The sequence below is a fragment of the Bradyrhizobium sp. BR14999 genome (genome assembly GCF_056106085.1).
Window position 1 is genome coordinate 3,884,316 of the sequence record NZ_CM148536.1, and the last position, 115,343, is coordinate 3,999,658.

Sequence of the window (115,343 nt, forward strand, 5' to 3'; positions counted from 1 at the left end):
GTCTTCAGCCCGGTGACGCGATAGCCGGGCCGGTAACGGAACAGCGAGCGGTCGTCCATCCTGGGCGCATCGACGATCTTGCCGGGATTGAGAACGCCGTCGGGATCGAAGCGCTGCTTCACTTGCTTGAAGTCGGCGACGAGGCGTTCACCGAACATGGTTTCGTGGAATTCGGAGCGCACCAGGCCATCGCCATGCTCGCCGGAATGCGAGCCCTTGTACTCGCGCACCAGCGCAAACGCCTCTTCGGCGATGGCGCGCATCGCCTTCACGTCCTTCTCCAGCTTGAGGTTCAGCACGGGCCGCACGTGCAGGCAGCCTTCGGATGCATGCGCATACATGGTGCCGCTGGTGCCGTGCTTGGCAAACACCTCGTTGAGCCGCGCGGTGTAGTCGGCGAGGTGCGGCAGCGGCACGGCGCAGTCCTCGACGAAGGAGACAGGCTTGCCCTCCTGTTTCATCGACATCATGACGTTGAGGCCGGCGGCGCGGAAATCGGCGATGCCGCTCTGAAGCGCCGGCTCAGTGATCTCGACCACGCCGCCCCATTTGCGCTTGTCGTTGTTCCAGCCGAAGCCGAGATCGCCCATCAGCTGGCCGAGCTGCTTGAGCCGCGCCAGATTGTCGGCCTGGTCTTCCTCGGCGAACTCGACCACCAGCACGGCGTCTGGATCGCCCTTGATCGAGGTCGAGATGATCGGGCGAAACATCGCGATATCGCGGCCGAGCGCGATCATGGTGCGGTCGACCAGCTCGACGGCAATCGGCTTGAGCTTGACCAGATGCTGGGCCGCGTCCATCGCCTCATAGAAGCTGCCGAAATGGCAGACGCCGAGCGCCTTGTTGCGGATCACTGGCCACAGCTTCAGCTCGACCTTGGTGGTGAAGGCGAGCGTGCCTTCCGAGCCGACCAGGAGATACGCCATGTTGTTCGGCGCATTGCGCGGCACCAGCGCATCGAGATTGTAGCCGCCGACGCGGCGCTGCACTTTTGGAAAGCGCGCGGCGATCTCGTCGGCCTCGCGCGTGCCGAGATCGAGCATGTCGCGGAAGAGGGCGCGGGTGCTGTCGCCGGCCTCAACATCGGAGAGATCGCAGGAGACCTCGCCGAAGCGGCTCAGCGTGCCGTCGGCGAGCGATGCCTCCATCGACAGCGTGTTGTCCCGCATGGTGCCGTAGCGCAAGCTACGGCCGCCGCAGGAATTGTTGCCGGCCATGCCGCCGATGGTGGCGCGCGAGGCCGTGGAGACGTCGACCGGAAACCACAGGCCGTGCTTCCTGAGCTGGCGGTTGAGGTCGTCCAGCACGATGCCGGGCTCGACCACGCACGTCCGGCCCTCGACGTCGAGCGACAGGATCCGGTTCAGGTGTTTTGAGAGATCGACCACGAGCCCGTCATTGACGGTCTGGCCGCATTGCGAGGTGCCGCCGCCGCGCGGGGTGACCTTCAGCCCCTCGTCGCGGGCGATGGCGAGCGACAGCAAGGCCTCGTTCATGCTCTTGGGCACGACCACGCCGGCCGGCACGATCTGATAGAACGAGGCGTCGGTGGCGTAGCGACCGCGGCTAAAACCGTCGAACAGGACGTCGCCGGTTATTTCCGCGCGCAACCGCCGTTCGAGCGAAGAGGCGTTTGTCATCCCTGATCCCGGACCGATCCAGCGAGGTGGTCCAGCCTTGCTGAGTTATTCACTATGTTTCGCGTTCGATTATATTATGAATTCAAAATGAGCAAGCCGGCCGCCCTCAGGACGAGGCTGCTGCGTCCTCTTGGGGCTCGCTGAGGTGCTCGATCGCGGCCGTCCGCTTGTTGCGCAGGTGCTGGAACAGGATGTCGCTGAGCTCGCTTGCGGCGCGGCGGCGCAGCGCATCGAGGATGGCCTCGTGCTCGCGCATCGCCTCCGCCCAGCGCTGCCGCTTGCGGGCGAAATTGGCGGAGTAGCGGACGCGGCGGATCCGGCCGGCGAAGTTGGCGTAAGCCGTCTTCAGCGTCTCGTTGCGCGCGGCCGCGACGATGCTTTCATGGATGCGCTGGTTGGCCTGGAAATAGCCGTGCATGTCGCGATGCAGGTAGCGACCGTACATCTCGTAATGCAACTGCTCGATCGCGGTGATTTCCGCGTCGGTAATGGCCTCGCAGGCGAGGCGCCCGGCGAGGCTCTCCAGTCCCGCCATCACGTCGAACAGCTCCTCGAGGTCGCGCTGGCTGAGCTGGCGCACCCGCGCGCCGCGGTTCGGTAGAAGTTCGATCAATCCCTCGGCAGCGAGCACCTTCAAAGCTTCGCGCAGGGGCGTTCGCGAGATTCCGAGCATCGCGCAGAGCTGCCGCTCGGGAACGCGTCCGCCTTCCGGAATGTTGCCCTCGACCACGTAGTCGCGCAGCCGCAGCAGGATCTCGCCATGAAGCGAGGCCTCCTGGCGGTCGCCGCCATTTGCGGCGGGCGGGGCAATCGGAACCCCGGTGTCGGGAATCGTGGATTTCATTTGCAGCACAGTAATTTGCTCATTCGGTCGCGTCGACGGCCACAATCGAATACCAAATTTCGATTGAAAGGACAAAAAATGAATGCAAAATAGCGACAAGGCCGGCCAGAATCCCACCGAGAGGGAGGTTTTCATGCATCAGGGACGCCATTTCCTCCAGATTCCGGGCCCGAGCCCGGTCCCCGAGCGTATCCTGCGCGCCATGGACATGCCGGTTATCGACCACCGCAGTCCGGAATTCGCCGAGCTCGGCCGAACCGTGCTGGAAGGCAGCCAGAAGATTTTCCAGACCAAAGCTCCCGTCGTGATCTTCCCCTCGTCGGGGACCGGCGCCTGGGAGGCCGCGATCGTCAACACGCTGTCGCCGGGCGACAAGGTGCTGATGGTCGAGACCGGCCATTTCGCCACGCTGTGGCGGCAGATGGCCGGGCGCTTCGGCATCGAGGTCGATTTCGTTCCGGGCGACTGGCGCCGCGGCGCCGATCCCGCCGTGATCGAGCCCAGGCTCACCGATGACACCGCGCGCGCGATCAAGGCTGTCATGGTCGTGCACAACGAGACCTCGACCGGTGCGACCAGCCGCATCGCCGACATCCGCGCCGCGATCGATCGTGCCTCGCATCCGGCCCTCTTGATGGTCGACACCATCTCCTCGCTCGGCTCGGTCGATTACCGCCACGACGAATGGAAGGTCGACGTCAGCGTCAGCTGCTCGCAGAAGGGGTTCATGCTGCCGCCCGGACTCGGCTTCAACGCAATCTCGGACAAGGCCCGCGCCGCATCGAAGACCAACAGGATGCCGCGGTCCTATTTCGACTGGGAGGAGATGCTCAAGCCCAACGCAAAAGGCTTCTTCCCCTACACGCCCGCGACCAATCTGCTCTACGGCCTGCGCGAGGCGATCGCGATGCTGCTGGAAGAGGGCCTCGACAACGTCTTTGCCAGGCACCAACGGCTCGCGGCCGCGACGCGTGCTGCCGTCAACCATTGGGGCCTCGAGGTCCTCTGCCAGGAGCCGGCCGAGTTCTCGCCGGTGCTCACAGCGGTGCTGATGCCGCCGGGGTATGACGCCGACGAGTTCCGGAAAGTGGTGCTCGACAATTACAACATGTCGCTCGGCTCGGGCCTGTCGAAGGTCGCCGGAAGGGTCTTCCGCATCGGCCATCTCGGCGAATGCAACGCGCTGACGCTGCTCGGCGCGCTGACCGGCGTCGAGATGGGCCTGTCGGTCGCCGGCGTGCCGCATCGCGCCGGCGGCGTCGATGTCGCGATGAAGCTGTTGGAGCAGCGTCTGCCGGGCAATGCATCGCCGCATCTGAAGGTCGTCGGCACGTAAGGGTGGGCGCGATGGAGGGGGACGGCAGCCGAGGGCAGGCCGGCCGGTTATGCACGGACGGGCCCTCTTGGAGGAGGGGACAAGCCGGTCAAATGGTGCTATTCGGCGCCCACCAAACCAAGGCTAGACCGGGAAGGACGCCGATGACCGTGCATACTGGAAGGCATTTCTTACAGATTCCAGGACCGACCAATGTGCCCGACCGGGTGCTGCGGGCGATGGACATGCCGGCGCTGGACCATCGCGGTCCGGAGTTCGCCGAGCTCGGTTTTGCCGTCCTCGCCTCGATGCAGCGGATGTTCCGCACCAAGCAGCCCGTGATCATCTTCCCCTCGTCCGGCACCGGCGCCTGGGAAGCGGCGATGGTCAACGTGTTCGCACCCGGCGACAAGGTTTTGATGTGCGAGACCGGCCAGTTCGCCGTGCTCTGGCGCGGCATCGCCGACAAGTTCAAGCTCGACGTCGACTTCATCCCGAGCGACTGGCGCCATGGCGCCGACCTCGCCGAGATCGAGAAGCGCCTTGCCGCCGACGAGCAGCACGCGATCAAGGCGGTCTGCGTCGTCCACAACGAGACCTCGACCGGCTGCGTGACGCCGCCGCTGGAGGTGCGCAAGATCCTCGACCGCACAAAACATCCGGCGCTGCTGATGGTCGACACCATCTCCGGCCTCGGCTCGATGGAATACGAGCACGATGCCTGGGGCATCGACGTCTCGGTCGCAGGCTCCCAGAAGGGCCTGATGCTGCCGCCGGGGCTCGGCTTCAACGCCGTCTCGGAGAAGGCGCTCGCGGTGGCGAAGGCCAACCCCGGCATGCGCTCCTACTGGGACTGGCAGGAGGTCATCAGCTTCAACAAGCTCGGCACCTTCCCTTATACGCCGGCGACCAACCTGCTCTACGGCCTGCGCGAAGCGGTCAAGATGCTGGAAGAGGAGGGGCTGGAGAACGTCTGGTCCCGCCACAAGCGCCACAGCGCGGCGACACGTGCCGCGGTCAAGGTCTGGGGCCTAGAGACGCAGTGCGCCGACCCGGCCGCGCATTCGCCGGCGCTGACCGGCGTGCGCGTGCCTGATGGTCACGACGCCGACTCCTTCCGCAAGGTGGTGCTGGAAAGCTTCGACATGTCGCTCGGCACCGGCCTGAACAAGGTCAAGGGCAAGGTGTTCCGCATCGGTCATATCGGCCATTTCAACGATCTGATGCTGATGGGCACGCTCGCCGGCGTCGAGATGGGCCTCGATCTTGCAAAGATCCCGCACCGGAGCGGCGGCGTGTTGGCGGCCATGGACGTCCTGAAGGGGCGCGAAATGATGCCGATGGCGAAGGCCCAGGTGGCTTGAACTAACTCCAAGAAGAAGTGAGCGCGCGATGAACGCACCGACTGCCAACGAAGACCTGCTCTACTCCGTCCAGGACGGCATCGCGCGGATCACCTTCAACCGCCCGCAGGCGCGCAACGCAATGACCTTCGCCATGTATGACCGCATGGCGGAGATCTGCCAGGAGATCAACGCCGATCGCTCGATCAAGGCGCTGATCCTGACCGGCGCCGGCGACAAGGCATTCGCCTCCGGCACCGACATCTCGCAGTTCCGCGCCTTCAAGTCCGCGCAGGACGCGCTCGATTACGAGGCCCGCATCGACCGCGTGCTCGGCACGCTCGAGCAGTGCCGCGTGCCCGTGATCGCGGCCATCGCCGGCGCCTGCACCGGCGGCGGCGCCGGCATCGCGGCCTGCTGCGACCTCCGCATCGGCACCGAGACGACGCGGATGGGCTTTCCGATCGCGCGCACACTCGGCAACTGCCTGTCGATGTCGAACATCAGCCGCGTCGTCGCGCTGGTGGGTCCCGCCCGCACCAAGGATTTGATCTTCAGGGCGCGCCTGGTCGAGGCGCCGGAAGCCCTCGCGCTCGGCCTGCTCAACGAGGTCGTGCCCGACGTCGAGACGTTGCAGCGCCGTGCCGACGAGACCGCAAAGCTCGTCGCCAGCCACGCGCCGCTGACGCTGGAAGCGACCAAGGAAGCGGTGCGCCGTATCCGCCGCACGCTGTCGCGCGAAGAGGGCGAGGACCTGATCCTGAAGGCCTATATGAGCGAGGATTTCCGCGAGGGCATGGACGCCTTCCTCAACAAGCGCACGCCGAACTGGAAGGGCAGGTAAAGTCTCATGAGCTTTCGGCTTCGTCAGTCGAAAGTCATATGCGCCGAATTGCCCGTCTGCTTGAACTCGTCAGTATTAGTCCGCACAATGCAGGGATAGAATTTTCCGCACTACAACTCAAAAAAACATCAGGGGATGAAACTCGTGCGAATTCCAGTAAAAGCCGTCGGCGCTGCGACGGCGCTGTTGTTGAGCACGCCGGCCTTCGCCGGCTGGGAACCGGCAAAGCCCGTCGAGATCGTGGTGGCGGCGGGCGCGGGTGGCGCCTCCGACCAGATGGCGCGGATGATGCAGGCCGCGATCCAGAAGAACAATCTGATGAAGCAGCCGATGGTCGTCTCGCTCAAGGGCGGCGCTTCGGGCGCGGAAGCGCTGATGTACATGAAATCCAGCGAGGGCGATCCGAACAAGGTGCTGATCGCCTATTCGCTGATCTACATGCTGCCGCTGTCGGCGAAGATCCCGTTCAACTGGCGCGAGCTGACCCCGGTCTCGGTGATCGCACTCGACCAGTTCGTGCTGTGGGACAACAGCGCAGGTCCCAAGACAGTGAAGGAGTTCGTCGCGGCCGCGAAGGCGGCGAGCTCGCCCTTCAAGATGGGTGGCACCGGCTCCAAACGAGAGGATCACGTGCTGACCGTTTTCCTGGAGCAGAAGACCGGCGCGAAATTCTCCTATCTGCCGTACAAGTCCGGCGGCGAGGCCGCGACCCAGCTGGTCGGCAACCACACTGAAGCCAACGTCAACAACCCATCCGAAAATCTCGAAGTCTGGCGCGCGGGCCAGGTCCGTCCGCTCTGCGTGTTCGACAAGGAGCGCATCGCCTACACCAGCAAGGTGACGGAGACGCAGTCCTGGGCCGACATCCCGACCTGCAAGGAGGAGGGCGTCGACGTCCAGTACCTGATGCTCCGCGCGATGTTCCTGCCCGGCAAGGTCACGCCGGAGCAGCAGGCGTTCTATGTCGATCTCTTCCACAAGGTGACGCAGACCGCCGAGTACAAGGACTACATGGAGAAGCAGGCATTGAAGCCGATCTTCCTCACCGGCAAGGACATGGTGCAGTTCCTCGAGGAGGACGACGCCATCAACAAGTCGCTGATGACGGAAGCCGGATTCGTCGCGAAGTAGCTGCTCGTCACCTCGCCCCGCTTGCGGGGAGAGGTCGGATTACATCGAAGATGCGATCCGGGTGAGGGGGACTCTCCGCGAGTCCAACTCTCACCGGCCTCGCGGAGACTCCCCTTACCCCGACCCTCTCCCCGCAAGCGGGGAGAGGGGGAATTGAACGCACTCCGTCCCTGACAACTAATGTCCCAAACCGATCTTGAAATCGTCGTCGACGATCCGACCGCGCCCGAGGAGGACTCTCCCTCCGTCGTGTCCTCCGGCACGATCGAGATCGTCGTCTGCCTCCTGCTGCTGGCCCTTGCCGTCACGCTCGGCTACGACAATTGGCGCACCGGTGCGTCCTGGGATGCGACGGGGCCAGAGCCCGGCTATTTCCCGTTCTACCTCTGCGTCATTCTCGGCGGCGGCAGCCTCTACGGCCTGATCGTGGCGCTCCTCGCGCACCGCGCGGCGCGCGAGACCTTCGTGACACGGGCGCAAGCGCGCCGCGTGATGGCGGTGTTCGTGCCGACGCTGTTGTTCTGCCTGGTGACCCAGTTCCTCGGCCTCTATGTCGCGAGTTTCCTCCTGATCTCTGGTTTCATGCGCCTCGTCGGCAGGATCGCGCTGTGGAAGTCGCTGCTCACCGCTTTCGTGTTCACAGCGATCATGTTCGTCACCTTCGATATCGCCTTCGACGTCATCATGCCGAAAGGGCCGCTCGAAGCGGCCCTCGGGCGCTAGGACGGATCGCGATGGAAGCGTTTGGTCTCCTGATTCACGGCTTCGCGGTCCTGCTGACGTGGAAGACGCTCGTGCTGATGATGGTCGGGCTGGTGCTCGGCATCTTCGTCGGCGTGCTGCCGGGGCTCGGCGGCCCCAACGGCGTTGCGATCCTGTTGCCGCTCACCTTCACGATGGATCCGACCTCGGCGATCGTGATGCTGTCCTGCATCTATTGGGGCGCGCTGTTCGGCGGCGCAATCACCTCGATCCTGTTCAACATTCCCGGCGAAGCCTGGTCGGTCGCGACCACGTTCGACGGTTATCCGATGGCGCAGCAAGGCAGGGCGGCGGAGGCGCTGACGGCGGCGTTCACCTCCTCCTTCATCGGCTCGCTGGTCGCGGTGATGCTGATCACCTTCCTTGCGCCGATGATCTCGTCCTTTGCCCTGAAGTTCGGCCCGCCCGAGTTCTTCGCGGTGTATCTATTGACCTTCTGCTCCTTCGTCGGCCTCGGCCGCGAGGCCAAGCACAAGACCGTCATCTCGATGTCGCTGGGTCTCCTGCTCGCCGGCGTCGGCATGGACACGGTGTCAGGCCAGTTGCGCATGACCTTCGGCTCGGCCGAGCTTTTGCGCGGCATCAACTTCCTGGTCGCGGTGATCGGCCTGTTCGGCATCAGCGAGATCCTGCTGACGATGGAGGAGCGACTTGCGCTGCGCGGACATGCGGCGAGCATCTCGCTGCGCGTCGTGCTCAGCGTCTGGAAGGACCTGCCGAAATATTGGGTGACGCTGCTGCGCTCGTCCTTCATCGGTTGCTGGCTCGGCATCACCCCGGGCGGCGCGATCGCGGCGTCCTTCATGGGCTACAATCTGGCCAAGCGCTTCGCCAAGGAGCCCGAGAGCTTCGGCAAGGGCCGCATCGAGGGCGTGTTCGCACCCGAGACGGCAGCGCATGCCTCCGGCACCTCGGCGCTGTTGCCGATGCTGGCGCTCGGCATTCCCGGCTCGGGCACCGCGGCGATCCTGCTGGGCGGCCTGATGGTATGGGGGCTCAATCCGGGGCCGCTGCTGTTCGTCGAGCACAAGGATTTCGTCTGGGGCCTGATTGCCTCGATGTATCTCGGCAACGTCGTCGGTCTCGCGCTGGTGCTGACGACGGTGCCGATCTTCGCCTCGATCCTGCGCGTGCCGTTTGCGGCAGTGGCGCCGATGATCGTGGTGTCCTGCGCGATCGGTGCCTATGCGATCCAGAACGCGATGTTCGACATCTGGCTGATGCTCGGCTTCGGAATCGTCGGCTACGTCTTCAAGAAGATCGGCATTCCCCTGGCGCCGTTCACGCTCGCGCTCGTGCTCGGCAACCGCGCCGAGGATGCCTTCCGCCTGTCCATGATCGGCTCCGGCGGGACCCTGAAGGTGTTCTGGTCGAACGGGCTGGTCGGCTCGATCACGACACTGGCGATCGTGCTGCTGTTTTGGCCCTTGATCGATGGTTTGCTCGGCCGTGTCGGTTGGAGGCAGCGGGCAAAACCGCGCGATGAAAAAGTTAACTAGATCAGTATCTTAATTTTATTGTGTCGCCATAGTCCTATCCGGGAGCCTATTCATTGATTCCAAATGTTGCCGTTGCGCGACAGCCCCGGCCGGGCCTTGGCGCGTATGTTCCTCGTGGAACTTTTTATTTTTCACGAGGGAATTGCAATGAAGCGGGTTGTGATGGGAATTGTGGCAGCGTCGCTGGTCGCGAGCAACGCACTGGCCGCTGATCTGGCGTCCAAGCCCTACGTGAAGGCGCCGGTCGTCGTCGATCCGGCCTGGAGTTGGACAGGCTTTTATGCCGGATTGAACGCTGGGTACAGCTGGGGACGGGCGAACACCACCGTGGCGCCGATCGCGCTGCCATTCCCGGCCATACAATTCGGTTCGTTTGGTCAAAATGTCGATGGTTGGCTGGCCGGCGGTCAGCTGGGCTACAACTGGCAGGTCGATCCCAAATGGGTCGTTGGCCTGGAGGGCGACATTCAGGCGACCGGCGAGCGGTCGTCGCGGACGGTGACCACGACGAGCGCGCGTTACGGTTCGAATCTCATCGGTCTCCCTATCGGCACCGACTTCAACTCCATTGCGACGCTTACCGCAAATCTGTCCTACGACCTGCAGTGGTTCGCGACATTCCGCGGACGCGTCGGCGTCCTGTCGGATCCGCAGACTCTCTGGTATGCGACCGGTGGTCTCGCTGTTGGCGAGTTCAAGTATTCGTCAGCGACCACCCTTGGAATCCAGGTCTTCGGGCCGGGTCTCGGCGGCACGACTCCACTCGGCGCGTTCAGCTTTCCGATCGGTGCGGGGGTGAGCAGCACAGATACCCGAGTCGGCTGGACGGTGGGCGCCGGCGTCGAACGCAAGTTCACCCGGAATTGGTCGGCGAAGCTCGAATACCTTTACATGGATTTCGGAAGTAAGACTTACTTTGTCGGAACCGCTAATCGGGCGGACGTCAGCTTCCACGATCATATTCTGCGTGCCGGCTTCAACTATGCGTTCACGCCAACGCCGGTCGTTGCAAAATACTGAGCTGCGCAGCGCGAACTCGCTTCGATGCCCGGCAATCTTGCCGGGCATCGTCGTTTCTGACCTGGCTCACACCACCTTGGCGTCCCTGAGCTTGGCAATCTCTTCGGCGCCGAAGCCGAACTCCTTCAGCACCTCGTCGGTCTGCTCGCCGAATTCCGGCGGCCGCGCCACCATCTTGCTCGGCGTGCGCGACAGCGTCACGGGCTGGCCGACCAGGCGGATGTGGCGGTCCTCGTCGTTCGGCACGTCCTGCGCGATGCCGAGATGCTTGACCTGCGCGTCTTCGAACATCTGGTCGATGGCATAGATTGGCCCGCAGGGCACGCCGGCCTCGTTGAGCTCACGGACCCAGGTCTCGGTCGACTTAGTCACGGTGCGCTTCTCGATCGCGGCGTTGAGCGCGTCGCGGTTCTTGGAGCGGGCAGGGGCCGTCGCGTAATCGGGATGGCCAAGGAGCTCGGGCGCGCCGATCGCCTGGGCGCAGCGCTCCCAGATCCGCCCGCCCGTGGTGGCGATGTTGATGTAGCCGTCCGAGGTCCTGAACACGCCGGTCGGGATGCTGGTCGGGTGGTTGTTGCCGGCCTGCTTGGCCACCTCCTTCTCCATCAGCCAGCGTGCGGCCTGGAAGTCGAGCATGAAGATCTGGGCCTGGAGCAGCGAGGTCTGCACCCATTGGCCCTTGCCGGAGACCTCGCGCTCGAGCAGCGCGGTGAGAATGCCCATGGCGCAGAACAGGCCCGCCGTGAGGTCGGCGACGGGAATGCCGACCCGCATCGGTCCTCCGCCCGGCGCGCCGGTGATCGACATCAGCCCGCCCATGCCCTGCGCGATCTGATCGAAGCCCGGGCGCTTGTGATAGGGGCCGTCCTGGCCGAAGCCGGAGATGCTGCCATAGACGATGCGCGGGTTGATCGCGGCGAGGCTCTCATAGTCGATGCCGAGCTTTTTCTTCACGTCGGGGCGGAAATTCTCGACCACGACGTCGGCCCTGGCGGCAAGGCGCTTGAACACGGCGAGCCCGCGCTCATCTTTCAGGTTGAGCGTCATGGCCCGCTTGTTGCGGTGCAAATTCTGGAAGTCGGAACCCCGCCTGGGTCCGCCCGGCTGCTCGCCCCCGGCGTCCTCGGTCAGTGCATCGATCTTGATGACATTGGCGCCCCAATCCGCGAGCTGCCGCACGCAGGTTGGCCCGGAGCGGACCCGGGTCAGATCGAGCACGGTGAAGCGCGACAGGGCTTCCGAGGCATGCGGAAAGGGCATCGTGAATGGCTCCGGGAAAGATTGCCGGCCCACCATAGTGCCGAAAGGCCCTGCCACAAGTCTGGGCCGGCGCGGATGCCGCCTGCCGAAATGCAATGGCTGGCGCGGTTTGCCGCGCGGCGTGAAGGAATCAGCGCGAGAGGCGCTTCAGTTCCGCGCGCGCCTTCTCGGCCAACGGGTCATCGCCGTGCCGCGCAATGAAGAGCTCAAACGCCTCCCGCGTTCCTTTCCGGCGGGCGGCTTCGTATTCCTCGGCCACCGCAACGGCAGGATCGCGGGCCATCGGCATGGTGGGCGAGCGTCCCGCCTTGCCGTTGTCATCCGCGTTGGCCTTCTCCACCATGACGGGCAGTCCTCCGAAGGGCGTATGATCGACTCCGGCGAGCGCCGCAAGAGCGCCAAACAGGCCGGCCGAGAGTGCACGTTGTTTCATGGAACCCCTGCAAATTACGGGTGCCGCTGGAACCGAAGCTGTTGCTCGTGCCTAGTATGACTACGGTATTTGATGGCTAACACCGCATTATGGCAGAGGTCCGGGCGGTCTCGCCCCATTTAAACCAAACGTTTAACTCTCTAGCTAGAATCATCTGTTAACGCCTCGTTTGGACGGGGCTTGCTGCTTCGGAGTTTCGCCTTTGGCTACCGCTGTCACGGTCACCAAGACCAACAATGCCGACGTCGACGGCCTGCTGTCGGGCTACAAGTGGTCGGGCGCGATCACCTACAGTTTCCCGGATTCATCTAGCGACTACGCCAATCCGTACACCGGCGGCAGCAGCGAGCCGACCACGTCGGGCTTCGCCTCGGCGCCAACTCAGATGCAGGCGGCGATCAACTACGCGATCGGATTGATCAACGGCTACACCAACGCAAATATCCAATACGCGGGCACGAACGGCGCCGATATCATGATTGCGCAGTCGCCCTCCGCCAATCCGACCTCCTACGCCTACTACCCCGGCAATTATGCGTCCGGCGGCGACATCTGGTTCGGGACTCAATACAACTACTCGCTCGCCAAGCTCGGCAATTATTATTTCACGACCGCGCTCCACGAGCTTGGCCATGGCATTGGCCTCAAGCACAGCCAGGAGACCGGTGGTCCGGCCAACGTCGCAGTGCCGACCGCGCACGACGACAGCGAATATACCGTCATGAGCTATCGCAGCTATGTCGGCGCTTCGACCACGAGCGGATACACCAATGAGGCCTACGGATATCCGCAGACCTACATGGCCAACGACATCCTCGCACTGCAGACGATGTACGGCGCGAACTTCACGACCCAGAGCAGCAACACGGTCTACACCTGGAATCCGAGCACGGGACAGGAGTTCATCAATGGCATCGGGCAGCTCGCGCCGGGCGGCGGCGTCGGCGGCTCGGCCAACCGAATCTACGAGACGATCTGGGACGGCGGCGGCGTCGATACTTACGACCTGTCGAACTACACGACGAACCTGAGCATCAATCTCAATCCCGGCGCGTCGTCGGTGCTCTCCTCCGTTCAACTGGCCTATCTCGGCGACGGCCATTACGCATCGGGCAACGTCTACAACGCCTACCTCTACAACAACGACGCGCGCTCCTATATCGACAACGCGAACGGTGGTTCCGGCAACGATATGATCATCGGCAACGCCATCGCGAATGTCCTGAACGGAGGCGGCGGCAACGACACGATCACTGGCGGCGGTGGCAACGACACCATCAATGGAAGTTTCAGCACCGATACGGCGGTGTATTCCGGCAATGAAGCCAATTATGCGATCTCGTACAATTCGAATACTCAGACCTTCACAATCGCCGATCAGCGCGCCGGCTCACCCGACGGCGCAGACACAGTGACGGGGGTCGAGTATTTCCAGTTCGCCGACGGCACGGTCACGAGTGCCACGCTCATTGCTCTGATCACGCCAACCACAATCGAGGCGTTCGGCTCAACGACTCTGCTGCGGTCAGGTGGCAACTACTACCTCAATCCGACTGCCGGCGGCAATGGCCCAGCGCTGAAGTATGGTGGGTCAGCAGTCGTATCTGGGCAGTTTAATCCGTGGACCCCGATTGCAGCGGAGCAGACCGCAACGGGGTATGAGATTGCCTGGCAGCAACCCGGGACCAACTATTTTCTGATCTGGAACACGGATAGTTCCGGCAACTATTTAAGCACTCCGACCGGCCTGGTGCTCGGAAGCAGCACTGCCCTCGAATCCACGGAGACGAGCTTCCATCAGGACCTGAACGGAGATGGAGTCTTCGGAATACCTGCAACAGTCATTGAATCGTTGGGTTCGACCAGCTTGGTACAAGAGAACAACAATTACGTTCTCAATCCGACTATCGGCGGCGCTGGCCCGACGCTGAATTATGGTGGGTCAGCGGTTGTATCTGGGCAGTTTAATCCGTGGATCCCGATTGCGGCGGAGCAGACCGCAACGGGGTATGAGATTGCCTGGCAGCAACCCGGGACCAACTATTTTCTGATCTGGAACACGGATAGTTCCGGCAATTATTTAAACACTCCGACCGGCCTGGTGCTGGGAAGCAGCACCGCCCTCGAATCCACGGAGACGAGCTTCCATCAGGACCTGAACGGAGATGGAGTGATCGGAATTCCTTCCGGCGCAGTCACGGTCATTGAAGCGCTGGGCTCGACCACCTTTGTACAAGAGAACAACAATTACGTCCTCAATCCAACAGTCGGCGGCAGCACTGGCCCAGCGCTGAAATACGGTGGGTCAGCAGTTGTATCTGGGCAGTTTAATCCGTGGACCCCGATTGCAGCGGAGCAGACCGCAACGGGGTATGAGATTGCCTGGCAGCAACCCGGGACCAACTATTTTCTGATCTGGAACACGGATAGTTCCGGCAACTATTTAAACACTCCGACCGGCTTGGTGTTGGGAAGCAGCGCCGCTCTCGAATCCATGGAGACGAGCTTCCATCAGGACCTGAACACAGATGGAGTGATCGGAGTACCTGCAGCTGCTGCGGGAACAGTCATTGAATCGCTGGGTTCGACCAGCTTTGTACAAAACAACAACTGTTACTCCCTCGATCCTGTTGGCGGTGGCACCGGTCCGATCCTGAAATATAGTGGGTCAGCAGTTGTCTCGGGGCAGTTTAGTCCGTGGACCCCGATTGCGGTGGAGCAGACCGCAACGGGGTACGAGATTGCCTGGCAGCAGCCCGGCACGGGCAATTTCACAGTCTGGAACACTGATGCCGCTGGCAATTATCTGAATAATCCAACCGGCATTGTGCTCGGGACCAGTACGGCGCTCAGGAATCTTGAGCCGAGTTTTCAGCAAGATCTGAACGGAGATGGTGTCATCGGGGGAGTCGCGGCTTTAGAGAGCGCAAGCTCCAACTATGATAACTTCGCTTTCGCTCCTGATAAGCTAGTGAGTACCGCGCGAGTGCTAGTTGAGGATGCGGCGATGCCAAGACCGGATCCGAACACGACTCCAGCAGTTTGGACCGATGGTCTGCTGCATGATCAGCTCCGGATTTCGAGCGACACGCTCTCATTGCTCAATGCGCAACGCGACCTCTGGAGCCACGCTGTTGGCGATCTGCCCAAGATCCATTTCGCGGATGATTTACATCTCGGTGATTTCATCATTCGATGATCTCTCCCGCTTCAAAGGGCTTTGCGACGTCAGCAGGCACATGAGATGGGTTTCTTCCTAATCTCGGACGCTTCCTTCCTCAATTCCGATGCATCTTCGCCATCGGTCGCCGTGCCGTGACGACACCTGTTGAAGAGGCGATCGCGCCGCCTCCGAACCCATCCAGGCAGTTCTGCCACCAGTGCTAAATCGATGCGGTGGTGAGTGAGGGCGACACCATTGTTGATTATGCTGGCCGGAACGATCAGAAAGTTATTCTCAAGAGCCGGTCATTCAGTATGCGTGCTGTCGGCGGGATCAGTGGCATCCTACAGCGAGTGATTTGAACGGGATGCGGAATTTGAGTTGCCGCGCTTGTACTCCGCTAGGAGCGGGAACAATTGCTCGGCAAGCCCATCCCGTCGGCCACCGTACGACCGGTGATTAAGCTGGCCAGAGCAATCCGCTTACCCGCGGCCAGGGTCAGGTTGAAGCGTCTACATCGACCACACCCTGGATTCCTTCAGCAACGTCATGAAGGACGAGCGGCAGGAAGCAAGGCCGAGAGCTCAGCCAGATCCAACTCCATGCTTACCACACTTCACGACAACGAACCCGAACTGCCGCGATCGCTTCATCGCTACAATAGGAGAGCAGTGTGTCGGCTAAAAGGCGTCACTATCGTGTTTATTCGAACCGAAAATCGCTTCTGAAGCTGCACGGCGCGAGTTCATCATGACATCGTCATAGAGTTGAACAATAGCGTTCCCGATAATGGTCGACGAAAATCTCTCCTCGACCAATTCTCGCGCGGCTTCACCATATTGAGTACGCAAATGCGGAGCCTTACCTAGTCGCAAAATGGCCTGCGCGAGCGCTTGTGGGTCTTCAAGTGGGACCAGCAAACCCGTCTTGTCGTTCAGCACAATTTCCCGACAACCCGGGACATCGGTTGCTACGAGCGGGCGTCCACAGGCTGCCGCCTCCAGCAGACTCATTGGCAGCCCCTCTCGATGCGAGGGAAGTACCGCGACATGGCAGCGACGCCAAAGCATGGTGATGTCGTCGATTTGACCGAGCAACGTAATCCTTGGTTTCCGGATCCATTGCGCTACCTCGTCCGCCGAGATGGAGGCAGGATTGGCAGGATCGGGATCGCCGGCAATGACCAAATTGAAGTCATGCCCCTCCTGCTGCAGCAGATCATGGGCGGCAACGAGTGCTCGGATGCCTTTGTCAATGAGGAGTCGTCCGGCAAAGCCGATTGTGAGGGGGGCGTTCGGTTCGGGCAGCGGCTGAAACCGATTTGTGTCGACGCCTGATCCCGGGATTAGCGTGACCTTTTCCTGCCTTATGCCAAGGGCGAGCAAGGCAGCTCGATCGTCTGGGTTCTGAACGAGCACGCGGCTTGATTGCATATTCATGAGCCAGGGAAGGAGTCGCATCATGCCCTGTTTCAGCAAGCGTGAGCGCCATGTGTCCGATGTGAAGATGTAGCCGAGGCCCGTCATAGCATTAATCACCGGCGTGTCGGTGCCGATTGCAGCTAGGGAGCCCAGTACGCTAGATTGGAGGCCGGAGTGGTGCACGATATCAGGTTTAATGGTGGTTTTGAGTGCGCGGATCGCCTGCACCACGCGCAGTGCGACCGATGGTGACAGTTCGCCCCGCCGGAATGGGATCGGATGCAGGATGAAACCTTCGGCTGCAATGGCCTCGGCGCCCTTGTTCACATTCGTTGCGACATGAACCTCAAATCCAGCCCGGCGCGAAGCGCGGGCCATCGGCAGGCGATGCATCAAGAAAGCGTAATCCTCGTTCGCGACGTAGAGTAGACGGCGCGGCGGGAAGGGCGGTTGGGCGGCAGGCATTGGGTTCACGATCGGAAGAGGCAGACGAGCCGTATAGAATAAATCGGTGCTTTCGGGGAGATTTTATCCACGAAACTGGGTCGATCGGTCACACTAGGGTCTCTCCTGGGTATCGTAGCTCGCTCTTTGAAGCCTTAAGAGGTGCAATTGGCTAAAATGATCGAGCCTCTCTCTGGTCGCAAGTGCTGAGGTCTGATTGCATGGGTAACCCACCGCGTTGCCGTTGTGCCAGTTATGGATCGCCGCAGCAGTCGCCTCTTAGCTTCCAAGGGATATTGCTGAATGCGAACCTGTCCATTGTGAGAACGAAGCTAGGATACTCACTTGCCCGAAACTCGGCTCAGGCGCGAAGGGATCCGAGCGGAGCGGCCCGATTGAAAATAGGCCTCACATGGGTGGTCGTAGAAATTCCGGTCGTATTCTGCAGTTGAGATCCTGGTGGAAGCTCGTTCCCAACGATTCAGTAACGCCCATCGCGGCTGACGCTGCTGTCGACTTCCAAGTCGTTTGGAGATCGGTGTCCGCGATCAGCCGCTGCGCCGCGATCGGGATTCAGAACGGGACTGGCGCTAAATTGAGCTGTGTTTCGATGGCCCGTCGTCGCATGGATTCAGAAGATGAGGTTGAGCCCAAGTGCATCAGGCTGGTCGAGCCTAGCGCTTCGAGCGTCACGGGTATAACCGAGGTCAAGTGTAATCGGGCGCGTGCAACTGCTCCAAATTGGTCGCAGCAAGCATTCCGGTTGGGTGATAGCCAAAGAGTTAACGACCGGTCTTGCCGTGGTCAAACGGGAGTAAGGCACCTCCTGGAGATCTATAGCCGGCCTCGGCAAGCAGCTCCGGAAACCGCTCCAAAAAGGAAGGGACCGGTAGCGCAGCTCCGAAATTGTACGGATTGTCTGCCAACGCCGTCCGATAGGCATCAAGCAAGGCACCTCCGGCCCGGAGGTGGCGGGTCTTTCCCTCAAGGGAGTCGAGCTTGTAGCACACCCCCGCGACAATGTCCTCAGGTTGATTGGCATGGATCTCAAGACCGTGCCGTGCGAGCACTCCGGCATCAATTAATAATGCTTGCAGCGGCTGGCGATAAGTTTCCCGCAGCGAGAGATAGCGACGCTCCCGACGATCATAAACCAGCCGTAGCATGAAATCGGTCTTTTCATGCCAGAACTGGCAATCGTTGGAAATGCAGTTGACGAGCAGCATCGGGGTGCCGAGTGCCTGTACTGCGGTCGTGAGGCCCGATGTGGTTCCGACAAAAAGGCGTGCCTCCGCGCAGAGAAAAAGATCCATCTCTGGCGATTTGATGTCGCTATGGGCGTAGTCGAATACGCCGGGCATGTCGCGCAGAGGCGTCATGCTGCGGTCGCCGAGCCGTACCACCGCGCCGCCTCGCGAGGTGACATGAGCGATGGCTTTGAGATAGTCGCTCACATTGGCCGAGCGATGTTGCCGTGTCGTGCCCGGCCCATCGCCGTGATATCCGCCCTCGCGAATATGGATCGCGACGAACCAGTCGGCGCTGACACCCGCACTGCGCAACCTGGCGCGACCTTGCTCGCGCAACTGCGTTGGGATTGCCACGATCGGGCCGCGGCTCTGGTCGGCCCAAGCGACTTGCGCCCGTGCGGCCGCATGAGCCCAGGGTTCGGCCAAAGGTCCGTCGCCGCGCACCGCAATAAACTGATCGCCGACCAGACGCTGGTATGGGAGTAGGTCATCGACTAGCCTCGGATCTTCGAGGATCGTCGCATGTGGTGCGAGCAGTTTCAGAAAAGCTTGGTTGACGACCTTAGTGCGGGGCGCGAGCACCACATAATTAGCGCGTGGCAACAGGCCAAGTTCCGCCATACGGAGGTGGCAATCGATAAAGCCGATATGGCCGATCAGGGTCACCCACTCATAGCCGAGCAGCCGCACCGGAAGCTCCGCTTTGAAGTTGCTGTTGGCGGCAGCGATGCGCTGCATGAGCGCAGCGGGGACCGACCATTTTCGCGATAGCGCATCTTGGTGATTGAGCGCAGCTTGATAGCAACGGAAGGTGTCGTCGTAGCGACCCTGGTGATAGAAGTTCTCGCCAAGCTGGATCAGATTGTCATAGATCAGAAGCTCGCCGGCGTGTTCGAGCTCCCAGGCACTCGGCTTGTACGCCAACGGATCGTAGCCTCCCGCATAGTTCTGGTGCGCCATCACCGAGCGCGGGTCGAACTTCACCGAGGCCTGGAAGCATTCCGCGGCCTGCGCATAATCATTCATCAAGGCGTAAACGGAGCCGAGCTTGCGCAGTGCGTTGCTGTCTCCTGAAGCCGCTGCCGCTCTGAGGAAGTGCAGTGCGACAGAATAGTTGCCGCCATACGTATGGGCGATGCCCACGGCGAAATTAATCGCGAAGCTGTCGACTTGCTCAGGCTCTGACACTTCGCGGACGATCCGGTCGTAGGTGCTGGAGAGCGCCAGGGTAGTGAAGTAGGCCGATGCGCCCGCGCCGCGACGTGCGCGCACCTGGGCGCGAAAGATCAGGTTCAAGAGCCGCACTGCGCGCAGCGCGCTCGGCTTGCGGCTGGCAGCGAGATGAACCTGGGCGGCGGCTGCGAGTGTGATGACGATCAAGCGGGCGGCGATCGTGCCGACCGACGCCCGACGCGCCAGCTGTCGATCAGCAATGCGCAGCAGTGCTGCACCAGCAGGTGCATCGATCAGCCTGCGGTCGACGAAGCCGGCCGCGCGCGTCGTTAACGGCAGTAGCTGCCGGCGGTGAGCGCTGAGGAAGCTGTAGAGGCGGAAGGCGAGGCCGGTCAGCCAGGCGTTGGCCAATCGGGGACTCTCACTGGGTGAAGAGACCGCGCGAGGCGCGGGCACGACGAGGGAGTTCGCCCAGAGCTTGTTCAGGCGATGCCGCAGGGCGGCGATGGGTGCGCGCGTAGTCATGGTGCACGATACGCAGGCGTTGCCGCAATGATTGCCCGTCGCGCGCCACTTTGTGCGAGTAGGCGTGTCAACGACATTGGCCGCATGCGCAGCGTTGTCCAGGCGAGCGCGGCAAGGCGGCCGATTGATCCTAATCTCAGCAGGAGCTGTAGCAGGCATGCGTCGAACGCAGCGCCGCCGAGAAGGGCGGCCGCGCGTGCGGCCTTGGACGATGCCGGTCCGTTTGCTCCGAGCACCATCCGCACTGCGCCAAAGCGGTTGCGCCGAGCAAACAGAGCATCATAGCCAGTTGGAAACAGATCGCTGTCGGCGATCAATGTCCTGATCTCCGCGAGCCTGGCATCGAGCGCATGGGGGTCAGTCGCCGTGGTGGTTGAGTAGTTCTGGCCGTGAATGCGCCAGTAGCCCAGGATCTCTGCAAGGAAATAGAAGCCGTGGGTGAGCGCGAGACGGCGCGCGAGGAAAGCGTCGGAGAACGAGCCAAGCTTGACGTCGAAACCGCCGAGGGCCTGCAGAGCGCTGCGACGGTAGAGCGAAACGGTTCCTGAGAAGTAGTTGTCGCCGGCCCGCAGGATGCGGCGGACACCATCCGGTCGCATCATCGTCGAAGCCGATGCAGGTAGCATCATCGGCCGTAACATACGTCCTTTGGACGGTCCTGTCGGGCCAATAATCTCACAGCAGGCGCAGATGAGTCCGGCATCGGGAAAGCGCGTCGCTTGCGCCAGTGCCTTTTCCAGATAGATCGGATGCAGTGCGTCGTCGGCGCCTAGAAAGCCGATCCAATCGGTGTCGGCGATCGCGAGCGCTTCGTTCTGACCGCGGACCACGCCAACATTCGTCTTGTGACGAACGAGCTGCCAGTTGGGATGAGAGGCCACGAAACGCGATATCACCGTGATGCTATCGTCCGTGGAGGCATCGTCGATGATGAGGACCCGGTCCGGCTTCCGCGTCTGGGCCGCGATGCTACCGAGCGATTCTGGGAGATAGTGCGCGTGATTATAGTTCGGGACGACCAGCGTGACGTTCGGCCGAGATGACGATGAAGGCTGGGTGCTCATCGGGTCAGACAACATCCTGGCGCGTGTCCTCTCTTGTTGCGGACCGCTCAGGCGGTCGGCAGCTCCTTCAGGACGTCATCTAGCGGGCCGAATGCGCGGACCCGTCCGCCATCGAGGTAAAGGCCCAGATTGCATGTGTCGCGCAACAGGCCGGGATCGTGCGAGGCAAGCACGACGATGCCGGAGCTCATGGTGATGTCCTGCAGGCGATCGTGGGTTTTCTTGCGGAAGTGTGCGTCGCCGACCGCGATCCACTCGTCCATCAGAATGATTTCGCCGTGGATAGAAGCGGCGATCGAGAATACCAGGCGAAGCAGCATGCCGGACGAATAGGTCCGGATCGGTAGCTCTAGGTAGTCGCCGAGCTCCGCGAACTCCGCAATCTCCGTCACCCGTTCCTCGATCTCCTCGGGCGTCAGGCCGAGAATGAGGCCGCGGATCCTGATGTTCTCGTAACCGGAGGCCTCTTCGTCCATACCGAGCCCGATGTCGAACATTGGCACATTGCGTCCCACCGTGCGCAGTGATCCGCGGGTTGGTTCGTAGATGCCGGCAAGAACGCGGATCAGCGTGGTCTTGCCGGCACCGTTATGCCCGACGAGGCCAAGCCGATCGCCACGGCGCAAGGTGAAGCTTACGTCATCAAGAGCCTGGACGAACCGGAACGAACCTTCGTTCTTTAGAACCTTGCCGCCGACACGCGAGGCCGTGCGCAGAGCCAGATGCCGGAACGACCGCGCGTTCGGCGGCGCGACCGGGAATTCGATGCCGATATTGCGGGCTTCAATCAGAGCCATGATGCGTCCATGGTGACAGGCTAACTACCATCAGGCCCAGTAGACCACCCGCGAGCGATAGCGCGTATAGACGTAGATCATTGCCGCCGTCAAAAGCGAAACCGCGCCCAGCGCGCCCATCCAGTTCGTCAGACCGGTCGGATTTCCCATGACAGGATCGCGCGTAATCGACAGCAGGTAGGCAATCGGATTCAGCTGAACAATGATCTCACCTCCGCGGATATGCGATGGCAGCCAGATGATCGGTGAGATAAAAAACAACAGCTGAAGTAGCGCGGCGACGACCGGCGAAACGTCGCGATAGCGTACGCAGATCATCGAGATGATGACCGACGCGCTGACCACAAAGACATAGACGATCACAAGGCCGGGCAGGCAGAGCAGGGTCTGCAAACCGATGTGCCAAGGAAAGATCAGCCAAATGATCGGGACGATTGCCATGTTATGTAGCAATATGATCAGGTTGCGCTGAACCATCCGCATCACATGAATCAGGATCGGCATGTCGACCGCCTTGATCATCCCGCCAGCGTTGATCATCGTGTGGCAGGACTCGCCGAGTGAGGAGGCGATGAAATTCCAGATGGTAATGCTCACCATAAAGTTCGGCAGATAGGTCGCAGTATCGGCGCCAAGAAACCGGCCGGCGACCAGGCCCATGATCACGGCGGTCAGGCCGTTGGTCGCCGTGATCCACCAGGGGCCGAGAAAGGTGCGACGGTATTTCGATCGAATGTCGCCTGCGGCAAGCGCTCGCCAGGTCACATGGCGCGTCACGAAAGGAGCGATGTCGGCGCGGCAGCGAGCCCAGGTAAAGGGCCGCCCGTCCGCAACTATGAAATGCTCTTCTTGCTCAGGGGCCAGGGACGTCATGCGCGCAGTCTCGTGAAGGCTTATAATCCGGCATTGGATACCGAAAAAGGCTCCAAACGGCATTCCATGCCGCTCTTCGGTGCCTGCTGGACCACTTTAGCGGGCCCCTGTCAACCAGTTCGGAGCTACACATCGGGCGGCCCCGAAAAGACCCAAAACCGTTGCTTTTTGCATAGGCGGCGGAGGGGCACCAGACCCGCCCCACGGGCGGTTCGCCTAGAGGGGCGTCGAGCCGGTTGCGTCCACGATCCGCGGCTCCGGCAGCGGCACTAGCAATTTGCCGCCAGCCCGGATGTAAGCCTCGTTCCTCGTCAGGATTGTCTCGGCATAGATCCAGGCCAAGATAACGACAATGTCGGGCCTCTTGGTTGCAAGTGCCGCAGACGGCAGCACCGGGATATGGGCGCCTGGGCTAAAAGTACCCTGCTTGAGCGGATTGTCGTCGACGATGAATTTGACCCGGTCTTCCAGTTCGAAATGATAGAGCAGGGTCGTGGTGGTGGTCGACGCGCCATACGCGGCAATGAACTTGCCGTCTGCGCGTGCCTTGTCAAGATAGGCGAGGACGGCACGCTTGCGAGTCTCGATCGCGTCGAACCAGTCGCGATAGATCTTCGGCTTGGTGATGCCGCGGCGTTCCTCCTCGGCCACAAGCTTGAGATACTCCTCCGAACGCGGCCGCTTGCCAGTGGATTTGGGTTGGGCGAAGGCTCGGATCGAGCCGCCCTTGGTCAAGGTTCGCTCGACATGGAACAGGCTCATGTCGTGCTTGTTCAGGAAGGTCTCGAGCGGAATCAGCGCATGATGGGAGACGTGCTCGTGATAGATGGTGTCAAACACCATGTTGTCGATCATGTCGACGATATAAGAGACCTCGAACACGAACGCGCCGTCGTCCGCGAGTAACAGTCGAATTCCCTTTACGACATCGGCCATGTTGTCGATATGGGCGAATACGTTGTTGGCGCAGAACAGAGCCGCGCTGCCCTGGTCGGCCCGGATCTTCTCGGCCAGCTTGCTGGTGAAGAAGTCCGGGATGGTGGGCACGCCGTCTTCGGTCGCTGCGGCTGCGATGTTGCGTGCTGGATCGATACCTTGCACCCGCATGCCCTCGTTCTTGAAGGCCTTCAAAAGTGAGCCGTCATTGCTGCCCATCTCGGCAACGAGGCTACCCTTGGGAATCTGCAGGCCTTTGACCACCGAATGGGCGTAACGCTTGAAGTGCTCGACCAAGCCGAGAGAGACCGAGGTCCGATATGTATAGTCGCGGAACAGCACGTTGGGATCGACGACGTCGAGGTTCTGCAGATGGCCGCAATCAAGGCACAGATAGCAGTCAAGCGGATAAAGATCCTGCGGCTCGTGCTTGCGCTCGGCCGTGACGAAGGCATCGCCGATCGCCGATGGTTTGATCGGCAGGACATGCTCGAGCGACGAAGATCCGCACAGGCGGCAATCGGTCTTGTGCTTCACGTGCTTCTGCATGTTCAATGATCCTAGCGGCCCTCTGGCGATTGAATGGCTCTATTAGGCAATTGCCGGGCAGATTCATAGCCCGGAAAAGTTCTTGGCAACCTCTTCCTGCCAGACCACGGAGACGCCGCCGTCCAGGAACAGGGATTGGCCGTTGATAAACGAGGCGCGCTCGCTGCACAGAAAATCGATTGCATTGGCCGACTCCTCGGCTGTGCCGAGGCGGCCGAGCGGTACCAGGCGCTTGTAGATATCCATCAGTTTTTCATTGCTCTCGTAGAAGGCGCGCGATTCCGGCTTCAGGTAGGTCAACGGCATGATGGCGTTGACACGGATTCCCTTGCGCCCGAGCGTAGCTGCGTAGTGCCGGACCATGGCGTTGAGGCCGCCTTTGACGACGTGATAGCCGACCGGCTGGGAGCTGCCGACGAACTCGGCATAGACTGAGCTGATCACGCCGATGGCGCGGTCGCCGTGGTCGGCGAAATGCGCCGTAAACCCCTCGACCAAGTCGCGTGAGGCAGTCAAGCCGACCTGGATCTCGCCGACCCAGGGATCACCTTGCCCACGGAAGCGCTGGCTCAGCACGAGATAATTGACAGATCCGAGCGCCTCTCGGATTTGCGCCGGTAGGCTAGCGAGGCTCTCCGCTTTTTCAAGATCGGCCGTGAAGTGCCGCAACCGCGGACCTTCTGCAAACTCGGCGATCTTGGTCCGCGACACGACGCTGACCGCGCATCCGCGCGCACGAAAGTTCTCGACGATGATCCGCCCAAGGCCCTTGGTGCCGCCGATGACGACAGCGTGCTGGTCGCTCATACGGCTGTTCCCTGCAGCGCGGCCACCCGCCGGACGAGGTCGGCCTGGTAGGCTTCAGCCTTCTCTGTGTCGGAATCCTCGGGCGCAAAATCGGCGAAGATGGTCCCCTGCGGCCGGAACGGGCCGTTAGTGATTTCGTGGACGATCAGGACGTCGCTGCGGATAATCAGGGTATGAAAGAATGGCCTCGACATCCGGTAGTAGAACGATCGTCCGCTACCGGCTGCTCCGAGTGGAACGATCTGATCGATCTCGCCATCATCCTTGAAGACGACGATATCGACTTCGCCCTCGACGATATGAAAGGCCTCGCTCTTGCCGGGATGTTTGTGGGGACGGATATACGAGCTGGGATCGATTGCGATAATCATCTCATGCAGCGCGTCGTCGCCGTTGGGATGGGTGTTGATGCGGGCGCGCCGCTTGGCGCTCGCCTTCACCGCGGCCTTCAGTGTGTCGAGCTCGCTACTGCCGACCGCCGAGATCGGGCCCTCGGCCAGGAACACTTCCGGAGATTTCTGAACCAGAGCCATCACGCAAGATCCTTCATGATCGAATCCTCGAGCGCCGCATAAACCGACTTGAATTCCACCCCGCCTGCTGCGCGTGGCGCAAGCTTGGCCTGCACCTTCGCCTGGATATGAGGCGCTACGGCGAACAGGCAGGTCGTTATCCGCTCGTCCTCCAGCAGCGCCTGCGAGCTTACCACGGGGACCTTGAAACCTGGGGGAAAAAAGCCGGCCTTGTCGGGATCGTCGTCGACCGCAAGCGCGATGTCGTCGCTGAGGCCGAACGCATTGACGAACATGATCGCATGGTGACCGATCCCGAACAGGGCGACCCGATCCTTGGCGGGGCCGGCGGCGCGGGCGAGTCTTTTGTGCAGACGCTCCCGCGTTGCCGCAAATTGTTCGCGATAAGCTGTAAAGAGCAGCGAGGGGCCTTGGGGGGAAAGCTGCGGTGGAGGGGCTTTTGCGACCTCTAAGACGGCAATCAGCGCATCCTCCAGGGCCCCCGGATAGCGCAGCACCGACAGCACATGAAAGCCGGCGGCTTTCGCAAGCCGCGCGAGCGTGTCTTCGACGAAGTAGCAGCTGTGCTCTTCCCACAGGAAGCAATAATCGCGCGCGGCGAGAAATTTGCTGCTGTCGGGAACCTCGACCAGCAGCAATCCACCAGGGTTGAGCAGGCATTTTAGCGCATGGAGCGCATCGATTGGCGCTGACGAATGCTCGATGATGTAGCGGGAGGAAACAATGTCGAAGGTTCCGCGCCGCGCGGCAATGTCTGCAAGCCTCGGCTGATTGAGACTGGCCTGCCAGCTTTCAAGATAGGGGTAGTTATTGCCGGTAGGAACCGTGCCAAGCTCCAGCTCCGTAGTCAAAAGACCGCGCGCTCCAAGGCGCGACAAGAGCGGCTGCTCAAACGGCCCGGTGCCGAGCGTGGAGCGTGCTTGGGGACGAAAAGCGAGTACGGCCTCAACCAGCGCATCGAGATGGCCCTCTGGCTCGCGATAGCGGATCCAGGGCAACTGTGGTGTGAGGGCGTCGACGGGGGGGGCGTCGCGCAACTGTATCAGCTGGCAGGTCTCGCATTCCACGACGTCGAGATTTAGCAAAGTGTCGACTTGCGCTGCTCTGGCAAACCTGTTGCAAACGGGAAGCTGCCCAAGCGGCAACGCGGGCGTACCGATGGTTTGCCGGCAAAGGCCGCATTGAAATAATAATGAGCCTGGGCGCATGACTTGGATGGGCGAACTCGTTCAGTTTGATGAAGGACGGAGCATAATCGAAAATAAGCCGGTCGAAGCACTTGGCATTAAGGCATTTTTGCCACGTGTTCCAGCCCGGCAAATTGGTTTGACGTCCTCTATTATTCGGTGCCATAAGCGGTTGTCCACAACCTATAACTTTTGTTACGGCTTTTGAGGATAATCATGCGGCATAAGGTCGTGGCCGGCCCAGAGATCGTGCTCGGTCAAGTCGGATCGGCGAGCCGCGATCTATCTCACTCAACCTGACGGTTTCTGCAGCCGGTCTGATAATCGCCACGTTGGCTTTGATACTTCAGATTTCGTGGTTATGAGGTGGGTCGAACTTCAGGCGCGGCGAAGGGCGGCGCATGACTTCATCTAAATCATCTATCGACTGTTCGACGACGGGGATAACAAGGGGCGCTGATGTTGGACTCACCCACTTCCGTGGCTAGTATAGTCGACCGCGCGCTTGCTCTCCCCAACTCCCGGAAAAGTCGTGTGCTTGCAAGAATTGCAAGCCCTGTGTTCCGCATCCTCAGGCGAAGCCAGCTCAAGCATTTTGTGCGAGACCTCGTTTTTGTCCTTCTCTCCTTCAAAATGCGCTTCCGCCTCACCATGTGGTTCCGGCACAATTTCCAGCACGGAGGGCTGGACCGCCACTTCGTTTTTTTTTGCGGTCCGTTTCTAGGGAAGCATCTCAAGTGGATTTTAGATAGCTCGTTTTCGGCGCAATACCCAAACGAGATTGCCTTCTATTTGCTCAAGAGCGGCTATCGGAGGGAAGCTCTCACACTCTTCCGCAGACTCGATTGGACGGTCGACAATCCCCTGTTCAACATGGCGCTACAGGAAGCGGGCGCCGTTGGGGACGGATATTCGATGGATCTGCTGACTCAGATTCACGGATTGGACTGGACCAACATCGTCGCAAAGTCGTGGGAGCTCCGCGTTCTCTTGCGGATGATGCTCGAACACAGGAACTTCCAGTACGAAGAACGGGCTTTTCGCGGGCACATCAATTTGGATGGTGTACCGCACGATGTTCCAGCTGAGCAATACATCCCGTATTTCTTCAGGGACAGGGAGGTCGTCGAACGCTTGTTGCGCGAGCTCGACCTCTCGGATTTGACTGGTGTTATACCAGCTCTGGACACTGCCGGTCGTTACTGGGAGCACTTCCCTACTTACCAGCCCGAGCGGTCGCTCTCTCTGGATATCTATGTCTGGTACGCTTACCGGGATCTGTTGCTTAGAACCTATCATAACGGCGAGGGCAATCTCGTTCCGCCGGTCTATCACCGTTACATGGAGACGCAGCGGCGACTACGTCGATCATTGCCCAAACCTTCGCGCGCATTGAAGCGAGTGCTGGACGGCATCGGGGTGGAACTCTCCGATGTGAGGCTGCTCTCGCCGGACTGGAGTGCCTTGATCGGACATAACGGCCATCTCAATGTGCATCTGTTAATGCGAAAGATGGGATGGTGGAAGGGCTCGCCTGTTCTATTGGGGTATAAGGAGAGAATCGCAAACAGGACCTTCTTGTCCCTGTTCGAGGAGCTGTGTCCAACTCTGATCCTTGGCGAGGACGTGCCTGAGGGAGCCTGGTTCGAATTGGCCAGTCTCACGCCATTCATCGGCGATTCCCACCAGGCTTTTGAATTCCAGGATGGTCGGACCATGTACTGGAATGACGCCGGCGCCATGGCCTTGCAGCAATGGGAGCGTGAGGGCGGGGGGTTCCCCCTGCGCGACGTATATGACGAGAAGATGCGGTCGGACGATCGGACCGAGACGCTCTACCAGTCGCTGCGGCGGAAATGGGGAATGGGCCCCGGCGATTGGCACGTCTGCTTGCATATGCGGGATGCCGAGGCGCGCGGCGAGACGCTTGGCTTCGGCGAGTCTATCCGCAGCGCTGCGATAGGCAATTATCTAGAGACTGTCCGCCATATCACTGCGATGGGCGGATGGGTTGTCCGAATGGGCGGGCGCAAGGCGCCGCCGATGCCCGAAATGCCGCGGGTCATAGACTATGCGCGCAGTCCCGATCAGGTGCCGGAGATGGATATCCATTTGGTGCGCCGCGCGCGGGCCTTCATCGGCACGACGTCAGGGTTCGCCTATGTCGCCTCGAGCTTCGGCATCCCGACCTCTATGGTAAACGCACTCAGCTCCGTCGGGCTGTTGTGGTCTAAGGATACCCGCTTCACGCTAAAACCGGTCCACACAACGGACGGGCGAATGCTGTCGCTGAGCGATGTGACATCGGAGCAATGGCGTTGGGCATTCCCGACCTATGAGACTGTGAAGAGCGCCGGCCTTGTAGTGGGCGAAAGCAGCGCCGATGAAATTCTCGAGACCACCAAGGAGGTCCTGGATCTGTCCAGCTGCAGCAAGCCGACGATCCCGCCGGTCGATGATAGTTGGGAGAGATGCGTGAAAACTCCCGGCTTCTTCGGCAACTCGAGACCCAGCCGCTATTTCCTGGAGAAATATTCCACCTCCCTTTTGGCTGATACGCAAAGCTGAAGCCGGCACCGATGAACATCGCGCAGTCCAATCTCACCTTCGAACCGGTCCACGCAACGTCGCTGCGCTATCGTGAGGATATCGACGGTCTTCGCGCGGTGGCCGTCCTGTCGGTGCTGCTCTATCACGCTTTTCCTACGCGTGTTTCGGGTGGGTTCATCGGCGTCGATATTTTCTTCGTTATCTCCGGCTTTTTGATCACAGGCATCATCCACCAGCAGATGATGCGCGGAAGGTTTAGCATCACGGACTTCTACGCCCGACGTATCAGGCGCATTTTTCCGGCCCTGATTGCCGTCGTCCTCGCCACATTCCTGATCGCGTGGTTTGCACTGCCGCCGCGGGACCTGAAATCGCTGGGCACGAATATCGCCGGTGGCGCCATCTTCGCGCAAAATTTCGTTCTGCTTGGCCAAGTCAGCTATTTCGATCTCGCGGCCGACAAGAAGCCGCTTTTGCATCTATGGTCGCTCGGTATCGAGGAACAGTATTATATCGTCTGGCCGCTGCTGCTCTTGCTGATCAGCCGGTGGCGCCTACGAACCCTCGCCATGACCGCGGCATTGGCTCTGGCCTCGCTTGTGGCCTGCGTCATCGTTCAGGCTCGCGCGCCTGAACATGCGTTCTATCTTCCGCTGACACGGGCATGGGAATTGCTGGTCGGATCGGGTCTGGCGTTGTCGCTCAATAGCAGCCGTGCACCGGTGGTGGCCGCTGGGACGACGTTTCGAGCCTTCCGCGAGATCGTCGCTCTCTGTGCTTTGCTGGCGATTGCGGTGGCGCTCTGGCGCTTCAACCCCAAGACGCCTTTTCCCAGCTACGCCACGCTGGTGCCTGTGTTCGCCGCTGCCGCGCTCATTGGGACAAGCAACACGCTCGTTCACCGCTACGTGCTGGCGAGCCGGCCCGCCGTGTTCGTGGGGCTGATCAGCTATCCGCTCTATCTGTGGCACTATCCGCTGATGGCATATGCGCGCATCCATTTTGCGGATGCGGTGCCGGTGTCATGGATGCTCTGCGTTCTGGTCGCCAGTTTCCTTCTGTCCTGGCTGACCTACCAGTTTATCGAGCGTCCGATCCGTTTCGGGAAACAGCATGTGGGCTACAAGATCGGGGCATTGGTTGGTGGAATGGTTGCGCTGGGCGCGGTCGGGCTTGTCGCTGACCAGACTAATGGATTGCCGATGCGCATTCCCGAGAGCCTGCGGGGCTTCATGCTCGATGGTAGCGAGACGGCGCGGTACTGGCGCGCCGACAAGTGCCTGCTGAGGCCGGATCAGAGCGCATCGCATTTCTCGCCGGAATGCGCCGGCAGCGGCCGCCATCCGCTCGTTGTGGTTTGGGGCGACTCTTATGGCGCATCGCTGTATCCAGGACTGGCTCATTTCGGCGCCGAGCGCGGCTTTGATGTCGCTGAATACACAGCATCGGCCTGCCCACCGCTGAAGGATTTCGTGCATCCGGAGCGGCGGTTCTGCAAGGGCGCCAATGATTTCGTCCTTGAGCGCCTGGCCGAGCTGAAGCCGGAGGCGGTCATATTCTACTCGACCTGGAGCTATGGCCCCAACGATCTCCACACGGGCCTAGAAAAGACCGTTGCGCGGTTGAGAGCATTCAAGATCCCCCGGATCGTGTTGCTGGGGCCGCCGGCTACATGGCTTGGCGAAGGCCTGCCGGCAAATGTGCTCGATTACTATTATCAACACCGTACGTTATTGCCGGAGCGCACAAAGTACCGCTCGAATGATGCCTGGACGCAAGCGCTGGACCAATTCCTGGAAGATCAGGCCAAGAGCCTGGGAATCGAATATGTCTCCGCGCGGCGTATCATGTGCAACGACGACGGCTGTCTGGCCCGAATAGGACCGAACGGGGCGGACCTCACTGCCTATGATAGCGGCCATCTCACTCATGCCGGCTCGCTCATGATCGCCGAGCAGGTTTTGAAGGTGATGCCGGGTTTTGACCAATAGGGGACGGCGCGCTGAGCGACGGATATCGCCATCGATAAATCGTTCAACCAGACAGCTACGCTGGTGAGGCCTTTATCCCGCGATCAAACGGCCGAAATTGGCCGGGGCAGCCGACTCTACGTGGCGTTTCTTGCCGGCATAATCATAACGAGCCTCGCACTGTCCTGTCTTTTTTTTGGTCGAGTGCAGGGCGACCACTTCGCCGCCATAGCGTCGGCCGGGAAGACCTCCTGGTATGAAGACCTCGCAGGCGACTATGTGACCGAAATCCAGGATCAGGATCTATTCTTTCACAATATCGGCCGCTCGATCGATCATGTGCGGAGCGCCGATGTCGTGATACTCGGATCGTCGCTCGTAGCCTTTGCACTGAATGAAGATGTGATTCGCGATCGTCTCGAAAAGCGGTATGGCCTGAAGTTCTTTAACATGTCGTTCGTCGGCATTGCCAGCGGCGAGTTCTCGCGGCAGATCATCGAGAAATATCATCTGCATCCGAGACTCTGGATCATCAACGCCGACGACGGTGGCGGGGGCGGAAACTTTTTCAGCCGCAATATCACCCGCGCCTTCGGTGCGGACGTGAGGCCCATTCCTGCCACACAACATGGGCGCGCGAAAGCGTATTACGACGTGGTACGGCGGAACTTGCGGTGGAGGCTCGAAGACGTCACCGCCGGGATACGCAACGGGCTACTGCCTTCCAGTAAGACCGTCATTCCGCGGTTTTTCCGTAACGATGAAACCGGAGCAAGCGATATGAGCGGCTTTCCGAGCTTCCTCGCGGAAGAGAATTCGCCGGTGAAGATGACGCGCGATCCGAACTGTCACACCACGCCTGAGGTTATCGCCAACGCACGCGAGTTCGTCCGCAGCCTTGGCGCACCGGTGGTGCTGACGCTGGTTCCCAATTTCCACGGCTGCATGACTCAGCTGCGCGAGATCGCGGACGCCGTTGGTATCGAAACGGCGCTGCCGGCAAGGACAGACTATTCGAGCTGGGACAAAGGCGGGCATCTCGACAGGAACGGCGGCATCGAATTCACGCGCGACCTCGTCAGCGCATTGGAAAACACAGCGGCGTTTCAGGCTTTGAACAGCAAAGATGCACGTTAGCGGTGGAGCGGGCCGCTCTTGGGTAAGAGCGCGCGTATGATTGGCACGGACTTACCGCGCCTTCCCCGATATCGCCCCGAGATCGATGGGCTGCCGGCCATGCTTGCCTATCACTCGTTTCCATGGATGGTTCCAGGCGGATTCGCCGGCGTGGATATCTTCTTCGTTATTTCCGGATATCTGATTACCGGGATCATCCACTAGGGAGATGCTGGAGAAGCGCTTCAGCTCACTCATTTCTACGCTTATCGGATTCTGAGAATATTTCCGGCGTTAATTGTCGTCGTTCTCGCGACTTTCATGTTGGGTTGGCTCGCGTTGCCCGCGGGGGCGATGGAAGCACTGGGAGCCAACGTCAAGGGCGCGGCCGATTTCATAGAGAATTTTGTCCTTCACGAGCAGATCGTCGGCTATTTCGATCCCGGCGCGGAGCGTCTTCCGCTGCTACATCTGTGGTCACTCGGGATCAATGAGCAGTATTAGATCTTTTGGCCGGCAGTACTCTGGCTGATCTTGGGCTGGCCCGCGCGAGCCGTTACAATAGTGGCGGCGCTTGCGCTCGGCTCCATTTCGGTCTGCGTGCTGACGTCCGCTCGAGTCATCATGGGCGTTCTATTCGCCGATGACTAGAGGTTGGGAGCTTCTTGCGGGAGCTGTGCTCGCGCTGTGTCCAGCTAAGGGCAAGCTCATCGGTTCCCGGTTCGACGCTGTGCTCGCCTTATGAAGTACTGGTTGGCATCGCCTGCGCGTTCTGGGCGATCAGGGGCCGCCCGCCTTGGCCAGGCTTTCTGACATTGGTTCCTGTGCTGGCAGCGATGGCCTTGATCGCAACTGCGAGGACGTCTGTTCTTCGTCGCCTGTTGTCTGCACGTCCGATGGTTTTCATCGGGCTGATCAGCTATCCGCTGTATCTCTGGCATTTTCCGCTCATTGCGTTCGCCAAGCTGAACGGCGGCGGATCTATCGCCGCACTGATGATGTGCGGTCTCCTCGCTCTCACTTTTCTGCTTGCGTGGTTGACCCATCACTTCGTCGAGCGGCCCGTCAGGTCTGATAAATCCGCGCTCAGCCTGAGGGTCACGCCTCTCATAGCTGCGATGGCCGGCACCTGGTTCATCGGAATGGCCGCGGTCAATACGCGCGGCCTGCCGGCGCGTTTCCCGCCATCAATTCGGGGATTCATGCTGTCGGGTAGTGAAATCTCGATGCACTGGCGACGTGGCACGTGTCTGTTGCTACTGCAGCCGGCGTCGGAGTTCGCTCCCGAATGCGCCGGTCACGGCGGCCGTCCGCTGCTATTGATCTGGGAGATTCGTACGGCGGCGCCCTCTATCCCGGACTGCTCCACTTTGCAGCCGAGAGCTGGCATGACATCGCCCAGTACATGGCCCGCCTGTCCCCTTGATCGGCTACACGCTCGCGGAACGACCGTTCTGCAAGAGCATCAATGACGATGTCGTCGCCCGTTTGGGCGAACTGCATCCTGATGTTGTCATTCTCTACGCGACTTGGGGACAAGCCGAGCCCACTTGCGCAAGGATCTGCGACGCACGGTGTCACAGCTTCGAGCCGCCAGTGTTGCGCGGATCGTTCTCATGGGCCCTCCGCCGAGCTGGCAAGGTGCGGGGTTGTCCGAGAACGTCCTGGACTACTACCGACAAACGGGGACAGTGCTGCCGGCGCGGACTTTCTATCGCTCGAACGACGAATGGACGCGAGGCCGAGATGCTTTGCTCGCGCTCTGTCGGGCGAACTCGGCATCAATTACATCTCGATGCGCAATGTCTTCTGCAACGATGATGGCTGCCTGACCCGGACCGGGCCGAACGGACAGGAGTTGACCGCGTTCGACCCCGGCCATCTCACCGTGCCAGGCTCGATCTTCCCGGTTGGCCGGACAATCGACGGCATGCGCAATTCTGGCGCTTTGCCCCCTACTCAGGGTCGGCAGGGATGCCGTGATAGGAATGGATGATGAACCTCGTTCCACCGACTGAGTAATCTCCCCCGTTGCTGGCTTCGATGTGGAACTTCTCCACCAGTTCCTTCCAGGCCTGCCGTTCACCGGTGGTCGGAAGCGCGCGATTGGCATTCCAGTCGTCGAAACAGAGGATGGCCCCAGTGGAGATCATCCCTCGTGCGAACAGCGGTTCGAGCGCATCGATCGTAGATTGATACAGATCGCCATCGAAGTGGATCATCGCAAATCGTGTTTCGGGCGGAAGCGTCTTAACGGTGTCAGCAAACCAGCCCTCATAGAGTTCGAAGCGATGCGGAGGGAGGACTTTCCCGATCAACTTGCGCAGCTCCGGCGCCGCAAGCACCTTGCAACCTCCCTTGGCCCACGCACCGGACACGACGTGAGGCGAGATCTGGTCGATCGGCGATGTTATTTCCGGCAGGCCCTCGAAGCTGTCAAACAGCCGCAGCTTACGGAACGGGTTCTCGCCGGAAGCGCTCTTGCCGAGCGGCTGTCGCTGGAAATCGAAGACCATGGAAAGGGCGATCGTCCTCGCGCTGAAGCCGCCCATCGTGCCAAATTCGGCGATGTCACCGTTGACGTGAGAACCGTTGATGTACTGTACGCAGAGCGTCAGTGCTTTCGCGATCTCCCGCGCCGGCAGGATGAGAACATCTTCATAGCCATAAAACCACGCCGGTGAAGCAATCTGTCGGGCCTTGTATTTCTCGAGCGCGATGTCCTGGATCGTTCGTCCATCATCGACGTCCGGCTGAGAAATCGACTTTGCAGGCGTCGTCGCCGGTCCGTAGGGCCAGGGCAGTGGTGGCTCCGACATGATGGCCCGTTTCACGGAACGCAACCAATATAGCGCCGACGATGAGAGCGAATTCGCCAGCGCCGACTTCAATTGGGTGAGCATTCAATATCTCCGACGCGGTACCGTTCAGTTGCTGAGGCGACGCTTGACGAAGAGTGCCTAAGGCACTGCTATCGATCAATCCGCTTAACGTTCCTGAGGGGGCTGTGCAAGGGGGAAGCTCTGTCGCTGGCGGATCAAGACAGGTTGGCAATCTTATCTAAGCACGGTCATGGCCTTTCCGACGGTCACTGGTTTGGCGGTTGGAGGAGGATGTCCAACCGGTCGTGGACCATCGCTTCGTTGAGCGCCAATGGCATAAAGTCCAGATCAAATGCAAAGCGCGTCTCGGGCGGGATGAGGGAGCCCCACCAAGTGCCTGTTGCAAGGCAGCTAAACCTTAAGTCGTGCCGTCACTATCCAGCGAATCCCGGCTTTCCCTCATTTGCTACCACTTGCATCCAATTTGCAGATTGCATCTCCAGATAGCGACGTGATTTATTGCCACTTGCGCGATTGGGGCGGCTCGTGGGACAGTAGGGCTCGGATTGCCACAAGCGACGCTGTACAAACCGTATTTCGGGACACGCAGATGGGATTGATCTAGTCCGGCAAGACCATCACTAATCAGATGTTGCGTTCGCTCGGCTTACAGTTGGTGCGAACGGACACCCTCGATCGATTGACTGCGAGGGGACACGAAATCCCATTGACGGGGGAGCAGGCGAAGCACCGCAATCCTATTTTAGCAACGGTTACGCAGCTTGCAATTGATCCTTTCGCCAAGCAGGTGGAGGACGCGTTCCAGGGCAGCGTCGAGACCAACAGGTTTCATATGACGCCCCGCGATGGCGACCCATCTGAAACAGTGAGCAAGGCATACCTGACCACATTGCAACGTGAGTCGGCAGCACTTCGTGCCCAGGGTGACGAATTGGTGCGGTTGCGGCGGACGGTCGAGATTTTGTCAGCCGGCGCGCCGACCGCTCGGCAATCTTCTCAACCCACTAGCGCTGAGGCCCACCTTGCCGATGACGGCTTATACGTGCCGATTTACGATTTTGATGGGCTGCGAACCGATCCATTTATTATTCACAATCACGATTTCATGCGGAACCGAAGGTTCGTTGCCGCCTATAAACGTGCAATTCAGGCGACGGTCATCGATCATCACTACTATTGGCGCGTACACGTTGCCTTGTGGTGCGCCAGTTTGGCTCTCAAGCTGAACGGTTCCTTTGTCGAATGCGGTGTTTGGAAGGGGTTGTTAAGTACCGCTATCGCGTCCTATTTCGGTTGGAATGATATCGGCAGAAAGTTTTTTCTGTTCGACACGTTCCGCGGTGTTGATGAAACTCAATTGTCGGACGAAGAACTTATCAACGTCCCGCATTTCCGTGTCGGTTTTGGGGAAGACATCTATGACCATGTGCTCAGGAATTTCGCCGAATTCAAAGACATCGTGATTATCCGCGGCAGCGTTCCTGATACGCTGCCAAGCGCCAACATCGACAAAGTTGCCTATCTCTCAATCGATATGAACAACGCGGCGCCCGAGATCGCCGCGGCGAACTATTTCTGGGACCGGTTGTCGCCCGGCGCGCCCATTTTGCTGGATGACTATGGTTTCGTCCGCTACGAACTACAGAAGCAGGCGTTCGATGCCTTCGCCGCACAGCGCGGAGTGGAGGTATTGGCGCTGCCGACAGGGCAAGGCTTGATCATCAAGCCCGGCTCCTAAGCATAAGATTGGGTATGTCCATCAGCTGGGGCGGGCCCGCATCTCTGGACTCGTCGCAGTGGGGCGACGATCGGCAGGCATCATTCGAAGAAAATAAACTCGTGATCGCCGGTGTAGCCGGATTTCTTGAATTCGAAATCCCATTCTTTCGGGGTGTGGAAGATGCGGCAGGTCAGCTGCCAGTACATCAGGTTTACCTTCTCACGCTCGTTGCGATAGCCCTCGACGCAGAGATATTTGGCGCCGCGGCCGACACGCTCCATCTCGCGCAGTGCCGAGTCGAGGTCATAGTTGTAGAGATTGTGAAGTGTATTGATCGAGATGACGAGGTCAAAATGGTTGTCGGGCCAGGGCAGCTTCGACGCGCTGCCAACCTGGCAGAACGGCTTCACGCTCTCCATCGTATGCGCGACGCCATAGGAAGAGATGTCGATGCCGGCGACCTCGAGTTCCGGAATAGCCTCGCGGAAATCGTGCAGGATAAAACCCTTGCCGGAGCCGACATCGAGCACGCGCATGCCCGGCTTGATGCCGTAAGTTTCGATCATGGCATCCGCAACCTTGCGCCAGCGACCGTCATATTTATAGCCGCCATAGCCGGTCTCGCGGCTGCCGTCCCAATAGTCATAGTCGAACTTGATCGCCATTTCCGCGACATCGCCCTTGTCGCGTTGGGTGACGCGCGCGATGTAATCGCGCTTGGTCGATTTGTGGACGAGACTGACGAACTCGCGATAGGCCATGAGGTTCTCCGGATGTGAGGATGTCGTTTACGATGTCTAGGCGGGGATCAGGGCGAGCTTCGCTTCGGCTTTCGCGAGCTGCGCCGCGCAGCGCTCCTCCCACGCGCCAGTGTCGGCAAAAGCCCGCCGGGCTGCGCCGAGCGGCAGGAAGTCGTTGAGGATGATGCAGGTCCATTTGACCTGGTAGGCGTCGAGAAGCAGGCGGCAACGGACGACGCTGGCGGCATCGAGGCCGAGGCCCACTGCCATGCGATCGATGAAATGACCATGCAATGACAACGGCACTGGCACTTCCGGCTGGCAGAAGAAGTCGGAGACCAGCTTGGCCACATCGTCGCGGCCGGCATATTCGAAATCGAGGAAGGTCAGTTTGCCGTTATCGTCTATCAACGCATTGTGGAAGCCGAAATCGGACGGTGACAGGCAGCTCTCGTCTGCGCCGAGTGCCTGACCGACCGAGAATCCGGCCGCGCCGGCCGCAATCTTCGCCTTCACGGCGTCCCACGCCGGCTGCAGTCTGGTCGCAATGAAGTGGCGCGCTCTCGCGACGTAGGGGACGTCATCATCAAGCTTGGCAAGCCGGCCGACCCGGCGCTCGATCGTGCCGATATGATCGGTCAGCGAGAAGCAGGCTTCCGAGCCCGGCGCCAAAGCAGGGCGGGGCTGTTCGTTGACCGCGAGCACGAAATCGATTGCCGCGTCGACATGCGCTTCCGTCAATTCGGATGCGGTGAGTTTGCGCCCCTGCACGAAGCTGTAGAGGCCCGCCCGTTCGGTGCGGTCACAGGCCAGCGGCTCAGGCACGACGTGACTGCCGCGCGTCCATGCGTGCGTGATGAAACTCCATTCCGCACCGAGCCGGTCGCGGGTGTCGCGCGCGTCGGTGAAATAGCGCTTCAGCACCAGGGGACCGTCGTCGGTTTCGAGCCGGTAGACTAGGTTGTTGCGGCCGCCGGCCAGCCGCGCCAGTCCGCGCGGTGTGCTCCGATCGACCTCCGCAGTCAAGCGCTGGGCGAGCGCCAGCAACGCGGCGTCGGTCTCGGGGAGGGCGTCAGGCGCATTCACGGACGAAATCCGCCGCGATCTCCGCCCAGGACGCGCGGCGATCGAATTGGGCTGCCTTGCCCGCGAACTGGTTCTCGGGGTCGAACAGGATCTTTCGGGTCCCCTCGGCGAAGCCGGCCATGCCGAGGATTTCCGGCAGGTCGTCGATAAAGACCTCGCAGGCGAGGGTCCCGGCGCGGGCGACCTTCTCTTCCTTCGTCAGCTCGAAGAAGACCCGTTCGGGCGCGATCTGGTCTGTGCCCAATCCCATAAGGCCGCGGTCAGTCAGGAAGCCGCGCGCAGCGGCATGCATGTCATGCTTTGGCCCGAGGATCGGGTGCCTAGTCTTGTGGCTGACGATGAAGAGGTCGTGGCCGGCCTTGCGGGCGGCAGTGACGAATTCGGCTAGGCCGGGGTAGGGCGACACCAGATCCATCCGGGCGCCGTAGACATAGCCCTGAAGTTCGGTGAAATCGTCCTTGCGTCCGGAGCCGTTGAGATGGTCACGAACGCTGTTCTTGTCGCGGCCGAGCTCAGCCGGGATCAGGCCGCGCTCCAGCGCCGCCGCATGAAACACGCCGTCATAGCACGCGATCGTGTTGTCGAAGTCGATCCCGATCCGCATCACTTCACCTGACGATCAGCGCAGCGACATGTCGATGAGCGGGCGGCCGACCTTGCCTGCCGCCAAATCCTGCAGCGCCTGATCAGCCTGGGCGAGGCTGTAGGGCTTGGAAAGCAGGTCTCGCACCGGGAACCGGCCGGAGCTCAGCAGCCGCCCGTATCGTCCGTAATCGCGATCCGGCACGCTGTCGCCGCCCCAGGTGCCGAGCAGGCTCTTGCCCTGGTTGAAGACGCCTGGATTGAGCGGTAGCACCGCGCCATGCTTGGCATTGCCAATCACGACGGCGCGGCCCCCCTGCTGCCGGGTGGAATTAATGGCCTGTTCCATCACAGCCGGGATGCCGGACGATTCGACAGCCAGATCAACGCCTTGTGGCACGAGCTTCTTGATCTCGGCCAGCACGTCGCCAGTGGCGTCGATCACATGGGTCGCGCCATAGATCTTGGCCAGCGCCCGGCGTGTCGGATTTGGGTCGATGCCAATCACCGGCATGGCGCCGGCGAGCGCCGCTGCCATCAACGCGTTGAGACCAATGCCGCCGGTACCGAACACGGCGACCGCATCGCCCGGCTGGACCTTGAGCACGTTGTAGACTGCGCCCATGCCGGTCGGCGCGGCGCAGCCGAGCAGCACGGCAACATCCATCGGCAGGTCTGATGGCAGCAGGGTCAGGCGGTTCTCGCTGACCACAGAATGGCGCTGGAAGGTTGTGACGCCGCCGGCATTGACCTTTTTGCCATCCCAGTCATAGACGGCACCGCCTGCCTCGATGCCCGTGCCCTTGATCCAGGACAGCACGACCTTGTCGCCGGCCTTGACCTTGGTGACGGCGCTGCCGACCTCCAATACTATGCCGGTGCCTTCGTGGCCGAGGCAATGCGGTACCCATTTGTCCTCGCCCTTGTCGCCGCGCCATTCCATCACCTGCGTGCCGCAGGCGCCGGAATAGGCGATCTCGACGAGCACCTGCCCAGGCTTCAAGGCCGGCGTCTCAATGTCGGCCAGCACGAGCGGTTGGCCGGTCTGGATCAGGAGGGCAGCTTGGGTTTTCATTAGCTAAAATCTCAGCTCAATGCGTGGACGATCTTGTCCGCGATCTGGTGGCCGGTGAGTCCCAGCACTTCGCGGGCATATTCCTGTTCACCAGACTTCTTGAAGAAGGCGTCGGGCGTGCCAAATCGGATGAACTTCTTCGCCTGGGTCTCGGTGTCGACCAGCCATTCGGAGACGGCGGCGCCGAAGCCGCCGATCAGCGAATGCTCCTCGATGGTCGCGACCAGCTTGAAGCGGGCAAAGGTCTGCTTCAGGTTGTCCTCATCGAGCGGCTTCACGGTGTGGAAGCTCACGACCTCCGCCGAGATATCCTTATTCTTCAGCACACGCGCGGCCTCGATCGCCTCGGGCAGCATGTTGCCGGTCGAGAGCAGGCAGACGTCGCTGCCTTCCTCGATCGTGATGGCCTTGCCGATCTTGAAGTCGGCGATCGGGCCCTTGTGCACGACTGGCTCGCCCTTTTTGCCCATGCGAATGTAGACCGGACGGTCCTGCTCCATGGCAGCGCGCAGCGCGCCGCGCACCTCGAAGGCGTCGCCCGGGCAGATCACGACCATGTTCGGGATCGAGCGCAGGAATGAGATGTCCTCGCAGGCATGGTGGGTCGGACCGAGGCCGGAATAGGCCAGCCCGGCGCCGACCGCGACGATGGTCACTGGCGCCTCGTGATAGCAGACGTCGGTGCGGATCTGCTCCAGGCAGCGTGTCGTCACGAACGGGGTGATGGTGTAGGCCACCGGCCGCAGGCCGTTCATCGCCATGCCCGCGGCGACACCCATCATGTTGGCTTCGGCCACGCCGCAGTTGAAAAAGCGGCTGGGGTGCTTGTCCTTGAACTTGTCGAACAAGCGGTTACCGATGTCGCCCGAGAGCATGACAACGCGGGAATCCTCGTTGCCGAGCTTGGTCAGTTCGTCGGCGAATGCGTTTCTCATGACAGGCCAAGCTCCTTGTGCGCCTTGAAGACTTCCTCTGTGGTCGGCGCGCGATAGTGCCAGTTGTTGTCGTCCTCCATGAACGACACGCCTTTCCCCTTCACGGTGTGCGCGATCAGCGCGACCGGCTTGCCCGAGCCGTTCGGAATGCGCTGCATGGCCTCTGCCAGCGCACCAACGTCGTGACCGTCGATTTCATGGGCATCCCAGCCGAACGTGGCCCATTTGTCGCGGAGCGGCGCCAGCATCAGCGTTTCGTTGGAGCGCGCGGTCGCCTGCCACTTGTTGTAGTCTACGACGACGCAGACGTTTTCGAGCTTCTGGGCCGCGGCAAACATCGCAGCCTCCCACACCGAGCCTTCGTTGTTCTCGCCATCGGAGAGGAGTGCAAAGACGCGGAAAGTTTGGCCCTTGATGCGTCCCGACAGCGCCATGCCGCAGCCGAGCGGCAGGCCATGCCCGAGCGAGCCGGTCGCGGCCTCGACACCGGGCAACAGATTTGCAGGCGGGTGCTCGGCGAGCCGCCCGCCATCCTTGCAATAGGTGTCGAGCTCTTCGAACGGGAAATAGCCCTTCATCGCGAGTGTCGCATAGAGCGCCGCCGCAGCATGGCCCTTAGACAGGATGAAGCGATCACGGAATGGATCCGTCGGCTTCTTCGGATCGACGTTGAGGACATGCCAGTAGGCTGCGGTCATCACGTCCGCGCAGGATAGCGAGGACGCCAGATGAGCAGCTTGGGCTGCATGCGACATCTCGATGATCTTGCCGCGAAGCCGCGCTGCCTGCAGCTTCAGCGCGCCAGCATCGACTGGCGCAGTGGTTGTCCGGACTGCAACGTTCATCGTGCTCTCCAGTCCCGCACCTCCAAGTGCGCGGTCTTCAAGGTTTGTGTTCGTACTTGGTAGGCAGCTTCGGAAGATCGGCGCGGAAGCGCTCGGCCCAGGCGATCACATCGTCGATGCCCTGCTGCAGCGAGAAGGCGTCGCGCCAGCCAAGTTCGGTGCGCAGTTTGAAACTGTCGAGCTTATAGGCGGTGTCCTTGCCGGGACGCTCGGGGCCGATCTCAACGCATTCTTCGAAGGATTTGCCGAGCCGCTTCAAGATCATCTCGACCAGCGCGCGGATCGAGACCAGCTCATAACCAGAAATGTGATAGGTCTCGCCGAGCGCGCCGCCCTGCGCGATCTTGAGCGTCGCATCCGACACGTCGGTCATGTGGATGAAGACGCGCACCGACTTGCCGCCGCCGTCAAGCCGCAGCTTCTGGCCGCCGATGGCGGCGACGATAGTGCGCGGCACGATCCGATAGAGCTGCTGGCCGGGGCCATAGACATTGGCCGCGCGGGTGAAGACCACGGGGAACTGATAGTTCGCAAAATAGGTGCGCAGGCTCATGTCGCCGGCTGCGCGCGACACCGCATAGGGCGTCGACGGATTGAAGGGAGCGTCTTCCTTCACCCAGCCTTCGGTCGAGCCATAGACCTCGGGCGTCGTCACGTGGACATAGCGCTCCAGCCCATCATAGTTGCGCAGGATGTCGTGCAGCCGCACCGCGGAGACGACGTTGGTCATCATCCAGTGGTCCGGATAGATCCAGCTCTCGCCTACCATGCTTTGCGCGGCGAAGTTGACCACATGGGTCGGACGCTCGGCTGAAAGCAGCGACTTCAGCGTGTCGAGATCGTTGTTGAGATCGACCCGCTTGAAACGAACCTTGCCCAGTCGCTTCTGCCACTTGTAGGGCAGGAACGCGTCATGCGGCTCGTCCGACCGACTGGTGACCAGCACGTCATAGCCTTTAGCCGCGAGATAATCGGCAAAGGTCGCACCCGAAAATGAGTTCGAGCCCAGGATCAGAAACTTTTCTTGCCCCACCATCGCAATCCGCTTGTCAGCTTGGGTTCCGCACGATTTCGCCGCGCTGGCGGTACAGCCACTGCATCAGCATGTGGCCGATTATCGTCTGGGCGTCTTCGGAAATCTGCATGTCGTCGATCGCGAAATGGATCGGCACGTCGGCCAGCGCCTTCGACTTGCCGCCGGAATAGCCGAGCACGGCATAGCTCGTCATGCCGATCTTCTGGGCCTCTTCCAGCGCCTTTACGATGTTCGGTGAATTGCCCGAGCCGGAGAAGGCGATCAGCACGTCGCCCTTGCGCGCCAGTACCGCAAGCTGGAGCGCGAATACCTGATCATAGCCCTCGTCATTGGCAAGGGAGGTGATGACGGACGGATTGGCCGAGAGCGAGTGCACGCGCAGGCCCGAGCCCGGCGTCTTCGACAGCGCGTAGAGGAAATCGTTGGCGAGGTGATTGGCGTTGCCGCCGCTGCCGCCATTGCCGCAGAAGAACACCTGCCGACCCGTTTGCCAGCAATCGCGCAGATCGTAGGCGAGGCGCTCGACAGGGCTCCAGTCGAAGTTTTCGAGAAGAGCGGAAAGCCTTTTGGAATAGTCGCTGAACAATTTGTTCGGCGTCGAGAAGGCAGGCGCGTTCATGACACGACCTCCCTTTCCATCCACTTCAGATTGTACCACCGATCGTCGTCCTTGAGCTGTCCCTGGGAATACATGCCGATCAGCTCCTTGATCGCGTCTTCCACGGTCTTCTTCGGCCGAAAGCCGGTCGCCAGCAGACGGTCGGAATTGACGCGGTAGCTGCGCGGGTCATTGGACGGTGTCACCACGACCTCAGCCTTGACGTGCTTGGTCACGAGCTTGGCGATATCGAGGATCGATATGTTCTCGAAGCCAGCATTGAAGACGCCGGTGTGTTCGGGGTGATCGAGCAGGAACAGATAGAGGTCGGTGATGTCGTCGATATGGATGTTGGGGCGGGTCTGGTCGCCGCCGAACACGGTGATGCGGCCGTTCATCAGCGCCTGCATGGTCAGCATGTTCACGGAAACGTCGAGCCGCTGGCGGGGGGAGTAGCCGCAGACGGTCGCTGGCCGCACGATCTGCACCACCATGTCGTCCTTGTAGGACAACACAATGCGCTCGCCGCACATCTTCGTCTTGTTGTATTCGGAGATCGGCAGCAGCTCGAGGTCTTCCGTGACCTGCTCCTCTTCCTTTACGCCATAGACGCTGCCGGAGGATGCATAGATGAGGCGCTTAATGCCGTGGCGGTACGCGCGGTCGGCAAGCTGCATCGTCGCGAGGCAGGAGATCTCCCAGGTCAGCTTCGGATCGAGATCGCCGCAGGGATCGTTGGCGACGCTGGACAGATGGATGATGGCATCGACGCCGGTGAGATCGATCGCGTCCGGGTTGCGCACGTCGCCCTTGACGACGGTGAGATCCGAATGCGACTCGAGGAAATTGCCGAACCACATGACGTCAAACGCCACCACCTTGTGGCCGGCCTTGAGCAGCTTGGGAACGAGGACGCTACCCTTGTAGCCACACGCGCCGGTCACAAAAATCTTCATCGTCTTGTCGCTCCTAGAATTTTGCCCCGCGCCCCGTCAACCCAATTTGCCGTCTCCGGCAGGACGGAGGCCGAGACCGGCGATCATGATCGCTCAGTGACAACCCGCTCATGGCGCGGCTTTTGCTTAAACTCAGAATGAGCTCGGCGCAAGCTTTCTGGATTGCCGATGTCCCGATGATAACCTGCTGTCTCCACACATAGAATTCGTCCCATATAGTTCGGGATGATTTCGGTGGACAGATCGACTACAGCTTTTCCAAGTCTCGCGATGTCCGAGATCACCTCGGGCTCGAAAATGTAGACCGCGCCGTTGGCGAGGTTCCCCGGCGGGTTTGTAGCTTTCTCGTGGAAGGCGAGCACCGTGTTTTGCCGGTCGAGCTCGAGAATTCCGCAAGAAGGCGGGTCGTCGGTGCGGAATCCAAGCATGGTCATGACATGGCCCGCTGGGCGATTGCGGTGAGCCGTGATGAAGCTTGGCACGTCGAAATCGGTCAAATTGTCGGCGTGCGCCACCAGGAAAGTATCACTCTGGAACCAGTCGCGATTGGCGAGCACGGTGCCGCCGGTCCCGAGCAGTTCGTCTTCGTGCACAAGGTCAATCCGGGAGCGCCAGCGTGAAGCCGCCACGTGCTCCCGCACCTGGACGGCAAGCCAATGCGTGTTCAGAAGCGCACGCTCGATCCCGCCCTCGAAGACGAGGTCGAGCCAGTAGTCCAGCAGCGGACGATCGTGCACCCGCACCAGGCATTTGGGCGTGGTGTTGGTCAGCGGTCGCAGCCGGCTTCCGATTCCCGCCGCAAGCAGCAGCGCGCGCATGGGGATATCCGTTACTCGTGCGTGAAACCGGACTCGTCGATCTCGGTAACGAGTTCGGTGGTGGTGAGCGGGAGGTTGCCGACGCGGGAAACCTGCAGTGCCGCCGCCAGCGAGCCGAGATATGAAGCCTCCCAGATGTCGGCGCCGGCCCGCAGCGCCATCGAAGAGGCCATGAACAGGCTGTCCCCAGCACCAGAGACGTCCTTCGGCGACGGGTTGAAGGCTGGCAGGCGGTCGGAGTTGTGTACGCCATCGCTCATGGTGTTGACCAGCACGCCTTCCGCGCCAAGCGTGATGACGAGGTTCTTCGTCCGCGCCTTTTCGATAAGGCGCTCGCTAATGACCGCTAAGCCCGAAGCGAAATCGTTGAGCGCCACACGCGCTTCGCGCTCGGTCGGAGTGAGAAGTGTCATGTCCTTGAAGCGGGAGACGTCGCCGGTCTGCGAGGAGACCTGGCTGTCGGCGCCCATCATGACGCCCCTCGCGCGGGCCCGGTCGGCGATGGCGTCGACCAAGTCTTGCGGCAGGCAGCCATAGTTGAAGCAAGAAAACAACAAAAGGTCGCTAGTCTTGAGCGCGGCCTCCACCGCGCTCAGCATCTGGCGCTGGATGTCGGTATTGGTTGCATGTTGCCGAAGATGATTGACGCGCAGCAGCGTCTTGTTCAGTGCGCGGAATCGCTGCTTGCGCGTTGTCGGTCGGCTTTCGTCCACAAAGGTCTCGCAGACGACGCCATGGTGCTCGAGCATGTCGCGGGCAAAGCTCGCCGCCTCGTCATTGCCGACCAGGGTGAAGAACTGGACGTCGGCCCCGAGGCCATGCGCATGGGAGGCAACCGCGCCAGCGCCGCCGACAAAGGTGCGCGTCAACAAGGGGGTGACCACGATGGTCGGATCTTCCTGCGACATGCCCACCGCATCGCAGGTCACATATTCGTCGACGATCAGATCGCCGATGACGGCAACCCGCATGCCCGACAGCTTGCCGAGTAGCCGCTTCAAGCCCGAGATTTCAAAACCATGGCGCGTGGGGAACTCGATCGGCTTACGGACGGTGGAGATGTCGACATTGGCGTCGCGTTCCAACAGAGCGAGTGAAGCGAATCGTAGTTCTCCAGAGGAGAAGATCAACCTGCCGCCATAGCTTTCGACGACTTCCTGTTCGGGATTGGAGCGGTCTTCGAACTCCTTGCCCTTGACCACGATGGAGGGTTTCAGCCGCGCGATGAACTCGGGGGCGGATTGTTCAAGCCGCACCACGTGTTGGACGAAGGCGATCGAGCGCACGTTCTCGAGCCGCATCTCCTGGGCGACCGTCACGCCCTTCGTGGAATCGGGATTGACTCCGACGACAAGAAGATCGGCCTGTTCCGCCGCAAACTTCAAAAGCCGCAAATGCCCGGGATGGACGACATTGAAGTTGCCGGAGACGAACGCAATGGTCTGGTCCGCGCGGCAGGACGCGCGAATTTCCTGGCAGACGACATCGGCGTGCGAAGTATCGATCAACTGGTGCAAGGATCCCCCTTTTACCCCATCCCCGTCGCTTCAAAGCCCTCAAAGGATTGACGAGAAGTCGAACGAATAGCCCAACTCACCCACAGAGAGAAGCAAATCGTAACTCGTTCTTGCTGAGTTTTGTGACAGTTTCGAGGCCGCCTTGAAAAGGCTGGGCTTTTTTGCTTTCCGGGTTCAAGTTCCGCCGAGGGGGACTTAGCGCGCAAGTTTGCTTTGGGAGAACTTTCCGTTGGCGGCTGCAAGTAATTTGAGCATGACGTGGGAAGGCTTGGAGTGGGATTGCCCTAAGAGGGCGGTGTTGGAGATGGGGGCTGTTCGGGTGAAAGAAAGTTACCGCTTCATCGGGTCGTTGACTGGGCTCAGATATATCGCGGCCGTGACCGTCGCGGTCGGCCACGGCGCGCTGGCGCTGCGCCACGACTGGGTTGCGCAACTGGTGGCGCAGATCAGCAGTATCGGGATGACGTTGTTCTTTGTGCTGAGCGGCTTTGTACTCTGGCTGAATTATGCGGCGAGTTTTGGAGCGAAGCCATTCCCGGAAGCCATGCGCAGCTTTGCGATCGCGCGATTCGCGCGGCTCTATCCGATGTATGCCGTCGTGATCTTGGGCATCATGGCCTTGAAGGGTGGCGATTCGCATGCCCTTGGCTTTGTACTGACGATGACGCAGTCTTGGTTCCCGGCTCTCGATGGCAAAATGTTGGTGGCGGCGATCCCTTCGATCCAACATTTGTGGTCGATTAGCGTCGAGCTTTTCTTCTATCTGCTGTTTCCGCTCATCTGCATTGGGTTTGCTCGTGTGCGACGTCTGGCAACGGTAATGTTGCTTGCGCTCCTGAATCTGCTTGCGTTCACTCTCACAATCTTCGTGTTCTTCCGCTATGGAGAAGTCTTTCTGCAGGCGGTGGCCCCGCGGCTCGCGGGCAGTGGAATGCAGTGGCTGACCTATTACGGGCCATATCTGCACGTCGCGCAGTTTCTGGCCGGCTGTCTGGTAGCGATGATCTATCTTGAGCGAGCTGGGAAGCCTGTTGGCCGCACCGAGGGGAAGCTGGTTGCGATCCTGTTCTGGTTGTCGGTAGCGGGGCTAGCGCTGCTTCCGGTATTGCTTTTCTTTCAGCCGAGTCTGCCGGATGACTACCTCGCAATCGAGCTTGCCGTTCGCATCGGTGAAGTCGCCTTCTTCTCGGTCATCATGCTAGGCGCGAGCCGGTACGGGCTGGCTCGATTTCTGTCATGGCGCGCAATGATCATCGGCGGCGAATGCAGCTACTCGGTTTATCTGCTGCATCCGTTTCTAATGCGGATCGCGATGATCGGGGCACGGGATGTCGTGTCGGTTCCCGAATTCGTGCTTCGGCTTTGCCTGTTCGTAGCAGTGACGACCGTGATTGCACGGGGCGCCTATTCGCTGATCGAAGCGCCGTCGCGCGCATGGCTGAGAAGGGCGCTGGGCACCGCCCCGCGGGACACCCTGCGTACCACATAAAGACTTCATCAAGGCATTGCAGTCGATGTCCGACTTGGATTAACAAGCCTAAAAGTTACCAAGCACCGGAAATCTCGTCCAATCGATTGAGGTCGCCTTTAGGAAATGCAAGACGCAGCTATCTCAGCTTCCAAAGACGAACTCGACGTGATGCCGGCTTGCGGCGTCATGCGCCGCTACTTGCTCACAGTAGTCATTGCGATCCTGCTTGGTCTATCGCTGATGCTCGCGGCGTTCGCTCTTGTCTGCAATGACGGAGGCGCAAGGCACGACTTCTTTTCGCAAATCATGAAGGACGGCGATGCCAACTGGTATCGCAATTACGGCGGGCGTCACATTTCTCAAATCCAGGACCAGGATATTTTCTACAGCAATGTCGGGCACTCCGTCGAATCCGCCAAAGCCGCCGATATCGTGTTTCTCGGCCCGTCTTTTATCAGCTATGCGGTCGATCGCGAGTCTCTGCAGACCTCCGCACAGCTCGGTGGGCTGAAGATCTACAACATGGCCTTCGTCGGCATTCGCGGCGGTGAGTTTTCCCGCCTCCTCATCAAGCGCTGGGGGATCCGGCCCCCTTTGTGGATCGTCAATGTCGATGACCAGTTCGTGCATTTCTTCAGCGACGATCTGAACCTAACGCTCGGTCCTGAAAAGATGCCGATCGCTGCGGTTCAGCGTAGCCAGATGCGTGGCTGGCTCACGGTGATTGGCCGGGATCTCAGGTGGCGCATCGAGGACATCGATGCCGCCTTCCAGCAGGGAAGTTATTCGCTCACGCCTCCCTTCTTCGGTTTGTACCGCAGTGTCGCCAACGGCGACATGCTGCTTGATGCGAATCCCGCGTACGTCGCCAGCGGCAACAAGCCGATGCGCCTTGCGCGGGACGAGAACTGCCATATCAACGCCGCGGTAGTCGAATATGCTCGCAAGTTCCTCGATGAGGTCGGCGGCAACGTGATTCTGACGCTTGTACCGCACAGCCAGTCCTGCCTTCAGCAGGCCAGAGAATTGGCTGAAGCGTTGAATGTGGACTTGATCGCGCCTCCCTTCGATGGAATGACGACCGTCGACGGGGGAGGGCATCTCGACAAGAATGGCGCGAAAATATTCACAAGCTATCTCGCCCGTGAACTCGTGAAGACGGCCGCCTTCAAGCGCGCCTTTCCCGGCGGCGCGAGCGATCCGAAATAGAGCGCTTCGCCTGAGCAGCCTCAGTGGTAGAGGTCGAACAACTCGCCGCTTTTCAGATTCTTCTGAAGATCATATTCCAATGCGGCCTTGTCGATCTGAGGAAACAGTTCCTGAAAATCCTTACGATCCAACAGATCGATGAGCGTGCGCAGCACGCCGCGTTCTGTTGGGTGGGCGGGATCGAAGAAGTTGCTGGCATCCGCGTTCAAAGGATCGCGGCTCATGTCGAAGAATCGGATGCCGAGCCGCGCAAAGCGCTCGGCGGTCACCTCGCTTCGCAGTTCACGCCAAAGCCCCGCGTAGGGCCAATAGGATTGATTCGTATCCATAAAGTCGGTGGCGGTTTTCAGGATCGGGAATTGGATAGCGACCACCGTAAAGCCACGATCGCTAGCCAGCTGCGAGAGCTGCTCGACATATCCGAATTGCCTGTTACTCAGATGCTGTGCGCCAGGAAAAGCGCCCGTGACATTCTCGACGCCTTTGGCTAGCTGCTCGGCGGCGATCCTCCGATAGGCAGGAGCGACGAAAATCGATCCGTCGCTTCGAAATCCGAATTGCCCGCGGGTCGCCTCGGTTCCGAGCAGGCGATTGTGGTCGATCGGCTCGAATTGATCGCGCTCCATCGATGCCAGGAATTCGTCGAGTTTCCAATGGGTCCTATTCGCGAAATCGACGACATCGTGCAGCTTCCTGCGGTGGGAGTCCAGTCCCTGGCGGAAATCCATGGTGCGCTCTTTGCGCCAGGCATCGGCTAGGAAGTCGCCGAACAGGAAGTAATCGAGCGCCACGATCACGACCCGCGGCTTAGCCAAGCGCGTCGCACGGTCGACGAAATCGACGACATGTTCGAGCGGCCAAGCCGTCAGACAGGCATTATACATCGTATAAGGCCGAAACATCTGCGCACGGGCTTGTCCGCAGCGCGAGCTGCCAACCAGCAGCACGTCCGGCTGGACCAGCTTCACCCGCTCGAGCTTATAAGGCGCATAATCCTTGAAGGCGCCGAGCCAAAGCGCCTTGTCCGTCCCTTGCTGTTTGCGCGCGATGGCTGACAGTGGAGCGGTCGCCCCGAGCAGCCAGCCCGCCCATTCGATGGCACTCACGAGCGGCAGGGCCATCATCACGAACAAAAGACCGACAATCGTCAGATACTTCCGCAGCGCCAAGCTTATCCCGACTTGCAGGGGCTGTGAAGACGAAACCACTTCCGATCTCGTGTCCATCGGTTGGACCTCTGACGTGCGGAGCCGCGTGCCGCCGGGGCGGAGCATTGCCGGCTAGAACTGGAAATAAAGGAACTGCGAGCTGTCGCCGGCCACAAGATTGATCACGACCGCAACAAACAGGGCAATTGATGTCGTAATCGCCCAGGCAACCGATGGTCGCCATGTGAGATGGAGAATGCTCCAAGGACGCTCGTTCTTGTAGGTCTCAAGCCCAACGTTCCAGCGCGCAAACATCGCATTCACATTGGGCAAGATGAGGCACGCGATGTAGCCGAGAACGATCGATGCGCCTCCGTAAATGTCAACGATGCGGGCGCCCACCCGGTGCTGGTCGGCGAAGCCTGCCATCGACTGGATCACCCGGACGGCATCATAGAAATCGTCGGCGCGAAAGAAGATCCAGGCAAAGACGACCGCGATCTGGGTCAGGCCGAGCGCGGCGATCGGATACCACCAGGTCCTCGTCATTCTGAAGAGCGCGGGCTGCTTCTTGGTGCGTTCGGTCCAGCGGTGATTGATTGTGAGGAATAATCCGTGCAGCGCGCCCCATATCACGAAGGTCCAGCCGGCGCCGTGCCACAGACCGCCGAGCACCATCGTGGTGGCGAGGTTGATATTGCGACGTCGGTCGCCATGCCGGTTTCCGCCGAGCGGAATGTAGAGATAGTCCCGGAGAAAGCGTGACAGAGAAATATGCCAGCGGCGCCAGAACTCCACGATGCTCCGCGATTTATAGGGCGCATCGAAATTGAACGGCAGCCTGATGCCGAACAGCAGTGACAGCCCGATCGCCATGTCCGAATAGCCGGAGAAATCGAAATAGATCTGCAGCGAATAGGCGAACGCGCCGGCCCACGCGTCCAGAACGTGGAGATGCGCCGTTTTGGCGGTCTGGAACACAGGGGTGGCGATCAGCGCAAAGCCGTCCGCGATGAACGACTTCTTGAATAGGCCGATGGCGAGGATGGTGAGCCCGATCGCTACGTTTTCCGCCGAAATGATCCGGCTGGCCTTGGATCCGAATTGCGGAATCATCTCGCGATGATGAAGGATGGGGCCGGCGATCAAGTGCGGGAAGTAGGTGACGAAAAGTGCGTATTTGGTGAAACTCTTCTCGTTAGGATAGCCGCCATAAACGTCGGCAAGGTAGGCGATCTGCGTGAAGGTGAAGAAGGAGATGCCGAGCGGCAGCACGATCGCCAGCGATGGGTATTTCGAGCGCGTGATCGCATCGAAGATCTGAATGGCGAAGTTGGTGTATTTGAAAAAGCCGAGCGCCAAGAGATTTGCGCTCACCGCGGCGGCGAACACCCATCTCCTGGGTGTACGGTCCGATTGACGTGCGATGAGCAAACCCATCAGGTAGTTGAACAGGATTGATACGAGGATGATGAGAACAAAGCGCACGTCCCAATAGCTGTAAAATACCAGCGATGCCGCAGCGAGCCAGCCCAAGCGCGCGGTCGGCACGTCGACGAGGCGGGCGATAAGGAAATATCCTGCAAAAGTTACTGGTAGGAACAAGAATAGGAATTCAAATTGGGTGAAGAGCATTTGACACCGTCGCGTTCGTCGCCCTAGTCACGGAAGCTGGAACGAACTTTCAGGGAGGCGGAGGCCGCCTTATCGCCCGCTTTTGCTTGCCTGCCAAGTCCTGGCTTCAAGTCCCGGCCAACACGCTGATCACTCTTGCGCATCAAGGCTCCGTTCCCTTGCGGTGCAAGGAAGAGAGAATTTTGAATCTGTCACGAAATCAGCCCGAAACTGCGATACAAGGGATGACGATGTCAGCGAGCAAAATCGATGTCAGTCGTAACGGAACTTCCGCCTCATCCTTCAGAATGAGAAGAGTGGCAAGCTTCGCCACCCTTCTGAGCAGAACGTTATTCCATTTTGAAACAAGGCCCGGTCCGGTTCAGCTAGGCTAGCCGCGCGCCACCATGAGTTCAACTATCTATCGAACCTCAAGCCCTAGCATATTGGACGTGAAGAATCGGTTGCCCATCGGCCAATGATCGTTGTGGCTTTGTCGTACCGTCAACAAGATGGAGCCACGACATTCTGTCTGATGACAAACCGAGTGGCCTAGTACTTGTACTTGCTCGCTTCGGATTTCTCGTGGTAGAGCCTAGCACCTCAGCGGTCCAGCGGGTGTTCAGTTGGTCTTTGGGGGCTGTTGGTCGCATCGGATTGGAACTCTGCGTTACCGGCGCCGGAATAGAGACGAGTTTTGCTGATCTCTATCGGGATCTGAGGGCGTTTCCTCACGGGGTCTGTTAGGGGCCTGAAACGAAAACGGCCAGATGAAGTCAGGAACGACAACCAAGCCGGAGTTACCCTGGTTGCAGCGGCGGCGACTTATCCATCTGTGCTTCATCTTTACCGGCGCAGCTCTCAATCTCTTACCTCGACGGCTGGCTTTTCTCCTGCTCGTGGTTTGTGAACGGATGCGAATTCCAGGTAGGCGACGTCTGGCCGTTGCCTACCAGCCTCACGCGGTCGCTTTTTTGGCAAACCATCCTTCCTGGAGATTCGGTGGGAGATTGACGGGCTGGTTTTCTGAGTCGTCGATCCAGGTTCTGTTTGGGATCGGCGCTTATCAAGAGGCTGCCGCTGGGACTCTTGATGATTTGGCGCTCCGTTCGGCCGAGGTGGCGATCCCGATGGCTCGTGCACAATTTGAGTTGGGACATCTCAAGGAGGCACGCGAACTGGTTTTAGCGTGCCTTTCGCGTGTGAATCTGAAAGAGACGCCGGATGTCTTCTTTTTTAAAAGCGTGCTCGATATCATTGATGGGGATGAGACGGCGGCGCTCGCAAGCATATCCATGGCTTGCCGTGGTGACTTGCGTTTCTTTCGGCCGCATCAGAATCTCGCGGCGCGGCCCACCCCAGACTATGTTCCGAACTATCTGGACGTGCTAGGCGGAGCACCCGCGAGGCTGTACGATCTCTGCAATTTCGCAGGCCAGCGGACCACCCATGTCGGCCGTGGCGACATCGGTGTTCGCCTCTACGCACGCGCGCTTGCAGCGCAGGCGCAGTTGCGTAGCTCGCCGCCCCCGGCCTTGTCGGCGGAGCTTGCACAGCTGCTTGGCGACCTCGAAATCCCGTTTAGCGAGTTGCGCATCATTCCGGAAGAATGGACGACCCAGATCGGCCATCTCGGCATGCTCGATATTCTCTTTCGGATGCGCGAGCTCGGTTGGTGGTCAGGAAGGCCGCTTGTAGTGATCCGTCCCGGGCAGATCGCCAACCAGGCGTTCTTCCGCCTGTTCAAACGCTTTGGCAAGGTTCTGGTGATTGGCAATGACCTCTCCGACCTGCTCGCCGAGGAGCTTTTGTCGCTGCAGCGTTGGTGCGGCATGAATTTCAATGCCTTCCGATTGCCGAACGGCGAGGTCGTGGCATGGCAGGAGGCGGGCGCACTTGCCATTGCGCAGTGGGAGCGCGAGGACCGGGGCCATCCGCTGCGTGATGAGTACGATCGCGTCTATGGTTCGTCGGCGGGAGCCACCGGGGAGATGCAGCGCTTCCGCGATAACTTCGGGATGAAGCCCGACGATTGGTATGTCTGCCTGCATACGCGCGATGCTTCTCACTATTTCGAGCTTGCCGGTACCGGTCAGACGCATCGAAATTCGCCGATCGAGTCGTATTTTGATGCCATTCGCTCCATCACCGACCGGGGTGGTTGGGTGATCAAGCTTGGCGGGCCGAATTCGCCGAAGCTTCCCGCTCTCGAACGTGCCATCGATTACGCGCAGAGCGATTTCAGGTCTGAGTTGATGGATATCAGCCTGATCCGGAATGCCAAGGCGTTCATCGGCACGACCTCGGGGCTGACGAACGTGGCCATCAGCTTCGGCATTCCCAGCGCAATCGTGAACTGTATTACGACGGATGCCCAACTCTGGAACAGCAATGTGCGTTTCGCATTGAAACCGGTGCGGCTCGCTGACGGAAGGATGCTGACGCAGTCCCGGCTGACGTCGCCCCCCTGGCGCTGGCGTGTCTTTGACGCCGCAGTCCTCAGTCGCAGTGGCGCACATCCGGATGTCAATACATCCGACGAGATCGTCGCCACCTTCGAAGAGGTGGATGCCTTGGCGAGTAGACGGTCGGCGGAGTTCGAGCGCGAATTCGACACCAGGATCCTTTTATCGCGCTGGACTCGGCAGCTTTCGCTGCCGCATTTTTACGGCACCAGCAGACCCAGCCTCCATTATCTCAAGAAGTATGAATCCGAGTTCCTGGCAGATCCGGATGGTCTGATCAGCCGAGAAGCAGTCGACCAAGGCGATAACGCGCGGCCGCGCGTAATCAATGGTTAGCGCATGTGCGGCATAGTGGGCTTGTTCCGGCCGGGCGGAGCTGACGATGGCCGGCTATCCGGTCTTACCAAACGCATGTCGGAGGTGCTGTCGCATCGCGGACCCGATGGGAGTGGCATTTGGACCCATCCTGCCGCGGGTATTGGCTTCGGCCACCGGCGTCTGGCCATCATAGAGCTATCGGAGGCCGGCGCGCAGCCGATGCGCAGCGATTGTGGACGGCTTGCGATCACTTACAACGGCGAGATCTACAACCACCTCGACATTCGCGCCGAGCTCGAGGCCCAAGGCGCGGCGCCGAACTGGCGCGGGCATTCGGACACCGAAACGCTTATCTACGCCATCCGGCAGTGGGGCGTGGCCGCGGCGCTTGAACGCGTCGTCGGCATGTTCGTCTTTGCGCTGTGGGACGAAGAGGCGCGGACGCTGACGCTCGCCCGCGACCGCTTCGGCGAGAAGCCGCTCTACTACGGATGGAGCGGCGGCGATCTCGTGTTCGGCTCCGAGCTGAAGGCGCTCGCCGTGCATCCAGCATGGTCAGGATCGCTAGACCGCGCTGCGCTGACCTCGTTCATGCGTTATTCTTATGTGCCGGCGCCATTCTCGATTTGGAGTGGCATCAACAAGCTGCCGCCGGCATGCTTCGCAACCTTTGAGGCCGGTACCGCGCCGGGCACCATGCCAGAGCCTGCGGCCTATTGGTCCATGCGCGAGCAGGCCGTCGCCGCGCAGACGAGGCGTATCACTGATGAGCGCGAGGCGACCTCCGAATTGCAACGGCTGCTGTCGATCGCGATCAAGCGCCAATGCCTTTCCGATGTGCCGCTCGGTGCTTTCCTGTCGGGCGGAATCGATTCTTCAACCGTCGTGGCTCTGATGCAGGCGCAGGCGAGTCAGCCGATCCGCACTTTCTCCATCGGCTTTCGTGAGAGCGCCTTTGATGAGGCCGAGGACGCGAGCAAAGTCGCGGCCCATCTCGGCACCGCGCATACCGAGCTCTACGTCGAGCCCAAGACGGCGATGGACGTCATTCCGCTGCTTCCGCGGATGTTTGACGAGCCGTTTGCGGATTCCTCGCAAATTCCGACCCATCTTGTCGCGTCGCTGGCGCGTCAGCATGTCACCGTGGCCTTGTCGGGCGACGGCGGCGATGAGCTGTTCGGAGGCTATAACCGCCACGTCTGGGGCGGGGGACTCGAGGGGCGTCTTGCTGGAATGCCGGCGCCGCTGAGGCAGGCGATGAGTGCGATTCTGGGTGCGATCTCGCCGGAGCCGGCGGATACCATCATGCGCTTGCTGCAGCCCTTGCTGCCGGCGCGCTTCAACATCCGCCGCGCTGGCAATCAGGTGGCAAAGCTTGCCCGCATACTGGGCGCAGCTTCGGGAGACGAGCTCTATCGGCTGCTTTGCTCGATCGATGACGATCCGTCGCAAGCGATCCTGCAGGGCGAGGAGAGGGCAGGCTGGTCGAATGAGCAGATGGCGAAGCTTTCGAGGCCGCTCGATCCGCTCGACCGGATGACGCTTGCCGATTCTTTGAGTTACCTGACCGACGACATCCTTCAAAAGGTCGATCGCGCTGCGATGGCGGTTGCGCTCGAGACCCGGGTGCCATTTCTCGATAAGGATGTCGTGGAATTTGCCGCAAGGATTCCGCCGGCGATGAAGGTACGCGGCGGCCGCGGCAAATGGCTAGTCAGGCAGGTGCTCTATCGCCACGTACCGCAAAGCCTAATCGACCGGCCGAAAACCGGCTTTTCCGTGCCGCTCGACGTCTGGTTGCGCGGGCCGCTGAAATCGTGGATGCTAGATCTTTTGTCGCCTGCAAGGCTGCAGCTGCAATATCTCTTCAACGTCAAGCTCGTCGAACAGAAAGTGCGCGAGCACATGGGCGGCACCCGCAACCACGGCGACTGGCTCTGGAACGTCCTGATGGTTCAGGCCTGGCATGATCTCTGGTGCGCGGGACGTCAGAACGTGCCTTCTGGCGCGATGACGCGATCGGTCAGGACTGAATAGGACGCCTGTGCAGGTGGGTTCGATTTGCGAAAGCCAAAGCGTGTCACCCCCCGATCGGTGGCGGTATTAAAGAAGCTGCCAATCGTGTTGTAGCGGAACGTTCAGATGGCAGGGCGCATCGAAATGATCGGAGAATCTCGCGCCAGAGCAGCATAGGGATGGAGTTCTGGAAAGATTTGCCTTCAGAAACGTGCGTGCGATCCACAGGAGTCTTGATCTGGATCTGGCTTACCCCTGACCGATAGGCAGCCGCATCCACCCCTTGCGGTATCCATCATCAGCTGGCTAAACAGTTGTCAGAGTGACGTCAACGGCGTCTCGAAAGTCTGGAATGGACATTTATGTCGCACGGCCGGAAGATTGCCGTCATTGGGCTCGGTTATGTGGGCTTGCCTGTCGCCGCGGCGTTCGCGCGTGGCGGCAGCCCAGTCATAGGCTTTGACATCGATGCGGGGCGCGTTAGGGAACTGCAGGCGGGTGAGGATCGCACCCGCGAGGTCGATGTTTCTGATCTGAGGCTTACGACGCTGAGTTTTACCAGCGACAGGGCAAGCCTTGAGCCTGCCGATTTCTTTATCGTGACGGTTCCGACCCCGATCGATAATGCGAACAGGCCCGATTTGAGCGCTATGTTCGAGGCTTCGCGCTTGGTCGGCGCCGCGCTTAAGAAGGGCGATATTGTGGTCTATGAATCGACGGTCTATCCTGGCGCCGTCGAAGAGGACTGCGTGCCGATCCTGGAGCGCGCCTCCGGCCTGAAGGCGAGTGCGGATTTCGATGTCGGCTATTCGCCCGAACGCATCAATCCCGGCGACAAGAGCCATCGCTTCGAGACCATTACCAAGGTCGTCTCCGCACAGAATGCGAAGACGCTCGAGATTGTCGCGAATGTCTATGGCTCGGTGGTGACCGCCGGCATTCATCGCGCGCCCTCGATCAAGGTCGCGGAGGCGGCCAAGGTAATCGAGAACACCCAGCGGGACCTCAACATCGCCTTCATGAACGAGCTATCGCTGATTTTCCAGGCACTCGGGATTGACACCGGCGATGTGCTGGCAGCAGCCGCCACCAAGTGGAACTTTCTTCCCTTTCAACCCGGGCTCGTCGGCGGTCACTGCATCGGCGTCGATCCCTACTACCTGACCTATCGTGCCGAAAAAGCGGGCTATCATCCCGAGGTCATTCTCGCCGGCCGCCGGATCAATGACGAAATGGGACAGCAGATTGCACGCGAATGCATTCGCGGCCTGCTGCGGCTGAAGGGAAGAGGCGGCGTGGTGACCATCCTGGGCGTTACATTCAAGGAGAACGTACCCGACATCCGCAATTCCCGCGTTATCGACGTTATGCGGGAGCTGCAATCCTTCGGCGTCAAAGTGCAGATAGCGGATCCTCTCGCGAATCCGCGGGCGGTCAAGGAGGAATATGGCCTTGCTCTCTCCGACATAAAAACTCTCGAGCCGGCCGATGCTCTTATCCTGGCGGTTGCACATGACGCTTATGTGGAGGGCGGCTGGGAATTGGTGCAGCAACTACTGCGCGAGGGGACGGGACTCGTTTTCGACGTGAAGATGCAGCTCGATCGCAACTCGAAACCATCGGAGGTTCAGCTGTGGCGGCTTTAAGCACCGCAACAAGCATGTCGAAACAAGCGGTCCTGGTCACCGGAGCGGCCGGGTTCATCGGGTTTCATGTGACGCGACGGCTGCTCGCGCACGGCCGCCAGGTTATCGGCGTCGACAACGTGAATCACTACTACGATCCCGTGCTGAAGGAGGCAAGGCTCGCGCTACTTGCGCGCGAACCCAGATTCAGCTTCGTCAAGCTCGATCTCGCCGATCGCGTGGCAACGGAAAAGCTGTTCGCGCAAGGTGGCTTTGCCGAGGTTGTTCATCTCGCCGCGCAAGCGGGCGTCCGATATTCGCTGCAGCATCCCCACGCCTATGTCGATGCCAACCTGCAGGGCTTTCTCAACGTGCTGGAGGGCTGCCGATATAATGGCTGCAAGCATCTCTTGTTTGCGTCCTCATCGTCCGTCTACGGTGCCAACACCAAATTGCCGTTCTCGGTGCACGACAATGTCGATCATCCTGTGAGCCTTTATGCTGCATCGAAGAAGGCGAACGAACTGATGGCGCATTCCTACAGCCATCTCTATGGGCTACCGGCTACTGGCTTGCGTTTCTTCACTGTCTATGGGCCGTGGGGTCGGCCTGATATGGCGATGTTCATCTTCGCCAAGGCCATCCTGGCGGGCGAACCCATCAAGCTGTTCAACCACGGCAAGATGCGACGCGATTTCACGTATATCGATGATGTTGTCGAAGCCATCGTTCGCCTGGTCAGCCGCCCTCCGAGGGGAGAGCCTGCATGGGACGGCAGTAAGCCGGATCCGGCCTCTAGCAAGGCGCCGTGGAAGGTTCATAACATTGGCAACAATCATCCCCACGAGCTGACGTACGTGATCGCGCTGCTTGAGAAGGAATTCGGAAAAACAGCCCTGAAGGAGATGTTGCCGATGCAGTCCGGGGACGTAGAGGCAACCTATGCCGACGTCGCAGCCCTGGAGCGCGAGATCGATTTCCGCCCCGCAACCCAGATCGAAGATGGTGTTGCTCAGTTTGCTAAGTGGTATCGCGAGTTTCACAACCTATAAGGCTCGGTTATGGATAAGCCGAGTGTTTCGCTCGCAGTTCTAGGGAATTCGAACTAGGTGGGAGGCACTGAGTAGGTAGCCGTGTTGAAAGAGAATGTCCGTCGTCCAGCCATTTTTTTTGATCGTGATGGTGTGCTCAACCACGATGAAGGCTATGTCTTCAAAATCGAGAAGTTTAGATGGATCGAGGGAGCCAAAGAGGCGGTGAAGGCCGTCAATGATGCAGGTCTTCTCGCATTTGTTGTTACAAACCAGTCTGGGATCGCAAGGGGCTACTATGAGGAGAACGATGTTCAGATACTGCACCGATGGATGAGCGACGATCTGGCAACCATTGGCGCCCATATCGATGCGTTCGAGTACTGTCCGTTCCACCCGGACGGGATCATAGAGCGGTACAGATCTGCGAGCGACAGAAGAAAGCCAGCCCCGGGAATGATCAACGATCTGTTGAGGCGCTTTTCTGTGGATGCTGTCAATAGCCTGCTAATTGGCGACAAGTTGAGCGACATCCAAGCCGCTGAAGCAGCAGGTCTAAAAAGTATCTTATTCTCGGGAGGAAGCTTGAAAACAGTCGTAGACGCCTGGCTCGCCAACGACGGTTCTCCGCGACTCAGTTCTCGTTAGTCGTCCGTGAAGAACCTGAACTTCAGTTCGGAACGAGCTGAAGTCGGAGGATGAGCTGGACGAGGATTTGGCGCAACAAGAGCTGCAGCCAGCGGAGGAGGCGCCGGAAGTTGTAGCCGGCGGCGGAGAGGACGGCATTGGTGGCATCTCCTTCGCGGTGCCAAAGATAGTTCCGGCCCATCCGATGTTCGGATTTGAGATGGCCGATGACCGGCTCGACGGCGGAGCGGCGGCGCAGCTCGCGTTTGATCTGCGGGATTACCCGCCGCTTTTGGCCTGACGTGAACACCCTGAACTTGTATTCGGGCGCGGCATTGTGGCCGCGGTAGCCCTTGTCAGCGAGGATGCGCTCGATGGTGTTGCCGACGAGTGCCTCCATGTCCGGGATCACGGTCTTGAGCGTATGGCTATCATAGGGGTTGCCGGGCAGCGCCTTCACATGGGCGACGAACTGGCCGCCTTTGGCGTGCGCCAGCGTGGTGGCAACGGAGACCTTGACCCCGAACTCGTACGGCCGGTGCGCCTTGCCCTTGCCGATGCACTCCACCTCCGGCGCGTGCAGCGAATAGACCTTTGGGCCACGTTGGTGCTGCTTCTGGTCAAGCACCCGTCGCGCCAGTATCAGCATACGGTCGAGAGCGATCTGATGGAGCAAGTCGACATTGCCTTCGAGCTTGCGACCAATGTCGCGGATGACGCGTCCGAGATAGGTTCTAAGCGTCCTCAAGGCTCGATTGGCGCGCTTGAACTGCTTGGCGTGGGCATAGCGCTGGTGCTTGATCAGCGCGAACTTGCCGATCCGCCCATAGGATTGACGCAGCTTGATGCCGGCTCCCTTTGCGAGCCGCACCAGGATCTCGCGGGCGCGGTTCAGAAGCCGCGCGTCGGTCGGGAACATCACGTTCTTGGGCTGCACCGTGGTGTCGACGATGACGCGATTGAGGTCACTTGGCTTGATCGCCTTGGTCTTGGTGGCAACCGAGAGGCTCTCCTGCAGCAGCGCCTGCAGCTTCTCCTCGCCCATGCGCTGGCGCCAGCGCGTCAGCGAGGAGCGGTCGAACACCAGGCGGTGCTGGAAGAACTCCTCGCCGCAGAAGAACTGGTAATAGGGGTTCTCCACCCAGCGCTCGCACAGCACTTCGTCGGACAGGTCGTAGGTGTGCTTGAGGATGGCCAATCCCGCCATCAGCCGCGTCGGCAGCGGCGGCCGGCCCGGCTTGTCCTCGTAGACCGCGCCGAACCGTTCCGCGAGGAACGACCAGTCGATCGTCCGCGAAAGCTTCACCAGCGCATGGTTCATGTCGATGATCGCGTCCAGCCGTGAGCGCAGGAGATCGGCCTGTCCGCTGTCCCGTCGTTCCTTCGGTCGCATCGTCCCCTCCGATGCGACCCACGGAATCACGACCCGCGATTCGAGGAAATCGCAAAGAATGAAATTGCAGGCTTTCCGGCCTTCAAACCCAAAAAGCTGGCAATCTCAAACCTCGCTCCGTTCCCAAAATCGACTCCCGCCCAATGGCTTGGCAGGTTCTTCACGGCCGACTCGTTAAGTGCGCTCGTCGGCAATAACCTTGCCATCATTGGGCAATGATCCAAGAGGCAGGAGTTCGACCTTGCCTGCGAGCTTCGTCACAGTGCGCAAGGTGCTAGCGATCTCTTCGCGTAGCTCGTCGCTCGTTTCAGGACTTTCCACTTTCAGTGTCATCGCATCTGTCTCACCTTCGCGCGTGACGACAAGGCGCAGGCGGCCGAGCGCGGGGTGGCGCCTGCCGATGTCGGCGATCTGCTCAGGGCGGACGAACATGCCTTTGACCTTGGTGGTCTGATCGGCGCGACCCATCCAGCCCTTGATGCGCATGTTGGTGCGTCCGCACGGGCTGATGCCCGGCAGTGTCGCGGTGAGGTCGCCGAGCGCGAGCCGGATCCAGGGATGGTGCGGGTCGAGCGAGGTGACGACGATCTCGCCGACATCGCCCGGCGCAACCGGGTCCCCGGTGCCGGGCTTGACGATCTCCATGATCAGGTCCTCGTTCACGACCATGCCCTCACGGGCCTCGGTCTCGAAGGCGATCAGGCCGAGATCGGCGGTGCCGAACGCCTGGTAGGCGTCGATGCCGCGCGCCTTGATCTCGGCCTGGAGCGAGGGCGGAAACGCCGCGCCCGAGACCAGGGCGCGCTTGATCGAGGAGACGTCACGGCCGGCGCTTGCTGCGGCATCGAGCAGGATCTTCAGGAAATCCGGCGTGCCGCTGTAGCCGACCGGCCGGTAAGCCTCGATCAGCTCGAACTGCTGTTCGGTATTGCCGGGACCCGCCGGGATCACGGCGCAACCGAGCGCGCGTGCCGATGCATCGAAGATGAAGCCGCCCGGGGTAAGGTGGTAGCTGAAGGTGTTGAGCACGATGTCATCGGGGCGGAACCCAGCTGCGAACAGCGCCCGTGCGCCGCGCCAGGGGTCGGCCTGGCGTCCCTCCGGCTCGAAAATGGGCCCAGGGGAGGTGAAGAGGCGGGCGAACGACCCCGGCGCGGCCGCCACGAAGCCGCCGAAGGGCGTGGAGGCCTTGTGCAGGGCCGGCAATTCCGACTTGCGCAGCACCGGCAGGCCCGCCAGTGCCTCTCTCGACCGCACTGAGGCGGGGTCGAGGCCCCTCAGCCGCTCGGCATAGGCTGGAGCGGCCATCGCGCCGCGCAGGACCTCCGGCAGCCGGGAAAACAGCTCGGCCTCGCGCGCGCCCTGGTCGCGCGTCTCGAGGGCGTCGTAATGGGCGGTCATGGCTGATCTTTCCGGGTTGGCATGGTCCGTTGCACGCCGCCGCCGGCATCGGTATCAGACGGCCATTGGCGAGGCTTGAAGGGGACCCGATGGCGGACGAAGGAATTATTGCGGCGAACGAGGCGGCGGACGTCGTCGGGCGCCTGAAACGCCGCATGATCGAGGAGGCGCTGCCGCTGTGGTCGACCGTCGGCTGGGATCACGCCACGGGCGGTTTCATCGACCGGCTGCACCGTGACGGCACGGCTGACGTGGCCGCGCCGCGGCGCGTGTTCGTGCAGGCGCGCCAAATCTACTGCTACGCCAAGGCCGCGCAGATGGGCTGGTACCCCGAGGGGGGCGCCATCGCGCTGAAGGGGTTGGAGCATCTGCTGGCCAGAGCGAAGGCGCCCGACGGCCGGCCCGGCTATGTGCACCGGCTGACGCCGGAGGGGGCGGTGCTGGATGCGCGGCGCGATGCGTACGATCACGCCTTCATCCTGTTTGCGCTCGCGACGGTCTACGCGCTCGACCAGGATGCGCAGGTCCGCGCCGAGATGGACGCGCTGCTCGCCTTCCTCGACGGCCATCTGCGCTCGCCGCATGGTGGCGTTCACGAAGCCCTTCCGGTCTCGCTGCCGCGCCGACAGAACCCGCACATGCATCTGTTCGAGGCGATGGTCGCGTGCTTTGAGACGACCCACGATCTGTCGTTCCAGAATCGCGCCGGCGAATTCTTTGCGCTGTTCCTCGCCAATCTCTATGACAAGCGGAAGTGCGTGCTCGGCGAGTATTTCGAGGAGGACTGGTCGAAGATCGAGCCGATCAGCGTCGAGCCGGGTCACCAGGCGGAATGGGTCTGGCTTCTGAAGGGTTTCGAGCGCATCACGGGATGCCCGACAGGGCAGCGGCGCGCCGAACTGCTGACGACCTCGCTGCGCTACCGCGACGAGGCCACGGGCTGCCTGATCGACGAGGGCGATGACGCCGGCAACATCCGCCGCAGCACGCGTCGGCTGTGGCCGCAGACTGAGATCGCGAAGGCGTGGATCGCGCAAGCCGAGTCCGGCGAGGCGGGCGCGGCGGATGAGGCGCGCGCAGCGCTGGTGAGGCTCGAACGGCATTATCTCAGCCATCCCGTGAAGGGCGGCTGGTACGATCAGTTCGACCGCGACGGCAAATCGCTGATCGACACCATTCCTGCGTCGTCGTTCTATCATGTTCTCTGCGCAGTCACGGAAGCGGAACAGGTGCTCGGCTAGGCTCGTTGCGGATCACAGCCAGCGCTTGCGCCGCTTGAAGCTCTTCAGGTTCTTGAAGCTCTTGCGCTGGTCTCCGGCGCCGCCGAGGTAGAATTCCTTGACGTCCTCGTTGTCGCGCAATTCGTCCGCGGTGCCGTCGAGCACGACCTTGCCCTGCTCCATGATGTAACCGTGGCTCGCCACCGAGAGTGCGGCGCGCGCGTTCTGCTCGACCAGCAGGATGGTGACGCCGAGGTCACGGTTGATCTTCTGGATGATCGAGAACACTTCCTTCACCAGCAGTGGCGACAGCCCCATCGACGGCTCGTCCATCAAGATCATCTTCGGACGCGCCATCAGTGCGCGGCCGATCGCAAGCATCTGCTGCTCGCCGCCGGAGAGATAACCGGCAAGGCCGGTGCGTTCCTTCAGGCGCGGGAAGTAGTTGAAGACCATGTCGAGGTCGGCATCGACCTCGCGGTCCCTGCGGGTGAAGGCGCCGAGCCTGAGGTTCTCCAGCGAGGTCATGTCGGCGACGATGCGCCGGCCCTCCATCACCTGGAAGATGCCGCGGCGCACGATCTTGTCGGGATCGATGCCGTTGATGCGGTCGCCCTCGAACAGGATCTCGCCACGCGTGACCTCGCCGTCCTCGGTCTTGAGCAGCCCCGAGATCGCCTTCAGCGTCGTCGATTTGCCGGCGCCGTTGGCGCCTAACAGCGCCACGATCGCGCCCTTGGGCACATCGAGGCTGAGCCCGCGCAGCACCAGGATGACGTCGTCATAGACGACTTCGATGTTGCGCACGCTAAGGAGGGGCGGGGCGGGCACGACACTTGGATTCGGAGTCGCGCGAACAGCTTCAGCGGTCTGGGTCATGCTTCATAACTCTCCACTGCCGTCGCCCGGCTTGACCGGGCGACCCAGTATTCCAGAGACGCCGAAGTTTCACGGATATGCTGCGGCGTACTGGATCCCCCGCCTTCGCGGGGGATGACGATGGTGCGTGAGGCGAGCCGCCGGCTCACCACCCCAGCAATTCCGGCTTGCGCGGTAGTTCGACGGTCTTGACCTTCTCGAGCTTGATCGTGCCCTTGGCCATGAGGTCGTTGAGGTCGCCGTCGGTCGCACCTGAGACCTTGGTGCGATAGAGATCGACCTTCAGCGTGCCGCGGTGATCCTTGTCGGTCCAGGTCGAGGGATTGCAGACGCCGTCCATCCCGGCCGGCACCCAGTCCTTCTTCTGGTAGAAGCCCTTGGCGACGTTCTCCCCGGTGGCGCCGCCGTTCTTGGCGGCCCAATCGAGCGCCTCTTTCATGTACAGCGCCGAGCAGACGGCCGCGACGTAGTGCACGGGGCGATAGACCTTGCCGGTGGGATCGGACATCTTGGAGATCTCCATCAGGGTCTTCATGCCGGGCGCATCGCCGCCCCAGCTCACAGCGGTGCGCAGCGGGAAGATCACGCCGTTCGCAGCATCGCCCGCGGTCTTGGCGGCGTTCTCGTCCATGCCCCAGACATTGCCGAGGAACTGGACCTCGACGCCCGCGGTCTTGCAGGCCTTCATCACCGAGATGTTGGAGGCCGCGGTGTTGCCGAGATAGGCGTAGTTGGCACCCGAAGATTTCAGGCTAAGGCACTGCGCGCTGTAGTCACCCGGCGAGAGCGCGAACACCAGCGGAGGCAGCACCTCGAAGCCGAGCTCCTGTGCCATGGCTTCGCCGGCGGCCTTCGGCGCGTTTGGATAGGGATGGTTGGCGCCCATGTGCACGAATTTCGGCTTGCCGGACTTGCCCTTGGCCTTCCAGTCCTCGGCCGCCCACATCAGCATCGCGCGCAGCGAGTCCGAATAGCTCGGGCCGTAGAAGAAATTGTAGGGAGCGGGCTTGGCCTTGCCGCTGACGCCTTCGGGATCGGTCAGCGCGGCGGCATAGGAGCCGGACATGTCGGGAATCTTGTCCTGTGCGAGGAAGCCGGTCAGTGCCTCGGTGTCCGCGGTGCCCCAACCCATGATCGCAGCGACTTTCGAGTCCGGCGCCGACCACTTCTTGTAGAGCGCGATCGCCCGCGGCACCTGGTAGCCATAGTCGTTGGTGTCGACGTTGAGCTGCTTGCCACCGACGCCGCCGTTCTTGTTGACCCAGGCGAAGGTGTCGGCGACCGCCTGTCCATAGGGCGTGCCGACATCGGAGGTGCCGCCGGAATAATCGGCGAGATGTCCGAGCGCGATCTGCGCCTGCGCGCTTGCCGAGAATGCGGCGATCGCAAGCGCGAGCGATGCGGTGCTCAAAAGGGACTTCATCGTCATGGGTCGGTTCCTCCTGTTATTGTTTAAGTGAAGTTTCCGCGCTCAATGCGAGAACGGGTAGAGTTTCCAATAAGCCTTGATCTGCCGCCAGCGATGCGCGAGCCCATCGGGCTCGAACATCAGGAACGCGATGATGATCACCCCGATCGCGATCTCGCGCAGGAAGGTGATGTTAGTGTTAAGCGAGAGCGCCTTGTCGATCGCGCCGCCCTTCAAATGCAGACTGAGGAATTCCATCGATTCCGGCAACAGCACCACGAAGGCGGTCCCCATCAGCGTGCCCATGATCGAGCCGGTGCCGCCGATGATGATCATGGCCAGGAACAGGATCGAGCGCTCGATGCCGAAACCTTCCTGGGAGACCACGAGCTGGTAATGCGCATAGAGCGCACCGGCGATGCCGGCGAAGAAAGCGGCGAGGCCGAACGACAGCGTGCGGTACTTGGTGAGGTTGATGCCCATGATCTCCGCGGAGAGATAATGGTCGCGGATCGCCACCAGCGCGCGGCCGTCCCGTGTGCGCATCAGATTGGTGACGAGGATGTAGCTCGCCAGCACATAGGCCAGCACCACGTAGAAATACTGCCTGTCGCCGCGCAGCGTGTAGCCCAGAATCGAGAACGGCTCGGCGCTCGCCGGCACCGATCCGCCCGAGAACCATTCGGCGCGCGAGAAGAAGTCGAGCAGGATGTATTGCGCGGCCAGCGTCGCGATGACGAGATATAGCCCCTTCAACCGCGCCGCCGGAATACCGAAGATCAGCCCGACCAGCGCGGTGACGATGCCGGCGAGCGGGATTGCGAAGAACACCGGAATCGGCGCGTTGTTGGAGATATAGGCCGAGGTGAAGGCGCCGAGCAGGAAGAACGCGGCGTGGCCGATCGAGATCTGGCCGGTGAAGCCGACCAGGATATTGAGGCCCAACGCCGCGATCGAGAAGATGCCGATCTGGATCAAAATGCTGAGCCAGTAGCCGCTGAAGAATTGCGGTGCGAGGCACAGCAGCAGCACGCCGGCGATCGCAAAATTGCGGCTGGTCGTGGTCGGGAAGATCGTGGTGTCCGCGGCGTAAGTGGTGCGGAAATCACCAGCGGGGATGAGGGCAGGGCCGGCCATGGGTCAGATCCGCTCGATGTCGTGGGTGCCGAACAGGCCGTATGGCTTGATCATCAGCACGATGATGAGGACGTAGAACGGCGCGATCTCGTAGAGATTGCCCCAGTGCAGGTACTCGCTGTCGACATATTGCGCGATGTTTTCGAGTAGCCCGATGATGATGCCGCCGAGCACGGCGCCGCCGACGGAATCGAGCCCGCCGAGGATCGCCGCCGGAAACACTTTTATGCCGTAGGCCGCAAGGCCCGAGGATACGCCGTTCACGACTGCAACGACGACGCCGGCGACGGCCGACACCGTCGCCGAGATTGCCCAGGCCATCGCGAACACGCTTTTCACGGAAATGCCGAGCGACTGCGCGACCTGCTGGTTGAATGCGGTGGCCCGCATCGCAAGGCCATATTTGGAGGCGCGGAAGAACCATGCCATGCCGATCATCATCGCGACCGACACCACGAGGCTCATGACATAGACGGTCTGGATCTGGAGGCCGAACAGGCTGACCGACTGGCTCTCGAACACGCGCGGGAACGGCTGCGGATTGACGCCGAACATCCATTTCAGCGTCGCCTGGAGCACGGTGGAGAGGCCGATCGTCACCATGATGACCGAGATGATGGGCTCGCCGATCATCGGCCGCAGGATCAGGACCTGGACCGCGATACCGAACACGAACATGAACACCAGCGTGATCGGCATGCCGATCCAGAACGGCACCTGGTATTTTGCCAGCAGCGCCCAGCACACCCAGGCGCCAACCAGCAGCAGCTCGCCTTGCGCGAAATTGACGACCTGCGTCGCCTTATAGATCAGCACGAATGACATCGCGACCACGCCATAGAGCGTACCGACCACGAGGCCGTTGACCAGGAGCTGGAAGAGGAAGGCGGTGTTCATGTGATATGCTGTCCTTCGCCTCTCCCCGCAAGCGGCAGGGCAAACGCATATGATCTCTTGGAGCGGCCTGAGCAAGCGCCTCGTCCTTCGAGACGACCGCTCCGCGGTCTCCTCAGGATCAGGCCAATTGGCATCGGGCCCGTTGAAACAGCTGCGGCACACTCCGCCCTCATCCTGAGGAGCCCGCCAAAGCGGGCGTCTCGAAGGATGGGCCGCAGGGAATCCGCTTCCATATGCGATTGCCCTGCCGCAAGCGGGGAGAGGCGAAGGGCAACAGCCTGCGCATCGGTAGACCGTTTCACTCCGCAGCCTCCGCCATGTGCCCATGCGCGCCCAGATCCACCACACGCAGCGTCGTGCGGACGCGCTGCGTGGTGCCGTCCTGGAAGCGGATCACGGTGTCGACGGGGATGTCGGCATCGCCGCGGTAGATGGCGTCGATGATCCCTGCGTATTTCTCGTTGATGACGCCGCGGCGCACCTTGCGGGTGCGGGTGAGCTCGCCGTCGTCGGCATCCAGCTCCTTGTAGAGCAGCAGGAAGCGTGAGATGCGCTGGGCAGGCGGCAGCGTGGCGTTGACGGTCTCGACCTCCTTCTGAAGCAGCGCGTAGACCTCAGGCCGCGAGGCGAGGTCGCTGTAGGTCGTGAACGAGAGTCGGTTCTTCTCCGCCCATTTCGAGATGATGGAGTAGCGGATGCAGATCATGGCGGCGAGCGCGTCGCGGCCGGCGCCCAGCACCACGGCCTCCGCGATATAGGGCGAGAACTTCAGCTTGTTCTCGATGAACTGCGGAGAGAAGCGCTCGCCGCGCGAGGTCTCGGCGAGATCCTTGATGCGGTCGATGACGACGAGCTGCCTGTTCTCGTTGAAATAGCCGGCATCGCCGGAACACATCCAGCCGTCCTTGATGTCAGCGACGCTGGCCTCGGGGTTCTTGTAATAGCCGAGGAACATGTTGGGGTGCCGCACCACGATCTCGCCGACGCCATGAACGTCGGCACTGTCGATCCGGATCTCGACGCTGTCGGCCATCGGTACGCCTGTCGTGTCAGGATCGACCTTGCCCTCGGGGTGCAGCGTATAGGCCCCTAACAGCTCGGTCTGGCCGTAGAGCGTGCGTAGCGGCACACCCATCGCCTGGAAGAACTTGAAGGTATCAGGGCCGAGCGCCGCGCCGCCGGTCGCCGCCGAGCGCAGGCGAGTGAAACCGAGCCGGTCGCGCAGCGCGCGGAACAGGATCGCATCGGCAAAACCCGAGCGCTTGCCCTGCGCGAGTGCGGCCAGTCCCGATTTCATTCCGACGTCGAACAGGCGCTGCTTCAACGGCGTAGCGTCCATCACCTTGGCGCGGACATCAGCGGCGATCGATTCCCAGACGCGCGGCGCGAACAGTACGAACGTCGGCGCGATCTCGCGCAGATCGTTCATCATCGTATCGGGCTCTTCGACGAAGTTGATCTTCATCCGGCACAACAGGCCTTTGCCGAGCACGTAAACCTGTTCCATGATCCAGGGCAGCGGCAGCACGGAGACGTACTCGTCGTCAGGTCCCTTCGGGTCGAAGGCGAGATAGGTCGCGCAATGGCCGAGCACGCGGCCGGCGGCGAGCATCGCGAGCTTCGGGTGCGAGGTGGTGCCCGACGTCGTGCAAAGGATCGCGACGTCCTCACCCTTGGTCGCATCCACGAGCCGGTCGTAAAGCTCCGGCTCCCGAGCGGCCCGCGCGCGGCCGAGTTCGGCGAATTTTTCCGCCGACATCAGCTTGGAATCGTCATATTTCCGCATGCCGCGCGGATCGGAATAGATGATGTGCTTCAGCTTCGGCACGCGCTCGGCAAGCGCGAGCAGCTTGTCGACCTGCTCCTCGTCCTCGGCGAAGACGAGCCGTGCCTCGCCATAGGTCAGGAGATAGGCGGCCTCCTCGTCCAGCACGTCGCGATAGAGCCCAAGGCTCAGCCCGCCAATGGCATGGGTCGCGACTTCTGCCGCGACCCAGTCCGGCCGGTTGTCGCCGATGATGCCGATGACGTCGCCGCGGCCGAGGCCGAGCTCGACGAGCCCGAGCGCGAAGTCGCGCACCCGCATCTGGTAATCGTTCCAGGTGAACAGGCGCCAGAGCCCGAGATCCTTCTCGCGCAGCGCGATCTCGTTGCCATGCTCCTTCGCGTTGAGCCGGAGCATCTTGGGATAGGTGTCGGCCTGCGCGACGCGTCCTGCATAATCCATCATGCCGCGCTCTCCTGCGCCGGCGGGGCGTCGTCCGGATCGACCAGCACCTCGTCTTCCTCACCAAGGTAGGCGCGCTTGACGTGGGCATCGGCGAGGACCGCCGCGGGATCGCCCTCGGCGATCTTCTTGCCGAAATCCAGCACCATGACGCGGTGGGAGATGTCCATCACCACGCCCATGTCGTGCTCGATCATCACCACCGTCATCCCGAACTCCTCGTTGAGATCGACGATGTAGCGGGCCATGTCTTCCTTCTCCTCGAAGTTCATGCCGGCCATGGGCTCGTCGAGGAGGATGAGGCGCGGCTCCAGCGCCATGGCGCGGGCGAGCTCCACGCGCTTGCGCAGGCCATAGGAAAGGGTGCCGGCGGTGGCTTTTCGCACCGATTGGAGATCGAGGAAGTCGATGATCCCCTCGACCTTGCGGCGGTGCTCGAGCTCCTCCTTGCGCGCGCCGGTGAGCCAGTACAGCGAACCCGTGAGGAAATTGTTCTTCAGGAGGTGATGGCGGCCGACCATGATGTTGTCGAGCACGCTCATGTGGTGGAACAGCGCCAGATTCTGGAAGGTGCGGCCGATGCCGAGCGAGGCGCGGGCAGTCGGCGTCAAATCGGTGATGTCGCGGCCCTGGTAGAAGAGCTGACCTTCGGTCGGCTTGTAGCGACCGGAAATACAGTTCACGATCGAGGTCTTGCCGGCGCCGTTGGGGCCGATGATCGAGAACAGCTCGCCTTCCCTGATGGCGAAGCTGACATCGGTCAGCGCACGGACGCCACCGAATCGCAAGGACACGCCGCGCACTTCGAGACTAGCCACTAACAAATCCCTCCCGGTGATGGCGCATTCAGTGGCGCTCTTCATCCGTTGTTTTCGAGCGATCCTAGTACGGTCGTCCCGGTGAGGCCATGCAGCCATTGGTCTCGACCGGACCCCGCGCCGCCTTCGTTCCCATCAGGGATCAAAAGCCGCATCGCCCAAGGTGGCTCTCAATACGGGAAAGCGCTATTTTGAAATGTCTTCGGCCTGACAATTCGGTGACAAAGTTTTTCGGGCGGGTGCGGCGTTCATCTTTCGTCGGATGGCCGCCGAGGTGATCATGTTGCAATGCAACAGAAGCGGAGTGACGAAACGGTGCGGCTGGCCTCTCCATCATGATTTCAGAGGATCATCTGAAGCGCATCGCCGCCTGGTCGCGCGAACTCACGGAGGCCGAGATTGAGGTCGCACGCGCCGGAGTCAGCGAGCGGTCCTACGGCACCGGCGAGACCGTGTTCATGCGCGGCGATACCTTCGACTATTGGGCCGGCATGGTCTTTGGCCTCGCCCGGATGGGCGGAGTGTCGCGCGACGGCAAGGAGACCAGTCTTGCCGGGCTGACGGCAGGCGCCTGGTTCGGCGAAGGCAGCGTGCTCAAGAACGAGCCGCGACGCTACGACGTGGTCGCGCTGCGCGAAAGCCGGGTCGCGCTGATGGAACGCAGCGCCTTCATGTGGTTGTTCGAGAACAGCGTCGGCTTCAACCGCTTCCTGGTCCGCCAGCTCAACGAGCGGCTCGGCCAGTTCATCGGCATGCTCGAGGTCAACCGCACGCTTGACGCCAACGCCCGCCTTGCCCGCAGCATCGCCTCGCTGTTCAACCCGATCCTCTATCCCGAATCGACTGCGCATCTGGAGATCACCCAGGAGGAGATCGGCGCGCTCTCCGGCATGTCCCGCCAGAACGCCAACCGCGCGCTGAACCGGCTGGAGAAAGAGGGGCTGCTGCGGCTGGAATATGGCGGTGTCACCATCCTCGCTATCGAGCGGCTGCGCAGCTACGGGGATTAGCGCGCATTGGCGGGGGCGTGCACCGGCCAGAGGTCGGCGCGCCAGCGGATCGCGATCGCCAGCATCGCGATGATCCCTGAGGCGGCATAGAGCGATCCCGTCGCTGAATAGCCGATGACATCGATCAGGCTGCCGGCTGCGAGCAGTCCGAGCGGCAGGCCGTAGATCACCATCATGCGGACGCCCATGACGCGACCGCGTAGATGTGCGCTGGCCGTCCGCATCAGGATCACGGCTGCCGAGATCATCGACATGCTCTGCGCAATACCGGCGAGGACGAGGCAGGCCATCGCCACCGGCATGGTCCTGATCTCGACGAACACCAGCAGCATGGCGTACCAGGCCAGCGTCGCGCCGATCAGGAGCCGGGCAATGCGCAATCCGCTGACCAGGCTCAGCGTGATAGAGCCGGTCAGCGAGCCGACGGCGAAGCTCGCCGAGAGATAGCCGAGGCCGGTCTGGTCGGTCTGAAAGATCTCCCGCGCGATGTAGGGCAGCAATCCTCCGGTGAAAGGAAACGCGGTGAGATTGGCCAGGAAGGCGACGCACAGCGCGGCGCGCATTCCCGGGCCGTTCCAGGCGTAGACGATCCCCTCCTTGAGGTCGCCAAATAAGCGAGAAAAGGCGTGGCTGTTGGCCGGGAGATCGCTCGTGGTGAGGATCCTTTTCGGCCGGGTCAGGCAGAGCATGAGCAGCGCAGCCACGAGGTAGAGGCAGGCGATCGCCACATAAACGAGGCCGATGCCGAGGACGGCGAACAGGCCGGCGCCCGTCAATGCTCCGGCGATGCGGGCGCTGTCCTGGGTGGTGCGCGCAACGCTGATGGCGCCGACGAGTTGCTCCGCCGGCATGATCTCGGCAAGCAGCGCCCCCCGGACGCCGAGGTCGGAGGGGCGAATCAGGCCCATGATCGCGACGATGATCATGACGCTCAGCGGCGACAAATGACCGGTCAACGCCAGAACCATGATGGTCGACGAGAGCACCGTGTAGGCGAGACGCATCGCGACCAGCAGGTCGCGATGACCAATGCGGTCGCCGATCATACCGAAGACCGGCGCGACCAGTGTGCCGACGAACTGGAGCGATGCAAGCACGGTGAGCAGCAGCACCGAGCCGGTCTCGACCAGGATGTACCAGCCGAGCACCAGCGTCTCGACCTCGAACGACCAGGAGGTGAGCAGGTCGGACGGCCACTGGAAGCGATAGTTGCGGATGCGGAATGGCGCGAGTGCCGAAGGTCGCGCGGATGTGCTCAAGATGCGATGACGGGTTTCACGGTGATTCCCTGCCCTCTTTTATTTGTTCTTCTGTTTGGAAGGGTAGCCCCGGCGATGCCCCTGTCAATTGACGCTACCGCATGCCGCCATGCTTTGCCGACGTCCTGCGGTGCGCCAGCGCGCCCGCAGCATTGCTTCGTCGCCCATGCTGAGGGGTAGGCTAGCGCCGCTTGCTCTTCCGGCGCGCAGGGCCCATTCTGGTCTGCATCCTGGGACCCATTCGCTAGGGGGCCAGCAGATTGAACCATCGCGGCTTCCGCGAGGTCTTGAGCCATGAACTGCTCGGGTTGTGGTTTCGAGGTTCAGAGCGGCTTTGCCTTCTGCCCGAAGTGCGGCACGAAGCAGCCGAGCGCGTGCCCCGGCTGCGGCTTTCCATGTGCACCGGATTTTGTCTACTGCCCGAAATGCGGCTCCCTCATCAGCGGGGCCACCAAAGACGGCGGACAGGCATCGGCGCAGACGAGCCCGGCGACACTCCCAATCCGATCGTCTTCGCCACCGCTCCTGCAGACGGCTCAACACGCATTTCGACCGCAGTCGGACAACGTCGATAGCGAAGCAAACCGCCGCACCATAACCGTGCTGTTTGCCGACCTCAGCGGCTTCACTGCGATGAGCGAGCGGCTCGACCCAGAGGTCATGCAGACGCTTCAGAACCAGTTGTTCGAGGAGTTGACGGCCGCGGTGCAGAGCTTTGGCGGTTTCGTGGACAAGTTCATCGGCGATGCGCTGCTCGCGCTGTTTGGTGCGCCGACTGCGCACGAGGACGACCCCGAGCGGGCGGTCCGCGCTGCCCTCGACATGATCAGCCGGACGGCGCGCCTCAGCGAGCGCGCGAAGGCCTATGCCGGTTCACCGTTGCAGCTCCATGTCGGCATCAACACCGGCCACGTCGTCGCGGGTGGGTTAGGCGTGGGCGTTGCCAAATCCTATTCGGTGACCGGCGATACCGTGAATACGGCGCAACGATTGCAGTCGATGGCATCTCCGGACGAGGTGCTGGTCGGGCCGTTGACCCACCGTCTGACGCGGCATGCGTTCTCCTATGATTCGCTCGGCGAGATCTCGCTCAAGGGCAAGATGGGCAGCGTTCTGGTCCATCGTCTGAAGGGACCGCTCGATACGCCGCGGGCGGCACGCGGCCTCGATACGCTGGGCCTCGATGCGCCACTGATCGGGCGCGACGCCGAGCTTGCGCGCGTGATCGGCAGCCTTGATCGCGCGTGCGGCGGCGCGGCTCAACTGGTGCGGCTGCTTGGCGAAGCGGGCATTGGGAAAACGCGGCTGGTGAACGAATTCGTCGCCCGCATCCGCGATGAGGATCGCTTCGCAGGCGTGGCGATCCGACGGGCGGTCTGCTCGCCGCTTGGCGAACAGTCCTACGGAGCACTCGCCGCCGTGCTGCGTAGCGCCTATGGCATCGCACAGAAGGCCGGCGCCGCGGAGGCAGAGACGAAAGTTGCGGAAGCGCTGTCGGAGCTCGGCCTCGCGGCCGAGGAGGCCGACCGCCTGATGCCTCTCTACTTGCACGTTCTTGGCCTTGGCGATCCCAACGCCTTGCTCAGGCACGTCGAACCGGAACAGCTCCGGCGGCAGATCTTTTTCGCGATCCGTACCGTCTTCGAACGCCGCCTCGCCTTGTCGCCGCTTCTGATCATCGTCGAGGATCTGCATTGGGCCGACGCGGTGTCGCTTGAAGCGTTGCGGTTCCTGATGGACCGGCTGGAGCGGACGCGGCTGATGCTGTTGTTTACCCATCGGCCAGCACTGGTGGATCAGTTCGGTTCGAGCAGGATCAGTCACACGACCATTCGGCTGCCTCCGCTTGGCGATGCTGACGGACGAAGGCTGCTCGCGGCGTATTTCAGTCACGGGTGGCGGGAACCGCCGGGACATTTGTTCACCCGAATCCTCGATCGCGCAGGCGGAAACCCGCTTTTCCTCGAGGAGATCATCCGTGGCCTCATCGAAGGCGGGGCCCTGGAGCGTGACGGTGCGCAGTGGCGGATGAAATCGGATGAAGCCGCCGCCGATATTCCAGCAAGCATTCAGGCGTTGTTGCTGGCGCGCCTCGACCGGTTGCCGCATCAGGTGCGCCATGTGGCCCAGGAGGCCGCGGTGATCGGTCCGCGCTTTGATGCGGCTGTTCTCGGTGCGGCAGCAACCGAGCCGGCAAGGGTCGAAGCAGCGCTCGAACTTCTGTGCGACGCCGAGCTCATCGAGGAGGTCGCAGGCTCGAGCTCGATGTCGCTGCGGACCTATCGCTTCATGCAGACCATGCTTCAGGACGTGATCTATCAAAATCTGCTTTTGCAGCGTCGGGTCGAGCTCCATGGACGCATTGGTGCCGCGCTGGAGCGGCTCTATGGCAAAGAGCCCGAGCAGCTCGAAGATCTCATATTGCTCGGACACCACTTCAGTCTGAGCGCGAGCAAGTCGAGAGGCGCGCGCTATTTGCGCGCGGCCGGCGATCGCGCACGTGCGAGCTATGCCAACGACGATGCCCTCCGTTTCTATCAGCAATCCCTCGCCGTGCTGTCGACCGCCGGCGAACGGGAGCCGGAACGCCTGATCCTGTACGAGCGCGTCGCGGACCTCTGTTGCGTGGCTGGCCGCCGAAGCGCTGCCGAGGAGCACTACCAGAGTGCGCTGGAGGGGCACCGCACGGCAGGGGACCGTATCGGCGAGGCGCGCATTCTTCGCAAGCTTGGTCGATTGTTGTGGGACGCTGGCAAGCGCGTCAGGGCAGAGACGCATTATGCCGAGGCGGCTGAACGGCTTGGCGGGACCGACGCGCCGATCGAGTGGGCGCACCTCTTGGAGTGGGCTCATCTCCAGCAAGAGCGCGGCCGTCTTGCGTTTCGCGTGGGCGATCACGTCGCCGCCGCGCGGTGGGCGGACGAAGCGCTCGGCTACGCGCGGTCGGTGCCGACCGATGCGGGCGAGCAAGCCGGGTTCGAGGCGGCGCGAGCCACTGCGGAGGCGCTCAACACCAAGGCGGTTGCGCTGGCGCGGCTTGGGCGACACCAGGAGGCGGTGAAGGAGGTGGAGCAAAGTGTCGCGGCAGCCGAGGCCGCCGGCCTCCTCAACGTGGCGTGCCGCGGCTACACCAACCTAGGCGTGCTCTATACGATCGTCGACCCAGCGCAAGCCATGGCGGTTTGCCGGCGCGGCCTCGATGTCGCGAATCGTATCGGCGATCTCGGCTTCCAGGCGCGCCTTCTGGCCAACCTTGCCGTCGCCTGTTGCACCTTCACGGACAGATGTACCGAGGAGGGGGTGCCGGCTGCCGAAAAGGCGATCGAGATCGACCGCGCGCTCGATCAGCGCGAGCATCTCCCGGTACCCCTCATCGTGCTCGGGCAGATCCATCAGTGCCACTTCCGCCCCGACATGGCCGCGCGCTGCTACAACGAGGCCATCGCGGTGGCGAGCGAGACCGGCGAGCCGCAGCAGCTGTTTCCATGCTATGATGGTCTTGCGACACTGAACCTTGATCGAGGCGACATGCCCGAGGCCGAGCGGTATTTCGCGCTGGCCCATGATGTCTGCGCCCGGCACGGGCTCGATCCCGCAGGGCTGATCGTACTGCCGTTCCTTGACTAGCCAATGTGAGGGAGTTCAACCATGTCAGACCGTCATGTAGATGGAACACTTCAGCCGGGCGATCGCGCACCGAACATCGTCCTGGACGCCATCACACGCGAAGGAAAGATCGCGCTCGAGGATTATCGCGGGCATAGTCCCATACTGGTGGGCCTGTTTCGTGGCCTGCACTGCCCGTTTTGCCGGCGCCATATCGCGGCGCAGGCGCAGCTTGATGGCGCGCTGCGCGGGAAGGGGATCGAAAGTCTCACGGTCGTCAACACGCCGATCGACCGGGCGCGGCTCTATTTCCGCTACCATCCATTGCCCAATCTGCTCGCCGCGTCCGACCCCGATCGGGTCTCGCACCGCGCATTCGGCCTGCCCAATATCGAGTTCACGGAGAACGAAACCGAGTGGCCACGCAAGGTGGGCATGGACGCGGTCATGAGCATGCAAGTGGATATGCCCGGCGAATTGCCCGGCCCGATGAACCGGCCGGCAGCCGCGGAGTACCTCAACAACAAGGACGGCTACGAGATGACCGACGCCGACCAGCGTATGGCCGCAACAGGCACGGGTCAGCTGTTTGGCCAGTTCCTGCTCGACCGGGAAGGGATCGTGCGCTGGACGTTCACCGAGGTTCCCGGCGGCGGCCAGCGCATGTTCGGAGCGCCGAGCCCACAGGAGCTGATGTCGGCCGCCTCGCAGGTGGCAGGCTAAAGCATGATCCGGAAAAGTGCGCAGCGGTTTTCCGAAAAGATCATGCTCAAACAATAGCCTAAAGCGCGATGACGATTCATCCTAATCTCATCGCGCTTTAGGCATCTTGGCGATTAACCCGCCACCCTCGATCGTTTCTCGGCGATTGCTGCCGCCATCGCCGAGATCAGCGGGCGCATGAAATAATGATCTTCCACCGGCGAGACGTCAGTGCGCAATCCGTGCGCGGCGAGCTCGCCCGAGACCGCCGGGCCGACTGAAGCAATCAGCGTCCGTTCGAGCCCAGCGCGAAGGCGCGCCTCGCTGCCATGCGCCTTCGCGGCCTCGAACAGTCGGCGGACCTGGCCGAGATTGGTCAGCGCAATGGAATCGATCCGCCCCTCGGCCATGGCGTCGATCGCGGCGACGATATTGGCATCTGCCGCCTTGGAATCGTAGACATAGGGCAGCACGGTATCGACCTCGGCGCCCTGCGCGGCGAGCGCGCCGGTCAGCGCGCTGTGGTCCTTGTCCGGATAGAGCTGGAGACCGAGACGGCGGCCCTTCAGGTCGAGCCTGCCCAGCATCTCGATCACGCCCTCGGTGGTCGGCTTCTCCGTGGTCTGCTGCGCATCGAGGCCAACCTCGCGCAGCGCCTTGCCGGGCTTCGGGCCGCGGGTGAACTTTCGCGATTTGGCAAGCGCTGCCACGAGGGACTGATCGAGCCCGCGAGCGCCGGCGAGCTTCATGATCCGGCGCAGGCCCTCGCCGGTCATCAGCACGAGGTCGTCGAACGGCTTGTCGATGGCGCGGCGGATCCAGGCCTCGACCGGCGCCGGGTCCGGCGCGTCGTGAATGGTGAACATCGGGCACTGCACGACCTCGGCGCCTTGCTCGGCCAGAAGCTTCGAAAACTGCGCCTCCTCACGCGTTTCCAGGATCAGGATGCGGGTGCCGTTCAAGCGGTCGGCCATGGGCGTGCTCCGGTCAAAATCGCAATGGTACGTTCATCCTGACTCTGTGCCCGGGATTGGCGCAAGAGTGGGTCAGTGCTAGAGCGGGGCGCAAATCGCGGGTCGTTCCGCTTCATTTGCCCAAACCTTCATCAAGAGCCATGCCCTATCATCAATATGTGCTGACCCTGTCCTGTCCGGATCGCCCCGGCATCGTCTCGGCGGTGTCGACGTTCCTGGCCCACAACGGGCAGAACATTCTCGACGCCCAGCAGTTCGACGACGTCGAAACCAAGAAATTCTTCATGCGCGTGGTGTTCACCGCGGCTGATCTCGCCGTGGAACTGTCGGCGCTCCAGACCGGCTTTGCGGCAATCGCCGAACGTTTCAGCATGGAATGGCAGATGCGCGACCGTGCCGCGCATCGCAAGGTGATGTTGCTGGTGTCGAAGTCCGACCACTGCCTGGTCGACATCCTCTATCGCTGGCGCACCGGCGAATTGCCGATGATCCCCACCGCGATCGTTTCCAACCATCCACGCGAGGTTTATGCCGGGCTCGATTTCGGCGGCATCCCGTTCCACCACCTGCCTGTGACCAAGGAGACCAAGCGCGAGCAGGAAGCGCAGATCCTCGATCTCGTCGCCAGCACGGGCACCGATCTGGTCGTGCTCGCCCGCTACATGCAGATCCTGTCGGACGATCTGTCGGCGAAGCTTTCCGGCCGCTGCATCAACATCCACCATTCATTCCTGCCGGGCTTCAAGGGCGCAAGGCCGTATCACCAGGCCCATGAGCGCGGCGTCAAGCTGATCGGCGCCACCGCGCATTACGTCACGCGCGATCTCGACGAGGGCCCGATCATCGACCAGGACGTCGAGCGCATCAGCCATCGCGATACGCCGGAGGATCTGGTCCGCAAGGGCCGCGACATCGAGCGCCGCGTGCTCGCCCGCGCGATCCGCTACCATCTTAACGACCGCGTCATCCTCAACGGCCGCAAGACCGTGGTGTTCGTGGATTGAGTTGTTCACCTCTCCCCGCGTGCGGCAGGGCAATCGCATATGGGACCGATTTCGCCTGTGGCCATCCTTCGAGACGCCCGCCGTTGGCGGGCGCTCAGGATGAGGACCAAGTGCGCGGTACTCGTTTCAATAAGCGCCGATGCTGCTTAGCCTCATCCTGAGGAGACCGCCACCGGGGTCCGCGCAAAGCGCGGCCCGATGACAGGCTCCGCGGTCGTTTCGAGCGCTCAGGTCGCGCAAAGCTCCATATACGATTGCCCTGCCGCGTGCGGGGAGAGGGGGCGCACAATCTTAACGCACCGCGCTGCCCGACGAAGATCCCGTCGCGCCCTTCTGCGCCTGCTCTTCCTTTTCGCGATCGGCTGCCGGCAGCAGCCGCTTGCATTCGCGCTCCTTCATGTAGGCGTCGTATTGCGGCGTGCCCGGGCGCGGCGGGGAATCGGCCGGCAGGCCACCGCCCCATTGCGGGACGTAGTCGCCATGCCGGCGGAGAGCTTTTCGTTGACCATGCCGCAGGCAAGGTTCGAAGCCAGCAGAGCGACGACGGCAGCGATCGAAAGCGAACGGAAACGCATGAGCATCTTCTACTTCGTGCCCGATCGGGCACGGGTGATGGGACGCCGAACGGGCGCGAGCGACTTGTATACACGAAGGTATTATAATAGGCTTATATTGTCCTTGAGAGGGCCATCCTAGCTGGTATGGTATACATAGCGTATTCACTAGCCAGGGGATCGGCCGGCATAACCGTGAGGGCTCAACGGCAAAAGCATTCGGGGATGTTCAAATTCTGCAAATGAGAGGCGGAATTCTCCATCCACGCTGCGGTGGCGCCTCTTAGAGTGCCGCATCAAATTCGCGGCAATCTGGCTTGAGCAACGAAGGGCTTTTTCGTTGACAAGACCATTTTATTTGTACAATCGTACAAATCTCCGTGCTGTCGTAGACGGGACCGCGCGCTTGCGCCGAATGGTCGCCCAACGTCCGATTGACAACGGGGTTGCAGAGGACGCCATGTGGCCGCACGGCATGGCTTGTCCGCGAGTTAAAGTGCGGCAAGGACCGGGCACTCGGTTCAGGGCACAAAAGTCAGGAATTAAGGGGAGGGAGATCTGATGTTCGTACGCAAACCATTTTCTTGGGCCGCCGCGGTGGCTGCCATCTCGGGCCTTGCTGCCGTCGCGCCTGCGAAGGCGCAGGACACCGTCAAGGTCGGTCTGATCCTGCCGATGACCGGCGGCCAAGCCTCGACCGGCAAGCAGATCGAGAGCGCGATCAAGCTCTACATGCAGCAGAAGGGCGACACCGTCGCCGGCAAGAAGATCGAGATCATCCTCAAGGACGACGCCGCGATTCCCGACAAGACCAAGACCGCCGCGCAGGAGCTGATCGTCAACGACAAGGTCAACTTCATCGCCGGCTTCGGCGTGACGCCCGCCGCGCTCGCGGCCGCGCCGCTCGCAACGCAAGCCAAGATTCCGGAAGTCGTCATGGCGGCCGGCACCTCCATCATTACCGAGCGTTCACCCTACATCGTGCGCACCAGCTTCACGCTGGCGCAGTCCTCCACCATCATCGGCGACTGGGCGGTCAAGAACGGCATCAAGAAGGTGGCGACGTTGACCTCGGACTACGCGCCGGGCAATGACGCGCTGAACTTCTTCAAGCAGCACTTCACCGCCGGTGGCGGCGAGGTGGTCGAAGAGGTCAAGGTGCCCTTGCAAAACCCTGATTTCGCGCCGTTCCTGCAGCGCATGAAGGACGCCAAGCCCGATGCGATCTTCGTGTTCGTGCCGGCGGGGCAGGGCGGCAACTTCATGAAGCAGTATGCCGAGCGTGGTCTCGACAAGGCCGGCATCAAGGTGATCGGACCCGGTGACGTCACCGACGACGACCTTCTCAACAACATGGGCGACGCCGTGCTCGGCACGGTCACCGCGCATCTCTACTCGGCGGCGCATCCCTCGCAGATGAACAAGGATTTTGTCGCCGCCTACAAGAAGGCCTTCGGCAACCGTCCGGGCTTCATGGCGGTGAGCGGCTATGACGGCATGCACCTGATCTACGAAGCGCTGAAGAAGACCGGTGGCGACACCAACGGCGACAAGCTGATCGAAGCCATGAAGGGGCAGAAGTGGGAGAGCCCGCGCGGCCCGATCTCGATCGACCCCGAGACCCGCGACATCGTGCAGAACATCTACATCCGCAAGGTCGAGAAGGTCGACGGCGAGCTCTACAATGTCGAGTTCGCGACCTTCGACGCCGTCAAGGATCTCGGCAAGACCAAGAAGTGACGCGCGAAAACGCGTCATTCTCGAGGCTCACCTCTCCCGTTTGCGGGAGAGGTCGGCGCAGAGCGCCGGGTGAGGGTTCTCTCCTCGTCGGGAGTCTCTCAGTGGAAAGACCCTCTCCCCAACCCTCTCACGCAAGCGGGAGAGGGAGCGCAGCACGGCCCTTGGCCACACTTGAGATGACTTTCGACCCCCGATGACCGCAATCCTCACCAATCTGTTCGATGGCGTTGCCTACGGCATGCTGCTGTTCGTGCTCGCTTGCGGGCTCGCGGTCACGCTCGGCCTGATGAACTTCGTCAACCTCGCTCATGGTGCCTTCGCCATGGCCGGCGGCTATGTCTGCATGGTGCTGGTCAACCGGATGGGCTGGCCGTTCTTCGCCGCCCTGCCGCTCGCCTTCGTCTCCGCAGCCGCGATCGGCATTGCGCTCGAACGCACGCTCTACCGCCACCTCTATGCGCGCAGCCATCTCGACCAGGTGCTGTTCACCATCGGCCTGACTTTCATGTCAGTGGCGACGGTGGACTACATTCAGGGTTCTTCGCGCGTCTTCATCAATCTGCCCGCTGCGCTCCAGGGCCAGTTCGACGTGTTCGGCGTCGGCATCGGCCGCTACCGGCTGATGATCATCGTGATCTGCGGCCTGCTCACCATCGGCCTGCAGATGGTGCTGGCCAAGACGCGCTTCGGCAGCCGTCTCCGCGCCGCGGTCGATGATCCCCGCGCCGCGAGCGGCCTCGGCATCAACGTGCCGCAGGTGTTCGCCTTCACGTTCGCTTTTGGCTGCGGGCTCGCCGGCCTCGGCGGCGCGCTGAGCGCCGAGATCCTCGGCCTCGATCCGTACTTTCCGCTGAAATTCATGATCTACTTCCTGATCGTGGTCACCGTCGGCGGCTCCTCCTCGATCACCGGGCCGTTCCTGGCCTCACTCCTGCTCGGCATCGGCGACGTCGCCGGAAAGTATTACGTGCCGAAGATGGGCCCCTTCGTGATCTACACCATGATGATCGTGATCCTGATCTGGCGCCCGAACGGCCTGTTCGGCCGCACGGCCGCGCGTTGAGTTCGCCGATGAGCGCTTCCTCCGACGTCGGCTATCACGCCCAGCGCCAGGCGCGCTGGCATTATGGCGAAGTCGCCTTCTGGCTCATCGTATTGGCCTGCGGCTTCGCCTTTCCCACGCGCTATCTGATCATGACCGACATCCTGCGGCTGGCGCTGTTCACGATGTCGCTCGATCTCATCCTCGGCTATGCCGGCATCGTCTCGCTCGGCCATGCCGCCTTCTTCGGTGTCGGCGCCTATGCGGCGGGACTTCTCGCGCTGCACGGTATCGTCAAAGAGCCCGTGCTGGCGCTGATCGTCGCCGGCCTTGCGGCGATGGTGCTCGGCTTTGCCACCAGCTTCCTGGTGATCCGCGGCGTCGACCTGACCCGGCTGATGGTGACGCTCGGCATCGCCCTGCTGCTGGAAGCGCTGGCCGAACGCTTCTCCAACATCACCGGTGGCACCGACGGCCTGCAAGGCATCGAGATGCAGCCGATCTTCGGCGAGATCCCGTTCGACATGTTCGGCAAGGCCGGCTTCTTCTATTCGCTGGCCGTGCTGTTCCTCCTCTTCCTGCTTGCCCGCCGCGTCGTGCATTCGCCGTTCGGCCTGTCGCTGCGCGCGATCAAGAACAATCCGCTGCGGGCCGCAGCCATCGGCATCCCCGTCAGCCGTCGCCTGATCGCGATCTACACGCTGGCGGCATTCTATGCCGGCATTGCGGGGGCGCTGTTCACCCAGACCACCGCGATCGCCTCGCTCGACGTGTTTGCGTTCGAGCGCTCCGCTGATTTGATGCTGGTGCTGGTCATCGGCGGCACCGGCTATCTCTATGGCGGGCTGATCGGCGCGGTAGTGTTCCGTATGCTCCAGGAATTGTTCTCCACCATCACTCCGCAATACTGGCAGTTCTGGATCGGCCTCGTGCTGGTCGTGATCGTGCTGGTCGGCCGCCAACGCCTGCACGGCTGGGTGCTCTATGTGCCGAACCTGGTCATCAAGCAGGTGGCCGGGCGCAAGGCCGTCGTCGCCGTGCCGGAGAGCGACGCATGACCATCGCGCTCGAAACGAAGAATCTCGAGAAGCAGTTCGGCGGCCTGCGCGTCACCCGCGACCTGTCCTTGAAGATCGAGCAGGGCGCCCGCCATGCCCTGATCGGCCCGAACGGCGCCGGCAAGACCACGGTCATCAACCAGCTCACCGGCGTCCTCAAGCCGAACTCGGGGCGGATCCTGCTCGAAGGCCAGGACATCACGGATCTGCCCGTGCACAAGCGCGTGCTGCGCGGCCTGTCGCGCACGTTCCAGATCAACCAGCTCTACCCCGACCTGACCCCGCACGAGACCATCGGCCTCGCCGTCTCCGAGCGCCTCGGCCATGGCGGCGACTGGTGGCGGCGGATGGGGACGCGGAGTGACGTCAATGGTGAGGTCGCCGATCTACTCACGCGCTTCCATCTGCTCGACGTCATGAACGAGCAGACCGTGACGCTGCCTTACGGCAAGCAGCGTCTGCTCGAGATCGCGGTGGCGATCGCGGCCAAGCCGCGTGTGCTGCTGCTGGACGAGCCCGCCGCCGGCGTGCCCGAGAGCGAGCGCCACGACATTCTCGCGGTCGTCGGCGCACTGCCGAGCGACGTCACCGTGCTGCTGATCGAGCACGACATGGATCTCGTCTTCTCCTTTGCCGATCGCATCTCGGTGCTGGTCTCGGGCGCGCTGCTCACGGAGGGGCCGCCCGAGCAGGTCGCGCGCGATCCGCAGGTCAAGGCGGTCTATCTCGGCGAGGACGCGGTCAATGTCTGACCTGCTCGCGATCGACTCCCTTCGCGCCGGCTATGGCGAGGCGGTGGTGCTGCCCAACATGTCCTTGCGCCTCGCCGAAGGGCAGGTGCTGGCGCTGCTCGGCCGCAACGGCACCGGCAAGACCACGCTGATCAATTCCATCGTCGGCGTCACCCGCCGCTTCTCGGGGTCGGTCGCGCTTGCCGGCGCGGATGTCACCTCGCTCCGGCCTGACCAGCGCGCGCGTGCCGGCATCGGCTGGGTGCCGCAGGAGCGTAACATCTTCCGCTCGCTCACGGTGGAAGAGAACATGACCGCGGTGGCGCAGCCCGGCCCCTGGACGGTCGAGAAGGTCTACGAGATGTTCCCGCGGCTGAAGGAGCGGCGGAGCAATTTTGGCAACCAGCTCTCCGGCGGCGAGCAGCAGATGCTGGCGATCGGCCGCGCGCTGACCCTCAATCCGAAAGTCCTGCTGCTGGACGAACCGACTGAGGGCCTCGCCCCAATCATCGTCGAGGAGCTTCTCAAGGCGATCGGCACCATCACCCGGGCGGGCGGCATCTGCTCGATCATCGTCGAGCAGAATGCCCAAAAGATTCTGGGGCTGGCCGACCGCGTCGTGATATTGGAGCGCGGAACGATCGTCCACGACGCCCCGAGCGCCGCGCTGAAGGCCGACCCATCGGTCCTGGAGCGCCACCTCGGCGTCGCCGGGGCGGCGGCCCACTGATCATCGCCTCTCCCCGCAGGCGGGGAGAGGGAGTACAATTTGCGCCACTGAAAGTTCGGGAGAGATAACAATGCAGCGAACCAAAGCCCCCTTCCGCGCCGACGAGGTCGGCAGCCTTCTGCGTCCCGCCAAGATCAAGGAAGCCCGCAGTCGTCTGGAGAAGGGCGAGATCTCGGCCGACGATCTGCGCAAGATCGAGGACATGGAGATCGAGAAGGTCGTGCACAAGCAGGCCTCGATCGGGCTGAAGCTTGCGACCGACGGCGAATTCCGTCGCTCCTGGTGGCATTTCGACTTCCTGGCCAAGCTCACCGGCTGCGAGCTGTTCCACCCGGACACCGGCATCCAGTTCGCGGGCGTGCAGACCCGTCACGACGCAGTGCGCGTGATCGGCAAGCTCGACTTCCCCGACAACCACCCGATGCTGGATCACTTCCGCTTCCTGACGAAGTATGCCGACCAGGCCCACGTCACCGCCAAGATGACGATCCCGTCGCCGGCGGTGCTGCACTTCCGCGGCGGTCGCAAGTCGATCTCCAAGGACGTCTATCCCGATCTCGACGCCTTCTACGAGGACCTCGGCAAGACCTATCGCAAGGCCGTGAAGGAGTTCTACGACGCCGGCTGCCGCTATCTCCAGTTCGACGACACCGTCTGGGCCTATCTCTGCTCGCAGGACGAACTGCAGAAGGCGCGCGAGCGCGGCGACAATCCGGAGGGCCTGCAGCAGATCTATGCCCGCATCATCAACTACGCGCTGGCCGAGAAGCCCGCCGACATGGTGGTGACGACGCATGTCTGCCGCGGCAATTTCCGCTCGACCTGGATCTCCTCGGGCGGCTACGAGCCGGTCGCCGAGACCCTGCTCGCCGGCACCAATTACGACGGCTATTTCCTCGAATACGACAGCGATCGCGCTGGCGGGTTCGAGCCGCTGCGCTTCCTGCCCAAGGGCAACAAGGTCGTCGTGGTCGGCGTCATCACCTCGAAGTTCGGCGAGCTCGAGAAGAAGGACGACATCAAGCGCCGCCTGGAAGAAGCCGCCAAGTTCGCCCCGCTGGAGCAGCTCGCGCTGTCGCCGCAATGCGGCTTCGCTTCGACGGAAGAGGGCAACATCCTCTCCGAGGAAGAGCAATGGGCCAAACTCAGCCTTGCGGTGGAGATCGCGAAGGAAGTGTGGGGCAACTAGGCCCTGTCAAGCAGCGCAAACAACATGATGGCCGGGCTTGTCCCGGCCATTTACGTCGCTTGGCTTGGTCGAAGCGGAAAATTACATTCACCTCACGATGAACTTGTCTAGCGACGAGGCTGCTCCCCGTAGCATTTGGCCTGTGCTTGGTGGTTTGCGTTTCGGCTTTGCCTCCTGGGTGCTGGCCGCGCACACATACAATTTCGGGCTGGAATCGCGAGCGCTTCCGGTCCCATCCCGTTCTGGATTGATGGCCGTCATCTGTTTCTTTGCCATCTCCGGCTTCAGCATTCATCACTCCATCGCCAAGCAGCCTGATGGTTATTTGCGCAGGCGGGCATTGCGGATCCTACCCACTCACTTCTTCACCGTCGCCGCGGCGCTCTGCACTTATTTCGTGCTTGGCCCGACTTTGCTGGGCCTGCACGAAATACCTTACCCAATGCCGCCCCTGCTTAAGTGGCTCGGCTACGCACTGCTTCTGAATGTATTCTTCGCTCCAAACTTCATCATGATGTTGTTTCCGCTTTGGTCTCTTTCGATCGAGGCGATCTACTACGTCTGCGCGCCTGCGATCGCGCGCGTCCATCATGCAATCCTACTCGGCGCGATCGTCGTGTCAGGCATCCTGATGATGATCTGGCCCCGCTTTGCAGGCACCGACTACACGCTCACACCGTACGGCACAGAGATCATTACCTTTGCATGGGCCTGGCTCACCGGCTGGTTTGCCTATAACCATCCAAGGAACAAGGTAGCCTTTGCGATCTGTGCGTTGATTGGTTGCGGGGTATGCCTCACGCATCCAACCGACCTTTGGATGGTCAATTGGCGAGTCAAGGCATTGACCCACGCGAGTTGGATCGCAACTATTGCAGTACTTTTCTTTCCGCCGAACGTTGCGATGACTGACAAGGTGCGCCATACACTCCTATATTTGGGTGATCTCAGCTTCCCGCTCTATGTCACCCACTACCCCATACTGTTCATCATGACGACCGTGGTCTGGCATTCGCATCCGGAGCTCAATCACGGCATGATTCATGCGGTGCTAGCGCTTCTTGTCGCTCACCTAGTGCTAGTGCTAATCGATCGACCCATGAGGCTCAGCCGCTCGTCTGGCGGCGTACATTTGCCAGCAACAACAACGACGCAGAGCTAAACGTCGCGATACGATCGGCTCCTGAATCGCAGCGGGTCAAAGGACTCAAGGAGGTCGCTCGGCGCCGTAAGGAATTTTAGAGCGGTAAAGCCCGGAGCTATTCACAGGTCTGGCAGGCTCTGGGGCCCAAGGAATTGATAATTTGCCGATTTGCCCAGTGTTGCTTTGGTCGCGGCGCGCGGCCTCAAAAGATCACGTTCGGAGATGTGCGAAACTGGCGTACGCGGCGTCCTGGTTCATTGCTCTGACTAACACTGCAGCCACTCCGTGGCCCTCAGGCTGGCCGGATGGTGTCAGGCTGTCGAGTGGCAGATTTTAACCGGCAAGCCGCCGGGCCCAATGGGTATCGGAGCACTAGATGATCAAGGGGGCGGGCCTTTGATGATCCGATGCCGGCCGCGTGCTGCTAACGCGGCTTAGAGGTCGCCACGCCGGCCGTTGCATTCTCCTGCGGCGCAAGTTGTGTAGCGGGGGGCGACAGTTACTCATCCCAGCAAACCCATCTGCACCGCCTCGTGCTTCGTGACCGAGTGGCCCATAGCAGCGCCAAATGACTGGCCAGGGCGCAAAAAGCGTTGCGACAGATGAGGCTGACGGTTGTGGACAATAGTCACTGGATTTGACGGAATACACTATCCAGCCAGCGCCAGAGACAACGGCGGTTATCGCGATTGCGGCGAGATATTCGGTTGTCATGGCGATGGCCCTCCACCACCTGCCTGCAAAACAATTGTTATTGCCTGTTGGGGTTCCACCGTATTGACGACTGGATGCCGCTCGGGCATCGCTTTGGGAACGAAGTTGACCGAGTTCGCTTAATGCCGATTTCCGAATACCTCCGTACGGTCCGCCAAAAAGTCGGCCACGATCTCGTTGCGTTGACTGCGGTTTCGATCTCGATTTTCGATCAGCAGCAGCGCCTTCTTTTGGGCAAAGACGCCGAGACCAGGCTTTGGACGCTTCCCGGTGGGGGCGTTGATCCGAACGAGCAGCCAGCCGACGCTGCCGTTCGTGAGTGTTTCGAGGAGACTGGCCTCTACGTCACGCTGACCGGAATAATCGGAGTCTTCGGCGGGCCCGAGTTTCTTGTGCAGTATCCGAATGGCGATGTAGCGTACTACACGACGATTGCATTCCGCGGCATTGTGACTGGTGGGGTGTGCAAACCGTCGGACGGGGAGATGTCTGAGCTGAACTATTTCAGCGAAGCTGGCTGTGGGTCTTTGCCAATGTCGCCTTCCAGTCGGGTGATAGCAGAACAGGCATTCACTCGAGCCGGCTATCCGTATTTCCGTCCCGCCTCCTGGGCTCCCGGAAAAGGCATCTAGGTTGGATCCTCTCGCAGCAAGCTTGATGCTCGTTGCCGGGCTACTTCACGCGTCATGGCATGCCATGGTGAAAGGCGGCAACGGACTGCCTATTCTGGCCGGTATGGGGGTCGTTAGCTCTGTCGTCACCCTTCCGCTTCTGCCCTTTGTCCCAGTGCCATCAGGATCTGTGCTGGTGATTTTGGCCCTGTCTGTCGGCCTACATGGGCATATAAGGTCAGTCTCTGGCAGGCTTACGTATCAAGCGAGTTCAGCAAGGTGTACCCGATAGCGCGCGGTTTTGTTCCGCTCTTCGCGGCCGCGCTCGCATATCTAATGCTGGATGAGTTCCCTGACGCCCGACAATTTGTTGCCGTGGGTTTGATCGTATGCGGCACCCTCTGGCTTATGCTTGACCGGATCTCTTCCATGATGCCTGCACGTTCCTTGCTGTCGGCTCTAGCAGCGAGTTCTGATGGTAGCAGCGTACTCCGTTGCAGATGCGTGGGGGGCTCGTGCAGGTGCGGGCTGGGCCTCGTTTACTGCGTGGCTCATCGTGATCGACAGCATTTCTTTTGTGGCGCTGACTCGTTTAGTTCGAGGACCGAAGCTTTGGTCCGAATGTATAGCTGCCAAGATCGAAATAATCGTCGCTGGCGTTCTTGGCGTTGTTGCCTTTGCCGTTTTCGTTTGGGCGCTCAGCTACAATCCGGTCGGAAACGTCGCCGCGTTTCGAGAATGCAGCGTGTTGTTCGGGGCTATCATCGGAATGCTCTTCCTCCGAGAAGGCACACAGCTGCAAAGCTAGTGTCCGTCTGTCTGATCACAGTTGGCTTAGTCGCCATAGCCGCGCTGAAATAGCTGCCGCACCGTACCCGATGCTGCATTGATGGTGATGCGGCGACAAATTACGCGTTGAACCTAAATCTAGGCGCGACTGATCGACTGATCGTCGGTCAGTACACATCGAGTTGCCGCTCGAGCTTCCTGCCGCATTGCCGAGTATCGTCGTAGTTGGCGATCCGGTGCCGGTCGTGATGAGCGACAAATGTGTTGCATATGCCGAGTGCCGTCACACCGCCGGAACCGGACCAAGTGGCGTTCGTTTATGCTTCCAAAGCGCGTGGAGGAAAGGATCTCGGCCTAAACGCCTTTTTCGGGAGGCCAGGGAGGCCGGACCGGAAATACGGATAGGCCGCCTCATCGTTGGCGTCTGCGTTCAGCCCGAGCATCGAAATAGATGAGCGCCGCGAATGTGGCGCCTACCGCCAAGACGCCAACGCAGCCAGTAATGACCAACACCGCCACCATACCCGAATCAGTATCAATACGACGCTCGGATACAGGCAATTCACGAATCATTAACGTTTGGAATAATCGGGCGCTGATGGCCCAACCTCTTAACGCCTGCCTGCGCCAGTCGAGATCCATGGCGAACGAAAGCGGCACTCCAGCCACCGCCTCCAGCATCGAGAATGATCACTTCTTCGAGCTCGAGAGAGATGGCTCCGGCCGCTTTTGTTGGTGTTCAAACGCGCTGTTGAAGGGGCCGCTTGGTCGCGGGAATTCGGGCGTCGGTCAATTCGATCTCCTTTATTGTCAAAGAGGGGCCAAGCCGGCTCTTTGCCACTCCTGAAGTGCAATGCGAATACCATCCCGATAAGGGCGCGGTACCACACCAAAGCGCCGCACCATCTCATCAGTCGCGATGTTCACGTCTTCGGCAAAGCGACGCAGCATGCTAGGGTCAAGCTTCGTGAGCCCGGCCCGCTTCAACAGCTCCATGGTGGCAATACTCTGCCGCAACGGAACCGGCACTATGGGACGTCGCAGGTTCAACGCTCGTGCCGTCTCCGCAACCATCTCACGCCACCTCAGCGGAGGTCCCGCAATCGGCACGACGGATGAAGTCTGCCAGGTGGCGACTGCGGCAACATGAAGGCAGCGCGCGACATCATCGATGAAGATTGGCTGTACGACGTGTTTTCCGCCGCCTGGGGCCGGCACGATAGGAAATCTGCTAAGCGCGCTTACAATGCGCCTGACATTATATTCATGTGAGCCGCCATAGATCATGGTCGGGTGGATCATCACCCCCGGGACGCCACTTGCAAGAAATTGTGCTTCAGCCTCAAGAAGTTCTTGCCCCGCTCCAGGATTAGGGTTGCGAAGATACCGCCAGGCCGATCCCGTCAAAACAACCGCCTGACCTGGATGGCAATTCTGAAGGATTTTCGACGTAAACTTGGCATGCGCGCACGAGACAATCGTGGAGGCTGCGGCGATCGCCTCGGCAACTCCGTGCCCAGTCTCGAGATCAGCCACGCGATCAGCGTGCGCGTCGCGGGATACTGTGCATACTCGCACGTTTGACGCTCGCAACGAGCTGGCCAGCCGGTTCCCGAGATCGGAGCTGCTTCCAAAGATGACAATCACGCGAGGCACCAACAATCACTGTGGGGGATGGTTCAATCGATCGCCGTTTGTCACTGCCGTCAACCAGTAGGTTTTCGTCGATCGCCAATTTGCGATTGACATAGCAACTGGGACGGCCAGACGATCACGACGACGTCCCCGCCAACCATAGTGCACGCGAGGGCAACCAGCAAAGCCTCTCCGTCAGCGTGGGTAGAAATAGAAAATCTCCGAATTGTCGAAAACATTCGCAATTTGAGCGGACTCCCTCAAGCAGGGTTGCCACCGCAGGCTACGGTTTGATTGGTGAAGGCGATTTGCGCAATATCGATTACGAATGGCATGAGAACTGCCACGCGCGACAGAAAAGCCGTTGTCAGCGTTGATGAATCCACCGCTCGTGGCCTCCACTGAGCTCCACTCGCGCAACCAATGACCCATATTGCCCTCGAAGCTTACCATGCCCCTGTCATGCAGCTCGACATACAGGCTCACTATAGACGCCGATCCAGCGATCACCACATTCTGTAGATTGGGAAAGTTGCCGCGAATGACGATTGAGGCGCGGGCCCTTAAAGCAACAGGTATGCAGGTTTCAATTTCAGCGCATCCGGGCAGAAGAGAGGTCGATGCCGTCGCCCATACTCATTGATTGCGAGCGCGGCGAAGCAATCCAACTGCGGGACTCTGGATTGCTTCGTTGCGCTCGTTGTGCGCTGTCTCCCAATGTCGTCTTGGCTTTCGCCGGGATGGCACCGAGAGGGTGGTGGCAATGCTCCTTCTCCCAATGCCACATTTCTCGGCTTCGAACATGTGCTTCCCCCGGTGGGCAGAATTTGCTAGGACGCAGGACCCAATCCGTCTGCCCACCGCGTCCCACCGATGAAAAACGACGAAATCCTGAGCCAGATCACCGAGTTCTGCCGCAAGGCGGACATGGCGGAATCGACCTTCGGTCGGCGCGCGGTGAACGATGGGAAGCTGGTGCATCGCCTGCGCGAGGGAAAGCGCATCACCATCGATACGCTGGAGCGGATCCAGGCCTATATGGCCGCATCGATGGCCGGCGGCGTGCCGCCGCCGCGAGGACTGCAGGTGCCGCCGGAAAAGCGCGACCCGCGCGGCAATTTCCGCTTCTTCGAGAACCGCCAGAAATACCTGCTGTTCGTCCACACCTGCAGCGAGAAGCGGGTGATCGCAGATAGGGTCGCCTTGGAGCTAAGCTCCATCCATCCGCGCCCGCCGGCGCTACGCCTGTTCGACGCGGGCGTGGGCGACGGCACAGTGCTTGCGCGGGTGCTGCGCGCAACGCACCAGCGCTTTCCCAACATGCCGTTCTATGTCGCCGGTAAGGAGCTCAGTCTCGAGGACCTGCGCCTGACGCTGGAGAAGGTGCCGGATCGCATTTTCGAGCATCCGGCGTCGGTGTTTGTCTTCACCAACATGTTCTACGCGGAGGCGCCCTGGCTGACGCCGGCATCGCCTGCGGCGGCGGCGGCCACCGTCTGGCATGAGGTGCCGCTGCGCGGCGCTTCATCGGGCGAGTTCGAGCAGCAGATCGCGGAACTGCGGCCGTTCTTGGAGCAGAACTGGCGCGCCGCGATCAGCCCACGCACTGCCATGCCGCTCTACGAGCGGCCTGTCGTCCTCGTGCTCTATCGCGAGGACCACAGGTTTCTCTTGGATTCGACCATTCCGCGACCGGGCCAGACCGAGGCCAATTTCGACCTCGTCATCGCATCCCAGCCCTACCGGGCCCTGTCCTCGGTCAATTTCCGGGCCAAGCGCATCATTGCACCCTTGGCGCGGGCGCTCCGGCCTGGCGGCAGGCTGATCGGAATCCACTCCCATGGCCAGGATCCGGGCATGGAAATGATCCAGGCGATCTGGCCTGGAGAAAACCCTTTCTCAGTCAGCCGTCATGAGCTACTGCGTGCGGTTAAGTATGAACTAGGATCGGTGGGCCGCGACCTAAATTTTAATGCTTACGCGGACAACCGTTCGATCTTCAGGTATGATATGGAAGCGCTGCCCAACGAGGTCACCGGCACCATTGGTACCTCGACGGCCTTTGCAGCGTGGAATGCGGCGGTGTATGTCGCTCAGATTGAGGACGACCGGTTGACAGAAATGACTCAAAACGGCCGCACTCTGGATGCCGCCAGGGACGTGCTGCGAAAGTACAACGGGCTCTGGTTTCTCGACGAATCCTACGTCATCTCGCGTCGGCGTGATTGACATCATCAAAAGTAAACATCGCAAACGCCCGCCGGCTAATGGCGGAACAAGGGGTTACTGATGCGCGCGTCCTATCTCTTCACCAGCGAATCCGTGTCCGAGGGCCATCCGGACAAGGTCTGTGACCGGATCTCCGATGAGATCGTCGATCTGTTCTATCGTGAAGGGCCGAAGGCGGGCATCGATCCCTGGGCCATCCGCGCCGCCTGCGAAACGCTGGCCACCACCAACAAGGTGGTGATCGCTGGTGAGACCCGCGGTCCGAAATCAGTGACCAACGAGCAGATCGAAAGCGTCGTCCGCGGCGCGATCAAGGACATCGGCTACGAGCAGGAAGGCTTCCACTGGAAGACCTGCGACATCGAGATCCTGCTGCATCCGCAGTCGGCCGACATTGCGCAGGGCGTCGATGCGCTGCAGCCGGGCGAGGTCAAGGAAGAAGGCGCGGGCGACCAGGGCATTATGTTCGGTTACGCCACCAACGAGACGCCCGACCTGATGCCGGCGCCGATCTTCTACGCCCACAAGATCCTCCGCCTCATCTCCGAAGCGCGCCACTCCGGCCGCGAGAAGGTGCTGGGCCCGGATTCCAAGAGCCAGGTCACCGTGCAATACGAGAACGGCAAGCCGGTCGGCGTGCGCGAGATCGTGGTCTCGCACCAGCATCTGATCGAGGACCTCACCTCCAAGCAGGTGCGCGACATCGTCGAACCCTATGTGCGCGAGGCGCTGCCGAAGGACTGGATCACGCCGAAGACGATCTGGCACATCAACCCGACCGGCAAGTTCTACATCGGTGGCCCAGACGGCGACTCCGGCCTGACCGGCCGCAAGATCATCGTCGACACCTATGGCGGCGCGGCCCCGCATGGTGGCGGCGCGTTCTCCGGCAAGGATCCGACCAAGGTCGACCGTTCGGCGGCTTACGCGGCGCGCTACGTCGCCAAGAACGTCGTTGCCGCCGGTCTCGCCGACCGCTGCACGCTCCAGCTCGCTTATGCCATTGGCGTCGCGCGGCCGCTGTCGATCTACATCGACACCCATGGCACCGGTAAGGTGTCGGAGGACCAGCTCGAGAAGGCCGTCGCCAAGGCGATGGATCTCACGCCGCGCGGCATCCGCACCCATCTCGACCTCAACCGCCCGATCTACGCGCGCACCTCGGCCTATGGCCATTTCGGCCGCACGCCGGACAATGAGGGTGGCTTCTCCTGGGAGAAGACCGACCTCGTCGAGCCGCTCAAGCGCGCGCTCTAGTTTTACGCATCATCCCGGGGCGCACGCGGTACGCGAGCGAACCCGGGATCCTTATCCGTCACATCGAGATTCCCGGTTCGCCTCTATTGGGCGACCCGGAATGACGAGTTCAACAACAGGACACTCGCAATGAACGCGAAGCCCGGCTTCACCGATTACATCGTCAAGGACATTTCGCTCGCCGATTTCGGACGCAAGGAGATCTCGCTCGCCGAGACCGAGATGCCCGGCCTGATGGCCACACGCGAGGAGTACGGCCCGAAGCAGCCGCTCAAGGGCGCGCGGATCGCCGGCTCGCTGCATATGACGATCCAGACCGCGGTGCTGATCGAGACGCTGGCCGCCCTCGGGGCCGACATCCGCTGGGTCTCCTGCAACATCTATTCGACGCAGGATCACGCAGCGGCCGCGATCGCCGCCGCCGGCATTCCCGTCTTCGCCGTCAAGGGCGAGACGCTGACCGAATATTGGGACTACACCGCAAACCTGTTCGACTGGCACGGCGGCGGCACGCCGAACATGATCCTCGATGACGGCGGCGATGCCACCATGCTGGTGCATGCCGGTGTCCGTGCCGAGAACGGCGATACTGCCTTCCTCGACAAGCCTAGCTCGGAGGAGGAGGAGATCTTCTACGCGCTGGTCAAGCGCCTTCTGAAGGAGAAGCCGAAAGGCTACTTCGGCGAGATCGCCAAGAACATCAAAGGCGTCTCGGAAGAGACCACCACGGGCGTGCATCGCCTCTACGAGATGGCCAACAAGGGCACGCTGCTGTTCCCAGCGATCAACGTCAACGACAGCGTCACCAAGTCGAAGTTCGACAACCTCTACGGCTGCCGTGAATCACTGGTCGACGGCATCCGCCGCGGCACCGACGTGATGCTGTCGGGCAAGGTGGCGATGGTCGCCGGCTTCGGCGACGTCGGCAAGGGCTCGGCGGCCTCGCTGCGCCAGGCCGGCTGCCGCGTCATGGTGTCGGAAGTCGATCCGATCTGCGCGCTCCAGGCCGCAATGGAAGGCTACGAGGTCGTGACCATGGAAGACGCCGCGCCTCGCGCCGACATCTTCGTCACCGCGACCGGCAACAAGGACATCATCACCATCGAGCACATGCGCGCGATGAAGGATCGCGCCATCGTCTGCAACATCGGCCACTTCGACAACGAGATCCAGATCGCCGCTCTGCGCAATCTGAAGTGGACCAACATCAAGCCGCAGGTCGACGAGATCGAATTTCCCGACAAGCACCGCATCATCATGCTGTCGGAAGGCCGCCTCGTGAACCTCGGCAACGCCATGGGCCATCCGTCCTTCGTGATGTCGGCGTCCTTCACCAACCAGACGCTGGCGCAGATCGAGCTGTTCGCCAACAACAAGGACGGCAAGTACGAGAAGAAGGTCTACGTGCTGCCCAAGTCCCTCGACGAGAAGGTCGCCCGCCTGCACCTCGCCAAGATCGGCGTCAAGCTCACCGAACTGCGCAAGGACCAGGCCGACTACATCGGCGTGAAGCAGGAAGGTCCGTACAAGTCGGATCACTATCGGTACTGATCGCTTTCAGTTGCGACACAAGGCCCTGGAGCGATCCGGGGCCTTTTTTTGTTGGTCCGCCATGTGATACGCTTTCAGGTGGAGCCGCAACAAGCCCGCCACCTTTTGCAGCGGGCGGCCTTTTTTTCACGTTCATTGTCAGAATGCATATGGAGGAATGCGATGTCGAGCGAAGCCAACGTTCAGCTGTTGAAGGAAGCCTATCGCCAGTGGAACGACAGCAAGGGGCAAAGCGTCGATCACTGGTTCGACAACGTCATCGGCCCGCAGATCAAGTTCGATTCGATTCCGCGGGGAGCCGAGCAAGTACCTTTCGCCAAGTATTATGACGACCGCACCGAGTTGCGCGGCTATTTCGATGGCCTGCTGGCAGAGTGGAGCATGCAGTACTACACGATGAACGAATTTGTTGCCCAGGGCGATGCCGTGGTCGCGCGCGGCGAATGCGCATGGACGAACAAGAAAACCGGAAAGGTCGCGAAGACGCCCAAGGTGGATTTCTGGCGCTTCAAGGACGGTAAGGCGATCGAATTTCACGAGTATTTCGACACTGCCTGTGTCTACGGTGCCACCATCCCCTGACCGTTGCAATTTGGCGTAGCGCTGCCATCCTGTGATCAGGAGAAGCGCCATGGCCGAAGCCAATGAACATTTCGACGTGCTGATCGTCGGTGCCGGCCTGTCCGGCATCGGCGCGGGCTATCATTTGCAGACGAAGTGCCCGACCAAGAGCTACGTCATCCTGGAGGGACGCGATTGCATCGGCGGCACCTGGGACCTGTTCCGCTATCCCGGTATCCGCTCCGACAGCGACATGTTCACGCTCGGCTATTCGTTCAAGCCGTGGACCGACCCGAAGGCGATCGCCGACGGGCCGCAGATATTGAACTATGTGCGCGAGGCCGCAGCCGAGAACGGCATCGAGCAGCGCATCCGCTTCCGTCGTCGCGTCAAGCGCGCATCGTGGTCGACGCCGGAGGCGCGTTGGACCGTGGAGGCCGAGCGCATTGCGGGCGAGGGCGCAACCGAACTCGTGCGCTTCACCTGCAATTTCCTGTTCATGTGCTCGGGCTATTACAAATACGAGGCGGGCTACACGCCGGAATTCAAGGGCACGGCGGATTTCCAGGGCCGCATCGTGCATCCGCAGAAATGGACCGAGGACATCGACTATTCAGGCAAGCGTATCGTCGTGATCGGCTCGGGCGCGACCGCAGTGACCCTGGTGCCGGAGCTCGCCAAGAAAGCGGCGCAGGTCACTATGCTCCAGCGCTCGCCAACCTACGTGGTGTCGCGCCCCGCTCAGGATCCCGTTGCCAACAAGCTGCGCCGCAATTTGCCGACGCAGCTTGCTTATCACCTGATCCGCTGGCGCAATGTGATGTGGGGGGTGTTCTTCTTTCAGCTCAGCCGGCGCCGGCCGGCGAAGGTGAAGGATCTCATCCTCAAGGGCGTCAGAATCGCACTCGGCCCCGACTACGATGTCGCGACCCATTTCACGCCGCGCTACAATCCCTGGGACCAGCGGCTCTGTCTCGTGCCTGACGGCGATCTGTTCAAGGCGATCCGCGAGCAGCGCGCCGCCGTCGTCACGAGCCAGATCGACACGTTTACGTGCGACGGTATTCGCCTGAAGGACGGCAGCGAGCTTGCCGCCGACATCATCGTGACGGCGACGGGCTTGGTGCTCCAGGTCGTCGGCGGGCTCGAGATCAGCGTCGATGGCCGAGCCGTCGATTTCGCCAACACGCTGACCTACAAGGGCATGATGTATGCCGACGTGCCGAACATGGCTTCCGCCTTCGGCTACACCAACGCGTCGTGGACGCTGAAATGCGATCTCACCTGCGAATATGTCTGCCGGCTCATCAACTACATGGACCGGCACAATTTCCGTCAGTGCATGCCGCACAATGACGATGCCACGATCACCGCGCAGCCCTCGCTCGATTTCACCTCGGGTTATGTGCAGCGCTCGATCGCCAAGATGCCGAAGCAGGGCTCGAAGCGGCCGTGGCGCCTCTATCAGAACTACGCGCTCGACATCGTCTCCTTGCGCTTCGGCCGGATTGACGACGGCGTGATGAAGTATTCCTGATCTCCGTATGTTGCCGGAGGAACCGGTCGATCGCTTGAGGCGAGCCGCGACTTGAAGTAGTATTGTTGCGTTGCATGCAATTTAGTTCCGACAGCGCCTGAGTTCCGCGTCGCTGGCATTGATGGGAGCGCGGGACGTGCACGTGCTTGCTCTGGTCACGCAGAAAGGCGGAAGCGGTAAGAGTACGCTGGCCGTTGGGCTTGCAGTGGCCGCGATGGAACGCGAAGAGCGCGTCGCTCTCATTGAGGCGGACGCGCAGGGCACCATCTCGAAATGGAAACAGCGTCGCGAGAACTCCTTTCCTCGTGTCGAGTGCGTTGCGGATCCGGCAGAGATCGAGCCGGTGCTGTCTCGGCTCCAGGCTGAAGGGATTGGGCTCGCAATCATCGACACGGCCGCCACGAACAACGCCTTGGCGCTGCGCGCCATCACCAATGCCGACCTCTGTCTCATTCCGGCGCGTCCGAGCCCGGCCGATATCGAAGCTGCCATCCCTACACTGTTGGCCATTCGTAGGGGTAACCGCCGGTTTGCCTTCATCCTCAATCAGACGCCCACACGGGGGTGCCGACTGAGTGAAGCTGCCACGTCGCTCAACTCGCTTGGGGTGCTTGCGCTTCCCTTTATTGGACAGCGCAACGATCATCAGGATGCGCTCGGGGTAGGCTTGGGCGTCACCGAGTTTGCGCCGGACGGAAAAGCCTCGGACGAGATCGTTGGGCTGTGGCGCTGGATTTCGGAGTACATCTTCGCGGAGTCGAATCATCATGGGCAAGGCACGGTCGAGACAGCCTGCTGATGGCGCACGCGCCAGACGTCGGTCGCTGGTGGATCTGACTGCGGCGGTGAGCCGTAGCATCGACGAGAGCCTCTTGGAGACGCCGCCTGATCCGGTCGCCGTCCCACGGGGCGATGGACTCCGGAGCGAGCGGGCAGCCAAGAGGCCTGCTCGAAAGACGCCTGCTCGAAAGGTGCCTGCGGAGACGACCATTCCCGCGGCAATCGACAACGTCGCGACGTGCCCGTCTACGAAGGTGGAGTTGCGTTCAACGCAATTCCAAAGTGCCAGCAACACCTCCGCTCTCGCCGTGGAGATCGCCAAAGAGATGCAGACGCATGCCCTCGAGGCAATGAAGTTAGGCGTGCATACTGCGTTCGAATATACGAAGGATATTGCCAGCCCGGAAAGCGACGTCCTGGACGGAGCTGCCGCTGAGTGCCACGCGGTCGTGCTCGAATTGATGAAAGTGAATGCAGGCGCGACCCTGCAGTATACGCGCGAGTTGAGCCGCGTGAGAACGCTCTCGCAGTGGGTCGAGTTGTCGAGCTCACATGCGCGAAAGCAGTATGAGTTGGTGCGACAGCAAGCCGAATTGCTGAAATCATTGACACGCAATGCGAGAACGTCCGGCGCCGACTAGCGCGCATCGGAATCAGGATATCGCCGAGGCCCGGGCGGGGCGGCCCGCCCGCCGATGTTGTTTGCGTATTCGGGCGCCCGTCTGAATCGGCCATCCTGCCCAACGGTTAACGCCGGATTAACGGATGGGTCCTAGCCTGTCTCGGCCGGGGTGACTCGCAAGGCCGAGGTGAGCCCAATGGAAGCCCAGAGAATCGCGGTCGACGCCGTCGTCGCGCTGACCGATTGCGACCGCGACGCCGTCATCGCCTTCATCCGCCGTCTTTACCTCGCTGGCGTCACCGATCCCAAGCGCCTGACGTTCAAGGGCCTCCAGGCGCTGTCGCGGGCCTGATTTGGGCGGTTTCGGCCCCAAGTTCCGCTCGAGGGCTCTCCCCAGCGTGATTGCAACCCGGCGGTGAATATCTTGCCGCTCGGGCCCCGTCGGGCTACACGACACACCGGCTGGGTCACTTGGGATTGGGGAAATGCTGAAACAGCTTTTTGCGCCGCAACTTGTCATTCTTTATGTGCTGGCGGCTTCGACGATTTACGTTCACTTCCGCGGCAAGCAGCGGCTGCGCTTCGCGCGCCAGCTCGGCGATCACTCGACTTATCTCGCACCCTACAACGTGCTGATGTATGCCGGCTCGGCCGTGCCCAACAAGCCGGTGATCTCGGTCGATCAATTTCCCGAGCTGAAGCCCCTGAGCGAGAACTGGGAGACCATCCGCGACGAAGCGGTGCGGCTGTTCGACGAGGGTTTTATCCGCGCCGCTGCCAAGAACAACGACTGGGGCTTCTATTCCTTCTTCAAGAGCGGCTGGAAGCGGTTTTACCTGAAATGGTACGATGACTTCCTGCCTTCGGCGCGCACGCTCTGCCCGAAGACGGTGGAGCTGCTGAACTCGATCCCAAGCGTGCACGGCGCGATGTTCGCGATGCTGCCGCCGGGCGGCAAGCTCGGCGCCCATCGCGATCCCTTCGCGGGTTCGCTGCGCTATCACCTCGGCCTCGTTACGCCGAACTCGAACAAATGCCGGATTCTCGTCGACGGCGTCGAATGCGTCTGGCGCGACGGCGAAGCCTTCATGTTCGACGAGACCTTCATCCACAGCGCCGAGAATGCGACCGACGTCAACCGCATCATCCTGTTCTGCGACGTCGAGCGCCCGATGAAGTTCGGCTTCATGACCGCGATCAACCGCTGGGTCAGCCATCACATCGTCAAGGCGTCGGCGACCCAGAACGTCGACGGCGAGAATGTCGGCGTGCTCAACAAGGTGTTCGGCAAGCTCTACGAGATCCATCTCGGCAGCCGCAAGGTCAAGGAGTGGAACCGCAACGTCTACTACACGCTGAAATATTCGCTGACGGCGCTGATCCTCGGCCTCATCGTGCTGTCGGCGTTGCGGTGATCGGCGCCTCGCGATGAGCCCCTTGCCGGTCGCGAATACGGAGATCGTGCGGTTCTTCCGCCAGTGGCTGGATACCTTCGCGGGCTATGTCCGCGAAGTCGACTACGCCTCGGCCAGACCGCTCTTCCATCCGGATGTGCTCGCCTTCGGCACGCATAACGATGTCATCCCCGGCCTCGACCAATGGGTCTCGACGCAATGGGATAACGTCTGGCCGAAGACGACCGATTTTCGTTTCGTGCTCGATCAGACCTCGATCCTGGCATCGTCCGACGGCACGATGGCGACCGTGATCGCGCCGTGGACAAGCACGGGCTATCATTCCGATGGCAGCCCGTTTCCACGCCCCGGCCGGGCAACGATGGTGTTCTCCAAGACCGCCAACGGCTGGCTGTGTGTGCATTCCCACATGTCGCTCAACCGAGGAGTGCCCCAGGCGAGCCACGCCAATCGGCCGGTGAAAGCCTGGTAGAGCCAAGCCATCGGCCAGCGTGCGCCGCCGGCTTTATTGGCCGACTAAAGTTTTACACTCTCGTTCCAGTTCGGCCGGAACCCTCGGAACCTGATCTCGTTTGTTCTTCAACGTACAATCGGTGAAAAATGCGCAACCGGGGGGCTGTCCAAGGGAAACGCTCCCATGGCAACACTCGATCTTGATGCCACCCGACTTACTGCATCCGAGCATCAGCGCCAGCTTCGTCGCGCGGTGATCGCGTCCACGGTAGGGACCGCGATCGAATGGTATGATTTCTTCCTCTACAGCACTGTCACCGGTCTGGTTTTCGCAAAGCTGTTCTTTCCGCAGTCCGACCCCTGGGTTGGCACGCTGGAGGCGTTTGCGATCTACGCGGTCGGCTTCATCGCGCGCCCGATCGGCGCGGCAATCTTTGGACACTATGGCGACCGAATCGGACGCAAGTCGACGCTGATTGCGACGCTGCTTTTGATGGGACTGGCGACCGCCGCAGTGGCCGTGGTGCCGACCTATGCGAGCATCGGCATCTGGGGCGCGGTGATCCTGACCGTGCTGCGATTCATTCAGGGTGTCGGCGTTGGCGGCGAGTGGGGCGGCTCAGTGCTGATGTCGATGGAATGGGCCCGCAGCGACCGATCCCGAGGATTGATCGCGTCATGGCCGCAATTCGGCGTGCCCTGCGGCCTGTTCCTCGCAAATCTCGCCGTGCTGGCGTTCAGCCAGATGGCGGGCGATCAGTTCCTGGCGTGGGGCTGGCGCATTCCGTTCGCGCTCAGCATCATCCTGGTCGGCGTCGGGCTTTATATCCGGCTCGGCATTCTCGAAACGCCGGTGTTCTCAAAGCTCGTGGCCGAACGTCAGGTCGACCGCACGCCGATGCTGACGGTGATCCGGGAATACCCGAAGGAGATCCTGCTGTCGGCCTTCGCGCGCATGTCGGAGCAGGCGCCGTTCTACATCTTCACCGCCTTCGTCTTCTCCTATGGCATCGGCACCCTGCACGTTTCGCGCGACTTCCTGCTGACCGCGGTGCTCTCGGCCTCGGTCCTGTCGTTCGTCTCGATCCCGCTGTGCGGACATATCTCCGATCAGATCGGCCGCAAGAACATGTACATGATCGGCGCTGCCGTGACAGGCATCTTCGGCTTCGTCTATTTCGCGCTGCTCAACACCGGATCGCCAACCATCATCTTCCTTGCGATCATCCTGTCGTTGATTCCGCACGACATGCAGTACGGTCCGCAAGCCGCCTTGATCGCCGAGAGCTTTACCGGACGCCTGCGATACAGCGGATCCTCGCTCGGCTATCAACTTGCATCCGTGATCGCCGGCGGCCCGGCGCCGCTGATCGCAACCTGGCTGTTCGGCACGTTCCACTCAGCGACCGCAATCGCGGTCTACATCGCGATTTGCGCTGTCATGACGCTGGTCGCAACCGCGATGATGACCGACTACACCGGGAAGGACATCAACGCGGCGGGCGCGCATGAGCGGTGAACTTGAGGCCGCAAAAAAGCCCCGGACGTGACGTCCGAGGCTTTTGCTTTTTCATTGATTTGAGGTCTGCCTATTCCGGCTGGCCGATCGCGACCTTCAGCGTGCCGATGCCGTCGACGCCGCATTCGAGCTTGTCGCCCACCTGGAGCTGCGACACGCCGGCCGGCGTGCCCGTCATGATGATGTCGCCGGCGGCGAGTTTCACCTGCTGCGAGAGCTGCCAGATGATCTCCGGCACGTTCCAGATCAGCTCGGTGAGGTCGCCCTTCTGCGCTTCCTTGCCATTGACCGTGAGCCAGATCTTGCCCTTCGAGGGATGGCCGATTTTCGAGGCCGGCTGCACCGCGGAGCAGGGGGCGGAGCCGTCGAACGACTTGCCGATCTCCCAGGGACGCTCCTTCTTGCGCGAGGCGATCTGGAGATCGCGGCGGGTGAGGTCGATGCCGACGGCGTAACCGTAGACGTGGTCGAGCGCCTTGTCGGCGGGGATGTTCAGCCCGCCGCTCTTCATCGCGACGACCAGCTCGACCTCGTGATGCAGATCCTTGGTCAGCGGCGGATAGGGGATGGTTGCGCCGTCGGGCACCAGCATGTCGGCGTGCTTGGCGAAGAAGAACGGCGGGGCGCGCTCGTCATTGCCCATCTCGCGGATGTGCTCGAGATAGTTGCGGCCGACGCACCAGATGCGGCGCACCGGATAGCGGCCGCTTTCGCCGACGACGGGAAGCGAAGCCTGGGGCGGAAGCGGAATGACGTAGGAGGCGGCGTTCATGAAGCGGTCTCGCGGCTCTTGGGGTTGATAAGGAACTCTATGCGGTTGCACTGATCGGCGCCAGTGCGCCGGCATCGTGATGTTGCAGGCGGAAGAACGAGGCGTAACGGCCGGAGCGGCGCAAGAGCTCGTCATGCCGGCCGTGCTCGACGATCTCGCCGCCCTCGACCACCAGGATGCTATCTGCGTGCATGATGGTGTGCAGGCGGTGCGCGATCACGAGGGTGGTGCGGTTCTGGCAGAGATGCTCGATCGCCTCCTGCACCTGACGCTCGGACTCCGAATCCAGCGCGGCGGTGGCTTCGTCCAGGAGGATGATCGGCGCGTTCTTGATCAGCGCGCGCGCCACCGCGATGCGCTGGCGCTGGCCGCCGGAGAGCTGCGTGCCGTGCTCGCCCACCGGGGTGTCGTAGCCGAGCGGGAAGCCCATGATGAAATCATGCGCGCAGGCCGCCTTCGCCGCCTCGATGATCTCGTCCTCGCTGGCGCCCGGCCGGCCGAAGGCGATGTTGTTGCGGATAGTGTCGCGGAACAAATAGACGTCCTGGCCGACATAGGCGGTCTGCGCCCGCAGCGATTTGCGCGAGACCGAGTTGATCGACTGGCCGTCGATCACGATCGCGCCTTGCGTCACCTCGTAGAAGCGCAAGAGCAGCGCCAGCACGGTCGACTTGCCGCCGCCGGACGGGCCGACCAGCGCGGTGACCTTGCCGGGCTCGGCGATGAAGCTCATGCGGTTCAGCACGGTCTCGCCTGAGCGATAGGAGAAGCTGACGTCGCGCAGCTCGATGCGGGCATCTGACAGCTTCAGCGCCGGCTTGTCGTCGTCGGACTGCTCGCTCGCCGGGCTGTCGACGACCTCGAGCAGCATGCGCGCGCCGACCAGCTGGCTGTTGAGGTCGATATTGAGCCGCGCCAGCCGCTTGGCCGGCTCGGTCGCCATCAGGAACGCAGTCATGAAGGAGAAGAACGCGCCGGGCGTCGCATTGAGCGCGACCACGGCGTAGCCGCCGTACATCAGGCAGCCGGCGACCGCGAAGCCGCCGAGCATCTCCATCAGCGGATTGGAGCGGTTGGCGACGCGGGCCATCTTGTTGGCGTTGCGCTCGACGACCGCGATGTTCTCGTCGATGCGGTTCTGCATGGTGTCTTCGAGCGTGAACGCCTTGACCGTGCGGATGCCTTGCAGCGATTCCTGCATCGTCTCCAGGATGTCGGCGGTGCCGGTGAACTGGTTATGCGCAAGGCCCTTGATGCGCTTGACCAGCTTGCGCAGCACCAGCATCGCCGGCGGCACCGCGACGAGGCCGATGAACGACATCAGCGGGTCCTGCCACACCATCACGCCGATCATGGCGAGCAGCATCAACAGGTCGCGCCCGATGGCGTTGACCAGCATGTTGAGCACGTCGGTGATGGACTTGGCGCCGGCGGTCAGCCGCGCCAGGAATTCAGACGAATGCCGCTCGGAGAAGAAGCCGACGCTTTCGCGCATCAGCTTGGCGAACAGCTGGCGCTGGTTGGTGGCGAGGATGGCGTTACTGATCTTGGTCAGGATCACCATGTGGCCGTAGGTCGCCACGCCCTTGATGAACAGCAGCACCACCGTGATGGCCGAGAACATCGCGATGCCCGGGATGTTCTTGTCGACATAGGCCTGGTTGATGACCTGGCCAAGCACATAGGTCGCGCATGCGGTTGAGCCTGCGGCGAGCGCCATCAGCGCAAAGGCGACGAGGTAGCGCCGCCAGTAGACGACCCCTTGTTCCATGACCAGGCGGCGAACCAGGACCGCTGCCGCATAGGGATCGTCGGTGATTTTCTTTGGAAACTGGGCCATCCGGTGTCCATTGACGGCGCAGGACAAAGCCTGCCCGCGCGTCAGGGATCGATGGGCCTCTGTGCCCGCTCAAGCGGGGTTTTTCAAGCCCAATTAAGGGCTTGCGCTCGGGATGATTCTAGGCCGAGACGGCGTGGCGAAGCTCGCCGTGGCGCTCGCGGAACAGCTTGTCCTCCCAGGCCAGCGCATGCGCGGCGATGGTCTCGAGATCCTCGTATTGCGGCTTCCAGTCGAGCAGGCCGCGGATGCGGCTGGTGTCGGCGACCATGGTCATGATGTCGCCAGGCCGGCGCGGGGCGTATTGCACGGCGAAGCTGCGGCCCGAAACCCGGCGCACCGCGTCGATTGTCTCCAGCACCGAATAGCCGCGGCCATAGCCGCAATTGAGCGTCGTCGAGGCGCCGCCATTGCGCAAGTACGCCAGCGCGGAGCGATGCGCCTGCGAGAGGTCCGTGACGTGGATGAAGTCGCGGATGCAGCTGCCGTCCGGGGTCGGATAGTCGGTGCCGAACACGTCGATCTTGGCGCGCTGACCGGTGGCGGCTTCCACCGCGATCTTGAGCAGATGCGTGGCGCCGACGGTGGCAAGACCGATGCGCGCCTGCGGATCGGCGCCGGCGACGTTGAAGTAGCGCAAGGTCACATATTGCATACCGAAGGCAGCGGCGACGTCGTGCAGCATGATCTCCGTCATCAGCTTCGACGAGCCGTAAGGCGACAGCGGCCGCGTCGGCGCGTGCTCGGGCACCGGCACCTGGTCCGGATTGCCGTAGACGGCGGCGGTCGAGGAGAAGATGAAGCGGCCGATGCCGCGCTTGACCGCGACGTTGAGCAGATTGCGCGCGGTCGTGAAATTGTTGCGGTAGTAGCCGAGCGGATCGCGCATCGAATCCGGCACGACGACCGAGCCCGCGAAATGGATGATGCTCTCGATGTCGTGCTGCGCGATCACGCCTTCGAGCAGGTTCTCGTCGCCGGCATCGCCAATGAACAGCGGCACGCCTTCCGGCAGATAGGTGGAGAAACCTGTGGAGAGATCGTCGATCACGACGACGTCCTCGCCGGCTTCCGCCAGCGCCAGGACCGTGTGACTTCCGATATAGCCGGCGCCGCCGGTGACTAGCACAGTCATGATCTCACCCGTCTTCGATCAACGCGCAAAACTAGCGCTGGCGTGGTGAAGAGGGGGTATCGGCGCGGCTGAACTGGTCACTATGCTTAATGTTGCGTATAGGGGACCTGCTAAACGGAGTATGACGTGGCGAATTTCCCCGGCGATCTCGAAGTGATCGTGCCAAATCTGCACAGGCGCTATTCCGGGGTCACCGCGACCAATCGGATGGTGGCGCCGCGGCTGGCGAAACTGTATCGCGCGGCGTGGTTCGGCTCCGATGCGCCGGAGGGGATTGCGCGCCTGAGCGCTGCGGATTTCCTGAAACTATGGCGCCGCAAGGCGCCGCTGATCTGGCATGCGCGCCGCAACAACGAGATGATCGCCGGCGTCGCGTTGCGCGCGCTGGGCTGGCCACTGAAACTCGTGTTCACCTCGGCGGCGCAGCGGCATCACAGCTGGATCACGCGCTGGCTGATCCGGCGCATGGATGCGATCATCGCAACGAGCGACATCTCGGCATCGTTCCTGAAAGTGAAGGCAACCGTGATTCCGCATGGCGTCGACACCGACGTCTACGCACCGCCGACAGATCGCGCCGCTGCCTTCGCGGAAGCGGCGCTGCCGGGCCGCTACGCGATCGGCTGCTTCGGCCGCGTGCGCGCGCAGAAGGGCACCGACGTGTTCGTCGATGCGATGTGCCGGCTGTTGCCGCGCTACCCCGATTTCACCGCTGTGATCGTCGGCCAGGTCACGCCCGAGCAGACGCCCTTTGCCAACGACTTGAAGCAGCGCATCGCGGCCGCCGGCCTGCAATCGCGCATCGTCATCACCGGCGAGTTGCCGATCGAAGCGGTGCAGCGCTGGTATCAGCGATTGACGATCTACGCTTTCACCTCACGCAACGAAGGTTTTGGCCTGACGCTGATCGAGGCGATGGCGGCCGGCAGCGCCCTCGTCGCCGCACGCGCCGGTGCGGCCGAGCTCGTGGTCGAGGACGGTGTGACCGGCGTGCTGGTTCCGCCGGGCGATGTCGATGCGCTGGTCGCCGCGTCGGAGCCGCTGATGCGCGATGTAACCGCAGCGACCGCGATGGGCGTGCGCGGACGGGCAAGGGTGCTCGAACGCTTCAGCCTGGATGCGGAGGCGGCGCGGATCGGCGAGGTCTATCGGCCGCTGCTCTGAGCGTTGCTTTCGTGGGTGCAAACAAAAAGTGCGAAAACAACCCCATGCACAGTAGCCGCGGTCAGCAAAATCAATGGCTTGGCGGTTCATGTTGTCGCTTGCGGATTTTTCGAATTCCGTTTGACTTGTCGGGCAAAACACTGGCAGGATGTCATCATTGGCGCTGCCCGCCCCGCTCACGTCGTCGCCCGCGCCCCCACTTCACCCAGCACCCGCTGCGCGATCGCCACCACCTCGCTCGCCGCGATGTCGCGCATGCAGCGGTGATCGTTCATCTTGCAGATCGTGCTCTGGCAGGGCTGGCAGGACAGCACGCTCTTGTCCTGCACGACGGTCGCGGCGAGGCCGTTGAGGGGGGCCCAGAGGTAGGGGCTGGTCGGGCCGAAGATGCCCATGGTGGGCGTGCCCAGGGCGGCTGCGATGTGCATCAGGCCGGAATCGTTGGAGATGGCGATGCCGGCCGCGGCCATGGCCAGCACGCCATTGCGCAAATCGTTGCCGGTGAGGTCCCGCACGCCCGCGCCACCGGCAGCGACGATTTCCTGGGCGAGGCCCTTTTCCGCGGGGCCGCCGACCACCCAGACCTCCAGGCCGCGCTCGACCAGCAACCGGGCGGCCTCGGGATAGTAGGTCCAGCGTTTTGACACCCCGACCGAGCCGGGGGCCAGCGCCACGGCTGCGCCGGAACTGAGGCCATTGGCTTGCCGCCAGCGGACGATCTCCTCGGCGGGGACGCGCAATTGCGGCACCGGCCATTCCGAAGGCAGCGGCGCGCCGTCGGGCTGGGCGAGGGCGGCGTTCTTGTCGATGAAACGGGGCAATTTCTTCTCGCCCCAGCGCCAGTGATTGATCAGGCCGAAGCGGAACTCGCCGACGAAGCCGACCCGTTCAGGAACGCCCGCCAGCGCGGGCGCGATGGCCGCCTTCCAAGTCCGAGGCAGCACCAGGGCGGTGCCGTAGTTCCGCTCGCGCAGGAGTTTTGCCAGACTGAACTGGCGACTCACGGCGAGTCGGCCGCGCGGCAGGTCCCAGACGATCCCAGCGCGCACGCCGGGCATGTAATCGACCAGCGGGGCGCACAGGGAGGTGGTCAGGAGATCGACCGGCCGGTTGGGCCAGCGCTCTTTCAGGACCCCCACGACGGTGTGATTCCGGACGAAATCGCCGATCCACATGTAGGGAATGATCAGGATCGGGCTTGTGTTGTCCCGGTCTGGATGTCCACTAAGTTGCGAATCTATATTCATTTGTTAATTGGGCCGAAGGCGAGCTGTATGTCCGTTCGGTTAGCCGCTCCGGGCCGGCAGGTAAAGCCGGCTGAGGACCGATCCCAAAACCGCTTACACTTTGCCGGATCATGCGCTACGGCAGGACCGGGCTTTCAGAAATCGGGCAGGTAGGTGGAATGTTGCTGGTGACCGGCGGGGCCGGTTTTATCGGATCGAATGTCGTCGCCGCGCTCAACGAGGCCGGCCGCAGCGACGTCGTGGTCTGTGATCTCCTCGGTTCTGACGGCAAATGGCGCAACCTCGCCAAGCGGCAGCTTGTGGATATCGTCCCGCCAGCCGAGCTGGGGGACTGGCTGAAGGGCCGCAAGCTCGACGCCATGATCCATCTCGGGGCGATTTCCGAGACCACTGCGATCGACGGCGATCTCGTGATCGAGACCAATTTCCGCCTGTCGATGCGCCTCTTGGACTGGTGCACGGCGAATGCGGTGCCGTTCATCTATGCCTCATCGGCGGCGACTTACGGCGATGGCGCGGACGGCTTTGACGACGACGCCTCGCTGCCGGCGCTGAAGAAGCTGCGGCCGATGAATCTCTACGGCTGGAGCAAGCACCTGTTCGACCTCACTGTTGCCCAGCGCGTCGCGAACGGCGATCGGCTGCCGCCGCAATGGGCGGGCCTGAAATTCTTCAATGTGTTCGGCCCCAACGAATACCACAAGGGCTCGATGATGAGCGTGCTGGCGCGCCGCTTCGACGACGTGAAAGCGGGCCGCGTCGTGCAGCTGTTCAAGTCGCATCGTGAAGGCATCGAAGACGGCGACCAGCGCCGCGATTTCATCTATGTCGACGACGTCGTGCGCGTCGTCATGTGGCTGCTCGCGACTCCGTCGGTCTCCGGCCTGTTCAATGTCGGGACCGGAAAGGCACGCAGCTTCAAGGACCTGATGCTGGCAGCCTATGCCGCGCTCGGCAAAAGGCCCAACATCGAATACATCGACATGCCCGAGGCGATCCGGGGCAGCTATCAATACTTCACCCAGAGCAAGGTCGATCGTCTCCACCGCGCCGGCTATAACGGCGGCTTCACGACGCTCGAGGACGCGGTCAAGGCCTATGTCGGGGATTATCTCGACCGGCCCGACCGCTTCCGCTGAGGCCCCTCGATCATGCCGACACCCATTCTCGATTTCGATGCCCTCGCACAAGCCATCGGCGGCCGCACGGTGCTGTGCATCGGCGACATCATGCTGGACGAGTTCGTCTATGGCGAGGTGTCGCGGATCTCGCCGGAAGCGCCCGCGCCGGTGATCTCGGCACAGCGCAGCGAGATCCATATCGGCGGCGCCGGCAACGTCGCGCGCAACGTCGCCTCCCTCGGCGCGCGCTGCATCTTCGTCGGCCTCGTCGGCGAGGACGATGCGGGCAGGCGGCTCGCCTCGGCGCTGGCGGAGTACGCCGGCATCGACAGCGTTCTGGTGACCGACTCCTCGCGCCCGACCACGCGAAAAGTCCGCTTCGTCTCCGAGCATTTTTCCACGCACTTGCTGCGTGCGGATTGGGAGCAGGCGGGGCCTGCCTCCGATGCCACCGAGACGAAACTGATCGAGGCGATCCTGCCGCAGATCGCGCGCGCCGACATCGTGCTGCTGTCCGACTACGCCAAGGGTGTGCTGACGGCACGCGTGATCCGCCACACCATCGACGCTGCGCGAAAGCTCGGCAAGCCCGTCATCGTCGATCCCAAGAGCCTGAACTGGGCGATCTATCGCGGCGCGACGCTGCTCACGCCCAACCGCAAGGAATTTTCGGAGGCGACGCGGAGCCGCGCCGACACCACGCAGAGCATCGTCGATGCCAGCGAGGATGTGATGCGACTCGCCGATTGCGAGGCGATCCTGGTCACGCTGGGCGAGCACGGCATGACGCTGGTGCCGCGCAGCGGCGAGGCCGTCCATGTTCCGGCTTTTCCGGTGAAGGTGCGCGACGTCTCTGGCGCCGGCGACACCGTCGCCGCCGCGCTTGCGGGGTCGCTCGCAGCGGGCGCGGACTGGGACACGGCGCTGCGCATGGCCAATGCTGCCGCCGCCGTTGCCGTCGGCAAACAGGGCACCGCCACCGTGAGCGCGGCCGAGCTGCGGCGAAAGATCCTGCCCCACGCCTATCTCGCTGCCGAGGAGAAAATCGTGCTCGAGCTGGGCGCGCTGGACGCGCAACTCACCGAATGGAAGAGACAGGGCCAGCGCGTCGGTTTCACTAATGGCTGTTTCGACATCCTCCACCCCGGCCACGTCAAGGTGCTGACCGCGGCGCGCGCCGCCTGTGACCGCCTGATCGTGGGTCTCAACAGCGACGCTTCGGTGCGGCGGCTGAAGGGCGCCGATCGCCCGGTCCAGGACGAGCGCGCGCGTGCCGAGGTGCTAGCTGCGTTGGAGGCCGTCGATCTCGTCTTCATCTTCGAGGAGGACACGCCGATCGAGCTGATCACCAAGATCAAGCCCAGCGTGCTGGTGAAGGGCGGCGACTATACCCGCGAGCAAGTCGTCGGTCACGAGGTCGTCGAGGCCGCGGGCGGGACGGTCGTGCTGGTCGATATCCTCCAGGGCTTCAGCACCACCGCGCTGGTACATCGCGCGCGGGGAGGGGACAAGTGACGGCGCTCGCCCGCGAGACGGCGGGCCAGATGCTCGGGCGGCGCCTGCGCAGCCCGGTGGCCTGGCGCGAGACGGTCGACATTCTCGCGGTGCTGACCGCGGCTTCGCTGCCATGGTCGACGTCGCTTGCGGGCATCTTCAACGCCCTGATGCTGCTCTGCATGGTGCCGTTTCTCGACCTCCGCGCGTTCCTGCAATCGCTGAAGCGTCCGATCTGCGCGGCGCCGATCGCACTAGTCATTCTCGCGCTACTCGGGACGCTTTGGTCGGATGCGGCCTGGGGCGCGCGCCTGTATGCAGTCAATCCGACCGTCAAGTTGCTCGTGCTGCCCGTCCTGCTCTACCATTTCGAGCGCTCGCAGCGCGGCCATTGGGTGCTCGTCGCCTTTCTGGCATCCTGTGCGCTGTTGTCGGTGATGTCTTGGCTGGTCGCCTTCTATCCCAACCTCGCGCTCAAGACCGATCCGCGCGAACGCGGCATCTTCGTGAAGAATTACATCGACCAAAGCCAGGAATTCGCGCTCTGCGCAGTTGCGCTCGCCTATCCGGTCGTGACGCTGCTGCGTGAGAAGCGTTACTGGCTGGCCGGGCTGCTCACCGCGCTGGCGCTCAGCTTCCTCGTCAACATGGCCTTCGTGGTGGTGTCGCGCACGGCGCTCGTCACCATTCCGATCATGTTAGGCGTGTTCGCGTTGCTTCACCTCAAATGGCGCAGTATCGCGATCATCTCCGCCGCTATTCTCGCCTGCGCAGCTCTCGCCTGGCAGGCCTCGCCGCATTTGCGCCAGACCGCTGAGAGGTTTTCAAGCGAGTACACTGGCTATGTGGAAAGGGGCGAGCCGACCTCAATGGGCTTGCGGCTCGAATTCTGGCGGAAATCCGTCGGCTTCTTCGCGGAGGCACCGTTCAAGGGACATGGCACCGGCTCGACGCGCGGACTGTTCGAACAGGTGGCGACTGGCAGCGGTTACAAGGCCTCGGCCGAGGTGATAGGCAACCCGCATAACCAGACGCTGAACGTCGCAGTGCAATGGGGCGTTATCGGCGTCGCTGTTCTCTACGCGATCTGGATCCTGCATCTGCTGTTGTTTCGCGGCGGTGGGCTCGCTAACTGGATCGGGCTCTTGGTGGTGGTGCAGAATGTCTTCACCTCGCTGTTCAACTCACACTTGTTCGACTTTCACGAGGGCTGGATGTACGTCATAGGCGTCGGCGTTGCCGGCGGCATGGTACTCCGGACCCAACAGGCTGAGGCGAGGGTGGAGAAGGCCGATGCCTGAATGGCAAGGCGGCTGGCAAGTCTGGTCGATATGGGCTATCAGCGCGGTCAGGTTGCACCTAACTGGATTTTCATCGGCCGGCGGATGACGCGTCTCTCGCATCTTACCTCGCGCAATTTCCTGATCGCGCTGCACGACGTGCTTGCGACGACGGCGGCTCTTTTTGTCGCCTTCTATCTGCGGTTCGAAGGTGGTGACGGCTTTTTCGCGCGCCTGCCGCTCCTGTTCCAGATCCTGCCTTACTTTGTCGCGTTCAGCGTAGTCGTATTCTTCCTCTTCAATCTGACCACGACGAAGTGGCGCTTCATCTCTTTGCCGGACGCGCTGAATATCATCCGCGCCGCGACCGTGCTGACCGTGGCCCTGCTCGTGCTGGACTACATCTTCGTGGCGCCGAACGTCCGTGGCAGCTTCTTCGTCGGCAAGGTGACCATCGTCCTCTACTGGTTCCTCGAGATCGCCTTTCTCAGCGCGCTGCGGATGACCTACCGCTACTTCCGCTACACGCGAGTGCGGCGACATGCCCGCACCGACGACGCTGCGCCGACGCTCCTGATCGGGCGGACTGCGGATGCCGAGGTGCTGTTGCGCGGCATCGAGAGCGGAGCGATCAAGCGGATCTGGCCGGTCGGCATATTGTCGCCCTCGCGCGCCGATCTGGGCCAGCTCATCCGCAACGTGCCGGTGCTGGGCGGCATCGATGACGTCGAGGAAGTCATTAGCGATTTTGCCAAGCGCAACAAGGCGATCGC

General features: G+C 61.6%; 95 protein-coding genes and 1 pseudogene (2 of these 96 cut by a window edge). 51 read left to right on the forward strand and 45 right to left on the reverse strand.

Going from position 1 to position 115,343, the window contains the following annotated elements:
- Positions 1-1,640, reverse strand: partial view of an FAD-binding and (Fe-S)-binding domain-containing protein gene (locus ACR9YP_RS17870; RefSeq protein ID WP_474220603.1) — the 5' portion only. 1,330 nt of this gene lie to the left of the window's left edge; only the first 1,640 of its 2,970 coding nucleotides appear in the window; its start codon is at positions 1,638-1,640; its stop codon lies off the left edge, out of view.
- Between the two features lie 106 nt (positions 1,641-1,746).
- Entirely contained in the window at positions 1,747-2,484 is a 738-nt protein-coding gene (locus ACR9YP_RS17875; protein WP_474220604.1) for a GntR family transcriptional regulator, read from the reverse strand.
- Between the two features lie 133 nt (positions 2,485-2,617).
- Here ACR9YP_RS17875 and ACR9YP_RS17880 point away from each other — a divergent pair, with 133 nt between their 5' ends.
- The 7 genes from ACR9YP_RS17880 (at position 2,618) to ACR9YP_RS17910 (ending at position 10,398) form a co-directional block, all read left to right on the forward strand.
- Positions 2,618-3,820, forward strand: coding sequence for a pyridoxal-phosphate-dependent aminotransferase family protein (locus ACR9YP_RS17880; RefSeq protein WP_474220605.1), 1,203 nt, complete (start codon positions 2,618-2,620; stop codon positions 3,818-3,820).
- 143 nt (positions 3,821-3,963) lie between these two features.
- Positions 3,964-5,163, forward strand: coding sequence for a pyridoxal-phosphate-dependent aminotransferase family protein (locus tag ACR9YP_RS17885; protein ID WP_474220606.1), 1,200 nt, complete (start codon positions 3,964-3,966; stop codon positions 5,161-5,163).
- Positions 5,164-5,191: 28 nt separating this feature from the next.
- Complete coding sequence (locus tag ACR9YP_RS17890) at positions 5,192-5,986, forward strand: enoyl-CoA hydratase/isomerase family protein (protein ID WP_128945008.1); 795 nt, start codon at positions 5,192-5,194, stop codon at positions 5,984-5,986.
- A gap of 135 nt (positions 5,987-6,121) precedes the next feature.
- On the forward strand, positions 6,122-7,117 hold the full coding sequence (locus ACR9YP_RS17895) for a Bug family tripartite tricarboxylate transporter substrate binding protein (RefSeq protein ID WP_438106845.1): 996 nt from the start codon (positions 6,122-6,124) through the stop codon (positions 7,115-7,117).
- 180 nt (positions 7,118-7,297) lie between these two features.
- Positions 7,298-7,840, forward strand: a complete 543-nt coding sequence (locus ACR9YP_RS17900) for a tripartite tricarboxylate transporter TctB family protein (RefSeq protein ID WP_474220607.1) — start codon at positions 7,298-7,300, stop codon at positions 7,838-7,840.
- Positions 7,841-7,851: 11 nt separating this feature from the next.
- Positions 7,852-9,378: a tripartite tricarboxylate transporter permease gene (locus ACR9YP_RS17905; protein WP_474220608.1), complete on the forward strand. Its 1,527-nt coding sequence runs from the start codon at positions 7,852-7,854 to the stop codon at positions 9,376-9,378.
- Positions 9,379-9,441: 63 nt separating this feature from the next.
- A complete protein-coding gene (locus ACR9YP_RS17910; protein ID WP_474220609.1) occupies positions 9,442-10,398 on the forward strand; it encodes an outer membrane protein in 957 nt (318 codons plus the stop codon).
- A 66-nt stretch (positions 10,399-10,464) separates the two neighbouring features.
- On the opposite strand, the gene ACR9YP_RS17915 is transcribed toward ACR9YP_RS17910, so the two are convergent.
- Together ACR9YP_RS17915 and ACR9YP_RS17920 are read right to left on the reverse strand one after the other, a co-directional pair.
- Positions 10,465-11,658 carry a CaiB/BaiF CoA transferase family protein gene (locus ACR9YP_RS17915; protein ID WP_474220611.1) on the reverse strand — a complete coding sequence of 398 codons (1,194 nt, stop codon included), beginning with the start codon at positions 11,656-11,658 and terminating at the stop codon, positions 10,465-10,467.
- A gap of 130 nt (positions 11,659-11,788) precedes the next feature.
- On the reverse strand, positions 11,789-12,091 hold the full coding sequence (locus tag ACR9YP_RS17920; RefSeq protein WP_474220612.1) for a hypothetical protein: 303 nt from the start codon (positions 12,089-12,091) through the stop codon (positions 11,789-11,791).
- A 202-nt stretch (positions 12,092-12,293) separates the two neighbouring features.
- On the opposite strand from ACR9YP_RS17920, the gene ACR9YP_RS17925 reads away from it, so the two are divergent.
- Positions 12,294-15,290, forward strand: coding sequence for a M10 family metallopeptidase C-terminal domain-containing protein (locus ACR9YP_RS17925; RefSeq protein WP_474220613.1), 2,997 nt, complete (start codon positions 12,294-12,296; stop codon positions 15,288-15,290).
- Between the two features lie 644 nt (positions 15,291-15,934).
- Here the strand turns inward: ACR9YP_RS17925 and ACR9YP_RS17930 are convergent.
- From ACR9YP_RS17930 to ACR9YP_RS17970, 9 genes are all read right to left on the reverse strand, one after another.
- Entirely contained in the window at positions 15,935-17,140 is a 1,206-nt protein-coding gene (locus tag ACR9YP_RS17930; protein WP_474220614.1) for a glycosyltransferase family 4 protein, read from the reverse strand.
- A 761-nt stretch (positions 17,141-17,901) separates the two neighbouring features.
- Positions 17,902-19,953, reverse strand: a complete 2,052-nt coding sequence (locus tag ACR9YP_RS17935) for a TIGR04372 family glycosyltransferase (protein ID WP_474220615.1) — start codon at positions 19,951-19,953, stop codon at positions 17,902-17,904.
- A 110-nt stretch (positions 19,954-20,063) separates the two neighbouring features.
- On the reverse strand, positions 20,064-21,131 hold the full coding sequence (locus ACR9YP_RS17940; RefSeq protein WP_474220616.1) for a glycosyltransferase family 2 protein: 1,068 nt from the start codon (positions 21,129-21,131) through the stop codon (positions 20,064-20,066).
- Between the two features lie 47 nt (positions 21,132-21,178).
- Positions 21,179-21,928 (reverse strand): ABC transporter ATP-binding protein, encoded by a 750-nt coding sequence (locus ACR9YP_RS17945; RefSeq protein ID WP_474220617.1) that lies wholly within the window; start codon positions 21,926-21,928, stop codon positions 21,179-21,181.
- A 30-nt stretch (positions 21,929-21,958) separates the two neighbouring features.
- Positions 21,959-22,801: an ABC transporter permease gene (locus ACR9YP_RS17950; protein ID WP_474220618.1), complete on the reverse strand. Its 843-nt coding sequence runs from the start codon at positions 22,799-22,801 to the stop codon at positions 21,959-21,961.
- Positions 22,802-23,017: 216 nt separating this feature from the next.
- On the reverse strand, positions 23,018-24,286 hold the full coding sequence (locus tag ACR9YP_RS17955) for a methyltransferase domain-containing protein (protein WP_474220619.1): 1,269 nt from the start codon (positions 24,284-24,286) through the stop codon (positions 23,018-23,020).
- Positions 24,287-24,349: 63 nt separating this feature from the next.
- Positions 24,350-25,093, reverse strand: a complete 744-nt coding sequence (locus tag ACR9YP_RS17960) for an SDR family NAD(P)-dependent oxidoreductase (RefSeq protein ID WP_474220620.1) — start codon at positions 25,091-25,093, stop codon at positions 24,350-24,352.
- Complete coding sequence (locus tag ACR9YP_RS17965; protein WP_474220621.1) at positions 25,090-25,626, reverse strand: WbuC family cupin fold metalloprotein; 537 nt, start codon at positions 25,624-25,626, stop codon at positions 25,090-25,092. Before ACR9YP_RS17965 ends, ACR9YP_RS17960 begins: the two co-directional genes overlap by 4 nt.
- Positions 25,626-26,834, reverse strand: coding sequence for a class I SAM-dependent methyltransferase (locus tag ACR9YP_RS17970; RefSeq protein ID WP_474220623.1), 1,209 nt, complete (start codon positions 26,832-26,834; stop codon positions 25,626-25,628). The genes ACR9YP_RS17965 and ACR9YP_RS17970 overlap by 1 nt, the downstream gene beginning before the upstream one ends.
- A gap of 513 nt (positions 26,835-27,347) precedes the next feature.
- Between ACR9YP_RS17970 and ACR9YP_RS17975 the strand changes: the two genes are divergently transcribed.
- From ACR9YP_RS17975 to ACR9YP_RS17985, 3 genes are all read left to right on the forward strand, one after another.
- Positions 27,348-29,381, forward strand: a complete 2,034-nt coding sequence (locus ACR9YP_RS17975; RefSeq protein ID WP_474220624.1) for a TIGR04372 family glycosyltransferase — start codon at positions 27,348-27,350, stop codon at positions 29,379-29,381.
- 11 nt (positions 29,382-29,392) lie between these two features.
- Positions 29,393-31,354 (forward strand): acyltransferase family protein, encoded by a 1,962-nt coding sequence (locus ACR9YP_RS17980; protein WP_474220625.1) that lies wholly within the window; start codon positions 29,393-29,395, stop codon positions 31,352-31,354.
- A gap of 120 nt (positions 31,355-31,474) precedes the next feature.
- Positions 31,475-32,470 (forward strand): hypothetical protein, encoded by a 996-nt coding sequence (locus ACR9YP_RS17985; RefSeq protein WP_474220626.1) that lies wholly within the window; start codon positions 31,475-31,477, stop codon positions 32,468-32,470.
- Positions 32,471-32,521: 51 nt separating this feature from the next.
- Here ACR9YP_RS17985 and ACR9YP_RS17990 read toward each other — a convergent pair whose 3' ends face one another.
- The gene (locus ACR9YP_RS17990) at positions 32,522-32,707 is read right to left on the reverse strand and encodes a hypothetical protein (protein WP_474220627.1); all 186 of its coding nucleotides are present in this window, start codon (positions 32,705-32,707) and stop codon (positions 32,522-32,524) included.
- 63 nt (positions 32,708-32,770) lie between these two features.
- Between ACR9YP_RS17990 and ACR9YP_RS17995 the strand changes: the two genes are divergently transcribed.
- Entirely contained in the window at positions 32,771-32,953 is a 183-nt protein-coding gene (locus ACR9YP_RS17995; RefSeq protein WP_474220628.1) for a hypothetical protein, read from the forward strand.
- A gap of 332 nt (positions 32,954-33,285) precedes the next feature.
- Positions 33,286-33,921, forward strand: coding sequence for an acyltransferase family protein (locus ACR9YP_RS18000; RefSeq protein ID WP_474220629.1), 636 nt, complete (start codon positions 33,286-33,288; stop codon positions 33,919-33,921).
- Between the two features lie 483 nt (positions 33,922-34,404).
- Here the strand turns inward: ACR9YP_RS18000 and ACR9YP_RS18005 are convergent, their stop codons facing one another.
- Complete coding sequence (locus ACR9YP_RS18005; protein ID WP_474220630.1) at positions 34,405-35,352, reverse strand: TylF/MycF/NovP-related O-methyltransferase; 948 nt, start codon at positions 35,350-35,352, stop codon at positions 34,405-34,407.
- 646 nt (positions 35,353-35,998) lie between these two features.
- Between ACR9YP_RS18005 and ACR9YP_RS18010 the strand changes: the two genes are divergently transcribed.
- Positions 35,999-37,030 (forward strand): TylF/MycF/NovP-related O-methyltransferase, encoded by a 1,032-nt coding sequence (locus ACR9YP_RS18010; protein WP_474220631.1) that lies wholly within the window; start codon positions 35,999-36,001, stop codon positions 37,028-37,030.
- A gap of 80 nt (positions 37,031-37,110) precedes the next feature.
- Here ACR9YP_RS18010 and ACR9YP_RS18015 read toward each other — a convergent pair whose 3' ends face one another.
- From ACR9YP_RS18015 to ACR9YP_RS18065, 11 genes are all read right to left on the reverse strand, one after another.
- A complete protein-coding gene (locus tag ACR9YP_RS18015; RefSeq protein ID WP_474220632.1) occupies positions 37,111-37,773 on the reverse strand; it encodes a class I SAM-dependent methyltransferase in 663 nt (220 codons plus the stop codon).
- A 36-nt stretch (positions 37,774-37,809) separates the two neighbouring features.
- Positions 37,810-38,838 carry an aminoglycoside phosphotransferase family protein gene (locus ACR9YP_RS18020; protein ID WP_474220633.1) on the reverse strand — a complete coding sequence of 343 codons (1,029 nt, stop codon included), beginning with the start codon at positions 38,836-38,838 and terminating at the stop codon, positions 37,810-37,812.
- Complete coding sequence (locus ACR9YP_RS18025) at positions 38,825-39,442, reverse strand: HAD family hydrolase (RefSeq protein ID WP_474220634.1); 618 nt, start codon at positions 39,440-39,442, stop codon at positions 38,825-38,827. Before ACR9YP_RS18025 ends, ACR9YP_RS18020 begins: the two co-directional genes overlap by 14 nt.
- 15 nt (positions 39,443-39,457) lie before the next feature.
- Positions 39,458-40,495 carry a zinc-binding dehydrogenase gene (locus tag ACR9YP_RS18030; protein WP_474220635.1) on the reverse strand — a complete coding sequence of 346 codons (1,038 nt, stop codon included), beginning with the start codon at positions 40,493-40,495 and terminating at the stop codon, positions 39,458-39,460.
- Positions 40,496-40,506: 11 nt separating this feature from the next.
- Positions 40,507-41,430 (reverse strand): transketolase family protein, encoded by a 924-nt coding sequence (locus ACR9YP_RS18035; RefSeq protein WP_474220636.1) that lies wholly within the window; start codon positions 41,428-41,430, stop codon positions 40,507-40,509.
- A complete protein-coding gene (locus ACR9YP_RS18040; RefSeq protein ID WP_474220637.1) occupies positions 41,427-42,275 on the reverse strand; it encodes a transketolase in 849 nt (282 codons plus the stop codon). The genes ACR9YP_RS18035 and ACR9YP_RS18040 overlap by 4 nt, the downstream gene beginning before the upstream one ends.
- A gap of 37 nt (positions 42,276-42,312) precedes the next feature.
- Entirely contained in the window at positions 42,313-43,311 is a 999-nt protein-coding gene (locus ACR9YP_RS18045) for a GDP-mannose 4,6-dehydratase (RefSeq protein ID WP_474220638.1), read from the reverse strand.
- Between the two features lie 13 nt (positions 43,312-43,324).
- Positions 43,325-43,930 (reverse strand): SIS domain-containing protein, encoded by a 606-nt coding sequence (locus ACR9YP_RS18050; protein WP_474220639.1) that lies wholly within the window; start codon positions 43,928-43,930, stop codon positions 43,325-43,327.
- Positions 43,927-44,865 carry an NAD-dependent epimerase/dehydratase family protein gene (locus ACR9YP_RS18055; protein WP_474220640.1) on the reverse strand — a complete coding sequence of 313 codons (939 nt, stop codon included), beginning with the start codon at positions 44,863-44,865 and terminating at the stop codon, positions 43,927-43,929. The genes ACR9YP_RS18050 and ACR9YP_RS18055 overlap by 4 nt, the downstream gene beginning before the upstream one ends.
- Positions 44,866-44,948: 83 nt before the next feature.
- Entirely contained in the window at positions 44,949-45,683 is a 735-nt protein-coding gene (locus ACR9YP_RS18060; protein WP_474220641.1) for a nucleotidyltransferase family protein, read from the reverse strand.
- Positions 45,684-45,694: 11 nt separating this feature from the next.
- Positions 45,695-47,200 (reverse strand): PfkB family carbohydrate kinase, encoded by a 1,506-nt coding sequence (locus ACR9YP_RS18065; protein WP_474220642.1) that lies wholly within the window; start codon positions 47,198-47,200, stop codon positions 45,695-45,697.
- Positions 47,201-47,429: 229 nt separating this feature from the next.
- Here ACR9YP_RS18065 and ACR9YP_RS18070 point away from each other — a divergent pair, with 229 nt between their 5' ends.
- Together ACR9YP_RS18070 and ACR9YP_RS18075 are read left to right on the forward strand one after the other, a co-directional pair.
- A complete protein-coding gene (locus ACR9YP_RS18070; protein WP_474220643.1) occupies positions 47,430-48,689 on the forward strand; it encodes an acyltransferase family protein in 1,260 nt (419 codons plus the stop codon).
- A 105-nt stretch (positions 48,690-48,794) separates the two neighbouring features.
- Positions 48,795-49,880: a hypothetical protein gene (locus tag ACR9YP_RS18075; protein ID WP_474220645.1), complete on the forward strand. Its 1,086-nt coding sequence runs from the start codon at positions 48,795-48,797 to the stop codon at positions 49,878-49,880.
- Positions 49,881-49,900: 20 nt separating this feature from the next.
- On the opposite strand, the gene ACR9YP_RS18080 is transcribed toward ACR9YP_RS18075, so the two are convergent.
- Both ACR9YP_RS18080 and ACR9YP_RS18085 read right to left on the reverse strand, forming a co-directional pair.
- On the reverse strand, positions 49,901-51,049 hold the full coding sequence (locus ACR9YP_RS18080) for a hypothetical protein (protein WP_474220646.1): 1,149 nt from the start codon (positions 51,047-51,049) through the stop codon (positions 49,901-49,903).
- Positions 51,050-51,160: 111 nt separating this feature from the next.
- On the reverse strand, positions 51,161-52,663 hold the full coding sequence (locus ACR9YP_RS18085; RefSeq protein WP_474220648.1) for an MBOAT family O-acyltransferase: 1,503 nt from the start codon (positions 52,661-52,663) through the stop codon (positions 51,161-51,163).
- Positions 52,664-53,412: 749 nt separating this feature from the next.
- On the opposite strand from ACR9YP_RS18085, the gene ACR9YP_RS18090 reads away from it, so the two are divergent.
- The 5 genes from ACR9YP_RS18090 (at position 53,413) to ACR9YP_RS18110 (ending at position 60,745) form a co-directional block, all read left to right on the forward strand.
- Complete coding sequence (locus tag ACR9YP_RS18090; protein ID WP_474220649.1) at positions 53,413-55,443, forward strand: TIGR04372 family glycosyltransferase; 2,031 nt, start codon at positions 53,413-53,415, stop codon at positions 55,441-55,443.
- Positions 55,444-55,446: 3 nt separating this feature from the next.
- Entirely contained in the window at positions 55,447-57,462 is a 2,016-nt protein-coding gene (asnB, locus tag ACR9YP_RS18095) for an asparagine synthase (glutamine-hydrolyzing) (RefSeq protein ID WP_474220650.1), read from the forward strand.
- 341 nt (positions 57,463-57,803) lie between these two features.
- On the forward strand, positions 57,804-59,087 hold the full coding sequence (locus ACR9YP_RS18100) for a nucleotide sugar dehydrogenase (RefSeq protein ID WP_474220651.1): 1,284 nt from the start codon (positions 57,804-57,806) through the stop codon (positions 59,085-59,087).
- Positions 59,088-59,101: 14 nt separating this feature from the next.
- Positions 59,102-60,118: an NAD-dependent epimerase gene (locus ACR9YP_RS18105; protein ID WP_474220653.1), complete on the forward strand. Its 1,017-nt coding sequence runs from the start codon at positions 59,102-59,104 to the stop codon at positions 60,116-60,118.
- 84 nt (positions 60,119-60,202) lie between these two features.
- Positions 60,203-60,745 carry a D-glycero-alpha-D-manno-heptose-1,7-bisphosphate 7-phosphatase gene (locus ACR9YP_RS18110; protein WP_474220654.1) on the forward strand — a complete coding sequence of 181 codons (543 nt, stop codon included), beginning with the start codon at positions 60,203-60,205 and terminating at the stop codon, positions 60,743-60,745.
- A gap of 22 nt (positions 60,746-60,767) precedes the next feature.
- On the opposite strand, the gene ACR9YP_RS18115 is transcribed toward ACR9YP_RS18110, so the two are convergent.
- Both ACR9YP_RS18115 and ACR9YP_RS18120 read right to left on the reverse strand, forming a co-directional pair.
- Positions 60,768-62,117, reverse strand: coding sequence for an IS5 family transposase (locus tag ACR9YP_RS18115; RefSeq protein ID WP_474220655.1), 1,350 nt, complete (start codon positions 62,115-62,117; stop codon positions 60,768-60,770).
- Between the two features lie 174 nt (positions 62,118-62,291).
- Positions 62,292-63,518, reverse strand: a complete 1,227-nt coding sequence (locus ACR9YP_RS18120) for a phenylacetate--CoA ligase family protein (protein WP_474220656.1) — start codon at positions 63,516-63,518, stop codon at positions 62,292-62,294.
- An 89-nt stretch (positions 63,519-63,607) separates the two neighbouring features.
- On the opposite strand from ACR9YP_RS18120, the gene ACR9YP_RS18125 reads away from it, so the two are divergent.
- Positions 63,608-64,759: an AGE family epimerase/isomerase gene (locus ACR9YP_RS18125; protein ID WP_474220657.1), complete on the forward strand. Its 1,152-nt coding sequence runs from the start codon at positions 63,608-63,610 to the stop codon at positions 64,757-64,759.
- 12 nt (positions 64,760-64,771) lie between these two features.
- On the opposite strand, the gene ACR9YP_RS18130 is transcribed toward ACR9YP_RS18125, so the two are convergent.
- The 6 genes from ACR9YP_RS18130 to ACR9YP_RS18155 all read right to left on the reverse strand — a co-directional run bounded on the left by ACR9YP_RS18130 (position 64,772) and on the right by ACR9YP_RS18155 (position 72,149).
- Positions 64,772-65,617: an ABC transporter ATP-binding protein gene (locus tag ACR9YP_RS18130; protein ID WP_474220658.1), complete on the reverse strand. Its 846-nt coding sequence runs from the start codon at positions 65,615-65,617 to the stop codon at positions 64,772-64,774.
- Between the two features lie 145 nt (positions 65,618-65,762).
- Positions 65,763-67,046, reverse strand: a complete 1,284-nt coding sequence (locus ACR9YP_RS18135) for an ABC transporter substrate-binding protein (RefSeq protein ID WP_438106908.1) — start codon at positions 67,044-67,046, stop codon at positions 65,763-65,765.
- A 42-nt stretch (positions 67,047-67,088) separates the two neighbouring features.
- Positions 67,089-68,162 carry a branched-chain amino acid ABC transporter permease gene (locus ACR9YP_RS18140; protein WP_128932711.1) on the reverse strand — a complete coding sequence of 358 codons (1,074 nt, stop codon included), beginning with the start codon at positions 68,160-68,162 and terminating at the stop codon, positions 67,089-67,091.
- A 3-nt stretch (positions 68,163-68,165) separates the two neighbouring features.
- Positions 68,166-69,059 carry a branched-chain amino acid ABC transporter permease gene (locus tag ACR9YP_RS18145; protein WP_438106909.1) on the reverse strand — a complete coding sequence of 298 codons (894 nt, stop codon included), beginning with the start codon at positions 69,057-69,059 and terminating at the stop codon, positions 68,166-68,168.
- A gap of 298 nt (positions 69,060-69,357) precedes the next feature.
- Positions 69,358-71,289 (reverse strand): AMP-binding protein, encoded by a 1,932-nt coding sequence (locus tag ACR9YP_RS18150; protein WP_474220659.1) that lies wholly within the window; start codon positions 71,287-71,289, stop codon positions 69,358-69,360.
- Positions 71,286-72,149 (reverse strand): ABC transporter ATP-binding protein, encoded by an 864-nt coding sequence (locus ACR9YP_RS18155; protein WP_474220660.1) that lies wholly within the window; start codon positions 72,147-72,149, stop codon positions 71,286-71,288. The genes ACR9YP_RS18150 and ACR9YP_RS18155 overlap by 4 nt, the downstream gene beginning before the upstream one ends.
- Before the next feature lie 290 nt (positions 72,150-72,439).
- On the opposite strand from ACR9YP_RS18155, the gene ACR9YP_RS18160 reads away from it, so the two are divergent.
- Positions 72,440-73,114 (forward strand): Crp/Fnr family transcriptional regulator, encoded by a 675-nt coding sequence (locus ACR9YP_RS18160; RefSeq protein ID WP_474220661.1) that lies wholly within the window; start codon positions 72,440-72,442, stop codon positions 73,112-73,114.
- Here the strand turns inward: ACR9YP_RS18160 and ACR9YP_RS18165 are convergent.
- Positions 73,111-74,373: an MFS transporter gene (locus tag ACR9YP_RS18165; RefSeq protein WP_474220662.1), complete on the reverse strand. Its 1,263-nt coding sequence runs from the start codon at positions 74,371-74,373 to the stop codon at positions 73,111-73,113. The genes ACR9YP_RS18160 and ACR9YP_RS18165 overlap by 4 nt on opposite strands.
- A gap of 294 nt (positions 74,374-74,667) precedes the next feature.
- Here ACR9YP_RS18165 and ACR9YP_RS18170 point away from each other — a divergent pair, with 294 nt between their 5' ends.
- Positions 74,668-78,000 carry an adenylate/guanylate cyclase domain-containing protein gene (locus tag ACR9YP_RS18170; protein WP_474220663.1) on the forward strand — a complete coding sequence of 1,111 codons (3,333 nt, stop codon included), beginning with the start codon at positions 74,668-74,670 and terminating at the stop codon, positions 77,998-78,000.
- A gap of 21 nt (positions 78,001-78,021) precedes the next feature.
- Positions 78,022-78,702 (forward strand): peroxiredoxin-like family protein, encoded by a 681-nt coding sequence (locus tag ACR9YP_RS18175; protein WP_474220664.1) that lies wholly within the window; start codon positions 78,022-78,024, stop codon positions 78,700-78,702.
- A gap of 113 nt (positions 78,703-78,815) precedes the next feature.
- Here the strand turns inward: ACR9YP_RS18175 and ACR9YP_RS18180 are convergent, their stop codons facing one another.
- Positions 78,816-79,655, reverse strand: a complete 840-nt coding sequence (locus ACR9YP_RS18180) for a uroporphyrinogen-III synthase (protein ID WP_474220665.1) — start codon at positions 79,653-79,655, stop codon at positions 78,816-78,818.
- Positions 79,656-79,795: 140 nt separating this feature from the next.
- On the opposite strand from ACR9YP_RS18180, the gene purU reads away from it, so the two are divergent.
- Positions 79,796-80,659 carry a formyltetrahydrofolate deformylase gene (gene purU, locus ACR9YP_RS18185; RefSeq protein WP_474220666.1) on the forward strand — a complete coding sequence of 288 codons (864 nt, stop codon included), beginning with the start codon at positions 79,796-79,798 and terminating at the stop codon, positions 80,657-80,659.
- 291 nt (positions 80,660-80,950) lie between these two features.
- Here purU and ACR9YP_RS18190 read toward each other — a convergent pair.
- Positions 80,951-81,240, reverse strand: a pseudogene (locus tag ACR9YP_RS18190) (hypothetical protein).
- Between the two features lie 534 nt (positions 81,241-81,774).
- Here ACR9YP_RS18190 and ACR9YP_RS18195 point away from each other — a divergent pair.
- From ACR9YP_RS18195 to ACR9YP_RS18235, 9 genes are all read left to right on the forward strand, one after another.
- The gene (locus ACR9YP_RS18195) at positions 81,775-82,953 is read left to right on the forward strand and encodes an ABC transporter substrate-binding protein (protein WP_474220668.1); all 1,179 of its coding nucleotides are present in this window, start codon (positions 81,775-81,777) and stop codon (positions 82,951-82,953) included.
- A gap of 193 nt (positions 82,954-83,146) precedes the next feature.
- Entirely contained in the window at positions 83,147-84,016 is an 870-nt protein-coding gene (locus ACR9YP_RS18200) for a branched-chain amino acid ABC transporter permease (RefSeq protein WP_474220669.1), read from the forward strand.
- Between the two features lie 8 nt (positions 84,017-84,024).
- Positions 84,025-85,053, forward strand: a complete 1,029-nt coding sequence (locus ACR9YP_RS18205; protein ID WP_474220671.1) for a branched-chain amino acid ABC transporter permease — start codon at positions 84,025-84,027, stop codon at positions 85,051-85,053.
- Positions 85,050-85,805: an ABC transporter ATP-binding protein gene (locus tag ACR9YP_RS18210; protein ID WP_474220672.1), complete on the forward strand. Its 756-nt coding sequence runs from the start codon at positions 85,050-85,052 to the stop codon at positions 85,803-85,805. Before ACR9YP_RS18205 ends, ACR9YP_RS18210 begins: the two co-directional genes overlap by 4 nt.
- Positions 85,798-86,514, forward strand: coding sequence for an ABC transporter ATP-binding protein (locus ACR9YP_RS18215; RefSeq protein ID WP_128938835.1), 717 nt, complete (start codon positions 85,798-85,800; stop codon positions 86,512-86,514). Before ACR9YP_RS18210 ends, ACR9YP_RS18215 begins: the two co-directional genes overlap by 8 nt.
- A 70-nt stretch (positions 86,515-86,584) precedes the next feature.
- Positions 86,585-87,703 carry a cobalamin-independent methionine synthase II family protein gene (locus ACR9YP_RS18220; RefSeq protein WP_474220673.1) on the forward strand — a complete coding sequence of 373 codons (1,119 nt, stop codon included), beginning with the start codon at positions 86,585-86,587 and terminating at the stop codon, positions 87,701-87,703.
- A 64-nt stretch (positions 87,704-87,767) separates the two neighbouring features.
- Positions 87,768-88,865 (forward strand): acyltransferase family protein, encoded by a 1,098-nt coding sequence (locus ACR9YP_RS18225; protein ID WP_474220675.1) that lies wholly within the window; start codon positions 87,768-87,770, stop codon positions 88,863-88,865.
- 818 nt (positions 88,866-89,683) lie between these two features.
- Positions 89,684-90,193 carry an NUDIX domain-containing protein gene (locus ACR9YP_RS18230; protein ID WP_474220676.1) on the forward strand — a complete coding sequence of 170 codons (510 nt, stop codon included), beginning with the start codon at positions 89,684-89,686 and terminating at the stop codon, positions 90,191-90,193.
- A 454-nt stretch (positions 90,194-90,647) separates the two neighbouring features.
- Positions 90,648-90,980, forward strand: coding sequence for an EamA family transporter (locus ACR9YP_RS18235; RefSeq protein ID WP_474220677.1), 333 nt, complete (start codon positions 90,648-90,650; stop codon positions 90,978-90,980).
- A 392-nt stretch (positions 90,981-91,372) separates the two neighbouring features.
- Here ACR9YP_RS18235 and ACR9YP_RS18240 read toward each other — a convergent pair whose 3' ends face one another.
- Positions 91,373-91,642 carry a hypothetical protein gene (locus ACR9YP_RS18240; RefSeq protein ID WP_474220679.1) on the reverse strand — a complete coding sequence of 90 codons (270 nt, stop codon included), beginning with the start codon at positions 91,640-91,642 and terminating at the stop codon, positions 91,373-91,375.
- Positions 91,643-91,771: 129 nt separating this feature from the next.
- On the reverse strand, positions 91,772-92,497 hold the full coding sequence (locus ACR9YP_RS18245; RefSeq protein ID WP_474220681.1) for a hypothetical protein: 726 nt from the start codon (positions 92,495-92,497) through the stop codon (positions 91,772-91,774).
- A gap of 972 nt (positions 92,498-93,469) precedes the next feature.
- Between ACR9YP_RS18245 and ACR9YP_RS18250 the strand changes: the two genes are divergently transcribed.
- From ACR9YP_RS18250 to ACR9YP_RS18300, 11 genes are all read left to right on the forward strand, one after another.
- Positions 93,470-94,825, forward strand: coding sequence for a hypothetical protein (locus ACR9YP_RS18250; RefSeq protein WP_474220682.1), 1,356 nt, complete (start codon positions 93,470-93,472; stop codon positions 94,823-94,825).
- 60 nt (positions 94,826-94,885) lie between these two features.
- Positions 94,886-96,082, forward strand: a complete 1,197-nt coding sequence (gene metK, locus ACR9YP_RS18255; protein WP_474220684.1) for a methionine adenosyltransferase — start codon at positions 94,886-94,888, stop codon at positions 96,080-96,082.
- A 129-nt stretch (positions 96,083-96,211) separates the two neighbouring features.
- The gene (ahcY, locus tag ACR9YP_RS18260; protein ID WP_474220686.1) at positions 96,212-97,633 is read left to right on the forward strand and encodes an adenosylhomocysteinase; all 1,422 of its coding nucleotides are present in this window, start codon (positions 96,212-96,214) and stop codon (positions 97,631-97,633) included.
- 162 nt (positions 97,634-97,795) lie between these two features.
- A complete protein-coding gene (locus ACR9YP_RS18265) occupies positions 97,796-98,215 on the forward strand; it encodes a nuclear transport factor 2 family protein (RefSeq protein WP_091891919.1) in 420 nt (139 codons plus the stop codon).
- Positions 98,216-98,264: 49 nt separating this feature from the next.
- Complete coding sequence (locus ACR9YP_RS18270) at positions 98,265-99,731, forward strand: flavin-containing monooxygenase (protein WP_474220687.1); 1,467 nt, start codon at positions 98,265-98,267, stop codon at positions 99,729-99,731.
- A 142-nt stretch (positions 99,732-99,873) separates the two neighbouring features.
- On the forward strand, positions 99,874-100,530 hold the full coding sequence (locus ACR9YP_RS18275) for a nucleotide-binding protein (RefSeq protein ID WP_474220688.1): 657 nt from the start codon (positions 99,874-99,876) through the stop codon (positions 100,528-100,530).
- Positions 100,499-101,152 carry a phasin family protein gene (locus tag ACR9YP_RS18280; protein ID WP_474220689.1) on the forward strand — a complete coding sequence of 218 codons (654 nt, stop codon included), beginning with the start codon at positions 100,499-100,501 and terminating at the stop codon, positions 101,150-101,152. Before ACR9YP_RS18275 ends, ACR9YP_RS18280 begins: the two co-directional genes overlap by 32 nt.
- 177 nt (positions 101,153-101,329) lie before the next feature.
- Positions 101,330-101,485: a hypothetical protein gene (locus ACR9YP_RS18285; protein ID WP_007612486.1), complete on the forward strand. Its 156-nt coding sequence runs from the start codon at positions 101,330-101,332 to the stop codon at positions 101,483-101,485.
- Between the two features lie 133 nt (positions 101,486-101,618).
- Positions 101,619-102,548, forward strand: a complete 930-nt coding sequence (locus tag ACR9YP_RS18290; protein ID WP_128938827.1) for an aspartyl/asparaginyl beta-hydroxylase domain-containing protein — start codon at positions 101,619-101,621, stop codon at positions 102,546-102,548.
- Positions 102,549-102,561: 13 nt separating this feature from the next.
- Positions 102,562-103,020 carry a YybH family protein gene (locus ACR9YP_RS18295; protein WP_474220690.1) on the forward strand — a complete coding sequence of 153 codons (459 nt, stop codon included), beginning with the start codon at positions 102,562-102,564 and terminating at the stop codon, positions 103,018-103,020.
- A gap of 165 nt (positions 103,021-103,185) precedes the next feature.
- Positions 103,186-104,520, forward strand: a complete 1,335-nt coding sequence (locus ACR9YP_RS18300) for an MFS transporter (protein ID WP_474220691.1) — start codon at positions 103,186-103,188, stop codon at positions 104,518-104,520.
- Between the two features lie 70 nt (positions 104,521-104,590).
- Here ACR9YP_RS18300 and ACR9YP_RS18305 read toward each other — a convergent pair whose 3' ends face one another.
- The 3 genes from ACR9YP_RS18305 to galE form a co-directional block, all read right to left on the reverse strand.
- Complete coding sequence (locus tag ACR9YP_RS18305) at positions 104,591-105,292, reverse strand: fumarylacetoacetate hydrolase family protein (RefSeq protein ID WP_091891937.1); 702 nt, start codon at positions 105,290-105,292, stop codon at positions 104,591-104,593.
- A gap of 37 nt (positions 105,293-105,329) precedes the next feature.
- Positions 105,330-107,132, reverse strand: coding sequence for an ABC transporter ATP-binding protein (locus ACR9YP_RS18310; RefSeq protein ID WP_474220692.1), 1,803 nt, complete (start codon positions 107,130-107,132; stop codon positions 105,330-105,332).
- Between the two features lie 118 nt (positions 107,133-107,250).
- Positions 107,251-108,264, reverse strand: a complete 1,014-nt coding sequence (galE, locus tag ACR9YP_RS18315) for a UDP-glucose 4-epimerase GalE (protein WP_474220693.1) — start codon at positions 108,262-108,264, stop codon at positions 107,251-107,253.
- A gap of 126 nt (positions 108,265-108,390) precedes the next feature.
- Here galE and ACR9YP_RS18320 point away from each other — a divergent pair, with 126 nt between their 5' ends.
- Positions 108,391-109,428 carry a glycosyltransferase family 4 protein gene (locus ACR9YP_RS18320; RefSeq protein ID WP_474220694.1) on the forward strand — a complete coding sequence of 346 codons (1,038 nt, stop codon included), beginning with the start codon at positions 108,391-108,393 and terminating at the stop codon, positions 109,426-109,428.
- A gap of 176 nt (positions 109,429-109,604) precedes the next feature.
- Here the strand turns inward: ACR9YP_RS18320 and waaF are convergent, their stop codons facing one another.
- Complete coding sequence (gene waaF, locus ACR9YP_RS18325) at positions 109,605-110,675, reverse strand: lipopolysaccharide heptosyltransferase II (RefSeq protein WP_474220695.1); 1,071 nt, start codon at positions 110,673-110,675, stop codon at positions 109,605-109,607.
- Positions 110,676-110,833: 158 nt separating this feature from the next.
- On the opposite strand from waaF, the gene rfaD reads away from it, so the two are divergent.
- The 4 genes from rfaD to ACR9YP_RS18345 form a co-directional block, all read left to right on the forward strand.
- Positions 110,834-111,814 carry an ADP-glyceromanno-heptose 6-epimerase gene (rfaD, locus tag ACR9YP_RS18330; protein ID WP_474220696.1) on the forward strand — a complete coding sequence of 327 codons (981 nt, stop codon included), beginning with the start codon at positions 110,834-110,836 and terminating at the stop codon, positions 111,812-111,814.
- A gap of 12 nt (positions 111,815-111,826) precedes the next feature.
- Positions 111,827-113,311, forward strand: a complete 1,485-nt coding sequence (gene rfaE1 / locus ACR9YP_RS18335) for a D-glycero-beta-D-manno-heptose-7-phosphate kinase (RefSeq protein ID WP_474220697.1) — start codon at positions 111,827-111,829, stop codon at positions 113,309-113,311.
- A complete protein-coding gene (locus ACR9YP_RS18340) occupies positions 113,308-114,591 on the forward strand; it encodes an O-antigen ligase family protein (RefSeq protein ID WP_474220698.1) in 1,284 nt (427 codons plus the stop codon). Before rfaE1 ends, ACR9YP_RS18340 begins: the two co-directional genes overlap by 4 nt.
- Positions 114,592-114,675: 84 nt before the next feature.
- A protein-coding gene (locus ACR9YP_RS18345) for an SDR family NAD(P)-dependent oxidoreductase (protein WP_474221082.1) crosses the window boundary here: on the forward strand, positions 114,676-115,343 show its 5' portion. 1,267 nt of this gene lie beyond the right edge of the window; 668 of the gene's 1,935 nt are visible here — the first part of the coding sequence; its start codon is at positions 114,676-114,678; the stop codon falls past the right edge of the window.

Bases quoted from the DNA above. Each gene is read 5' to 3' on its own strand.
- ACR9YP_RS17875 (WP_474220604.1), bottom strand. From the start codon at position 2,484: ATGAAATCCACGATTCCCGACACCGGGGTTCCGATTGCCCCGCCCGCC.
- ACR9YP_RS17880 (WP_474220605.1), top strand. From the start codon at position 2,618: ATGCATCAGGGACGCCATTTCCTCCAGATTCCGGGCCCGAGCCCGGTC.
- ACR9YP_RS17885 (WP_474220606.1), top strand. From the start codon at position 3,964: ATGACCGTGCATACTGGAAGGCATTTCTTACAGATTCCAGGACCGACC.
- ACR9YP_RS17890 (WP_128945008.1), top strand. From the start codon at position 5,192: ATGAACGCACCGACTGCCAACGAAGACCTGCTCTACTCCGTCCAGGAC.
- ACR9YP_RS17895 (WP_438106845.1), top strand. From the start codon at position 6,122: ATGAAACTCGTGCGAATTCCAGTAAAAGCCGTCGGCGCTGCGACGGCG.
- ACR9YP_RS17900 (WP_474220607.1), top strand. From the start codon at position 7,298: ATGTCCCAAACCGATCTTGAAATCGTCGTCGACGATCCGACCGCGCCC.
- ACR9YP_RS17905 (WP_474220608.1), top strand. From the start codon at position 7,852: ATGGAAGCGTTTGGTCTCCTGATTCACGGCTTCGCGGTCCTGCTGACG.
- ACR9YP_RS17910 (WP_474220609.1), top strand. From the start codon at position 9,442: ATGTTGCCGTTGCGCGACAGCCCCGGCCGGGCCTTGGCGCGTATGTTC.
- ACR9YP_RS17915 (WP_474220611.1), bottom strand. From the start codon at position 11,658: ATGCCCTTTCCGCATGCCTCGGAAGCCCTGTCGCGCTTCACCGTGCTC.
- ACR9YP_RS17920 (WP_474220612.1), bottom strand. From the start codon at position 12,091: ATGAAACAACGTGCACTCTCGGCCGGCCTGTTTGGCGCTCTTGCGGCG.
- ACR9YP_RS17930 (WP_474220614.1), bottom strand. From the start codon at position 17,140: ATGCCTGCCGCCCAACCGCCCTTCCCGCCGCGCCGTCTACTCTACGTC.
- ACR9YP_RS17940 (WP_474220616.1), bottom strand. From the start codon at position 21,131: ATGAGCACCCAGCCTTCATCGTCATCTCGGCCGAACGTCACGCTGGTC.
- ACR9YP_RS17945 (WP_474220617.1), bottom strand. From the start codon at position 21,928: ATGGCTCTGATTGAAGCCCGCAATATCGGCATCGAATTCCCGGTCGCG.
- ACR9YP_RS17950 (WP_474220618.1), bottom strand. From the start codon at position 22,801: ATGACGTCCCTGGCCCCTGAGCAAGAAGAGCATTTCATAGTTGCGGAC.
- ACR9YP_RS17955 (WP_474220619.1), bottom strand. From the start codon at position 24,286: ATGCAGAAGCACGTGAAGCACAAGACCGATTGCCGCCTGTGCGGATCT.
- ACR9YP_RS17960 (WP_474220620.1), bottom strand. From the start codon at position 25,093: ATGAGCGACCAGCACGCTGTCGTCATCGGCGGCACCAAGGGCCTTGGG.
- ACR9YP_RS17965 (WP_474220621.1), bottom strand. From the start codon at position 25,626: ATGGCTCTGGTTCAGAAATCTCCGGAAGTGTTCCTGGCCGAGGGCCCG.
- ACR9YP_RS17970 (WP_474220623.1), bottom strand. From the start codon at position 26,834: ATGCGCCCAGGCTCATTATTATTTCAATGCGGCCTTTGCCGGCAAACC.
- ACR9YP_RS17980 (WP_474220625.1), top strand. From the start codon at position 29,393: ATGAACATCGCGCAGTCCAATCTCACCTTCGAACCGGTCCACGCAACG.
- ACR9YP_RS17990 (WP_474220627.1), bottom strand. From the start codon at position 32,707: ATGAGTGAGCTGAAGCGCTTCTCCAGCATCTCCCTAGTGGATGATCCC.
- ACR9YP_RS17995 (WP_474220628.1), top strand. From the start codon at position 32,771: ATGTTGGGTTGGCTCGCGTTGCCCGCGGGGGCGATGGAAGCACTGGGA.
- ACR9YP_RS18000 (WP_474220629.1), top strand. From the start codon at position 33,286: ATGGCCTTGATCGCAACTGCGAGGACGTCTGTTCTTCGTCGCCTGTTG.
- ACR9YP_RS18005 (WP_474220630.1), bottom strand. From the start codon at position 35,352: ATGCTCACCCAATTGAAGTCGGCGCTGGCGAATTCGCTCTCATCGTCG.
- ACR9YP_RS18015 (WP_474220632.1), bottom strand. From the start codon at position 37,773: ATGGCCTATCGCGAGTTCGTCAGTCTCGTCCACAAATCGACCAAGCGC.
- ACR9YP_RS18025 (WP_474220634.1), bottom strand. From the start codon at position 39,442: ATGCGGATCGGGATCGACTTCGACAACACGATCGCGTGCTATGACGGC.
- ACR9YP_RS18030 (WP_474220635.1), bottom strand. From the start codon at position 40,495: ATGAAAACCCAAGCTGCCCTCCTGATCCAGACCGGCCAACCGCTCGTG.
- ACR9YP_RS18035 (WP_474220636.1), bottom strand. From the start codon at position 41,430: ATGAGAAACGCATTCGCCGACGAACTGACCAAGCTCGGCAACGAGGAT.
- ACR9YP_RS18040 (WP_474220637.1), bottom strand. From the start codon at position 42,275: ATGAACGTTGCAGTCCGGACAACCACTGCGCCAGTCGATGCTGGCGCG.
- ACR9YP_RS18045 (WP_474220638.1), bottom strand. From the start codon at position 43,311: ATGGTGGGGCAAGAAAAGTTTCTGATCCTGGGCTCGAACTCATTTTCG.
- ACR9YP_RS18050 (WP_474220639.1), bottom strand. From the start codon at position 43,930: ATGAACGCGCCTGCCTTCTCGACGCCGAACAAATTGTTCAGCGACTAT.
- ACR9YP_RS18055 (WP_474220640.1), bottom strand. From the start codon at position 44,865: ATGAAGATTTTTGTGACCGGCGCGTGTGGCTACAAGGGTAGCGTCCTC.
- ACR9YP_RS18060 (WP_474220641.1), bottom strand. From the start codon at position 45,683: ATGCGCGCGCTGCTGCTTGCGGCGGGAATCGGAAGCCGGCTGCGACCG.
- ACR9YP_RS18075 (WP_474220645.1), top strand. From the start codon at position 48,795: ATGCAAGACGCAGCTATCTCAGCTTCCAAAGACGAACTCGACGTGATG.
- ACR9YP_RS18085 (WP_474220648.1), bottom strand. From the start codon at position 52,663: ATGCTCTTCACCCAATTTGAATTCCTATTCTTGTTCCTACCAGTAACT.
- ACR9YP_RS18090 (WP_474220649.1), top strand. From the start codon at position 53,413: ATGAAGTCAGGAACGACAACCAAGCCGGAGTTACCCTGGTTGCAGCGG.
- asnB (WP_474220650.1), top strand. From the start codon at position 55,447: ATGTGCGGCATAGTGGGCTTGTTCCGGCCGGGCGGAGCTGACGATGGC.
- ACR9YP_RS18100 (WP_474220651.1), top strand. From the start codon at position 57,804: ATGTCGCACGGCCGGAAGATTGCCGTCATTGGGCTCGGTTATGTGGGC.
- ACR9YP_RS18105 (WP_474220653.1), top strand. From the start codon at position 59,102: ATGTCGAAACAAGCGGTCCTGGTCACCGGAGCGGCCGGGTTCATCGGG.
- ACR9YP_RS18115 (WP_474220655.1), bottom strand. From the start codon at position 62,117: ATGCGACCGAAGGAACGACGGGACAGCGGACAGGCCGATCTCCTGCGC.
- ACR9YP_RS18120 (WP_474220656.1), bottom strand. From the start codon at position 63,518: ATGACCGCCCATTACGACGCCCTCGAGACGCGCGACCAGGGCGCGCGC.
- ACR9YP_RS18125 (WP_474220657.1), top strand. From the start codon at position 63,608: ATGGCGGACGAAGGAATTATTGCGGCGAACGAGGCGGCGGACGTCGTC.
- ACR9YP_RS18130 (WP_474220658.1), bottom strand. From the start codon at position 65,617: ATGACCCAGACCGCTGAAGCTGTTCGCGCGACTCCGAATCCAAGTGTC.
- ACR9YP_RS18135 (WP_438106908.1), bottom strand. From the start codon at position 67,046: ATGACGATGAAGTCCCTTTTGAGCACCGCATCGCTCGCGCTTGCGATC.
- ACR9YP_RS18140 (WP_128932711.1), bottom strand. From the start codon at position 68,162: ATGGCCGGCCCTGCCCTCATCCCCGCTGGTGATTTCCGCACCACTTAC.
- ACR9YP_RS18145 (WP_438106909.1), bottom strand. From the start codon at position 69,059: ATGAACACCGCCTTCCTCTTCCAGCTCCTGGTCAACGGCCTCGTGGTC.
- ACR9YP_RS18150 (WP_474220659.1), bottom strand. From the start codon at position 71,289: ATGATGGATTATGCAGGACGCGTCGCGCAGGCCGACACCTATCCCAAG.
- ACR9YP_RS18155 (WP_474220660.1), bottom strand. From the start codon at position 72,149: ATGAAGAGCGCCACTGAATGCGCCATCACCGGGAGGGATTTGTTAGTG.
- ACR9YP_RS18160 (WP_474220661.1), top strand. From the start codon at position 72,440: ATGATTTCAGAGGATCATCTGAAGCGCATCGCCGCCTGGTCGCGCGAA.
- ACR9YP_RS18170 (WP_474220663.1), top strand. From the start codon at position 74,668: ATGAACTGCTCGGGTTGTGGTTTCGAGGTTCAGAGCGGCTTTGCCTTC.
- ACR9YP_RS18175 (WP_474220664.1), top strand. From the start codon at position 78,022: ATGTCAGACCGTCATGTAGATGGAACACTTCAGCCGGGCGATCGCGCA.
- ACR9YP_RS18180 (WP_474220665.1), bottom strand. From the start codon at position 79,655: ATGGCCGACCGCTTGAACGGCACCCGCATCCTGATCCTGGAAACGCGT.
- purU (WP_474220666.1), top strand. From the start codon at position 79,796: ATGCCCTATCATCAATATGTGCTGACCCTGTCCTGTCCGGATCGCCCC.
- ACR9YP_RS18195 (WP_474220668.1), top strand. From the start codon at position 81,775: ATGTTCGTACGCAAACCATTTTCTTGGGCCGCCGCGGTGGCTGCCATC.
- ACR9YP_RS18200 (WP_474220669.1), top strand. From the start codon at position 83,147: ATGACCGCAATCCTCACCAATCTGTTCGATGGCGTTGCCTACGGCATG.
- ACR9YP_RS18205 (WP_474220671.1), top strand. From the start codon at position 84,025: ATGAGCGCTTCCTCCGACGTCGGCTATCACGCCCAGCGCCAGGCGCGC.
- ACR9YP_RS18210 (WP_474220672.1), top strand. From the start codon at position 85,050: ATGACCATCGCGCTCGAAACGAAGAATCTCGAGAAGCAGTTCGGCGGC.
- ACR9YP_RS18215 (WP_128938835.1), top strand. From the start codon at position 85,798: ATGTCTGACCTGCTCGCGATCGACTCCCTTCGCGCCGGCTATGGCGAG.
- ACR9YP_RS18220 (WP_474220673.1), top strand. From the start codon at position 86,585: ATGCAGCGAACCAAAGCCCCCTTCCGCGCCGACGAGGTCGGCAGCCTT.
- ACR9YP_RS18230 (WP_474220676.1), top strand. From the start codon at position 89,684: ATGCCGATTTCCGAATACCTCCGTACGGTCCGCCAAAAAGTCGGCCAC.
- ACR9YP_RS18235 (WP_474220677.1), top strand. From the start codon at position 90,648: ATGGTAGCAGCGTACTCCGTTGCAGATGCGTGGGGGGCTCGTGCAGGT.
- ACR9YP_RS18240 (WP_474220679.1), bottom strand. From the start codon at position 91,642: ATGCTGGAGGCGGTGGCTGGAGTGCCGCTTTCGTTCGCCATGGATCTC.
- ACR9YP_RS18250 (WP_474220682.1), top strand. From the start codon at position 93,470: ATGAAAAACGACGAAATCCTGAGCCAGATCACCGAGTTCTGCCGCAAG.
- metK (WP_474220684.1), top strand. From the start codon at position 94,886: ATGCGCGCGTCCTATCTCTTCACCAGCGAATCCGTGTCCGAGGGCCAT.
- ahcY (WP_474220686.1), top strand. From the start codon at position 96,212: ATGAACGCGAAGCCCGGCTTCACCGATTACATCGTCAAGGACATTTCG.
- ACR9YP_RS18265 (WP_091891919.1), top strand. From the start codon at position 97,796: ATGTCGAGCGAAGCCAACGTTCAGCTGTTGAAGGAAGCCTATCGCCAG.
- ACR9YP_RS18270 (WP_474220687.1), top strand. From the start codon at position 98,265: ATGGCCGAAGCCAATGAACATTTCGACGTGCTGATCGTCGGTGCCGGC.
- ACR9YP_RS18280 (WP_474220689.1), top strand. From the start codon at position 100,499: ATGGGCAAGGCACGGTCGAGACAGCCTGCTGATGGCGCACGCGCCAGA.
- ACR9YP_RS18285 (WP_007612486.1), top strand. From the start codon at position 101,330: ATGGAAGCCCAGAGAATCGCGGTCGACGCCGTCGTCGCGCTGACCGAT.
- ACR9YP_RS18290 (WP_128938827.1), top strand. From the start codon at position 101,619: ATGCTGAAACAGCTTTTTGCGCCGCAACTTGTCATTCTTTATGTGCTG.
- ACR9YP_RS18295 (WP_474220690.1), top strand. From the start codon at position 102,562: ATGAGCCCCTTGCCGGTCGCGAATACGGAGATCGTGCGGTTCTTCCGC.
- ACR9YP_RS18300 (WP_474220691.1), top strand. From the start codon at position 103,186: ATGGCAACACTCGATCTTGATGCCACCCGACTTACTGCATCCGAGCAT.
- ACR9YP_RS18305 (WP_091891937.1), bottom strand. From the start codon at position 105,292: ATGAACGCCGCCTCCTACGTCATTCCGCTTCCGCCCCAGGCTTCGCTT.
- ACR9YP_RS18310 (WP_474220692.1), bottom strand. From the start codon at position 107,132: ATGGCCCAGTTTCCAAAGAAAATCACCGACGATCCCTATGCGGCAGCG.
- galE (WP_474220693.1), bottom strand. From the start codon at position 108,264: ATGACTGTGCTAGTCACCGGCGGCGCCGGCTATATCGGAAGTCACACG.
- waaF (WP_474220695.1), bottom strand. From the start codon at position 110,675: ATGAATATAGATTCGCAACTTAGTGGACATCCAGACCGGGACAACACA.
- rfaD (WP_474220696.1), top strand. From the start codon at position 110,834: ATGTTGCTGGTGACCGGCGGGGCCGGTTTTATCGGATCGAATGTCGTC.
- rfaE1 (WP_474220697.1), top strand. From the start codon at position 111,827: ATGCCGACACCCATTCTCGATTTCGATGCCCTCGCACAAGCCATCGGC.